We start from the raw sequence: 113,855 nt of genomic DNA on the forward strand, positions 1-113,855 counted from the left end.
TGGCTACTCGCTATGATAGATGCCCGAAGGTCTTCCTCTCAGCCATTGCACTCGCAGCTACCGTCTTGTTCCGGCTGTAAATCAATGAGTCTGGAGCCTAGTTAACTGCTCTGCACCGAGGACCGCGGTGACAGCCCCAAAGACATCAGCGACAATCCGGCGATTATCAGGTTCAGGCCGGCAAGAAACGCCACTCCGCAATGTGGTGATCAGAGGTATTCCCAAATGCGCCTCACTCAGATTTTTTGGAACTTGCGTTTAGAGAAGCGTGAAAAAAGCCGCCCATCTGTTACTGCAAAGCCCAAAGCAATGATGGCAAATCCAATCCACGCATTTGGCTCCATCTGTTCACCAAGGAATGTAACACCAAGACCGATAGCGAACGGTGGGATCAGCAGCGTAACCAAAAGAAGGTTGGCGGCGCCGGCGCGCGCAAGGATCGCGAAATAGAGAACGTAAGCCAGTGCTGTCGATAGTGCGGCCATCCCAATGAGCGCCGCCCATACACCAGCAGACAGAGCGACGCTTGGAGGGCCATCGATCACCAGCACAATGGGGATCATAAGCGCTGTGCTGCCGATCAGCATGCCAAGTGCATTCACGAGCGGTGGTTGGCCTGACAGAGCAGTTCTGCCCCAGACACCGGCAAAAGCATAAGAGAGCGTCGCCCCAAGGATAGCCAGCTGTGCCAGATTGCTCGGATTGAACTCGGTCAATGCGCTTGGCCCCATAATGAATGCCACCCCTAATATACCTAGGGCAGCACCTGCTATTTTCTTCGGAGTCAGCGGCTCGTCCTTCAGAAGCAAACCCGCCACAACCGCTGCAAACACTGCCGTCGTTGCGTTGAGGATTGAGGCCAACCCGCTGTCGATCTGCGTTTGTCCCCAGAATATCAGCGAAAATGGGATGGCATTGTTGAGTGCCCCCATCACAAGACATGCGCTCCAAACCCGGGGGGTGCGTGGAACATACAATCCTTTGAACTTGACGATGAGTGCAAGAATTGGGACTGCCCAGATCACCCTATGCAACGTTATTGTAAGTGGTGGCACCTCAGACAGTGCAACCTCGCCAAAGAAGAAGGACCCGCCCCAAACAGCAGCGAGCAGAAGTAGCATGACGCTGGCTCTCAAATCCATCGTTGGTAGGGTTTGCGTTGTCATGTCTTACTTTTCCGTCACTAAAGTCTCAGCAACGGACTAACTTGGGCGGCCAGATACCGCGACCCGTATCTTGCGGAAAACGCCCAACTTAGGCTCATCGCCCCACGAAACTCGCAACCCCAGGGTATGCATTATCGCTTTACACATCGAAGGTCGATGTATATATGAGCGCCATGAGTAAAAAAGCTGAGACTCCTGATCTGACCAGCTCCGAGTACTGGAGCAATACGATCAAGATGAGCTTGTCCAAGTTTTTCATCCTGTGCGTTTTGCAGGATAAGGAGCTGCACGGCTATGACATCGCCAAAGAGGTTGAACGCCGCACCGAAGGGTGTTGTACGCCAAAAGAAGGCACGATCTATCCGGTGCTCAAACAGTTCATAGATGGCGGCTACGCGACATACGAAACTGAGGTTGTCTCTGGTCGTGAGCGGAAGATTTACGCTGTCACTGAAAAGGGCCGAAGGGCGTTTCAGGTTGCATTGGCAGAGTGGATGAAAATCACCTGCTGCTTGCAGGACTGTTCCTGCATAGCAGCAAAATAGGAAAAATTTTGACCCGGTACTTTGAGGGTCGATGCATCGAAAGGTAAAGTTATGAAAATCGTGAGCTTCAAAATCTGTCCATTTGTTCATCGCGTGACAGCCCTGCTGGAAGCCAAGAATATTCCCTATGAGCTGGAATTCATCAGCTTGAGCGACAAACCGCAGTGGTTCTTGGATATCTCACCCAATGGGCAGGTGCCTGTGTTGATCACAGAAGGTGGAGACGTGTTATTCGAGAGCGACGCGATATTCGAATATCTCGAAGAGTTGTATCCCGCTCTTCAGCCTGAGCTTTCGCTCGAACAGAAAGCCCATAACCGTGCCTGGGGTTATCTGGCGACAAAGAACTATCTGGTGCAGTGCGCGTCGCAACGTAGCGCCGATCAAGATGTGTTGATGGAACGCTGCGCCAAACTAGATCAGGCCTTTGACCGCATCGAAAAGCAGCTGGGCGACACACTATTCTTTTCTGGAGACACGATCAGCACCGTGGATGTATCCTGGCTCGTCTTGTTGCAGCGCGCGTCCATCATTGAGAAGTACAGTGGCTTCGACTTCATAGGCGACCGTCCGAAACTGAAGGTGTGGCAACAAAATCTGATGGGGTCCGGGTTGGCAGAAAAATCCGTTGCAGACGGGTTCGAGGACGATTTCAAGGCATTCTACCTGTCTGACCAAACTCATCTTGGCCGCGCGGCTGCGAAACTGGCGGCTTAAGGAATACCTCACATGAGCAAATTCGATCAGGCACCCGCCAAAACCGGCGACCACTTTGTGCGTCACAATCCCAAGTACCTGAACATGTTTTATGGCACAGATGATGTCACGCCCATGTGGGTGGCAGATATCGATCTCCCGATAGCTACACCGATCACGGAGGCTTTGCAATATGTCGCCAGCCGCGGCCAGTTCGCTTATGAATTCAACTCCGAAGGCATATTCGAGGCAATCTCAAATTGGCATAAACGCCGCAATGACCTGTCGTTAAATCCTCACAACTTCGTCCCCTTTCCCGGTGTGCTGACCGCCATTTCCCTGCTCATTCGCGAGTTGACCAATGAAGGCGACACCGTATTGATGCAGACACCGGCCTATCACCAGTTTGGCAAGGTCATCACCTCGGCTGGTCGGTCTTTGCTCAAATCCCCGTTGATCAGTTCGGACGGAGCCTATGAAATGGACTTCGCGGATCTCGAAGCGAAGCTAAGAGCGTTCGACGTGACCGCCATGCTGCTGTGCAATCCTCACAACCCGGTTGGCCGCGTTTGGCGCTCAGACGAACTAAAGAAAGTTGTTGAAATCGCCGACCGGCATAATGTGGCTATTATCAGCGACGAAATCCATGCCGACATCATCTACAAGGGCCATAAATTCACCAGCCTGAGCACCCTGGATGGGGATAGGCATGTTTCTGTCATCGGCTCTCCAGCCAAGACATTCGGCATGCAGAGTATTTCCAATGGTTACGTCTACACTAAAAATGAAGAAATCCTGAAGCGCATGAAAGCTTTGGAAGATGGCATGTATCTCGGCCATGGGAATGCCTTCACCACCTACGCCACCATTGCAGCATATGAAAAGGGTGATGCATGGCTGGATGAGCTTCTTGCTTACTTGCAAGGCACCGTCGACTGGATCGCAGACTTTGTTGCGGCTGAACTAACTACACTGAAAATGACGCCGGTCGAAGGCACCTACCAGATTTGGTTCGATTGCTCGGCAACAGGATTGGCGGAAGATGAGCTGAAAGCCAAGCTGGGCCAGGCTGGATTCGGCGCGACGCCGGGCACGTGGTTTGACCAGGACGCGACACAGTTCATTCGCATCAACATCGCAGCCCCGCGCAAAGACATCCAGGAAGCCTTCCGTGGATTCAAGGATGTTCTTGATGCGGCTGATCAGACCAGCGGGTCTATAAAGCCCTCTGCATCGAATGGCTGTTGCTAATGCTCTATTTGATGAAACCTGACCTTAGCGGTTGGCCGTGCAGATAGCCGCTTAGTGGGACAGAGCGCATTTTCGCCGTTGACGCGCGAATGTCAGGTTCCGGGCAATTCATCAGAACCCTGATGCCCGTGTAGTCGCTGATTTTCCTAGCGGATATTAGAAGCGTATCGGGCTTCCGAGACTATCGGTAACAGCATGCAACTTCGTGCTCATCCCGCCTTTGGTTTTCCCGATCAACCTGCCTCGCCCCCTATTTTAACCATATTGGTAGTTCCACAAACGCCGCCCTCCAAGAAGTTTGCGGCAGAACCTTCACACGCAACCTCACGCTCAATTGAATGGTCGTTGTCGCACCTGACTGCTAGCTGCGCCATAAGATAGCAGCGGGAGAGTCCATGCAAGTTTCTGCGATTATCGCCTTATTCGGCGTCGTCATTCTGGCAAGCCTCTGTGCCTCACCCCGACGTGCCTCGGTTTCTGGCTTCTTTGGTGGGACAACCAGCGAAGGTGCCGCACCGGGCTTGTGGATGTTGGTGCTGAGTCAGGTCACCACGTGGATTTTTGCCCGTTCGCTGATGAATTCTGCCATTCTGGGTTATTTCTACGGCATTGCGGGGGTGCTGGCCTATGCCGCCTATTACGGCTCTTTCCTGACCGGCGGCTTTGTGGTGCAACGGCTGCGCGCACGTGGTGCGCGGTCGGTTCAGGACTGGCTGCGCGACAGTTTTGGATCAACAGGAACGGGCTGCTATAACCTCGTGATCGCCCTAAGGCTTCTGTCCGAGGTCTTTGCCAATCTGATTGTGGTCGGCCTGATCTTTAGCGCGGTATCACCTGACAGCGCCAATATCGGCACCTATTCGGTCCTTGTGGTGGGCCTGTTGGCGCTGGCTTATTCGGCCTGGGGCGGGCTGAGTGCGGCGTTGCGGACGGATGTTCTGCAGATGGCGGTTTTTCTTGTGGTCTTTGCTGTGGCTTTCGTTTCACTGGTGCTCAGCCCCGGCTTTGATCTGGGTGCGGTACTGACGGCCAAAGGCACTTCGGGGCCGCACAATGGCTGGGTGTTGCTGGTCGTGGCCTTTCTGCAGGTCTTTTCCTATCCCGTGCATGACCCGGTCATGATGGATCGCGGGTTTCTTGCCGATCGCGACACAACCCGGAAAAGCTTCCTGCACGCGTTCTGGATTTCCTCGCTCTGTATCGTGGCCTTTGGGTTCTTTGGCATTCAGGCGGCTCTGGATGGTACGGCTTATGAGGGCGAGTTGATCGGCACCTGGGCACAATCCTTGCCGGGCTGGGTCTTTGTGGCGCTGTTGATTTCGCTGCTGGTGTCGGCTCTCTCGACGCTTGATTCCGCACTGTCTTCGGCTGCGCGGCTGGTGGTCGAGGAATTACGCCTGGCCCCCCGCAGCCTGACCGGCGGGCGCATTGCCATGGCCATGTTCGCAATCGCGGGTGCGGCGCTGACGCTCTGGGGTAACCAGACACTGTTTGATGCCGTCGCGGTCTCGGGCACCGCCTCGATGTTTTTGACACCGATCCTGCTGGCCGGACTTGTTGGTGGTCGACAGGTGGCGCTCTGGGCATATCTTGTCAGCTTTGCCATCGCCATGCTTGGCGCGATGGCTTACCTTTTCCGGGGGCAGGCCTTTGTGGCGCAGGTCCTTTATGATGGGCACAAATACGAGCAGCTTTTGCAGATTTGTGTCTGCGTGCTCGTCGTAGGATGCACCGCCGTCTGGATCGGATCGCAGCGCGCAGAGTCGCGGGCGAATAGCTGACCAGCGCAAGAGCTTGAACAACGGCCCCTCGCGGTCACTCAACCTATATCTCAGCTGCTGCGGTTGCAGCTCCCATTGCCGAGTTTAGCAGCGGCTGCAAAGTGAACTCATTTCATGAGACCCCGATTGAACACGCTGTCCATCCATTGCACGAAAGCCATCGGGTCTTTTGCAGGCCAAATGTGATCGGCTCGGGGAATTGGGTAACCGCGCACATTCGTGAGACCGGCGGCAGCTTTGCTTGGGATCGTCCAGGTATCCCCCGACTGTTCACCCCAGGCCACGTGAATCGACATAGGGAGCGCTTCAAGTTCAGTCGCTGTCACCGAAGCAAAGCGATGCTTGGCGCTGAGCAAAGGGATCAGCGTATGGGCATTGTCCAAACAAATCTGGCACAGGTCAGGTGGAAGCTCTCCGAATATGCCAGCTCCGCCCACAGCGCCGATAAAGGCCCTCAAGACTCCGACCTCGTCGTCTGCTGATGCGGCTTCCGTGACGGGTAAAAAGGTTTCCTGCATGCTTAATTGATGCGTTGCAACATCCAGGGGAGCACTGACGAGGCTTGTTGAGCTGGGCTCGTAAACCGCAACGCCCGAGATCAGGTCGGGTCTGTCGACGCTCAGGCGCAACGCGATGTTTGCGCCATAGGACCAACCCACAACAAAGACCGGGCCGCAATCGAGATTTTCGATGATGGAGGCAACGTCATCTGCGTGGTTTTTCTCGTTGAACTCCAACGTACTTGCTGGCCAGTCGAACTGCCCGAACCAGCGTAAGGTCGGAGCGATGCATCTGTACCGCTGCGACAGGTTCTGTACGTGAGGTTCCCAGATCCGGTGATCGCAGGCCGCGCCGTGGATGAACAAAATGGGTGCCCCGGCTCCGCGATCAATGCAGGGAAAACAGTCGGTTGATACGTGTATTGTCATGAAACTGACTCCGGTTAAGGGATTAGATAGACAGTTGAAGATCAGGGCCGGTCGGGCAACGATCAGGGCGTTCACCTGGCTTCAAGGGTCTCGCGTGCCCGGTTGTTTGCCATGCGATTGGAAATGGGACGCCACCCAATTTGCTGGTATCTGCATCGACACGAAACTTCGCACGGCGCAACGCGGTGGCCGCGCGGCGGTTCAACTGACAACCGCCAAGTAGAGAAGCCCAGGGGCGCTGTACGATATCCTGCACACGTGAAATCCAGGGCGTTGGCGCGCTGACATGTTCGCAAAACAGCACCTCGCCTTCTGGGCGCAGCACACGCCGGACCTCGCTCAGCACGGCTGATACGTCCTGAACGGTGCAAAGCGTATAGGTCAGCACCACGGTGTCGATACAGCCCTCCGCAAGTGGCATATCCTCACCGAAGCCCTGCACCAGTTCGACCGGAATGCTTGACTGATCAGCCAGTTTCCGTGCCATGTCCAAGCTGCTCTGGCAGGGGTCCAACCCGATGAGTTTCGTGACGCGACCCGCATCATAAAGCGGAATGTTCAGCCCCGTGCCAATGCCTAAATCAAGAACGACGCCTTGCGCCTTGGGAACGATGCGCTTGCGTTGCTCTTCAAAGGCGCGCGCGCCACAGCCGCAATCGACAATTCGGGGAAGGATATGTTTATTATAAAAAGACATGGTTTTGCTCTCTGCCAGGTGACGACGCAGAAACCATGTCGGGGATTGATGTTATGCACTTGGTGAAGTTCTGGAGAAGCAATGAAGAAACGCTGGATTTTCAGGTCTTTTGAACGCTTTGCGCAAGACCGCCCCACCGATGCTTGAGGTGAGAAGTCCATGATCTACACCTTTTCCAACTGCACTCTGGACATCGACCGGCGCACGTTGGTGCGCGATGAGGTCGCGCAGCATATAGAACCTCAGGTCTTTGATCTTTTGGTTCTTTTGGTTCAGGCCGAAGGGCGGACCGTCACCAAAGACGAGATCGTCGCGCAAATCTGGGGCGGGCGGGCGATCTCGGACGATGCGATTACTAGTCGAATCAAAAGCGCGCGAAAGGCCATCGGCGATAATGGACGCTCGCAGCGGTTTATTCGCACGCTACCGAAGATCGGGTATCGCTTTGACGGACAAGTGGATGCGCCATCCGCCGATCCTCAGCAACCCGCGCCCAACCTCGGCGATGAAATAAGCGCGCCCGAGATCGGCTATGTGACGGATCGAAAAGGCCGCTCTATTGGATATGCGGTGCACGGCGACGGCCCGCTAATCATACTCCCTCCGTTCTGGGTCACGGCGTCTGATCTGTGGCATGATCATCCGGAAATCCAGGAGTTCTTTCTGACCCTGGGTAAAGGGTTGTGCATATTGCGCTATGACCGACCGGGCTCTGGCCTCAGCCGTGATGCGTATCCAAACGAGACGCTGGAGGACGAGGTAACGCTACTTGAGGACGTGGTTACGGCGTTTGGCGCCGATCGTTGTTCGCTTCTGGCGATCTCGGCGGCGGGGCCTGTGGCCATCCGATACGCTGTGGCACACCCCACAAAGGTTGATCGCCTTTGTTTCTATGGCGCCTATGGATCGGGCAAGGATCTGGCCCCACCGGAATCGCAAGCCATGCTGCTGGCGCTGATCCGGCAACATTGGGGCGTCGGATCGCGCGCTCTTGCGGATATCTTCGTTCCCTCGGCAGATGCGGAAGACAGGCGTCGTTTTGCGGCCCAACAGCGCGCCGCTGCGGACCCGGAACAGGCCGCAGCGATGCTTGAGTTGAGTTGGACTATAGACGCAAAAAGTGAAGCCCCTAACGTCCAAGTCCCAACCCTTGTGCTACACCGTCAGGAGGATCGCGCCGTTCCAGTTGATCACGGGCGATGGCTGGCGCGATCGATCCAGTGCGCCCGGTTGCTACTTCTTCCTGGAGATGCCCACGCACCATGGTTTGGGCCGATGGATGTTGCGCGACAGGCCAATTCATTTTTACTAGGGTAGCTGTTCGTGTTCTAATCCGGTCCAATCCTACCATAAGCTCCGAATAAGCGAGCCTTCATGCGAGGCGTTGAATTTTGCGACAAGGGCTGGCTTCGGGCCTTGATTGGAAGGCAAATAGAAGGCCGCAAGGCGGGACAAAACAGGCATTGACGATGCTTCAACGAACGACTGCAACTCATGATGCAGTTTAACTATCACTATTGACAGTTAAGAGCGTCGCCCCTATTTGCTGTCAAGCTTGACAATTTATAGAAACACGATGCCTGCACGAAAGCTAGTGATCACCGCTGCTATTGGTTTGTCTTGCGCGCTGAGCGCATCTGCCTTGGCAGCTGAAACCGGTGCTCTAACCGCAAGTATTGACAGCATTTGCAACTTCAACTGTGTTTTGGTCGTTGCGGCTTTTTATGACGCCACCGCCTTCAAAGCGTTGGATGTCGCGAACGCAGCCGCCTTGGCCATCGTGCCTGCAAACGAAGGTCGCGTGTCGGTGACGTTCCATGATCTGCCAACCAGTTCATACGCAATTGCGGCCCTGCATGACGAAGACAGTGACGGCGATCTCGACCTCGACGGGGAAGCGCCGATAGAAGTGTACAGCTTTGCTTCCATGGGCGGTAGCGGGCTTCCCCCAAGGTTTGGCGATGCCCAAACCGTCGCGGGATCGAATGCGTCCGGAACGCTGTCGCTGCTTTACTGGAACTGAGATGGTTGGACGGCCGTCAAACCGTGATGATCGCTATGAGCAGGTCATGCAAGCTCTCATTCGTTGCGTGGCGCGCTATGGTGTAGAAGGCGCATCGCTTGCACAGATTGCTGAGGAAGCGGGGTTGAAGCGTCCGTTGGTGCGCCACCATCTTGGAAATCGTGAAGACATGATCGCCGCATTGCAGGATTATGTCTTTAGAGGCTTCTCCGTTCAAACGGAAGCGATGGTTGCCGCAGCACCCCCGACCGATGGGGCTAAGTGGCTTGTCGACATATTGTTTTCGGAAGCAGACGCATCGTCACCAGAATATGTGTTGGTTTTTGCGGCACTCACGGCACGTGCTGCCGAGGAAGCTGATCTTCAAGCCGAATGTCGAGGTGTCATTCTCGATTTTGAAGACGCAGTTTCAACCATTCTACAATCAGATTTTCCTGACGCCGATAACGATCTGTTGCAGGCAACGGCACATGGCATCGTCGCCGTTTATTTCAACGCAACATCCCTCGCTTCTTTGAGCATGTCTGCATCATGGAAAACGCGCGCAAAAGCGACTGCTCAGATGCTTCTCGACACATTGAATGACACAAAATGACCCGAGTTCGACTGTTGAACTATGCAACCTTCGTGATCCTAGTGGTCTCAACGGCCCTTGGATATCAAGCACTCTGGGGGCTCCTGTTTGTCTATTGGACGATCCCGAATTTCTACTCGGGCCATGCGTTTCTTTTGTCGGACGTGACCCGCGAAGAGGACCCGATCCTGTTTTGGCTAGTTCAGATTGCCTGGGTGGTCCTGGGCCTGCTGCTGATCGCTCTCGATTTCTTGCCACAAACCACCTGAGGAGGTCTGATCATGAAACCCATGCTGCATTTGCTGCCTGTTGAAGCGTACACCTCGCAGGAATGGTATGACCGCGAAATGCGCGACATCTTTTCTAAGACCTGGCGCTATGCCGGGTTCATGGAAGATGTCAGCGAACCGGGCCAGTACATCACAGTTCAAGCCGGCCTGAACAACATCTTTGTCGTGATGGGACGGGATCGCCGCCTGCGTGCCTTCCATAACATCTGTCGGCACCGTGGCACGCAGTTGATACGGGCGGTTGGTAAGACACAAAAGGCGCTGACGTGCCCCTATCACGACTGGACCTATGACCTTGAGGGCAACCTCGTGTCCGTTCCGGAGGAACAGGAAGAGTTTGGGCAGGTAGACAAGTCGTGCCTTGGTCTTAAGCCCGCAAAGGTCGATCTTTGGAAATCAATGATTTTTGTGCATCCCGATCCAGATGCGCCGTCAATTGCCGAATGGTTCGGCTCCACTGAACCGCATATTGGCCCGCATGTCCCTGAAGAGCTGGTCGAATACGAAGAGTTAAACACCAGCTATGAGATCAGGGCCAACTGGAAGGTGGTCGTTGAGAATTACATCGACGTTTATCACCTGAGCCATCTGCATTCGAACACGCTTCAAATGTATGACCACAAAGCTGCCAAGTACCATTGGGAAGGGCCTCACTACATGTTCTGGGAACCGCCCGTTGAAGCGTTCCTTGAAGATCAAGAAAACAAGCTAATCGCTCCGCGTGTGATCCCGGAAAACATGAACGGTGCTTGGGTGCCAATGCTGTTTCCCGGTATCGGCTTGGCGGGGTCGGAAGACGGTTGGAACGTCTTCATCATCGAACCGCTCGGCCCCGAATTGACGCGAGTGAGCAATCGTGGGCGCGTGTCCAACAGTTCAGGCTGGGAATTCGCAAAACAATCCATGAAGTCGTCCAATTTTTGGACGAAGTTCGGTTTGAGCGGCAAGTACGAAGCACATGACGCCATGAGCGACGACGACCCTATGGTTGCTGGTGACTTCACGGGGGAGGACGTCTATGCCTGCGAACAGCAGCAAAAATCTCTGAAGTCACCCTACTTCGAAACCGGCCCTGCATCGGTTGGGGAAAGCCCCGTGATTAACCATCAGAAAGTGGTTCTCGAATGGCTGGGAGAGGAGGTATGACGCGTGACTTTCACCCGCTAGCCGTTCTCGACATCCGCGAAGAAATCGGTGGCCTAGCGAAAACGGTCATGTTCGATGTACCTGAAGCCTTACGGGAGACCTTCGCGTGGCGTCCTGGCCAGCACCTTTCCTGCCGTTTCGTTGTTGATGGCGAAGAACAACGCCGCAGCTATTCGATTTCCTCTTCGCCTTTCACCGGTGATCCTCTGCGGATCACCGTGAAACGGGTCAAAGGAGGCGTCGTCAGCAACTACATCAATGACAAAGTGACAAAGGGCGACGTGATCGATGTCATGCCCCCTTTCGGTGGGTTTTGTCTTGATCCCAAGCAGGCCGCGCGCCGCACGCATTACTTCTTTGGCGCCGGCTCGGGCGTCACACCTCTTTATGCCATGCTCAGTTCAGTGATGGCTGCAGAACCCAATTCATTCGCTCACATGGCCTATGGCAACAACAATGAAAAAAGCATCCTGCTTAAGGACGAGTTGAACGGCGTTTGGACCGCCCATCCTGATCGAATGTCCATACACCACATCTTCTCAAATCCCGGTTGGTGGTCCAGCGCCGAGTATTGGCGCAAGGGCATTGTGGACAAGGACGCCATCGAAGCTTTGATCACGGAGAATCCGCCCTACGCTCAGGATGCCCAATACTATGTCTGTGGACCAGGCGGCATGAATAAGGCCGTGAAAACGGCGTTGATGTCGCTGGATGTGCCAGCAAGTCGTATCCACATGGAAAGTTATGGCGGGGCTGCTGAACTTGATACGAGCGTCGAAGGAGTAGCATCTTCGATGGAGCTGACATTCGGCGGAACCCAACATACCGTGAGCATTTCTCAGGGTCAGACCATATTGGAAGCGGCCAAGGCCGCAGGTTTGAAACCGCCTTTTTCTTGCCAATCAGGTGTGTGCGGAGCATGCCGTGCCAAGCTGGTCTCCGGCGATGTACATATGCAAGCTCGCATGGCGCTAGAAGACAATGACATTGCAAATGGTGCGATCCTGACCTGTCAGTCTTTGCCAACGACCAGCAAAGTGTCGGTCAGTTATGACTAGGGAATTCTCTAGCGAGGAAGCGGGGGCATTCTTTCTTACCAGTACCTCGGTCTCACCCTTGTTACGTGGCGCATCAGCTTCACGCTCGGTGCCCATGGTCAGGTGTTTTAGACTGATTTCTTATCGATCTGGTTTGTATCCCTAGCCGCACTCGCGGCGAGCCTCGTTGTTGGTAGAACTGCTGATGGGACGCGATATCTGACGTGGTGGGGTGCGCTGCTCCTCAGTCTGTCTACAATTTTCATGACCTCTGCAATCTGGTCCTACAATCCTGAGGCACTGCCGTACCTCTCTCTTCTATTGCTCCCAGCAATTCCGTACACACCGCTTACATTCTGGTATCTGTCGCCATACCCGAGGCCGCTGAGCTTCATAGCAAACAGCTTTTTAGATGGCTGGTCGCTGTAGTGGTTGTTGTGAATGTCATCAGCTTTATGGTCGGGAAATACAACTTCGCCTTCATGACGTGCGATGATTTCAGCATCGCAGGCGATCATCTGCCTGAAAACTGCTGACGCAGTTAGGAAGGTTACACGTTCTAGATTGCGCTGTTAAAACAGCTTGGATCGATAGAACTCACATTCAAGCTTGACGTAACATCGGTGGAAATGGGCTCGTTGTGGATACAAGAGGCAGTGCAGCGTTTGCTCGGGATCGTTTCAGCGCCAGATCGCAGACGGCCCAGAGCTGCCGTCCACTGGCTGGTCCCGATGCTGCAGTCGCAGTCCGCATTCCTGACATTTGCTGCAGACGCAACACTTCAACAGCGACGAACTATCAGTCGGCGGGACAAACCTTCCGTTGACGTTTTAGCTCAAGCGACCGCTTTGTGTATGAGAGCAGCCGTTCGAAAGTGAGAAAGCAACGGGAGCGAAGTCCGCAGATTGTGAGTTTGTCGCCTCTGTCTTTTGCAATTGCGGCGAAAGCCCGGAAAGCGGGTTGCGGCTGCAGCATCTGAAAGCCTCGCTCAAAGTCTGCTATGGGCCGCCTGTGAGAGCGGCCCGTTAACGTTAGATCTCTATCGCTTCCCCGGCCTATGTAAGTCTTTGAGTCGATCAAGTGCACTCCAGAGACATAACCAGGCTGGCAGTTGAATTAGGATTAGGTTCGTTGCAGCAATGAGATCGAGCGGCATACCTCTTTGAACAAAGATCCAGGCGTGGAAAAGCGCGTGCAAGATGGGCCAAAGGCTTGCGAATAGAGCGACATGCGGAGCGCGTGCACCATAGATCAGTCCGAGCCCGGACACGAGGTAGATCAAACCGATGTCGCGCACAAAGTGCGAGTTGAACGGGCCCATCATCGTAAGGCCGGGAACGGTCTCGTACCACCACATGGGGGCAAACCACATGGTAAACGCATTCACAACGTAGATGGTGCCAAATGAGCGAAGTATGAATAAATGCACTTAAACGGTCCTTTGATGACATTTTGCAGAACAATTTGATTTATAGTCTGGGGAGTTGCGACTCGACCTCATTGACAGCAGTCTTTTGCGAAGGGCCAGCAGATCTGCGGAAGCGTTTGGTTGGGCGGGGGATAGGATGGGCCGCCAAGGGACAATCCGATGATCGCAGGTTCGTTCTCATCTGACGGATGGTAGTAAGTTCCGAATATATGATCCCAAACAACGAACGCGCGACCAAAGTTGTGCATACCTTCATTGTAAGCCGCAGAGTGGTGCCAGCGGTGGACTGTGTTGGTGTTGAACAGATAGCTGAACATCCCGAACTGAAAGCCAACATTGGAATGCTGAAACAGCGTCACCGGCAAGGCGAGAGCGGAATAACCTAATATTGCTTCTTTCGAAAAGCCAAGAGCCAGGAGCGGAAGGAACATGATCAGATGGTTCAGAATATGGTTCAACGGATGAAACCGAAAGCCATTTAGAGTGTAAAGTCGTTCACTACTGTGATGCATCGCGTGTAGCGCCCAGAGCGGTTTGTATTTGTGATGAGCCCAATGGCTCGCCCAGGCCCCCAGCTCGATTAGCAATGTGGCAGCTGTAATTTGCGCCCAAAGTGGCCAGCCTAAAGTGGTGTTTGTGTTTGGCAACAGTGCAAGGATGACAAAAGGGGATAACCACTTTAGCGCGCTGTCAATGATCCCAAACACAACAACAAAGCTGCCGATGTCGCCGACTGTATCACCCGTGTCAATGTTCCAATCCCGGTGCAATGGGGCCAATCGCTCGATAACAAGCGAGAGGCCAATTAAAAACAGCGATGCGAGCCCTAAGTAGGTTTCTTGCAGCGGGTTGCCCAGCGTCCAAAGGAATATCCCTCCGACAAAGGCTAGAAGACTGAGGAGGAAGAGTTGGGACTTAAATTGAGAGATCACGACGTGAATTCTCCTTCAGATGTATGCTCGATTGTGCAGCAAAGCTGCGTCAGAACAGAGGTGATACCTTTAAGACTAGACAGATTAAGAGTGGTCAACGTGCACGGCCCGCTTGCATGGCGATGAATAACAGTACTCGTCTCCATCGCGTGTAATTGATGGGACAAGGTCGAGGGCGCGAGGTTCGTTTCCTCAGATAGCTTTCTTGCTGTGAGTCCTGCGGGGTTAGTGCTGTTTCGTTTCTGAGGAGTACGCCATCTAGGCTGGGATGGTTCAAAAAAGACAACCGTTTGAGCTCATCAGAAGTAACTCACCTCATCGCCCAACACTTCAGCATAAGTTTGAGCTGCCATAACGGGTTTGAACTCTGTGATTTCAAACTGGGCCAGCCCGGCAACAACGAGAGGGTCCTTTTGCAACAAGGCGAGCAGATCTGTCTGGTCGCGATGCGTCGACAAAATGAAACCTCCGGTTCTTGGTGACTTTGGTCCGCCAAACATCAGATTACCCTTAGCGTATTCGTCGACCATATGGTCGCGATGAGCTGCGGTTTTCTCGGGTGGGATACTGTTTGGATCGGTGAAAGTCATATCAACGAGGAACATTTTTTCTCCTTCTCATCGCATTAAATGAGCGCTACTATAATCGAAGCATCTAACCGCTACTAAAAGAGAAGCTAAATGGCAACCCCTCTTCCCGGCCTTCCCAGCAGAGGCTCTCATTCTGGTCAGCCGATCATGGCTCTGTTCGATCTTTTGGGGCGCAGATGGACGATGCGCCTGCTTTGGGAACTGCGCTCCGGCCCCAAGAGCTTTCGCGCTTTGCAAAAGGCCTGCGGAGGTGTGTCGCCTTCTGTTATGAACACGCGCTTGAAGGAGCTGCGGGCGAGCTTGCTCGTCGAGAACCAAAACGAAGGATACGTTCTGACATCGCTTGGCGATCATCTGATGAAGACCCTTGATCCATTGCGAGACTGGTCCAGGGATTGGGCGGCCGTTCTGGATGAGGGCGGCTAGCGCTGTGAGGTAGCCGTCAGGATCATCAGTTCTGGTCTGCAGATCTGGACCAACCCATCTTCTAAGGAGCCTCTACATGCGCGCGACAGGCCTAACAGCCAGCCTGCGAAACATCTCTATCTTTGTGTGTGGGGTCATGACACTTGCAACCCTGGGTGCCTTTTTGATTTTGCAAGGCATAGAAGCTGGTGGTCTGCTCTTTGTGCTTTCTCCCGCACTCATGGCTCTTGGCTTGCGCAGCTTTGGAGGGGATGGTTGGAGCGACGGTGCTATTGCACTAAATATCCACGGAAACGGTGGGGAATATCTGCGGCTGATATTGCTGTTTCCGGTTGCCTATTTCCTTGTGGGTTTGCTCGGCCAAATGTCAGGTGTGTTCAAGTTTGGCCCCGATACTGCTGGCCAGATCATTGCCGTCGCTGGGGCGCAGGCTATTCCACTATTTCTTTTTGCACTGGCCGAAGAGATCGGCTGGCGTGGATATCTCTATCCAAAGCTGAACGCATTGGGCATTTCTGCGGGTCGCCGTGATCTGATCATCACTTTGGTCTGGGCCAGCTGGCACATCCCTTACTTTGCCTTCGCGCAAAACTTCCATGGCTTACCCGTTTGGCAGTTTGCCGGGTTGTTTGTGCTGAGCATTTATGTGACGACCGTGATCTATGGCTATGTGCAAGAACGCACGCGCAGTATCTGGCCCATGGTCTTTTCTCATACAATCCTAGGTGTTCTTTCCGCACCCTTTGCCGATGCAAAACTAGCAACTGTGTCTCAGCAACCCTTTCTGGCGTTTCGGCCCGAAGCCATTGCAGTTATCTTGATACAGTTACTATTTTTGCTATGGCTTCGCGGCCGCCAACGTAAGTATAAGCGCAGCTAAGCCAGACGTCAGACCCGGCCCATCACAGGGGCTAGCCGACAATGGTCAATCATGAGATCTCTTCGAGTCACTTCGCGAAAAACCCATCTATCGCATCCATCACAGCCTTGGATTTCCCACGATCTTGCGCGTCCGGGTGCGGTGATGCGAATTTGCCTGAATCATTGTCAAAATACTGACCATTGGCATCGGCGAATTCCTCGGACAAAGCCGCCCGCGCAAGCACGTCTGCACCCTGAGAAACATCACCACCCGCAACGCCGAAGGCTTGTTTCACCATCTTGCTGCCGAGCATGGATCCCGGATTGACCGCAATGACAGTTGGGTCTTCACCGTCCGAAGCTAAAGCCATCTCGGATGACCACATGGTCAGCGCCAGCTTGCTTTGGGCATATGCAGCGCCCGCAGAGAGGGTGGACTCACCCAGTAGGGCGTCGATCTGAACGGGGGACTGTGCCGCCGAAGACAGGTTTACAACCCGAGACCCTCTGGCTGTACTAAGCAGAGTCCAAAGGCGTCTAGTCAGCAGGTATGGAGCGAGGGTGTTGACGGCAAATCGGGTATCCAGCCCATCAACCGTTCGCGTTACAGGGGTTTCGTATACACCTGCGTTGTTGATCAGCACATCAAGGCTTTGATGATCTGAGGCCACGGCCCGAGCCAAGTTTTCGACCTCTGCCATACGTGAGAGATCAGCAACATAGCTGTGAACAGGTCCGACTTGTCCTGAACGTGTCAAATCCATCTGTACAGCATTCAGTTTTTCAGAATTTCTCCCATGCAAAAGGGCAGTATGCCCAATCGCGGCGATAATGCGGGCCGTTGCCAGGCCAATGCCGTCGGTCGCGCCTGTGATGAGGATGGTCTTTGTCATCTTGTTTGTCCCTCAATGGGTGAACGCGGGTAGGACGTCTTCGGCCAACCGGTTCAGCGTGGTTGTCATGTCGGCCTGATTGAATCGCAAGTTGAGGGCAACGTGGTTGACCCCGACAGCCTCAAGCGATTTCAGATAGGCCACGAGATCAGGCGCATTCAATCGCAGGCCCAGATGAATGGGCTGCGGCGCGTAGCTGCCTTCACCCAGATCGATGTACAGCGGCTGCATCGCCGGTTGTTCGTCTCGGCCCGCGTCGACAGTGCGTGCACGCCAGTCCGCGATGATCTTTGCCTGCGTGGGTGTATCGCGCGGATAGAGCATCCAGCCATCGCCGTTTTGTGCGATCCACTCTGGAGATTGCTGACTGCCGCCGGTGATGAGCATAGGCAACCTGTTTCCAAATGGTTTGGGCAGCATGTCGATGGAGCCGTCCAGCACACCATGGCTGCCTTGGTGAACAGGAGACGGTTGGGCCGTATTGCGGATGTATCTGTAGGCGTCGCAGAACCGTTCACCGCGGTCGACAAAAGACATGTTCAGTGCTGGATACTCGTCAGGTCGGTCTCCTGATGCGATCCCTAGCAAAAGACGACCGCTTGACAGGACATCCACACTGGCTGCTGCCTTGGCCACATGTGCAGGGTGGCGTAGCGGCAGCACCGCGCTGGCCAAACCCAAAGCAATCGATTGCGTTTGACCGGCTAACATCCCGAGATACACCCACGGATCAAAGATTTGTCCGGCATCGCCAAAACTCGGCACGTTGAACGGGACGTCACGCAACCACACGGCTGCAAAGCCCAGTTCTTCGGCCAGCTTTACGCGGTCCAGTTGATCGCGCATAGTTGGGATGGCGCTGTCGGCATAGGCTTCCAGCGGCGCGACCAAGCCGACCGTCAGCTTGTCTTTCTGAAACACGGAATTGTAGGCCCGGTTGATAGTCGGGAAGGTCTCTTGTTGCGTCGTGTCGAGCATAAGGTTTCTCCTGCGTGAACCGGTCAATACCGAACCAGTGTGCGACTCTCGATGCTTTTGCGGATCACATGAACATTGCCATCCTCGACCAGATCAATCGCGCTATGTGCGATGGAGGGGAGGTTCTTGTTGTCGTAGATGTTGAAGAGTGCCACCTCATCCGGCGTCATCTTGGATTGATAGACCCATTCATGCGCGTCGTTTGCAGCAAGCCCCATGATGTGACCAAGACGATCCGGGTAAACCAGGTCGATCAGGATCCAATCCTCGTCCGCCACGCTTGACGGGCGCACAAACCCCAGCGGTGCGCTGTTGATCGGCGTCTCAACGGGCCGCCAGACATTGATGAACCCATAATGTCCTAAGCTCCATTCCGCTGCTTTGTCAGGCCCCAGAATGTCGACCAGGCGTTGTTGCGCACCTTGCGCACTGTAGTCACTATGTACATTGCGGGCGGGTTTTCGGTCAGAGTATGGATCGTCTACCCGCACGGTATGATCGAACACGATAACCTCTTTTGCCTCGACTTCCCGTTTGAGAAGTTCAGCCAATTCGCGATCATAGTCGGTTTTCCAGTGCTGATCTGCGGTAAACTTAGCTACCTGCGTCGGCTCTCGGACAAAGCTGACGCAATCCGTGGCGAACGTCACCGCAGTATGACCGTTGCGCACATCCCAGACGTTGATATCTGTCGCAATAAGCTCAGGTGAAATCAGCTTTCCAACCACACCTCCGGCGTCAATATGAAATGCCTGCCGTGTGTCGCGGTGAACATGATAATTGACGGTCCCAGTCCGTGGCATCTGCGCTATCCTGTGAGTTGATGTTTGCGCGTCAGGCCGGTTGTCAACCTGACGCTGCTGTGTTCGTGTTCACTTCACATCCTGAATGCCGATCACCAGATCGTTCCAGGCGCGCTGGTTTTCCATGTCGAATTGCGCACCGTTGTCATCGGCATATTGGAACCGCTTTTGCGCCGGTGTCTTGCTCATCGACTGATACAGCCAATAAGCCTCTTCCTTCAGCGCTTCGGCAATCGGCAGATCGACTGACGCATATACGGTTCGCTTGCAGGCCTCGATGGACTCGGCAGGGAACTGGGCTATCCGTTCAGCGAGGGCTTTGACATGATCCGCAATCTTGTCCGCATCAAGCGCTTTGTTGATCGTGCCGTAGGCTTCGGCCTGGTCAGCATCAAAATCCTGGGCGCCGAGAACGATCTCAAGTGCGCGACCCAGTCCAACCTGACGGGCCATGCGTGACGCGCCCCCACCACAGGGCAGGATGCCCATGCCGACTTCCATCTGCATGAACTTGGCCTTACCGCGTGCCGCAAATCGCATATCACAAGCCAAGGCAAACTCATGGCCTCCGCCACGCGCAAAGCCCTCGATCTGAGCGATGGTCGCCTGGGGCAACTTGCTGATCCGATCCAGTGTCGTTTGTAGATCCATCACCTCGACCTCAGCGCGATCCACCGCTGTGGTCGACATCTCCTTCAAGAAATTGGTATCAGCGTGCGCCACGAAGATCTCAGGATGCGCTGACTTGAATACGACGACCTTAATGTCGCGATCCCGTTCCAGCGCATCTGCCAGTTTGTTCAAGTCCTCTAGCATGGGCAAACCCTGAATGTTGACCGGGGGATAGTCGAAGGTCACCCAAGCAATTCCGTCTTGGGTAGATACGTTGAATGTTGTGAAGCCGTCGTACGCCATTAATGATCTCCTGTTTGCGATTAAAGCAAACATAGCTTCTTCATTTTTTGATGAAACAGCATATAAGTGAGTTCAGTACTCGCATTTTGGATATAATCATGGATCTTGAAAGTGTTCGCCTTTTTGTTCGGGCAGCGGAGAAGCTGAACATCAGTGAGGCAGGTCGCAGTCTCGGGTTAGCCCCTGCGGTTGCCAGCACGAGACTTGCCAAACTTGAGAAAAACCTCGGGTCTGATTTGTTGCACCGTTCGACACGCAAGGTCAGTCTTTCCACCGAGGGGGCCGAGTTTCTGCCTTTTGCCAGAGAACTTCTCGCACAGGAAAAAGCGGCACGCGCAGCCCTCGGACTGGAAACCTCCGAAGCCAGCGGCACTTTGCGGTTCACAGCCCCCAGCAGTTTCGCACAGATGTATATCGCGCCAATACTACCGGAGTTTCTGGACATCCATCCGAACATAAAGCTCGATTTGCACCTCTCCGACACTAAGGTCGGGCTGATTGAAGGCAGTTTTGATCTGTCATTGCGCAATTCTGCCTTGGAGGACTCTAGCCTCAAGACCCGCAAGTTGGCAGATGACCGCCGCATTCTTTGCGCGTCACCTAGTTACCTCCTCCGTCATGGCGCGCCGCAAGAGCCAATTGACCTTGAAGATCATGCGTTGATCGGGTTTCAGGACCAGTCTGCGCGCAACCTGAGAACTGCGGACGGAAAGACAGGCGTCTTTGATCCGCAATCGGCGGGCTGTCGGCTGGTGCTCAACAACGGGCTGAGCCAAAAAGCAGCTACAGTGGCAGGGGCTGGTATCTCCGTGAACTCAATGTGGAGCGTTCACGATGAAGTCCGCAAAGGCTCACTTGTCAGAGTGTTGCCGGAGTTCGATGTCGATGATCAATCTGTGTTGTGGCTGGTTTATCCAAAATCCAACGTGCTGACGGTTAAAGTCCGGGTGTTTATTGACTATCTGATCGAGAAGATCGGCAAATCGCCAGTGTGGGAGTTGGACTGAGTATTTGCAGATATTGGTTAGCAACGTCCGCATGCGTACCATCACTGCCCTTGGAGTATGGGCCGTCGCTGTTTGCGAATTTCATAAGTGGGTAACCATTTCTCCGAACACAGCTTTGAGCGCTTAAGAGACAAAAGCCTGTAAAAAGGGGCCTTCTGCCTCAGTTTTGATCCTACCACTACCTCCTGGACTGCCTTGGTAAAATAATGTCCGACATTACGGTATATTTTGTCCGACATTAAATGTATTGTTGTAGTTAACTTGATTCGGAGCCACCGCACGTGACAGAAAATTTGCCACCCCAGAAGCAAAGCGATGACGCAGGAAACTCGCTTAAGGAGCTGCCCTCCGGCAGCACCAGCCGGGATGTTCTGGATGCGCTGTCCTCGATGATTGATGCGGAAGGTCTAAAAATTGGCGACCGTCTGCCTCCGGAAGTGGACATTGCACGCCGGCTTGGAATTGGGCGGGCAAAAGTCCGCGAAGCGCTGACGAGTTGGCAGAACATGGGCATCGTTGTTCGCAACAAGAAAGCCGGAACACGATTGGCGGCCGAAGTGTCAGCAAATGCGATTCACCTTCCTCTGACATTGAAGCTTGAAGCAGAAAGCTTGTTGCGGACCCACGCTGTGCGACGTCCGTTGGAGATTGAAGCAGCAAGGCTGGCGGCGTTGAATTGTACCGAGGCGCAAGGGCGGTTGATTACAGCCCGCGTTGCCGAGCTTATAGCCACACATGCTGCCGGCGAGGATTGGCGTCAGGCTGACTACCGGTTCCACTCATCACTGCATGACGCTTGTGGAAACCCTCTGTTCGGGCAATTGATCCGTCAGATCCAGCAGGGGTTCAACGAGGTTTACGAAGCACCGTTCGGCCAGCCTCATTTGGGTCAGGCGACAATCCCGATACACACCCAGCTTGCCGAGGCGGTTGTCACCGGGAATGCAGAGGAAGCTGCTCGGATTGTCGGCGAGATCATGGATATGGTCGAAGCGGAAATTCTCCAGATCATGGAGAGCCAGAATGTCTGATCATAGAGACATCGCAACCCTGCTAGCAGCGGTACTGCCCGACTCTGAAGGGGCAGTGACACCTCCGATCGTTCAAACCTCGCTGTTTACGTTCGATAGCTACCAGTGTTTCGAAGACAGGATGGCGGGCCGATCGGATTCTGCAATTTACACGCGCGTGGAAAACCCAACCGTTGCGGCGTTTGAAAAACTTATGGCTCAAGCTGAGCAGGGGGAAGCAGCGGTTGGTTTCGCTTCCGGGATGGCGGCCATTTCTTCAACGCTCTTGGCATTCGTTAAACCCGGTGACCGGATCGCCTGCGTCGAGCATGTCTATCCGGATACATTCCGGTTTTTGGAGCGCATGTTGCGCCCCTTCGGGGTGCACATCGAATACCATGCACCGGAACGCTTTGAGAATGACCCGGATCTTCTTGCTGATGTGACGCTGGCCTATCTGGAAAGCCCTGGATCGGTCGTTTTTGAAGCAATGGATCTGCGTCGTGTCGCTGAACACGCCAAACGTCACAATGTGCTGACGATGATCGACAATTCCTGGGCCAGCCCGGTGTTTCAACACCCCCTCGCACTGGGCATCGATATCGTCATCCACTCAGCCTCGAAGTATATTTCGGGGCATTCGGACACGGTTGCGGGCGTGGTGGTCGCCTCCTTGGACCATATCGCCCGCATCCGTGATCTGACCCTACCCTTGCTCGGTGCAAAGCTGGCTCCTTTTGAAGCGTTCCTGCTGACGCGCGGCCTCAGGACTTTGAGTGCGCGCATGATGCAACATCAGTCGACGGCCAATATGTTCGTTGATCGCCTAGCAACTGTTCCACAAGTTCGACAGATCAATTCACCCGGCGCCAACGACGTTCCAGGGTTGTCGGGCCGGTCTGGCCTCATGTCAATCGAGTTCGATGACAGTGTCGATATCGCAAAGTTTTCCGATGCTCTGAGCCTGTTCCGCCTCGGCGTGAGCTGGGGTGGTTTCGAAAGCCTGATCCTGCCAGCGCGCGTTGGCTTGGCTCAGGCGGGCGAACAGAATTCAATGCAGAAATTTGGCGTCTCGCCCAATCTGGTGCGCCTGAATCTTGGGCTCGAGTCTGCTGACGATCTATGGGCCGATTTCGCATCAGCGCTCGAGAAAAGTACCGCTTAGAAATGCGATCCCAAGCAGAAATTAAAACCAACAGGAGGAAAACATGAAAAAACTATTAGCAGGAATGACAGCTGCTGCCGTGCTCATGGGATCGGCTTCGTATGCCGAAACCACACTGAAGCTGGTTGAGGTGATCACAAGCCCCGAGCGTACCGAGGTGCTGCAGGGGATTGTCGACGAGTTTGAGGCCAACAATCCTGACGTCACGGTTGAGATCGTGTCGCTGCCATGGGGCAGCGCATTTGAAAAACTGGCCACAATGGTGGCGGGTGGAGACATCCCGGATGTGGTTGAAATGCCCGACACGTGGCAGGCTCTCTATGCAGGATCCGACCAACTGGTCAGCCTCAAAGACCATGTAGCCGGATGGGACCACGGGGCAACACTGACCGACAAGACTGTCGCAATGGGCAGCCAAGCGGGTGATCTTTATATGATCCCTTATGGCTTCTACCTGCGGGCGATGTTCTACAACAAGAAACTGCTGGCCGAAGCGGGCGTCGATGCTCCTCCGACAACGATGGAAGAGTTCAAGGCAGCCTCGGCGGCGGTATCCGAGCTTGATGGTAAATACGGGTATTGTTTGCGCGGTGGTCCCGGCGGCACCAATGGCTGGATCATGTTCGCCGCAGCGATGAACGGCACCAACGAATTCTTCACAGAAGATGGCGTCAGCCGCATCAATGAGCCCGGCTCGGTCGAAGGCATCCAGTTCATGATCGACATGTATCAGAACGGATATGCACCCAAGGACAGCGTCAGCTGGGGTTTCAACGAAATCGTGGCTGGTTTCTATTCAGGCACCTGTGCATTCCTTGATCAAGACCCCGACGCTCTGATCGCCATTGCCGAGCGGATGCCAGCAGAGGACTTTGCAGTCATTCCGATGCCGGTTGGACCTTCGGGCAAAGCGTTCCCGACCATTGGTTTTGCAGGCTGGTCGATCTTCAACGCGACCGAGCACGAAGACGAAGCCTTTGACCTGGTCGCAGCTCTGTCCTCGCCAGAGGCCAATGCCACATGGGCTAAACGGGTTGGCGTTATTCCGATCCACAAGGGCGCCGATCAGGACCCGCATTTCCAGACCGAGCAGTTCAAAGGCTGGTTCGAGGAACTGAATGGCGAGCAATATGTGCCGACCACAATGCCAACCAACCTTGAGCAGTGGGGTTATTTTGGCAGCACGCTTCTGCTGGAAACCAGCCAGGAAGCTTTGCTGGGCCAGCGCAGTGCTCAGGACGTCGCGGATGAGTGGGCAGAGTTCCTCACTGACGAGCACGCCAAATGGAAGGCAAACCAGTGATTGCTCGCGCTCAAAAAACTGTCAGGCCCGGGGAAACCCGGGCACGACGCTCGCTCTACCTGCAATATATGGTCGAGCCGTTCTTCTATCTGTCGCCCGCGATCTTTCTTATCGGTGCGGTGATCATGATCCCGCTGATCATCGGAATCTCCTACTCGTTCCAATCCATTGAGCTGTTGAAGCCTTTTGACTCCGGCTGGATCGGGTTGGAAAACTACGTCGATCTCTGGAGTGATCGCAAGTTCTGGATCGCGATGGAGAACACGCTGTTCTGGACTTTCTGGTCGATCACATTCCAATTCTTGCTTGGCCTTGGCCTTGCCATGCTTCTAAACACACAGTTCTTTGGCAAGAAGCTGTTTCAGGCCCTCGTTTTCCTGCCATGGGCCGTCCCGACCTTTCTCTCCGCGCTGACATGGGCGTGGCTATTCAACCCTGTCATCGGTCCGTTGCCGCATTGGCTGGCAGCACTTGGTATTCTGTCAGAGCCTTACAACATTCTTGGTGATCCCAAGCTTGCGATGTGGGGCCCGATCACGGCGAATATCTGGTTCGGCGTGCCGTTTTTTGCCATCACATTGCTGGCGGCGTTGCAATCGATACCCGGTGAGCTTTACGAAGCAGCGGAAGTTGATGGTGCGAGCCCATGGCAGACTTTCACCAAGATCACTTTGCCGTTCCTTGCACCGATGATCGCGATCACCGTGATGCTGCGAACAATCTGGATCGCCAACTTTGCTGATCTGATCTTCGTAATGACTGGCGGTGGGCCCGCCAACTCGACGCAAATTCTGTCGACCTACATCTTCACCACGGCCTTCCGCAAACTGGATTTCGGCTATGCGTCAACCATTGCCGTGGCACTCCTGGTGATCCTTCTGATCTACGCCGTTATTCTGCTTTGGCTTCGCAAGAAGCTGGTCAAGATTTGAGGAGTTGGCCATGTCAGCCGTCAAGAACCCCAACCCCGCATTGATCGTGGGAAAATACGCGGTGCTTGCGTTCTATCTGATCTTTGCGCTGTTCCCGCTTTATTGGTTGCTCAAGATCGGATTGACGCCGGATGCGCTGATCTACTCCGAAGGCACCAGGCTGTTTCCTAGCGAGATCACGTTCTCGAACTTCACGACGGTCATTTTCCAAACTGATTTTGTGGCCTACTTTCGAAACTCACTGGTTGTATCCCTAGGGGCAGCCTTCTTTACCACTCTGTTCGCAGCCGGGGCGGGGTATGCGTTTTCGCGCTTCGTATTTGCGGGCAAACGGATCATCATAGCATTGATGTTGATCACCCAGATGTTCCCGCTACTGATGATCATTGCCCCAATCTACAAGATCGTCGCCGACCTCGGTCTGCTGAATTCGCTGACAAGCCTGATTGTTGTCTACACTGCGTTCAACATCCCCTTTGCAACTTTCCTGATGCAGTCATTCTTTGACGGCATTCCCAAAGATCTGGAAGACGCGGCAATGATGGATGGCTGTTCGCGATTTCAGGCGCTGTGCAAAGTCGTGTTTCCACTGACATTGCCCGGTCTCGGGGCGACGCTTGGATTTGTCTTTACTGCAGCATGGTCAGAGTTGCTATTTGCGCTGATGCTGATTTCGAAGAACGACGCAATGACCTTCCCGGTTGGCCTGTTGACGTTTGTTTCCAAGTTCTCGGTCGATTGGGGGCAAATGATGGCAGCCGGCGTGCTGGCGCTGATCCCAAGCTGTCTCTTCTTCATCTTCATTCAACGCTATCTCGTGCAGGGCCTCACGTCCGGCGCGGTCAAAGGATAGGAGGCCAGATCATGGCAAGTATCGAACTTCGTGACGTTGCAAAACGATATGGATCCGTTGAGGTCCTGCGCAACATCGACCTTGAGATCCAGGATGGTGAGTTCATCGTTCTGGTGGGTCCTTCGGGCTGCGGCAAGTCCACACTGCTACGCATGATTGCCGGTCTTGAGCCGATATCAAACGGCGATTTCCTGATTGATGGCGAGCGTATGAACGATGTGAGACCAAGGGATCGGGACATCGCGATGGTGTTCCAATCCTACGCTCTTTATCCGCATATGGATGTCGCGCGGAATATGGGATTCTCGATGGAAATCCGCAAAGATCCGGCAGCGGAACGCAAATCAAAGGTCGCTCAGGCGGCGGAAACTTTGGGCCTATCCAATCTGACGGATCGCCTGCCCAAGGCCCTTTCGGGCGGACAACGTCAGCGGGTTGCCATGGGCAGAGCCATCATCCGTGATCCGCAGGCCTTCCTGTTTGACGAGCCTCTGTCAAATCTCGACGCGGCGCTGCGAGTCGAGATGCGGTTGGAGATAGCGCGGCTACATCAAAAACTTAGCGCAACCATGATCTACGTGACACATGATCAGGTTGAGGCTTTGACGCTGGCAGACAGGATCGTTGTTCTGAACGGTGGTGATATTCAACAGGTCGGCAGCCCGTTGGAACTTTACGAACGTCCGGCCAACAAATTTGTTGCGCAGTTCATCGGCTCACCCACCATGAATGTCGTGCCTGTCACTGGAACCGATACAGGTGTGACCGCCGGAAATGGAGCCGAAATCGAACTTCCTGATCAATTTCTTACTGCACAGGCGAAAGAGCTGGGCATAAGACCAGAGCATATTGATGTCGTGGACAATGGCACAGGTGATCTTTCGGCCGTGGCTGATGTTGTTGAACATCTGGGCTCGGACACGAACATCTATGCCAACGTCGAAGGCATTGGGTCAATGATGGTGCGCAAACATGGCAATATCCCCGTAAAGTCTGGCGAACAGCTTGGTCTGCGCATTCAGACGGAAAACGCGCATCTTTTTGCCAAGGACGGCAAAGCGTTGCGACAGGTCGCTTGAGATGACAAACGAAATTGAAATTCGGGCAGCGCTTGAGAAAAAGACGCTCTGGCTGTCATCGTGGATGATCCACAATGCCAACAACATTCGTGCCAAAGGCAGGATCAAGGTGGGTGGCCATCAGGCATCATCGGCTTCGATGAATGCGATATTGAACGCGCTTTATTTCCATGTGCTGCGACCCGAGGATCGCGTTGCAGTCAAACCGCACGCGAGCCCGGTGTTCCATGCGATCCAGTATCTTCTTGGAAACCAGAGCCTGCAGCAGATGCAGGATTTCCGCGGCCTTGGAGGCGCACAACCCTATCCATCGCGCACCAAGGACAAGGATGATGTCGACTTCTCGACCGGGTCGGTCGGGATGGGTGTTGCAATGACGGCGTTTGCCAGCCTGACGCAGGACTATCTGGCCGGTCACGGATGGCTCAACCAGCCCAAAGGCCGAATGATTGCGTTGGTTGGCGATGCTGAGCTGGACGAAGGCAATATCTATGAGGCGCTTCTCGAAGGCGCCAAACACGACCTGCGCAATTGCTGGTGGGTCATCGACTATAACCGGCAATCGCTTGATGGCGTCGTCACCGAAGGTTTGAACGCAAGGTTCCGCGATATATTCCTCGCCTGCGGGTGGGAGGTGATCGAACTGAAATACGGCTCGCTCATGCAAGCCGCTTTCAAGCGACCCGGCGGAGAGTATTTGCGCGATTGGATCGATAGCTGTGAAAATGCGCTTTATTCAGCTTTGACGTTCAAAGGTGGTGCTGCATGGCGCGCACAACTGGAGCAGGATTTCACCGCCAATAACGAGGCGCTGGCGCTGGTGGCGGATCATGATGACGAGGCACTTGCGCAACTGATGGGCAATCTGGCGGGGCATGATGCGGTACTGATGTCCGAGACGATGAAGGCCATCGATCATGATCGCCCGGTTTGTTTTATCTGCTACACGGTGAAAGGTCACGGGCTGCCCCTTGCTGGACATAAGGACAATCACGCCGGGATCATGACCACGGCGCAGATTGAAGGTCTGCGAGATGATTTGGGGATAGATGCGGGCCGTGAATGGGAACGCTTTGCGGGCATCGGTGTTGACCAAGAAGACGTTAAGGCGTTTCTGAATAATGTCCCGTTTAACGCAAAGGGACCCCGCCGCCATACCGCTACCCCGATCAGGGTTGATGAAATGGCCCGGCCAAGGATCAAAAACGTTGCCTCCACCCAGGAAGCGTTTGGGCAGATTTTGTCGGCGATCGCCAGTGAAGCTCCGGCACTTGCCGAGCGAATTGTCACCACATCACCTGATGTCTCGGTCTCGACCAATCTGGGGCCTTGGATCAACAAGACGGGCCTGTTTGCAAAAGCTGAGCAAAGCGATGTGTTTCGCGATCAGGAAATCCCTTCGACGCAAAAGTGGCGCAGGCATAGGGACGGGCGGCATATCGAACTTGGCATCGCTGAGAACAACCTGTTCACGTTCTTGGGCGCGCTTGGTCTGTCCCATTCATTGTTTGGCGAGCGGTTGTTTCCAGTCGGAACAGTCTATGATCCGTTTATTTGCCGCGGGCTCGATGCCCTGAACTATGCCTGTTATCAGGATGCGCGGTTCATGCTGGCAGCAACCCCCTCTGGCGTATCGCTTAGCCACGAGGGCGGTGCGCACCAGTCCATTTCGACTCCTTTGATCGGTATGGCACAGGATGGGCTTGCAACGTTCGAGCCTGCTTATGCGGACGAACTTAACGTGATCATGCGTTGGGGGTTCGAATATATGCAACGGGAAGGGGCAGCATTTCAGGCCGAGCAGAATTGGCTGCGCGACGAGAAGGGTGGATCCTTGTATCTGCGCCTATCCACAGTACCGCAGGAACAGATCGGGCGCGAAATGACCGGTGACCTTGCGCAAGACGTGATCGCAGGCGGGTACTGGATGAGACCCCCAACCGCAACAAGCGCGGTCGTGCTGGCCTACACAGGTGTTGTCGCGCCTGAGGCCATTCAGGCGGCAGGACTACTATCCGATGATGTTCGGGACGTTGCTGTATTGGCTGTGACATCCGCAGATCGGCTGAACGCAGGATGGCAGGCTGCAGAGCGCGCCCGACAACGCGGCGATCATACGGCGCTTTCACATATCGAGAAACTGTTCGCCAATGTGCCGCGTGACGCTGGATTGGTGACCGTTGCCGATGGCCATCCGGCGGGTCTCAGCTGGCTTGGTGGCGTGCACGGGCACCGCACTAAATCTCTGGGTGTGGAGCATTTTGGACAGGCTGCAACAGTGGAAGACACCTATCATCTGCATGGAATTGACGTGAACGCAATTCTGCATGCGGCGCGAGCGTTGTTGCCAGGGCGCGGTGCACGCTACATCACACCCCTCGCAGGATAAAAAAGATGATCAAAGACCAACCTCTGCCTCTCGGTGCGCATTCCGAGCCTGGGTTTTGGCTTGAAACCTCCAATCACCGCAAATGGTTGATGGATGAGGCCATGCGGCAGCTTGAGTTCTTCAGCGCGAGTTGCCGAAACGGGCCTGGATTCTTCATCCTTGGTCATGATGGCAGCCCATTGCCTGGTGAGCTTCAGGAGCTGCACACGACGACGCGTCTGATTCATTCCTATGCATTGGGGCATCTTGCAGGTTTTCAGGGCGCTGAACAGATCATTGATCACGGCATGGCATATCTCGAAAGTCATCACAAAGATCGGGACCATGGTGGATACCTCTGGGCACTGGAAGGAGATTGGATCAAGGATGATCGAAAGCTTGCCTACGGGCATGTCTTTGTTCTTCTTGCTTCTGCAAGCGCGAAGCTGGCGGGTCACGGTTCATTTTCATGAGACCTGTCTAATGATCACTACAGGCGGCGATCCAGGCGTACAGTGCAGACAGACCCCCGGCCAAAATCGCGCTATCAATCAGTTGCACTGAGTAAACCGCATATACGGCGGACACCGAGTAATACCCGAAATTCGCCTTTTCATAAAAGCTTGGTTTCTTATGCATCGAGGCCTCCCCTGTGTGTTCTAAGGTTGAGGACCTTGTTCGCACTTATTGGCGATTTTTCGAACCAACCATCTGAGCGTTCATACAAGTCGCGTGACGTGAATCTCCAAGTGGGTTATCATTATCGTTGCGTTTTCAATGGATTAAAAAATGACAGAAATCCCAAAATCTGTTCCGTGGTTTGCCGAAGCGCTTAAGGACGCCATGTCGAAGAGTACTACTTCAAAGGAGTGTATTGATGAGGACAAGTGGACAGGCGAGAGCCTCTCCTATTACATTAAAGTTTCGGCAAATACCTTTTCCGCGTGGCGTAATGGCACTCTCCCGCAAGGGGAAAACTATACTAAGCTCCTAAATGCCTTAGCCCCGGAGGGCGGCGCGAAGGCAAACAAAGTCCTTAGAAATAAGCTTGAGTTTGCATACAAGCGATCGGCCGCCGACAACAAAAAACTTGTCGAGATTGAAAAAGAATTTGAACGAAAAATCTACTCTCGACTTGATCTCTGGAACGCAATCAATCGGCTTATAGAACCCGAGTTTAGCCTATTGTCCAGGGGTAGCTCTGAAAGCTGTATTCTTAACGGATTCAAAGATGACGAGCTTCGCCTGCGACAGTCTAACCAGAGCTTCTTCATCGCTCCTACAGACCAGCTTCTCGAAGCTTCAATGAAGGGGATCTCTCGCTATGAAGTAAACAGCGAGGATGATGTTTTCTTCGATGGGACTGTAGACAAAGACGGCCCATTTGAAACAGGTGTTGTTAGTGAACTGATTGAACGCCATAGGATAGAGGTTTCCAATCAAGTTCTCCGGTCTTTGGCATCTCCTAGAGATTCCAAAAAGCCCTATAACAAAAAGAAGTTTGGCGTTTGGTCTGTGACAGAGTTTGTCCCAGCAGACCGAAAGGAAACCAACGCCTGTGAAATCTCCATGTACAATACTGATTTTTTCACGAAGTCAGTTATGCAGCGCGTGTTCAAGCAGCTACAAGCAGAGCAACCCGAAGCGTTTGAAAACTTGGGGGACTATCCCGTCCTTACAAAAGGAACAGATAGATTTCACATGCCTCACTTTGCACCATCATTAGGTTTAAACTGTTTCGTGATTTCGTTGGCAGAAAATCATAGGCCAGAAATTGTACTCTCGAAAACGAAGAACTCGACATCGAATGTCAGTCAGCACGACAAGTACCATGTGGCAATGAATGAAGGGATTGTACAAGAGGACCTGGAGCTTGGATCTGACGCCGTAGACTTCACAAAACTCATTCAACGAGGCCTGTCAGAAGAAGTTGGCAGAATAGAGTTCTCCGGATTGGAGTACTATCTCACAGATGTGTTTCTTGATGTACCGTCGGGTGAAACAGCTATCCTCGCTGTCGCCACAGTGGCTGAGAGTGTGGCAGAGCTTAACAGTATTAGAAACGCTTCTGCGAGAGACAAAGATCGTGAGTCCCAGGGGAGTTTAGTTGGAGTACCTTGCAGTAGGGCAGACATAGTCGAATTTGTTTTGGACCAGCCTCAATCGATCCGCAGCTTTACAAGCTATTTTCCGGGTATGCTAAATTCACTAATGTTGCGAGCTGCATTCTCTAAGTTGGCCCTGAAGCAAAGAAGGCCCTAGGGTGGTTTTTATCAAAGTAGGCTCGGCAGCAGTCTGGCCGGAAGAGTAAATAACTCTATTGCCGCTCTCGGCAAATTCGAGAAACCCCCTCAAAATTCCCTGTTTTTCTCCAATTTTTCATCTGCCAATGATTCGCCAAGAGCAAACAGCCAAAAGGGGCGAGCAGGTGTATATTGCGACAGAGAAAGCTTTCAAAAGATCAGCAGAAGACCGCACAGACGGGGCTTTGATGCTCCTTGAAACGTTCAATCGAAACAGTGTTGGTGAGAACGATGGTGCATCTCGCTTCATCTATGATCTCTACAACCTCGCATATGCTTTTTTTCAAATTCGAACGATGATGGCAAAGTGCCCCGAGAGTGTTCCTCGAGACAGTCTGCTTAGAAAGGAAGTTTCAAGAGCTAGAAGAAACATTCTAGCTAGATACCCGCGGCTTCTGAACGAGCGTATCGTCAACGAGGGGTTCAACGCGTTGGAATCGCTTTTTGACCTAACTGTGAGCTCTGATTGCCGAGAGCAAGGCAAGGCTCGGCTGCGGGCGTTGGCAGTGTCTCACTTCTTTCAGAACACGCTTCACAATGTTTATGTTGGGTCGCGGTTCGGATTGTTGGACATCGATCGCTTATTGGAGAAATACGAAACTGCGCCGGTGCCAGCAACCCATAGTCCCACCCAGAGGTTGTTGATCTGAGGCGACCGAACAGTCAGGTCGCTTCTCGACTTTGGTAGCGACCAGCCCTTATTTGGTGTGCCTCGGAAACAGCACTGGGACTACAACGACCGACAGAGGACGATGGGCCTGACGAAACCATTTTTTCAAAAAAATGGATCCTTTCCGTGCGACTTGAGGAGTCTCGAAGGTTAGAAAAAGCCTGAAAGGCATTAGCCTGATCAGTCGTGAATCCAAACCGGGTGCAAACTCAATGATAACTTACAGAAGTCATCGATCACATCCGTCTCTCGAGACGCCACACCAATAGTCTGTGGTTAACTTTCAATTTGTACGTGTTGAGAAGACTTAATAAATTAACTTGACCGCTAAGATAGAACGCTCAATAAAAACAGAGACTTGAAGTTTCGGGGTAAGTAGTTGTTTAGAGCATTTTGGGGCGCTTTTTTCGGCGTCGTTGGCCTGATCGTCGCGGGAGTGACTCAGGCTCAGGTTGAAGGCGAATTTGCGGGAGTATCTCCGCCAGAAGCCAATGTAGCACAGAGTGTTTTGTCAGATGGGAGTTTCCGATACTCGATTCCGATTGAGGTTCCGGAGTTCCATGGGTTGGAACCCAACCTGGATCTTAAATACGCCTCCAGCTTCAACGGGCATGGCACGCCAGATGCCGTTGTGGGTGCTGGATGGAGGCTGAGCGCTCTGTCTTCGATCGAGCGGGTGTCATACGGCGGAGGGCTTCCAGCGTTCGATTTCGAACGAGACAATTTTCGATTGGATGGACAGGACTTGTTGCTGTGCGACGATGCCGTTGCAACAAACAAGATTGCGTTTCCATACCCGGCACAACGCAAGACAACGTACGCCAGCGCCAGTTGTTCCGCTGGCGGTCATTTTGCGACTTACACTGAAAACTATGCAAAGATTCAGCTAGATCAGACGCTGAACGAGTTTCATGTATTCCGAAAGAACGGGACAAAACTAGTCTATCGGAGCCAGAAAGTTGTTTTGGGGGTGCAGACTGTCCCTGGAACAGCAGAATTCAATCATCTTGATCTAGGCAGGTACTTGCTTTCCACGGTGACCGACGTCAACGGAAATACGGTCCGCTATTCATACCATCATGCCGCCGCTGGCGATCTATATGCGCCGCGACTGAGAAAGATCACCTATGAATTGCCCGATGGCACCGTTGTCTATGCCGTTTCTCTGGACTACGACGCCACGCCTTGGGGCATCGCGAAGCCGCACTATGCGACTGGTACGCACTTATTTGGACGACAACCATTTAGACTTAGAGCCATTCGCGTGTACCGAGGCGACGCAACCACGCAAATTAGGGCCTATAGTCTGAACTACACTACGTCCGCACAATCAAAAATTAGCCTTCTGCAGGAAGTACAACAATTTGGCTCAGATTTTGAGTTTGACCCAGCGAGTGCTGCGAATGGCTACATAACTTCAGGCAGCCAACTAGCTGCACCCTACACATTCAACTATACACCGGACAATTTTCTTCTAGTTAAGACTACCGGTGGCGCTGATGAGTTTTCCGAGATCGTTTCCGTGTTGGACGTGGATCAGAATGGGCGGCAGGAAGTTCTGGTCAAAACGGGACCGCAGCGTAAGGATCTCAGAGCGTTTGAATTTTATGCCAACCGAACACCGACGATCAAGCCGCTGGCATCTGGTTTGCAGAACCTCTACGCCAACAACGTTGGTTATCCAACGAGTGAGAGCAAGGCACATGGGAACATCATCGATACCATCTCAGGTTATGATCCCACGTCTGGTCAGACATTCTTTCAATACCATCATTACACTAGAAGACAGTTTGATAGAGATGACCCATACACCACTCGTGTTACCAAACGGGCGATAAGGGGCGTCACACCCGAGACGCCTGACGCAACCTATCCGGTCGGCTGGAACCTGCGATTTTTGGGCAACTTCGACCGCGACCCGGGACTGGAGGCCATCGTAGATCAGAGCCTTGTCCAGATCGAGTATGGCGGAAATCTTCGTGCAGGACAGACCCATGGGAACATTGACGGAGATTTTGCGGCCGATATTGACGGTGATGGGCAGGACGAAATCTTTGGGCGGCTACAGATCTCCAGAAAGGTTGGGCACGGCAAGCATGCTGAGACACAAGTATCTGCTCCCGAAAATTGGAACTACTATGACCCCAATAGTCACGGATGGTTCAGAGAATTTATCGCTCCCAACCCGCTCAGACATTATCCAGCTAACAGCCTGATGGATTTTGGGGATGTGAATGGGGATGGCGCTCAGGATCTTGTGGTGCTGCGTCCAAACGGCACCCACGGACCCGGAAGAGTTTTTGTTCATCTATCCAACGGGGTCTTTTTTAACACCTTGGCCGAGACCTGGTACTCGTTTCACGCTCACGAGGACCTCAAAAGTGCCAGCCTTCAGGTGCGCGATATGAATGGAGATGGTCTGGGTGATGTGGTCGTTACACATCAGTGCCAAACGAGTATCGCGACTTGTACAGCAGGCCAGTTTGAAGCTCTTCCCCTTCTTTCTGCCGGGTACTTTTTTGAGCGGGTCTATATCGGGCCTGCAAATACATTATATAGCACAAATGGTTCCAAGCGTGGTGTTGTAGCGGATGTTGATGGGGATGGGATCGGCGACATTGTTGGCAAAGAAGGCAATGTGCATCTTTTTGGAGTTTACGGCGCCAAGAACCTTTTGCAGTCGGTCACTGAGCCATTGGGTGGTGTTTTGTCTGTAGTGTACGCGCCTTCTGCGCATTTCAATGACAACAAGGTTCCGCGGTCTTATCCGGTTGTGTGGAAGATCACACGTTCTGATGGGGCGGGCGGTGCGGACCGGGTGACGGACTATTCTTATGTCAGCAACCGGTTTGACTATGAGCGTCGGCAGACGGTCGGGTTCCGGACCATTACTGCTACGCTTCCGGCGATTGAGGGTGAAAGTGCCCGGCCGCAGTTGGTCACGGTTTATGAGCAAAACGTATCAGGGGGCCGCTCTGATGCGGCGCTGAAAGGGCGTGTCAAATCGCGGACGTTGATCCGGGACGGGGTGACCTGGTGGCAGGAGATCAATGACTGGTCCTCCTCGGGCCTGGCGGGTTTGCCGCATAATGCCTGGAAGACCAAAACACGCAAAAAGACACGCAACGGAGACACGCTGGACGAGCGTACAACTGAGTACGAATATGACACCTATGGGAACCGTACAGAAGTTCGGGAATTGGGTTATGCGGGTGTAGAAGACGACCGGACCAGATGGTTTGCCTATTCGCAAAATCTGACTGACTACATTGTTAACACGCCGCAGCATGAGATCATTGCGCCCGGAACAACATATCCGACCGATGACGCGAGCCGGCTTGCTGCAACATTCTATCTTTATGATGATGCTCTGGCGCCTCAGCCCCCGACAAAGGGCCACCTTACGACGCTACGGCGCTGGCGCCGCGGCGTTGGTGGGGCAGCCTCCTACGCTCAGACGGTTGGCACTTATACATATGACGGTTTTGGCAATGTTCTGAGCGAGACGGATGCGAAGGGCCGAACGAACACGCATACCTATGATGTGACTGGCCTGTTCCTGACTTCCACCATCAATGCGGCAGGCCATACGGCCAGCACGCAATGGGATCTTGGATGTCAGGAGCCTGTTTCGGCGACGGGTACCAACGGGTTGGTGACCGCGACCTCTCTGGATGTGCATTGCCGCCAGGTGCAGACGCGCAGCCCCAACGGGCATGAGGTGAACTGGTCCTACAATTCCTTTGGTGATGCGACGGCCCAATATGTCGAGACACGGGCCGCGTCTGCCGATACGGCAGGAACGGACACGGTGTCCCGGCAGTACTTCAATGGCTTTGGTGAGGTGTATAAGGAGACCTCAAGCGGTAAGACCGATCAGATCGACGACGCGATTGTTAGCCTGCACGGGTTTGACGCGCGGGGCAATACGGCCTGGACCAGCATCCCGCTCAGTTGGGCAGAGGCTGCGACAAATACCGTCGCCGACACTCAGCGAGTGCGTTTCAGCTATGACACGCTTGACCGCGTCACACGGACAACCGCACCAGATGAGACCTACTCAACGCGAGAGTATGGTGAAACCAACTCAATGGTTAGCTATCGGACAGGGCAGACCGGCAGCTTCCCGTTTGTGGATCATTGGGACGCGCATTGCTTTGACGACGACGCATCGACAGTCTGCAGTCAAACAAGGAACGTGTTTAACGCTCGTGGAAACGCTATCCAATCAATGGTAGCGGCTCACACGAATGATGGTCCAGAATATGTTTTTACGACATCATCTACCGACGGCCAGCTATATTGTAACGGGTCCGGGCGTTCTGTCCCTGTAGACAGCGAAGAAACCTGCAACAAGCTTTCCATTCTAGCCGAGATACCAACAACCACTGGCGAACTCGAAGTTCAGCAATGTGCGGGCGTTCCAGATTGTATCGAGATGGTTCTGATCCAAAATGGTCAGACGCAGGCTGTTGATGTTAGCTTTCTGGTAAATGCCAACATCGACATCACCAATGCACTCGTGCGAGGCGGCAGTAGTGCGCCAGGAACGGTCACTTATCAGGGCAGCACGCTCGGTGTTGGCTCATCCTACGTGACCATCCCCGATATCGCGACGACTGAAGGTACACAGCAAACAGTTTCCGTTTATAAGAGTAACGGTACCATCAGAGAACCTGCATCGGGTAGTTTGATAGATGCAAATCACTATTGGGTTGCGGGCAATTTGCGTTGGGGTTCCGGAAACTGGACCACCGCTGTTAATGCTACCAGCTACCATGCCTCTGATGGATGGACTTATCATTCAAAACACTGTGTTGGGATGTGTCTTGACCCTAGTGTTTGGAGAACGCGCTTAGATGCCTCGGGAAACAGCAGCGTCTTTATCCAGCTGCATTTCAACCAAACAGCTTTGAATCAGGCTTCCAGCTGGGAGACCACAGAGTTCGCCTACGACCTACTGGACCGTTTGATTGGTGTTCAGGATCCCGGTGGCGCCACTTGGGCCTATACCTATGACGCTGTGGGCAACCGGCTGACGGCGGATGATCCAGGGCTGGGTCTCTGGACCCTATCTTATGATGAGACGGACAATCTGGTCTCGCAGGTGGATGCCAAGGGTCAGACCATTGCCTATACCTATGATCAGCTGGATCGGGTGCTGACCAAAACGGTCAGCGGCCCGGGCCTGACCAGCGTCATGACCCAGCACAGCTATGACCAGCTCCGAGGTGGATACCACAATATCGGCATGCTCACCGGGGTTTCGATCGCGGGCACCCATGGGATCGAATATGATTACAACAATCAGGGTCTGCTGGCTGAGGAACGGCATGAGATTGATGGCCGGACCTATCAGCTGCAAACCGAATATGCCGCCAATGGGATTGCCCTGCGCCGCACGCTGCCCGACACTCCGGGGGCCGTGACGACCAGCTGGACCGACGCGTTCTCTTACGACGCGGCCAACCGGCTGACGGGCTTTGGCCCGCATATCACCGGCGTGACCTATGATCTGCGCAGCAACCCGGTCGAGATCACCTATGGCAATGGGTTGCGCACGGTGAATGAGTTCTCGCGCAGCCGCGGCTGGATGGACCGGACCGAGGTGCGCGACACCACCGGGCTGGCCATGGCCAAAACCCAATATGTGCGCTCGGCCACCGGCCGTGTGGCACAGCAATGGACCACGCGGGACGAAGGCAATCTGGACTATGCCTATGACTATGCGGGTCGTCTGACCACGGTCGCCAACCGCAATGGTGTCACCGCCTATGATCAGGCCTTCACCTATGACAGCGCGGGCAACATGACGTCGAACAGCCATCTGGGGGCCTATGCCTACCAGCCCGGCACCCATCGCCCGACCACTGTGGCGGGGCAGAGCTTTAGCTATGACCCCAATGGCAACATGCTGCAGGGTCTGCATGGCAAGGTGATGACCTATGATGGTGAGAACCGCCCGTTGAGCGTGACTTATGCAGGTCAGACCACCTCTTATGTCTATGGCGCCGATGGTACGCGGCTGAAGCGCACCGACAAGACCGGCCAGCCGGATGAGACGGTCACGGTCACTTTCGGCGATGTCGAGATCCGCAACTTCGGGCAGGGCACGGCGGAAGAGATCGTCACCTACCCGCACTCGGATGTGCGTCTGGTCAATGGCACGGCCAGCTACATGCACCGCGACCAGCTGAACTCAGTCCGCCTGATCACCGGCACTGACGGGGCTGAGGACAAGCGCACCATTTACCAGCCCTTCGGGAAGGCCCAGGACTGGACCTCAGACCTGATCGCCGCGCCCGAAACCAAGGGCTATATCGGAGAACGCTTCGACGCGGGCGCAGGTCTGCAATACCTCAACGCAAGATACTACGACCCCGAACTCTCCATGTTCATCCAACCCGACTGGTTCGAAGTCACACAACCAGGCGTCGGAACAAACAGGTACAGCTATTCCTTCAATGATCCTGTCAACCTCTCCGATCCATCAGGTAATGCGATTGACAGAGCGGGGTCGCTAAGATCAGATAGCATCGACGAAGGTGGTGACGGAAGAGGCTCTACACACAACGACAACCAACCAGATGGAGTTGAAGTGGCTGGACCAGCAGGTGCAGCAGGAAAGGCGCTACGCGAACTAACTGAAGCACAAAAGAAGAAGGCTCTCAAAGGAAAGCTAGCGTATGCGCGGAAACTGGCCGTTGATACCGCCTGGAAAATGGAGCAACAGATGGTTGCAGCTGGTTATCCAGGATCTCGGGCTTGGAATAGCACGCAAAGAAAAGAACTTTTGGAGACCGGAAAAGTCTCTGGATACGATGGTCATCATATAAACACTGTCAATGGGAACTTATCACAAGCGGCGGACCCAAGTAACATTCGGTTTCTAACCAAGGCTGAACATAAAGCGACACATGGCGCTGCTGGCGGGTATAGAACGCCAATTTCCGGGAAGGAAGGTATTGACCGAACGCTGGATGGAGCGCTACCGGATCTTACAACTGACTACTCGAAGAACTGGTCTGAAACAGTCAGGGAATATGGTCTTGGTGCCTTATCAGGAATAGGTGTCGGGCTCGAAGTAATCGACCAGTTTGATCCTTACTTTGGCCCAAACGGGTTCTTCGGAGCCAGCCCAGTTGGTTGTGGTACGTTAGACTGTATTGGTGGCTAATGAGTATGAGCAATAATCTAGAACAGGCCGTTGTCAGAGGGCTAGGAGAAGCCTTGATCAGAGACTTGGTAAAAACTCAGCTTGGGTGGGTTTGTGGCAAGAATGATGATTTGGCCAAAGGTCCAAAGTATTTGGTCGCGTTCAATTACCCAACCGAAATCGACGAAATAGAGTTCATTACGCAATATACTCGAGAGGCAAAGACAGATGTCGTCAGACAATTCTACAGATGCTGTAATGGCATGAGAGTGTTTGATACTAGGTTTGTAGTTCCAGGTGTGCGTTTGATGTCACCCAAGCATTCAGGACTGGATTTTTTTAACATACCACTTGGTTTTGATACTCTGGGGGGAATTCTACTTCCGTCTTGCTCGCCGGAGAACGGATTCTTGATTGGTTCGAGCCACGTATACGGTGCCAGCTGTGAGCCAAAAACAAAATACGATATCCTTAACTCTAAAGGTTGTATTTTGAGTGGGTATTTTGATGAGTCCGGTGTTGTGTCAGAGTCTTTTGAGGAGCTTGAATCTTGGTTAGAGACACGTGTAACCCAAGCTAAGGAAAACTTCGAAGAGTACGCGTAGTCTACATCTTGAGTCTTGTATGCAATCTTCGTGAACCTCTGTCCGCATTCTCCAACCGCTGCCCCAACACCCCACGCAACACATCCTTCACCACATACTCCGGCACGCCCAAATCCACCAACCGCGTCACCGCACCTTCGGGCGTGTTCGTGTGCAAGGTCGACAACACCATCCGCCCCACCAGAGCCGCCCGGCAGGCAATCTCCGCCGTCTCCTCATCCCGGATTTCCCCCACCATCAGCACATTCGGGTCCTGACGCAAAAACGACCGTAAGGTGCGGGCGAAGGTTAGCCCAATCTCCTCATGCACCTGAACCTGTTCGACGCCGGGGAGGTTGTATTCAATCGGGTCTTCCACCGTTAGGATCTTGCGCCCTTCCTCATTCAGATGCGCCAGAGCAGTATAGAGCGTTGTTGTCTTCCCCGACCCGGTCGGGCCGGTCACCAGAAACAACCCGTTTGGCTGTTCGATAATCTCAATGATCTGCTGTGTGGTTTCTGCGTCGAAGCCCAGCTTGTCCCAACCTAACCGCAAGGCATTGGGGTCCAGCACCCGGCACACGATACTTTCCCCAAAACTGGTCGGTACGGAAGACACCCGAAAATCCACCTTCCGCCCGGCCATGGTCGCTGTGATCCGCCCATCCTGTGGCAATCTGCGTTCCGATACGTTCATGCCCGACATCACTTTGAGCCGCGCGAGAATAGAAGCCACGCTGAGGGACCGGTCCACAGGGTGCTTCCGCAATATGCCGTTCACCCGCAGCCGAATGCGCAACCCGTCTTCCTGCACCTCGAAATGAAGATCAGACGCCCCGATCGCGACCGCTTCGTTCAGAATCTCGGCCACAAACCGGATCACCGGCCCATCGGCATTGCCTCGCCTGAGTGTTTCCTGGTCGAGCAGCAGCCTCTCATCCGAGACTTCTGAACTATCTTGAGCGTCATCGAGGGTTGCGAGCAACTTTCGAATGGCTCTTGTCGGCGCAACCACAATCTCGGGCGGTGTATTCAGAAAAAAAGCAAGCTCAGTGGTCAACGCCTCATTCGCCGGATCACACGACAACACGTATCGCTTCTTTGAGGTGTCGATGATCGGCGCGATGAGTTTGGACTGGCAATAAGAGAGGGACAGCAGGTCTATTGAAGTTGTATCCGGCGAGTATTCTCCAAGTTCGCTAAGGTGAGTGATGTTCTGCGATTTGGCCAGGTGTTTGAGCAGGTCCTCCTCATCCATCAAGCCAAGTTTCAGGATCGCCCGATCGACAGTAATTCCCTCGGCTTCCGCGACCGCTCTGGCACGGGACGCCGCCGTTTGATCAATGGATTTTGAGGCAAGAAGTGCGTCAACTATGGACACAGTGCAACTATCTGCCCCTGTCTTTAAAGACATCTTGGACCCCTCTTGGCCTTCATACTATAAGTTGTACAGTTTTTACGACGCTGACTTGTAAATTGAAAGAACACACAGGCATGCAGGCAGAATTTGGGGGACGTGTTTACACGGCCTGGGAGTGGATTGGCCACCGTATTCCCAGTTGGCTTGTGCTGCCCGGTCTCGCGAAAAAGTGGTCGCGGACATACCAGGTTTCATCATTGCCTTTAGCTGGGAATGACATCGAAGAAGGTGAACGTCTTGATGTCAAACTGGCCCCAGAGCTCTTTCTGCAAAAACAAATGACGGTGCCGGCCGCCGCAAAATCGGCGTTGACGCAAGCCGTTGATCTTAACCTAAAGCAGACTCTGCCCGGTGCTGGTGAGGGTTTGGTCTGGCGCTTCAGAATTGAGAAGCGAGACAAAATCAGCCTGCATTTGGCGATCTATGTGATCAAGAAAGAAACGCTCGATCAAATTGAAGCCGCTGTCTCCGCTGCCAGGGGTATCGTTCGTACAATTGGAGTCGCTGAGCATAGAACGACGCCTCTGCTAGATCATCGCGCGCGCGTAGACATAGCGCGACGGCGGTGGGAAGTCGTTGGTATGGCTCTCGTTTGTATGGTTTCCCTAGTGGCTCTGATGCAGAGTTTTCAGAGGAACGCTGAACTCAAAACACAAGTATCGCAATTGGAGGCCTACAAGAACGAGTTAAGTGCCCAAGCGGTTGCCTTGAGAGCGCAAATGGACTCTGAGAACGATGACTCGTCTGGGCTGATCAACGATTATGAGCTCTTTGTGAGAGACTATGGCCGGTTGTCCTTGATACTCGATCTCACGCAAGCATTCGACGATGCAACGTGGGTGTCGGAGTTGGTGATCAATGGCCGAACGCTAATCTTGTCAGGCTTTACGGGCCATGATGTGACAGAAGTGTTGGAAACTGCACAATCCCTTCCTTGGGCTGAGCAAGTACGTCTTGATGGCCCAGTTGTGTTCGACAGCTTTTCACGCAAGAACCGGTTTGATCTCTCGATCCAAATTAAGGATACGGGGAGTGTCCGAAATTGAATCGGCTTAGGTCTTCTCTTTTTGTTTGTACCCTTACTTGCATCCCCGTTTTGGCATTCACGCTTTTTTCTTCACAGTCGGAGGAACTTACGAGGCAGCGAGCACTTTTGCAGGACGAAATTTCTGCGACTGAGCTAAGGATCAATCGTTTAACTAGTGAGAACGTTCGAACAGAGTTTCCACAAGAAATGATCTGGAATGTATCGTCAAAGGTGGATGCCGAACTTAGCCTGCAAAAGACTGCGTTGGATCTCTCTTCTGACGCTGAATTGGAACTTATCGCATTCAATGTGCCGAATGCTTCGGTTGAAAGTGGGGGCAAAAGAGCTGCTTTTTCTATTGAAGCAGAGGGACCATTGGACAATGCCTTTGAATTTTTGTCCCGTTTGGAAAGTCACAAACCTCGTATCGCTCTAAAGTCGCTTCGTATACGACCAAGTCGTTCCCGTCAGCCCCAAGGAGGTGAGGTACCGGTCTTTGTTCAGGCCACACTCTGGTCGTTCTGGAGGGATGAGAAGTGATTGTATTGAAGCGCAACATGCCTCCCCTCTACGTCATTGCACTAGCGCTTGTGTTTTTCTGGGCGTTACTTTCGAGCGCTATTGAAGCTCCAAAGAATTCGGGTGTCCAAACATATTTGCAAGCGCGGGAAGCAGCTCCGACGAACGAAGTCTTTGTCGAGCTCAGCTTGCCCCGGTCAGCTGATCATAGCGACCGGCTTTTGTTGTTATCCGAAACACCATTGTTCGCAGAGAGCCGAAGAAAAACGCATACGGAGCTGTCCTCACCGGAGGATCCTCTAGAAACCAACGTTCTAGAGGAAGCCGAACCTAAAGTTAAAGAAAGAATTCAGGCAAAAGCGCGGCCCCCAGAGTTGCCAGCATTGGAATATCTTGGATACGTGCGTGAAGGAGACCAAATCCGGGTGCTCTTATCACTTCACAAAACATCTGAAGAAAAGTGGGTCCAAGTCGGAGATAAAGTTCTGAATTGGCAGGTGAAATCTATGACCGAGTCTTTGGTGCATCTGGAGCAAGGTGAGGTCGAGCATATTGTGGTAAAGATGGAATGACGTTGATTGCAGCAAAGTTAACCAAACAAATATTTGGACTACGTTCAGTTTTCACATTTGTCCTCGTTGGGATGGTGATGAGTTGTACTGAGACGACGACAACCAGCAACGGTGTATTCGGTGAGGATGTAACAGTTCAGCGCACGTCATTTTTGAACCGGTTCGAGATACCTGGCGCTCAACCGGATGCGGGCGTTCGCCCAGGGGCATTGGCCCGTGGAAACGATCAATTTGTGAACCCTCGACGAGTAAATAACTCGCGCCGATCAAAGGCAATAGTCGTTCCACGTGATGGAGAATTGGTTGAGGTGTCTCTTGTAAACGCCAGTCCTGAAGCAGCGGCACAAGCCGTGTTGGGTGATACGCTGGGACTACGTTTTACTGTAAGTGACGAGGTTGATGGTAAAATAACGATTCAATCGACCGGTCCGATCCCCAAAGATGCTCTACTTGAACTCTTCGAAGCCGCTCTTTCTGCCAATGGCGCTCGTCTCGAAAAGGAAGGTTCTGTCGTAAAAATAGTCCCAGGTACCTCTGGTAACAGAGCGTTTCGTCTCGCCTCGGAGGGTGTTGGGAGTGGAGCCAACATCGTTGTGGCACGGCTAGAGTATATCTCATCTACACAGATGGTGAATTTGCTTGAGCCTTTAATGGCCGAAGGGCTTACAGCCGTAGCGGACAAACGCCGGAACCTAATGATGATGACCGGTACGCCAGCTCAATTGGAGGCCGCCCTAGACGCTTTGAACCTGTTTGATGTTGACGTGTTGCAAGGGAAATCCGTGGCTCTGGTCGAACTCAATTCCGCAGATCCTGAGACGATCGTCGATGAACTGAAACTCATCTTCGAGAATGAAGAAGGAGGCAACTTAGAGGGCGTCATTGAATTTGTGCCGAACAAGAGACTGGGCTCTGTTCTGATTATTACCTCTCGGTCTAGGTACCTTGCGACGGCGGAGAAATGGATCAGACAACTTGATCGAACAGCCAGTGGTGCAAGCAGTTTTATCCAGATTTATGAACTGCAAAACCGCTCGGCAGTGGATGTGGCACCCATCCTGAACGATCTTCTAACAGATGGTATCGCCTCTGAAGAGGACAAAAAGACCGAAAAATCGCGGGCTGCTTCTGGGGGATCGCGGGTCGCTGCGGATAAGGCAAGGAACGCTCTTCTCGTCAAAGCGACGCGCGGCGAACATCGAGAAATCCGAAACTTGCTCAATCAAATTGATAGCAGCCCGCAGCAGGTCATGCTGGAAGCGACGATCGCTGAAGTTCGGTTGAACGACGAACTTGATCTTGGTGTGCGCTGGTTCTTTGAGAGTGGGAACTTCAACTACACATTCTCTGATGCCCAAAATGGCAGCGTTGGCCCTACTTTCCCGGGGTTCTCTGCCGTGTTCGGCACCGGGGGTGCTAACGCTGCTCTTTCGGCTCTTTCGGGCGTCACAGATGTTAAGATCATTTCGTCACCAACGCTTATGGTGTTGGACAATGAAGAAGCTGTACTTCAGATCGGCGATCAGGTGCCAATAGCTACTCAAACGTCTACTGATAATTCAACGAATGATGCTCCAACAATCACGAATATTGAGTATCGCGACACCGGTGTGATTTTGACCGTAACTCCCAACATCAATCGTAATGGTCGCGTGGTTCTCGATGTTGTTCAAGAGATCAGTAGCGTGTCTCAAGAGCAGACTTCTGGTATTGACTCACCGACAATTAGGCAAAGAAAAGTTGCTACCAACGTGATGTTGAGTGATGGAGCAACCTTGGCGTTGGGCGGGTTGGTGCAATCTTCAGATACGAAGACTGTCACAAAGATCCCCGGCCTCGGCGATGCACCTGTAGTGGGCGGATTGTTCAGGAGAACAGAGAGCGATAAACGTCGGTCGGAACTACTGGTTCTTATTCGCCCCCGCGTAGTCTACACGGAACACGATGCTAAAACAGCTACAGAGTATTGGCGTTCCAAGTTGTCCGGTGCAGACTCAATTCTTAGAAGCGGGCTTGGTTCACCAAAGCACACTGTCTCTGACGTTTTGCCGTAAGTCGGTTAAATGGCGCTGTATTCTTACCAAGGCTTCGATCATTCAGGCGCAGGCACAGCTGGGACAATTGATGCCGGCAGTGAGAAAATCGCCTTTGATGTACTGAAATCACGCGGCATCACGGTGGTGCTTCTCTCACCTGGTGCAACCAACGAAGGGCAAGAAGTCGCTTGGTACAAGCGGGATATCCGCTTCTTTCGTAAAGAGCTGCCTTATCAGGAACAGGCAATGGTAGCCGATCTGTTAGCGACGCTGTTTCAAGCCGGGCTCTCTTCAGCTGAGGTTGTTGAAATTACTGCAGCTTCGGTCGAGCGGAAAGAAGTTAAAAGACATTTTGAACGCGTTCGCCAATTGGTCGTCGACGGTGACAGCTTTCCGGATGCTTTTGAGGCTGAGAACGATTTGTTTTCGCCTGTTTTTGTTTCTTTCCTGCGCATCAGTGATGCCGCCAATGCAATGCCAACGCTGATGAAGGAACTCTCCACATTTTTCCAAAAGCAAAACGCCACAAAACAGAAAGTTGTATCAGCATTGATTTATCCTTCCATTCTGGTCTGCGCTGGTATTGGTTTGTTCTTGGTATTTGCTCTCTATCTTGCACCAAATTTGGCGCCGATTTTTTCATCGGTGGGACGAGAGGCACCAGCTACCATCGCTTTTCTACTGGGCATAAACGAGCTTTTGAACAATTATTGGTTGATCTTACTGATTGCGGTCCCTTCGCTGGTTTTGCTTTGTGTGTGTCTGCTTCAAATCAAAGACGTACAGCTTGCGCTTTCGCGAATTCGTTTTCGCCTTCCCATTGTTGGGTCGCTTCTGCGCCTGTCTTTGCTTTCCCAGTTGGTACAGTCCATAGAGCTTCTGCTTCGCTCTGGTATGTCGCTGGAAAACGCCCTTCGAACGTCTGCAAAAACGATAGGTCGAGGATCGGAACTCAATGACCGTTTCTCAGCAGCAGCTGATCTTGTGCACGCAGGTTTGCCCGCATCAAAAGCGTTTGAAGAGGATGAATTCCTTGCACCTTCTTTCAAAGAGCTGTTTCGAATTGGAGAGCGGACAAACACACTACCAACCACACTAGTCGCCTTGACGGATCAATTATCCTCGGAATTGGACCGCAAGACGCAAAGACTTCTCAGTTTGATTACACCACTGTTCACTCTTTTGTTGGGAATAGGTGTTGGCTTGCTGATCTACTCGATCATGGGCGCTATCTTGGAGATCAACGAAGTTGTACTTTGAATTCAGTCGGCGGAGTAAGAAGCGAGGTTTTACCTTACTGGAGACCTTGATCGCGATGGCCTGCGTTGGATTGGTCCTTGCTACACTGTACAATACGACCTCACGCTTATCGCGAAAACAGTCTGACGCGTTGAGAGACTATGAGCAGACACTTCTGGCGCGAGCTCTTTTGGACGAATACCGCGCTACATATCCATTGATGCCATCATCCGGTACTTACAAGAATACGTGGGATTGGCAGATTACAGAGCAACCGCAAAACGTTCTGAAGCCCACTCGCTTTGATCATCACTTTGAGCTCGTTCTGTTGACTGCAGTTGTCAGTAATTTGGGCTCTCAGAAAAGGTCCGTCGCAGTCAATACAGTAGTTGCACGTCGAGGTGCCAATTAGTGAAGCGCAGATACAACTCTGGTATTACCCAGCTCGAGTTGATGATTTCACTCGCGATACTTGCTTTGATCACTTTACTGCTCTCTGGCTCTTTAAACTACAATCGACAATCCCTCGATCGCTACCAAGAATTCTCCGAGCAACGCGATCAGTACGTATCTCGTCGCGCATTTAAGCAATGGGCTACTCAAATTCCGGCAACCACCGGCGTTGCGGACGTTGCATTCGAAGGAACGAGTAACCGTTTGAGCTTTCAAACACTGGTAGCAGATGATCAGTTTTGGGGCGGGGCACTCACAAGTGTTGAACTCGAGTTGATATCCCAGAACGGAACTCAAACCCTTGTGGCCCGCGTAAGCGGCTTGGAGCCAGAAAATCTTGAACAGATAGAAGTTCACCGTATTCTAGCCCAAGACGTATCCAAAGCTACCATTCGATACTTTGGCAACAGCACCTCGAGCGGCACGAAAGACTGGTACTCCGATTGGTCGGAAACTTGGTTCCTTCCAGCGCTCGTCAAAGTGGAATGGGAACATACAAACGGTGATGTATCAGTCCCGCTGACGTTGTTGCCAGGAGAAAATGATCGTCAAAGATATATGTCGCTGTCTTCTTTGGTTCCACCTGAGTGACCATCGCGCCCAAACGTATAAAGATCGAAAGCCCCATTTTGGCCTGGTATACGATAAAGGTACACGCGGCCCCAAGGGTCTTGAACATCGTCAATTCTGTCGAGATAGGGCCCCAGCCAATTTGCGACTCCGGCCGGTTCCTGAATCAGAGCTTCCAGTCCTTCGGCCTCGGAGGGATATCTTCCCACATCAATGTAGAAAAGCTGCAGAGCGCCTTTCACGCTGTTCATTTGTATCGCAGCAGCTTTTGACTTTGCTCGCCCAAAATTTTCCATAACACGCGGTGCCGCGAGGCCTACAATAAGTGATATGATGGCCAACACGACCATGATCTCAAGGATCGAAACCCCAGAGTTACTTTTTCTGGTGCGTGTACCTCTATTGCTCTGAAGATTCATATGAAAAAATTACCCTGTAGGCTAAGCGCGAAAATCGAATATGCAATAAACGGACCGAACGGAATCCCTTGTTTTGTAGCTGAGGTAAGCAGGTTCGACACTACGTATCCTATGATCCCTCCGACACACGACAATAGAATAAGCTCAGGGAGCATCAATGGCCCGAGCAATAGTGCACCAGCACCAAACAGCTTTGCGTCCCCGATCCCAAGTCCGTCTCGATTGGAATAGCTGAAAAAGAGACTGCCGAGCAACCAGAAACAAGCGGTTACAAGAAGGCCGGTAGCAACGTGCAACCAGATCATCGGGCTTTCGATGAAAACCAAGTAAGTGAAGCTAACAGATACAACCGTAAGTGTTGCGATGTCCGGGATGATGTACGTCTCCAGATCGGTTACTGATAACCAAAGGAGAGGTGGGGCCAAGCCTGCGCAAAGCGCAAGAAGAGGCCAGTTGCCGGAGGTCCATAGACACAAGAAAGTTATCAAGTAGAGTGCTACAAGCGACAGAATTGTTCCGAGTTTTGAGTTCAAAAATGCAATATTTCCCTATGCGATTTTTGCCGTCTTCGAAGCGCCATCGTGAAGATGGGATAGTCCTACTTTCAACGCTTGTTTCTCTAGCCCTTATCATCAGCTTACTTGTTGTTACTCAATCTATGGCGGTAAGCAACATCAAAGTTATCAGCCGGCTGACAGCTGTTGAAAAAGACGATCTTCTAGAAGATTCGCTGCGTCATCTGGCTCGACCACTAATCGCCGAAGCAATGCTGGACCTCAACGATACAACCACTATCCAATTGAATGGCAAAGACTACTCGTTTTCACTTTTTGATCGGGTCGCAATACTGTCCGTACAGAACATCGAAGGTCTTGTATCAGTAACCGTGTCTCCGGAGCACGTGGTACGCGAGAGTCTTCCTGAAGACCTTTCGGAGGTCGTCATGAGGATGAAAAGCGATGGGCTGTCAAGTCTGCCTTTCAGGCAAAGGTTTGCTCATGCGGGGGGAAGCCTAAGTAAGTATCCAAACTTGGAGATGTGGATCACTGAGAATGCGTCGTATTCCAAACTCAACTCTGCTGATCGATCGGTCCGATTCAGAACAAATGGACATCAAGCGCCGGTGGATGGAAATGAACGGCAGCCTCAGATCGTAGTTCTAACAGTTCGATAGCGTTTGATATCTCGAAGACTACAACAGATTGCTCTGCTTGATACCTAGAAGGCTCAACACGCCTTTAGTCTGTCTCAGATAACTTCAATTGCTTAACTAGCCTGATGACCTGATTGAGTGCGGGTATGGGTTCCCTTTTGTGAACTCTAAAAGTCTACAATGAAACTCTACATAGAGATTGACATGTGTGCAAGAAAAAGTTCACAATAAGATGCACAATGAAATATTGGGAACGCTGTAGATAAAAGATGCAAAAGTTCACAATGACTCGACTCTTGAGATCGAATCCGGCCATGCATTGTCCGCATGGAAGATCGGTTTCTAGTTGGCTATGCGCGCGTCTCGACGGACGATCAGGATTTGTCGTTGCAGATCGATGCGCTAACCCGTTACGGGGTGCCGCCCAACTTGATCATTCAGGAAAAGATGTCGGGCAAGTCACTGTCCAATCGCAAGCTCGCCAAGATGCTGGATCATCTGCGCAAGGGCGACAGGGTAGTTGTCTGGAAACTCGACAGGCTAGGCCGCTCGGTCAAGGATATGATCACGGTCGTGGAGCGCATCGAAGAGGCGGGCGCGGATCTGGTCAGCTTGACCGAGGGCGTCGATACCTCAACGGCCATGGGCCGGTTCTTCTTTCACATCATCGCGTCCATCGCAGAATTGGAGCGCGGCATGATTTCTGAACGAACAAAGGCCGGTATGGCTGCGCGCAAGGCCGCTGACCCCGATGTGAAGTGGGGCGCAAAGCACTGGTTTATGGATCATCCCAAGCGCCAGGCGCACATTCAAGGCCTGTACAATGCTGGTGAATTTCACTTGGTCAGCCGGTCTGGCGGCGGCGTGATGATCAAGGGTATGACTGCAGGGGCATTGATGGCTGAGGCCAACGCAGCGGACCCTGACGCCAAGCGCGTAAAGAACGCTGAGAGCGTCCGGCGATGGTTGCGTGATGGAGCCAAGGGGTTGATTTTTAATCTCGAATCTGCTCCAGATTGATGCATACCGAAGAGTATTACTCGTGGATTTAACATTTTTTCAGAAGTCATTGCAGTTCATAGGGGCGATCTCTTGGAAAAAGGCGCTTCCGATCAGCATTGCTATCTATCTAGTTCTTTTTCTTGGGCAAAACCCGATATTGCCATCTCAAGCTGAGGGTTGGTTACTACCTGTGCGATTACTGATGGTGGCGCTATTCTTAGTGGCTGTTGTTGATGTATTGGCGCTCACCTCAGGCTACGTTTGGAAGGAAATGAACAAGCGCAATGACAGCCGATCAATGCGGAAGGCCAATGTATCATTCACGGTTTCGGGATTGATTGGTAAGCTCAAGCGAGAATTGAAGCAGCCGTTTCAAAAAATCGAAGGTTTCTCCTCCAACATGGAAGTCTCTTCCGAGCTCTATGCTCTCTACTCGGAACTTCATTGGCTGAAATTACCAACACCTTCACTCGAGTTTAATGCGCCAATGGGACGAGTGGACAGGCATCTGAATTACCTTCTGCTGATTTACCCTCTCGTTGAATCCGGAAAATTTCGGGAATTGCGGAAGCAGATAAAGCAATTGGACCTTTCAAGTTAAGGAGCTTCTAAAGATGAGATTTGTTAATCTTTTTTTGCCTTTTTTGATAGCAACACCCGCCTCAGCGGAATGCGTAGAAACGTGCCAAGAGGTTATCAGGGTCATATGTCCATCGCCGGGTGAGCCTGATCAATGCTACGAGGTTGTTGAAGAAATATGTCAAACAACGTGTACTTTCGAACCATCTGAAGATGCGATCAACCAGTGGATCGAAGAGGGCGCAAACCCCGCAGAGTTCCCTGGGTCTCTGGATGACTTTTTGAGCATCCCCGACAGTCGGCTGCCAGATTTCAACAATTCTGACGGCTCTGACTACGGCCCTCCGCCCGATGGTCTCGGTGGCGGAATTGGTGGGTCGGGGTACTAACCAAATCATCATTGATCAGAACTGTAGACGACAATTAGGAGACGGGCATGGGAAATCCAAATATTGGGGCGGCACTGCTCTTTGCCCTGGGCATGATTGAGGTCCTTTTTCCAGGTTGGAATGGGTTTTTGTTTGATCGCGCTGCACCTTCTGAAGACACCGTTCGGATAACCAGTATGATTTGCTTCGTGGGGGCTGCAGTACTTCTTTTTGGCCCGCGCGGAAGTTCACAATAAGGAGCGGATGGCCGATATGCGGAAAAAGCGGACTTTGCCTTCTCGCAGCAAAGCCATCATACAATGACCATGACAGTGGAGCTAAGTGCAGACGTAATTTGGTGTCTTCGCGCACTCGCGCAAGAAGCGAATAATCAGCGTGAGCTTTATCCGGGCTTCGCAGTTGTTGCCGACGAACTAGTTTTGGACTTCGATGACGCGTATTCGAGTTACAAAGAAAGAACTCAAATTGAACATGCTGATCTAGAGAAACTGGACGCACAAATCTTAAGTAAATCAGGTGTTTCTGAGTATTGGACAGATGAGGCACTAGACCAATCAGCCTTTTGGAATGAGATTAGGCAGCAGGCCTCGCGAGCACTAAAGGTTCGCAACCTTACAACGTTTGCGCCACACCCGAGCTCGGCAACCTATCTTTCGGAAGGCGAAGTTTGGACCTCGGGTCGCAATTCCGAAACGTCCTCAAAAGATACACCCATTTCAGTCTTCAAGAGGTTTCTCAACCGCTTCCGCTAGGGGCTCAGAACGGACACTAGAAGTTAACAATAGGGAGCGATGGGGTCCGGCGGGGCACAGTCAACCGCCCGACTTGCTGGCCCGAGCTGGGGCGGGTACGCATCCCCCAGCGAGTTTACTAATGGGAGCGAGCGATGAGCAATGACAAAACTCGCCATAAAGCCTGTTGGGCTTGTGCGGAACCACTCTCACCGAACCAACAACTATGTAAGGAATGTGATCAGTGGCAGAATTGGCGGCAGTATTTTAGCCTTTCTTCGACGATCTTGTCCTTGGTTATCGCACTCATAGCCGTGACCGGCACCTTGGGGCCCAAAATAGTTGAGATGTTTCAAGGAGAAGAACTAAAACTCAGTTTTGCTGCATCTTTTTCGGAAAACCACCTTAAACTTAGTATCGCTAACAGCGGTTCGGTGCTCGTCCTCCCTGCCAACGATGTCGGTTGTTTAAGCCCTGAAGAAGTGAACTATCGCGGACTTCTGGAAGACATAAAATTTCTTCGAATTGGTCAGACAGAGAGCTTGGAGTTTCGATTTCCCGAATCCCTCCCGAAGCGCGGCCTTCTGACATGCACGACTTATTTTGCGGTGGAATCTCGCTATCTTGCTACGCTAAATTTCAAAGATCGCATTCTATCGAGTTGGGAATTGAAGTCGATCGATTGAAATCCAGATCTGAGTTATAGGATCTTCAAAGTCCACAATAAGGAGCGGATGTCCGCTAAGCAGACAAAGCGGACGTTTCTTGACGTATCAAATTTCAAAACATCCCGTTCGCCTGATCAAACAAAAGCACGGCTTCCGCTTCCTGAAAACGTTGGTTAAGTGCTGGTGTTTCGTAATAGGACATAAAGAGTCGGTGTGCGGGAACACGTTGCCAGTACGTTGCGGCAAACATTGTTTTGTGACCAGATCGAAATAGCGATTCCGCCACTTCCGCGCTGAAGGTGGAGGAGACGAAGCCTGTGTTTCTCGGCGCAGTCAATGCGCTGCCGGAGTAAATCGTTCTAAAAAGCGGGAGAGAAGTTAAATTCAGAGCTGATAGCATCGCTCGCATAAACGCAAGACGGGTTAAGATATGCTCACGGCGTTTCGCTTTCTGCCGCGTGCCTTCGAAGGTGCTTCCATCACGAACGATATGTCCCTGATATGGCACAAGCCCAAGTTCGGCGAGAACTATGCGGTGACCCTTGATCATTTCACCTGCATTGGGGTTGCTCACATATTGCGATGTAAAATCGCTATCAATGCAATCTAGCCCCTTGTAAGAAAGTATTTTTCCAAGCGCTGCGCTCCAGTGCCTGCAAGTCTTCAACCCGGTTGTGATCGCAGACTGTTCGGTTGGTAAATTGGGGAAATTTCTAGCTAACCAGTCATTGATTTCATTCAAATAGGTAGTGATTTCTTCTTGAGTATTGGCGAAATCGGCGTCTTTCGCTGGAAGCTCCATCGTTTGATCATATTCTGCGCAACTATCCTCAAGCGCCTTACGTTGGTTGGGCGTAAGCTTCTGCGCACTCGGCGAGGCAAGATACTTGGAGATGTCCCAGAATGGCAGAACCCAGATTGCTCCGGCATCTTCGAAGTCGGATATGCGAACCGAAAACGATGCTGTTGCGGGATCAAGCGATGTAATTTCGACAGGTGTTTGTCTTGGGTCGCTTAGAAAGAGGGTCTGGCCAACAACGAGATGAGCCAAGTTCGCCTTTACAAGGTTTTTGGGGAGCACCCCTGTATGTTGGGCATAGTCCATCGACCCAGATTGGTATTCTAAGGTGCTTGGCTCGTCAATTTGGGCTCAGAGCAGTCATTCGAGAGTTCACAATAAGGAGCAGTGCGTAGTTAGTCCAGAATCTCTAGTCGTATGGTGTGCAACTTGTAACGTGAGACGCCGCCTTCGTTTATTTCTTCGCCATTCACTGCAATACGTGAGTAGTGGTCGTCACCAACCTGAGCATCGCGCTCAAGAACAGTGACCTGGCCCGGTCCGGTCCATGATCTATCAAAAGTGGAGTTATTTTGTCGTGTTGCTACTACTCTCAATGAAACGCCGAAATGAAGAGTATCACCATCTCTGAATTTTCTATCGTTTCCATATGTATAAACTTTGGACACAGCCGAACCTCCTAACATTCAATTTGCTTAATCTAGTCATTGTAGCAAAATATCAGTGCGGGATAAAATATTGTCCTCAAGCCAAATCGTAAATTCCAACCAGGAGAATTCAGTGAGCAACTTTTTGGAAAGCGAAGGGACAAACTGCATTCAGTGTGATGTTGAGCTCAACGCTAAAGGGCCAAGCATGAAGGTCGTGACTGGATGGACCGCAAAGGCCCTCAGAGAAATTGCCGATAAACTTGAGGCCGGCGAATACGAAGATGGTCATTACGACGTGACGGACCGGCACGGGAAGAAGCTTGGTCAGGTATACTTCGATTTCTCCGAAGAACACATTCTGTAGACGACAAATAGGAGGCCAGAACACCCTGATATGACTTTCTTTCGCTTTTTTGGTATGGTGGGGATGGCGTTAGCCATTTTTCAGAAGTCTTATTTCGGAGAAAACCATGTTTGTTCCAGCAATGAAGTTGTTTGTGTTATCTGCGTCTGTGATTGGAATCATCGCGGGCTCTTCACTAGCTGAACCGTCGAAAACGGAAAGCCACTTTCCCGATTCTATTTCGAACGGATTCAGCATTGCTCATTCCTACAGTCAATGCATGGAGTCGGAGCGCAGATGGTGCGTTCGCAATACCAAAACGAGATCAGCGGAAGATGCGTGCGTAAAACGAGAGCGCAGTAAGTGTTGTGCCAATCACAACACGAGGTCAGGGCATAAGTCCGGCTGCACCTCATCATGAATTAAGTTTGACTCAGAGCCTCGTTCGTTTGATCTGGCTACCACGCAAGGGTTCTACTGTTACTGATGCTGTGGCGGCAGTCTTGGGGCGCCTATTTCGCTAGGCGCCCTTTATGTCTTCCCTAAACTTCACAATACGGAGATGGTCGATTGAGTTTAGTTCGGGTCGTTAGTTTCGTTTTCTCAGCAGTGTTTTTTGTTTCCGCTTTCCATGCCATATTCTCGATCTTGCCACCGAGCTATTTGGGTCAGTATCTGCAGCTTGTTGAATCGATTTTTGGTGAGAAAATTAGGGGCGGTAGCGAAGAACAATACGACTATGAGAGGTGGAGATATATTCTTGAAATTGCGCCTGTCATTTTAGGGCTGGTGGTTTCTGGTGCGGGCCTAGGCGTTACAAGTTGGGTGGCAATCCGAAAGAGTCGTCGAGAGCAAGAAACACACGCTCTGGAACTTGAAAAACTCCAGCTTCAAATCGAGCAGCTTAAACGTACACAATAGGGAGAGCCCAGTGCGATATGGAATCGGAGAGAGATTGTACAGAGTTTTTGTATTTCTCGCAGTTATTGATTTTGCCTGGGTGTGCTTTGTAGCCATCAGTAGGCAACTTGACTGCTCGACGATTCCTGACTTTGGCCCGCGATGCCGAGGGCTTATTGAAATTGGCGGAGCTCTTTTGTTGGGAATCGCTCCCTTAGTGATCCTACTCGTGGGATCGTACGTGGTGCGTGGCCGGTTATTCGCAAAATCAAAGAACGTAGATTCACATTAGGGAGCCAAACTCCTTTGAAAACCGCTGCGATGCTGAGACGCCGCAAAAGCGATGGCCAAGGCTAATTTGTTGACTGGTGATGAAGCCGCTGCTGACTCAGTAGTTCGGAAAAAGGAATGGGATCGCGAAGCACAGCCCGCCACAACACATCTGTTACTTATACGGACCAACTAAAAACTAAGTCTTTCGGTCGGAGGATGGTTCTCAATATAAGTTGGCCGAATATGTTACTCAAAGACTAGCGTGCTGCCCGGGTGCTGCCCAGAACTTATGCACCAATTCAATCAGCAGAAAGCAATCGCACAAGTTATTGTAAATAATGTGAAACATGGTCGGAGTGAGAGGATTCGAACCTCCGACCCCTGCCTCCCGAAGACAGTGCTCTACCAGGCTGAGCTACACTCCGACCGTGGCGCGGGGTCTATACGCGGTGAGGTGGATGTGCAAGGGGCATTATGAGCCATGCGCAGGACGTAGGCTCAGGGCAGGGGACCGGTTTGATAAAGCTTCACTTTGGTGCCGCCATGATCGACCACGGGGCCGGCTGACAGGCCGGGCAGGCGTGCGGCGCGGGCGAGAGAGGGATTGCTGGTGACGATCCCGACGCGCCAGCCCTGAAAGCGGGACATCAGGGTTTTACCCAGGCTGCCGTAAAGCGCACGCAGGCGTTTCTCGTCGCCTATGCGGGCACCGTAAGGTGGGTTTACGATCACAAGGCCGGGCTGATCACCGATGGGCTTGATGTCACTGACAGAGCGGTGGGCGAACCGAGTGACATCTGAGACCCCTGCCTGAGCCGCGTTGGCACTGGCAGCCTCAACCGCGCCGGCATTGCGGTCCGAGCCGCGAAAGACCAGAGCTGTCTCGGTGGTTGGGCCGCCTTGACGCAGCGCTTCAAATGCAGCGGCATCAAAGCCTGCCAGATACTCGAATGCGAACCGCCGAGATCGACCGGGCTGCAAGCCAAGGGCGATTTCCGCCGCTTCGATCACAAACGTGCCCGAACCGCACATCGGGTCCAACACCGGTTCGGTCCCGTAATAACCGCAGGATCGCAGAAACATTGCGGCCATGGTTTCGCGCATCGGAGCTTTGGCGATTGCGGGTTTGTGCCCGCGTTTGTGCAAAGGCTCTCCGGAGGTATCCAGCGACAGGGTGCAAACATCTTTCTCGATCCGCAGCATGATGCGCAGATCAGCGTCAGAAGAGACGGGTGCCCCCAATGTCTCGGTGATTGCGCGTTCGATCCGCTGGCGCGCGGCCCCGGCGTGATAGATACGAGACTTGCGGCTGGTGGCCTCGACCTTCACAGGGATGTCGGGACGCAGGAACTCGGCCCAGGGGAATTTGCGTGCCCGTTTGTCCAGCTGTGCAAGATGAACCGCTGGGAAACTGCCGATGCGCACCAGAACCTTGTTGGCGCCGCGTAAGGAAAGATTAGCGCGCCAGACCTCAGCCCAGTCTCCCCTGCAGCTGACACCACCCGCAACGCGATGTGTATTCTCGAATCCGTTCTCGACCGCTTCTTCGCAAAGCGGTGCCTCCAGACCTGGCGTCGCAGCTAGAAAAATTTCGAACATACCGGGTGTTTTCATGGGGGTTGCTTACACCGGATACAAATCGGGCGCGATACGATTTTTTTGTGCTAGATTGCCCTTGAATTGATTGACTGAGCAGAAAGTGAAGCGGTTGTCGGGTTTTTCGGCGGTAACAGGTTTGCGTTTCGTGCGCGGCGCGCGTAAAGGGTCCCTGATCGAAAGCACGCTGGCGGATTGCAGTGGGGATTTGGCGCAATCGTTCTCCCTCAGGTGACGTGGTTCGTGTTATCTTGGCCCGAACGAGCGGGCAGGATAGTCGGCGCAGAAAAAGAGGCTTGGAAGACCGTAGCGACATGCAAACTTTCAAACTGAAAAAAGGGATGGAATTGCCGGTTCAGGGTGCACCTGAGCAGAAAATCCATCCGGGGCCGGAGTTCAAAACCGTGGCCGCGCTGGGCGCAGACTATCTGGGCCTCAAGCCAAAGATGCTGGTACAGGAAGGCGATGTGGTTCAACGCGGCACGCCCGTGTTCTGTCACAAGGATGCGCCCGAGGCGATGATGGCGGCGCCGTTGACCGGCAAGGTCGTGGCCATCAACCGGGGCGCGCGGCGCGTGCTGCAAAGCGTGGTGATCGAGGTGTCGGACGCCAATGATGCAGGTGTCGATTTCTCGGGCGTTGGCAATGCCGACAGCGCAGAAGGCGTGACCGAGAAGCTGTGTGCCGCCGGTTTGTGGACAGCGTTCCGTACGCGACCCTATTCCAAGATGCCCGCGCCGGGCACCAAGCCCGCCGCGATCTTTGTCACGGCGATGGAGTCCGAGCCTCTGGCCGCAGATGCCGCAGTGATCATCGCAGATGCAGCGGATGCGTTTGCTGCGGGTCTGGGCTCTATCGCAAAGCTGACCGAGGGCAAGACGTATCTGTGCCACAAAGAAGGTGACAGCGTTCCCGGTGCGGATGTAGCCGGTGTCGAAGCCGCCGCTTTTGCAGGCCCACACCCGGCGGGTCTGGCCGGTACGCATATCCACTTTCTTGAGCCGCTGGCGGGCGACAAACAGGTCTGGACCATCGGGTATCAGGACGTGATTGCCATCGGTCGTTTGGTGCAGACCGGGCATCTGGACCCGAATATCGTCATCGCGCTCAGCGGTCCCGGTGCGCGGCAGCCACGTCTGATCCGCACCGTGATGGGTGCATCGACTGATGATCTGACCCGCGATGAGGTTAATGTCGATGGCACGCCCCGGATTATCTCGGGCTCGATCCTGTCGGGGACACAGGCCGAAGGGCCGACCGCCTATCTGGGTCGGTTCGCGCGGCAGCTTTCGATCATTCGCGAGGATCACGACCAGATTCCGCTGGGATGGATTCGTCCGATGCCATCGAAGTATTCGGTCCAGCCCGTGCTCGGGTCCGCTTTGTCTAAGAAGCTGTTTCCGTTGACGTCGAACCTGAATGGGGGTCGTCGCGCGATGGTGCCGACCGGCGTGTTCGAACGGCTGATGCCGCAAGATTACCTGCCGACGCAGTTGCTGCGCGCGCTGTTGGTGATGGACACCGATACCGCTCAGGCACTGGGTGCACTGGAGCTGGACGAAGAAGATCTGGGCCTTGTGGGCTTTGCCTGTCCGGCGAAATATGAATACGGGCTGGCGCTGCGCGACTGCCTTGCAAAGATTGAAAAGGAGGGCTGAGCCACATGGGTTTGCGCAGCTTCTTTGATCGGATCGAGCCGAACTTTACCAAAGGCGGCAAGTACGAGAAGTATTTCCCCATCTACGAGATGGTGGAAAGCTTCATCTACACTCCGAAAACTGTCACCACCGTCGCGCCGCATGCGCGGTCCTACATCGATATGAAGCGGATCATGACCTATGTCGTGATCGCGACGATCCCTTGTATCCTGTGGGGGATGTACAATACCGGCTATCAGGCGAACTCGGCCATTGCCCTGCTGGGGCCTGACTCGGCGACTGGCTGGCGGATTGCCCTGCTGCAGATGTTTGGTATTTCGCTGGATCCATCCAGTGTCTTTGCCAATGTGATGCACGGGCTGACCTATTTCCTGCCGATCTACATCGTGACACTTGTCGCAGGTGGTATCTTCGAGGTCATCTTTGCCACCGTGCGTGGCCATGAGGTGAACGAAGGCTTCCTTGTCACCTCAATGCTGTACACCCTGATCATGCCTGCAACCGCGCCTTTGTGGCAGGTAGCGTTGGGTATCATCTTTGGTGTTGTGATCGGGAAAGAAGTATTTGGCGGCACCGGCAAGAACTTCCTGAACCCGGCCCTGGTTGGGCGTGCGTTCCTGTATTTCGCCTATCCGGCGAGCATGTCAGGTGACACAGTCTGGACGCCGGTTGACGGCTTCTCGGGCGCGACTGCACTGTCCGTGTCCGCCTCTCAGGGCTTTCAGGCGCTGGCCGCGGATGGCATCACCTGGTGGAATGCCTTCTTTGGCTCGATTCAGGGCAGCTTTGGCGAAACCTCGACGCTGGCATGTATGATTGGTCTGGCCTTCCTGTTGGCCACGCGGATTGCCAACTACCGGCTTATCATTGGCTGTCTGGCGGGAACCATTGGCTTTACCCTGCTGCTGAACCTGATCGGGTCCGACACCAACCCGATGTTTGCGATGCCTTGGTACTGGCACGTAGTCATTGGTGGGTACGCCTTCGGTCTGGCCTTCATGGTGACCGAGCCTGTTTCCGCCAGTCACACCAACATGGGTCGCTACATCTATGGTGCCCTGATCGGTGTCATGGTTGTGATGATCCGTGTCATCAACCCGGCTTTCCCCGAAGGCATGATGCTGGCCATTCTGTTCGGCAACGTCTTTGCTCCGCTGATCGATTACTTCGTCGTGCAAGCCAACATCAAACGGAGGGCGCGTCGCCATGTCTGATCCGCAACCTCAAGAACCTAAAGGCGCGATTGCCCGGTTCCTGGCGGCCTCGCCGGATTCGGTCGGCAAGACGATTTTCATCGCGGTCGCGGTCTGCCTTGTTGCATCGATGGTCGTATCCGCCGCAGCCGTCAGCCTGCGCCCGGTGCAGGAAACCAACCGTCAGAAGGACAAGCAGGTAAACGTTCTGCAAGTGGCGGGCGTGTTCGAGCCTGGCATCGACGTGACCGAAGCCTTCGCCGCGTTTGAACCTCATGTTTTGGAACTGTCCACAGGCGATTTCGTAGATGATCAGTTCGACCCAGCCACCTTCGACGACATCGCCGCAGCCAGCGATCCTGAGCTGAGCGTTGCGCTGGACGACGACCCGGCAGGCATTGGCCGCAAGTCGAAGTACCGCGTGATCTATCTACTGCGCGACGACGCGGGCGATCTGGACAAGGTGATTCTGCCGCTGCACGGCTATGGTCTCTGGTCTACGCTCTATGGCTTTATCGCGCTGGAAAATAACGGCAACGATATCTATGGCCTGCAATTCTATCAGCACGGTGAAACCCCCGGCCTTGGGGCCGAGGTGGACAACCCGCGCTGGAAGGCGCTTTGGAGCGGTAAGAAGCTGCGTGATGACAATGGTGATCTGCAAATCACCGTCTCGAAATCGCAGCCTGCCGCCGGACCCGACTTTTACATCGACGCACTGGCAGGGGCGACCCTGACCTCGGTTGGTGTCGATAACCTGGTGAAATTCTGGATGGGCGATGCGGGTTACGCACCGTTTCTGGCCAAACTGCAAGCAGGAGAGCTCTGATGTCCCAGACCAAGAAAGAGATGCTGGTCGACCCGCTTGTCGACAACAACCCGATCACCCTTCAGGTGCTGGGCATCTGTTCCGCGCTGGCGGTGACCTCGTCGCTGCAGGTGTCGATGGTAATGGCGTTGGCGGTGATCTTCGTGACCTCGTTCTCGTCCTTCTTCATCTCGTGCCTGCGCAATCAGATCCCCGGCTCGATCCGGATCATCGTGCAGATGGTGATCATCGCCTCGCTGGTGATCTTGGTGGACCAGATCCTCAAGGCTTATGCGTTTGAGATCTCGAAAACCCTGTCGGTCTTTGTGGGTCTGATCATCACCAACTGTATCGTGATGGGCCGCGCCGAGGCGTTTGCGATGAAGAACCCTCCGGTTGCGTCCTTTATCGACGGGATGGGCAATGGCATGGGCTACGGCCTGATCCTGCTGCTGGTCGGCTTCATTCGTGAGCTGTTCGGGGCCGGATCGCTGTTCGGTGTTACGATTCTGGAAACGGTGAACAATGGCGGCTGGTACGTGCCCAACGGCATGTTGCTGCTGCCGCCCTCGGCGTTCTTCATCATCGGTCTGATCATCTGGGCCTTCCGCACGTGGAAGCCGAATCAGGTCGAAGAACGTGAATACAAAATTCAGCAGGTAGAGGCCCACTGATGGAAGGTCTGATCTCACTGGCCGTAAAGGCCATCTTTGTCGAAAACCTTGCGCTGAGTTTCTTTCTGGGGATGTGTACCTTCATCGCCGTTTCGAAGAAGATTTCGACTGCGCTGGGTTTGGGGATTTCGGTCATGGTCGTACAGGCCATCACCGTTCCTGCCAACAACCTGTTGCTGAACTACCTGCTGAAACCAGGTGCTCTGGCTTGGGCCGGGTTCCCGGATGTGGACCTGACTTTCCTTGGCCTGATCTCGTATATCGGCGTGATCGCCGCGATGGTGCAGATCCTCGAGATGGTTTTGGACAAGTACTTCCCGCCGCTTTACAACGCGCTGGGGATCTTCCTGCCGCTGATCACGGTGAACTGTGCGATCCTGGGTGGATCGCTGTTCATGGTGGAACGCGACTACAACTTTGCCGAGGCGACCACCTATGGCCTTTCTTCGGGCTTTGGTTGGGCACTGGCGATCACTGCTATGGCGGGTGTACGCGAAAAGCTGAAATACTCGGACATCCCCGACGGCTTGCAGGGTCTGGGCATCACTTTCATCACCGCAGGACTGATGGCCATGGCCTTCATGTCCTTCTCGGGCGTGAAACTGTAAGGAGGGCGCAATGGAAACCTTTGGCTTAGGTGTAGCCCTTTTCACCGTCATCGTTCTGGGTCTGGTGGCCATCATCATGGCCGCGCGGTCGCGTCTGGTGTCGACCGGCAACGTGAATATTACCATCAACGGTGAGAAAACCGTGTCGGTCCCGGCGGGCGGCAAGCTGCTGCAAACCCTGGCGGCTGAAAAGCTGTTCGTCCCGTCGGCCTGTGGCGGCGGTGGCACCTGCGCGCAATGCCGTGTGCGCGTGCATTCGGGTGGCGGCTCGATCCTGCCGACCGAAGAAAGCCATATCACCAAACGTGAGGCCGCCTGTGGTGACCGTCTGTCCTGTCAGGTTGCGGTCAAGCAGGACATGGATATCGAAGTCCCAGAAGAGGTCTTTGGCGTCAAGAAATGGGAGTGCACCGTTCGCTCGAACGAGAACGTGGCGACCTTCATCAAGGCTCTGACGCTGGACCTGCCCGAAGGCGAGGACGTGAACTTCCGCGCTGGTGGATACATCCAGATCGAAGCCCCTGCGCATGCACTGAAATACACCGATTTCGACGTGGAAGAGGAGTATCGTGAGGATTGGGATCGCTTCAATCTGTGGCAGTATGAGTCGATCGTAAACGAGCCGATTGAACGCGCCTACTCGATGGCCAACTATCCGGATGAAAAAGGCATGATCATGCTGAACGTCCGCGTCGCCTCGCCGCCTCCGGGGTCCGAGGGTATTCCGGCGGGTCAGATGTCGTCTTACATCTTCAACCTGAAACCGGGTGACAAGGTAACGATCTCGGGTCCGTTTGGTGAGTTCTTCGCCCGCGACACCCAAAAAGAGATGGTCTTCATCGGCGGTGGCGCCGGTATGGCCCCCATGCGAAGCCACATCTTTGACCAGCTTAAGCGTCTGGAAAACCGTGATCGCAAGATCAGCTTCTGGTATGGTGCGCGGTCGAAGAAAGAGATGTTCTTTGTTGAAGACTTCGACCAACTGGCCGAAGAGTTCGACAATTTCGAATGGCATGTCGCGCTGTCGGATGCACAGCCCGAGGACGATTGGAAGGGCTATACCGGCTTCATTCACAACGTTCTGTTCGAAGAATACCTCAAGAACCACCCTGCGCCCGAGGATTGCGAGTTCTACATGTGTGGTCCTCCAATCATGAACCAGTCGGTCATCAACATGCTGCTGGATCTGGGTGTGGACCGCGAAGACATCATGCTCGACGATTTCGGCGGGTAAGAGACCAAAAAAACCGGTGCAACATGCGCCGGTTTTCATTTGCGGAACTGAGTCAAAGCCTCAAGTCGCTTGCGTCCCTTGGCAGGCAGGACTTGATGTCGAACACCAAGCTGTTTGCTTTGCCGTAGGCGCGGAATGTGGCAGGGTCGAGATCTCTGTATTCCTGATGTGCGACGGCCAAAACGACCGCATCATAGCTCCCGTCCTGAGGGGAGTCTATGAGCGAGAGGCCGTATTCAGCCTCCGCTGCGGCGGGGTCGGCATGAGGATCGTGGACATCAACGCTGATGCCATAGCTCTGCAATTCCTCAATGATATCAACGACGCGCGTATTGCGCAGGTCTGGGCAGTTTTCCTTGAAGGTTAGGCCTAGAACCAGAACTTGTGCCGTACCGACATTGATGCCGCTTCGGGTCATGCGTTTGACCAATTGAGACACCACATAGCTGCCCATGCTATCGTTCAGCCGCCGCCCGGCCAGGATGATCTGGGGATGATGGCCCACGGCCTCGGCCTTATGGGTCAGGTAGTACGGGTCAACGCCAATACAGTGACCACCGACCAGTCCGGGGCGGAAGGGAAGGAAATTCCATTTGGTGCCTGCGGCGCGCAGGACGGCCTCGGTATCGATGCCCATGCGTCCGAAGATCATCGCCAGTTCATTGACCAGCGCGATGTTCAGATCGCGTTGGGTGTTTTCGATGACCTTTGCTGCCTCGGCCACGCGGATGCTTTCGGCCTTGTGGGTTCCGGCGGTGATGATCCGGGCATATAGCGCATCGACCAGATCGGCCACTTCGGAGGTCGAGCCAGAGGTCACCTTGCAAATATCGGCGATCCGATGGGTCTTGTCGCCGGGATTAATGCGTTCCGGACTGTAGCCTGCAAAGAAATCCGTGTTGAATTTCAGGCCCGAAGCGCGTTCCAGCGCCGGTACGCAGTCTTCCTCGGTTGCACCGGGATAAACGGTGGATTCGTAGATCACCAGATCGCCGGGTTTCAGAACACCGCCGACTGTTTCCGATGCCGCAAGCAGGGGCGAGAGGTCAGGCTGTTTGCCAGCCGTGATCGGGGTGGGCACGGTGACGATATAGGTGTCACAGGTCGCAAGATCCGAAACCTCGGTGGTGAAGATCAGACCTGTTGCTGCGGCCAAGTCGTCAGGCTCAACCTCTTGCGTGGCATCTTGGCCGGCGCGCAGGGCGTCGATGCGGGCCGGGTTGATGTCGAACCCGAGGACCGGGCCGATTTTGCCAAAGGCCACCGCCAAGGGTAGGCCCACATAGCCCAATCCAATGACAGCGATTTTGCGGGCATCGGGGTTCGTTTGCAGCATTCAGGTCTCAGTCTTTATTTGCCGTGATAGTCCCGGAACCACGCGACAAACCGGGCGATCCCGTCTTTGAAATCGGTTTGCGGGCGGTAACCAGTCAGCCGTTGCAGCAGATCGGTATTGGCCCATGTGGCTGGGACATCGCCCATTTGCATGGGCATATAGTTTCGGATGGCCTCTTTGCCCACTGCCTCTTCGATGGCTTCGACGAAATCCATCAGGCGCACCTTGTCGCCATTGCCGATATTGACGACACGGAAGGGCGCAACGGGGGACAGGCTGTCGCCTTCCTCAATCTGATCTGCGCTTTCAGGGCGCACGGGCGGCACATCGATCAACAATCTGATGCCACGGACCAGATCGTCCACATTTGTAAAGTCGCGATACATGTCGCCATGGTTGTAGATATCGATGGGCCGGTCATCCAGAATCGCATCCACGAATTTGTACAGTGCCAGATCAGGCCGTCCCCAGGTGCCATAGACAGTGAAGAACCGGAACATCGTGGTCGGCAGATCCCACAGATGCGCGTAGGAATGGCCCATCGCCTCATTGGCCTTTTTGGTGGCCGAATAGATGGTCAGCTGGGTGTCGGCCTTTTCGACCTCGGTAAAGGGCATCTCTTCATTGGCACCGTAGACCGATGAGGTCGACGCCATCAGCAGGTGATCGACCTTGTGGATGCGCGCGGCCTCCATCACGTTGAACGTACCGACAACGTTAGAGTTTATGTAGCTGCGCGGCTCTTCCAGGCTGTAGCGGACCCCGGCTTGTGCTGCGAGGTGAACGATAATCTCGGGCTGAAACTCATCAGCGACTTTCATCAGCTGTTCGTGATCTTCCAGCATCGCTTCGGTCGCGGTGAAACCGGGGGTCTGCATCAGCATCTGATGGCGGCGCTGTTTCAAGGTGACGTCGTAATAGTCTGTCATCCCGTCATAGCCATGCACCCGGAACCCTTCTGACAGCAGCAGCTTTGCCAGATGGAAGCCGATGAACCCTGCGGTCCCGGTGATCAAAACACGTTTCATGAAACCCTCGAACACAATAAAACTCTGCGCATCAGGGATACTTTCCCCGCTTCGAGGTCAAGCAGATTTTCCATTTTGTGGCTATTCGGCCAAGCTGGTCGATTAGGCACACGCCGAAACGCCACCGGGAATTGCCGATTGTCGCCAAGGCTGAGCCGGGGTAGGGAGGGCGCGTGATGGTTAGGGATTGGATCAAAGGGCTGTTCGGTAAACGCGACGCGCAAGCGCCGTTGCCTGTCATGCCCGAGATCGCGCCCGATCAACCGTTCATCGCCATAGGCGACATTCACGGGCGGTTGGATTTGTTGCAGGATTTGCTGCACCGGTTGGACGACAGTTGCCCTTGGGTTTTTGTTGGCGACTATGTAGATCGTGGTGCTTACAGCGCTCAGGTCTTGCATCAGCTGCGCCATCTTAGTGAAACTTCGGGCGGACGGGTCACCTGCCTGCTGGGCAATCACGAAGAGATGCTGTTGCGCTTCGTTGACGATCCAAAACGGGTCAGCCGTTTGTGGTTACAGAACGGTGGCGTTCAGACGCTTGCTTCGTTTGGCATCACCGGCGTGGCCGAGGCCATTTTAGGCGAACCGGCGGTCGAGATTGCAGAGAGGTTGCAGCAGGTTATGGGGGAGGACCTGTTGAGCTGGCTCAGGGATCGTCCCCTGACCTGGACCAGTGGCAATGTGACGGTTGTACACGCCGCCCTTGACCCGCGCCATGCTGTTGACGCGCAACCGCGCGATATTTGCCTGTGGGGGCATCCGATGCTGTCGCGAGAGCCCAGAGATGATGGTCAATGGGTCCTGCACGGCCATACCATTGTTGATCAGGCGCGGGCAGATAACGGAGTTATCTCTATAGACACCGGCGCGTTTGTCACCAATCGCCTGACGGCGGCCGAGGTGTTTCAGGGCGGTGTGCGCTTCACCTCGACCTGAACGCGATCAGCCTACGATCATCTGCTTCATGCGCAGCGCTTCGTATTCCAGTTCCTGTAACCGGAAATGCACCACATCGCCAATGGTGATCACGCCGCACAGATTGCCGTCGCGCAAGACGGGCATATGGCGAAACTTGCCTTCGGTCATCGTTTTCAGAACATCATTCAGATAATCGTCAGGCGAGCAGGTTTTGACATCACGTGTCATGAGGTCTTCGACCGATTGCGGCAGGGTCTGGCCAGGCGTATCTGCCATGCGGCGCACAATGTCGCGTTCCGACAGAATACCCTGTAGCGCCCCGTTCTGATCCGTTACCAGAACCGCCCCGATCCGCTTTTCCTTGAGCGTGTTGACCACGGAATGGATCGTCTCATTCGGGCGCACGGAAAACACATCATCTCCTTTACCTGTCAGCAGTTTTGCCACTGTTGTCTGTGCATGCGACAGGTTCGATTCCGCAGACTGGCTGTAGGTCGACTTGTCAGCCTTATCGCCGCGCGAGGGGGACTGATACGAGGTTGGAGCCATAGGCATTCTCCTTCCGGGGTATTGTGTGTCTTTCCCTTTCACCTTAGCGCAGCTAAACGACCTGTATAGGGTCCAATTGTCCCAATCGGCAAAAACCGGACCCCGAACAGGAGCCCAAAGACGTGAGCGATCTTTACCTGACACCGCCAGTTGCTGCGTTGATTTTCTTTGCTGTGGTCGTTTGCGGGCATAATTTCCGACTGGCGTGGAAGCAGCAGCCCGAAGGATGGCAAAAGCGGGCATGGTTGTTTGGCGTACCTGCGGGTGTTGGCCTTTTGATGCTGGGCTTTTTGCCGCTGAAACTGTGATGCTGGTTTGACTCCGCCAAAGGTGGCTGGCATATGCCGGGCACTGATTTTCCCGGAGACTACCCCATGCGCCTGCTGCAAGCATTGGCCCTTTTGACCGCTCTGACCGGCTGTCTGTTTGACAAGGAACCCGAAGTTATCCGCCTGTCCGGCGAAACAATGGGCACAACCTTCAACATCACCGCGATTGGCGCGGATTTGGACGAGGCGGCGCTGGCCGCAGCGGTCGAAGAGACTCTGGCTCAGGTCAACGCCAAGATGTCGAATTGGGATCCGAATTCCGAGGTTTCAACTTTCTCAGCATCGACCAGCACGGACCCTGTGGCGGTGTCGGAAGAGTTCGCTTTGGTACTGGCCGCGGCAAACGATGTGCACGGGAAAACAGGTGGGACCTTTGATGTCACACTCGGACCGCTGATCGAGTTGTGGGGCTTTGGCCCTCGCAAACCCGAAGATCCGGTGCCATCGGCCGAGGACATCGAGACAGCGCTCAGCGGTGTTGGTCAGGCCCGGCTGCTGACATTGGACAGCGCTGCAGGTACTTTGGCGAAATCCGATCCAGCGGTGGGGATCAACCTGTCCGCAATCGCAAAAGGTTATGGCATTGACGCGGTGGCTGGGACCCTGCGTGAAGCAGGGATTGAGGACTATCTGGTCGAGATTGGTGGTGATCTGGTCGCCAAGGGACAGAATGACAAAGGTGAGGCCTGGCAAATCGGTATCGAAAAGCCCGAAGCCGGATCGCAAACCGTGCAACTGATCGTTCCGCTGAATGATCGTGGCATGGCCAGCTCGGGCGACTATAAAAACTTCTTCGAGCAAGATGGCGTGCGCTATTCGCATATCATCGACCCGGTCACGGGCCGTCCGATCACCCATCGGACAACCTCAGTCACCGTTCTGGCGGAAAACGCGATGATGGCCGATGCCTGGGCGACCGCGATGCTGGCCCTGGGGCAGGAAAAAGGGCTGGCACTTGCGGAGCAGCATAAACTTGCCGTGTATTTCATCTCGCGGGATGTGACAGGCGGCGATGATGCCTATATTACGGTTCACAGCAGCGCCTTCAAAGACGCGTTGGGAACCGACTGACGGGTAGGAACCGAGATGAGCACTTTCATTCTGGCTTTTGTTCTGCTGGCACTTGTCATGATTGGCATGTCATTGGGTGTGATGCTTATGGGCAAGACCATCAAAGGCAGCTGCGGTGGTCTGAACGCAATCTCGGGCGCGGATAAATGCGTGGTTTGTCAGAAAGATGTAGACCCGGACAGCCCGCTGCGCGATCAGCTGCAATGCAAACGCGCAAAGAAGATGCTGGAGCAGATGGAGCGGCAATCTTGATTGTCAGGCTCTAACTACGCCGCGCTTTCCATTGCACATAACGCGCCATGCCGCGTTCCAGCAGGTTTGGCGATTTTCCATCATCCAGATGTAAACCCCCGCCCCCGGCGCGATACATTTCGGCGAATACATCCAGCACTTTGGATTTGACCATCCCGCGCAGTGGGACATGCGCCATCATGCCATAGGTCGCAGCGCCGCCGGTCTTGGCCAGATCGGGATTTGCCCGCACGGTGGCAACCGCCTGTGCCAGATCAGCCAGATATTCATCAGCCACATGCAGATGTTTGGCGGTGACCATACAGTGAATGCCATCGGGATTCTGGACGCGATTGATGCTCCAACCCGCGCGTTCCAGCTGATCCGCCACTGCATAGATGTTGAGCTTCGGGTCGGTTGAGCCATAAGCCAGCAACGGCCCTTGGGGATTGCCAAGAATGCGCAGGCCGTCAATCGCCGCAATGCCAGATTTCAGTTTTTCGACGGCTTCGGTCGTGTCTTTGGCCAGCTGGCAATAGCCCTCGACCCCCAGTTTCTGCATGACTGCCCAGGCGGCGGCATAGGCCCCACCGGGTCGGGTGCCCAGCAGGGCGGGTGAGGCAAAGACCCCTCCGGGCCAGTCCTGACAGATGAACATCTGATGCTTGAGCAGGTCGAGATTGCGGTAAAGGATGGTCGAGGCCCCTTTGGCCGCATAGCCGTATTTGTGCAGATCTGCCGAGATCGAGGTGACACCTGGAACGCGGAAATCCCAGTCGGGCAGGTCAATGCCGTTGCGTTCCATGAACGGCAGGATCAGCCCGCCGATGCAGGCGTCGATATGCAGAGGAATGCCTTTAGATTGTGCGATCGCCCCCATTTGGGTGATCGGGTCGATCGTGCCGTGCGGGTACTCGGGGGCCGACCCTAGGATCATCACGGTGCCGGCGTTGATCATCCGTTTCAGCCGGGAGATGTCAGTCGCATAGTCCTGAGTCATCGGCAGCAGGCGCGCTTTGACGCCGAAATACTCGGCCGCCTTGAACCAGGCCACATGCGCGGTCTTTGGCAGGATCATATTGGGCCGCGTCACCTTGCGCTTTTTGCGCGCCATATCGCGGTAGGTTTTAACCGCCATCAGGCAGCTTTCCGTCCCGCCTGCCGTCACAACGCCGCACGTGTCCGGCCCGCCATGCAGCAGACCTGCCATGGTCGAGATGATCTGTGTCTCCATCCGTTTCAGGCTTTGGAAAGCAGCGGGGTTCAGCCCGTTGGCCGACGAAAACGCGCTGTAGGCCTTGGAGATGAAGGCATCGTGCGCGTCATCCAGGTGATAAACAAGGCTCCACGTGCGGCCATCACGATAATTCGGGTCATCCTCGGCAAAGGATTTGAGCTGATCCAGTATCTCATCCTCGGGACGACCCGCCGCAGACAGTTTCTGATGATCCATATCCTATCCCCCTCTGGCCAGCAGCAGCGCCAGTGAAATGCCCAGATAGTTCCCGATGGCAAATCCCAGAATGCCGGTTGCCATGCCCGACATCAAGATCGCGGGGTTGCGCAGACTGCGCGAGATCATGGGGACAAAGGCGGGTGACATGACGGCGGCAACCGACGTGATCAGGAATGTGTCCCGGTCGATTCTCGCGATCCGGGCGAACAGCGCGTGCAGGGTGAAACTGCCAAAGGTGGCGATCAGGACAAAACCCAGAACAGCCAGATCCATGTCCTGCAATTTGGCCAGATCCATCGAAGCGGCGACACTGAAAGAGAAAATATAGAGCAGGAACATACCCATTTCAGGCGCGGCTTTGTTTTGGTGCAGCGATGGCGTCAGTGATCCCAAAAGGCCCAGTGTTGTCAGCAAGATCACGATGACCACGGGTTGAGCGGCAAAGCTGAAGGTCGGCGCAAAGATCAACGCGGCCGCAACACAAAGCGACGCCGCTAGAAAGGCGATGATGCCATGCAGATACAGGTTTGGCTTTGTCGCCTCGCCCTCTTGCGGGAGGTCTGCGTCACGGTCGCCCGCGAAGGGTTTCAGGAACAGACCAAAGACCGCAGGCGCAAGGGTCAGCACAAACAACAGATAGGTCGCGCCGACGACCGTGTCGACGGTTGCAAACAGCAAATAGCGGCCCTCGGGGATATCCAGCGCCAATTTGATCGCGCCCATATTCGCCAGACCGCCCGTATACATACCGACTGCCATGCCCGAAAGCTGCTCTGCCTGTTCGGTGCCCGCGGCGCTGAAGGCAAAGTACAGCCCGGTGGCGACAAGCCCAACCGCAAGAACAGCCAGTGCCATGGACAGCAAAGCGGACCCGGCCACGCGGCCCCAGGCCCGCAGGTTGACGCCAAACAGCAGCAAGGGCAGAGCAAGCCCCAGGCTCGCCTCGATCACGGTTTCCCTAAGTTGTTGTGCGGCTTCGGGTTGCAGGCTGGAAACCCCCAAGGCCAGCCCGGCCATGTAACACAAAACAATCGGCCCGATACGCCCGGCCAAAGCCCAGTGCCGCGCCAATAACATCAGTGCAGCGGGCGCCAACACATAGATCAGGGCAAAACCCGAAAGTCCTGTTTGCATGATTGTCCTCTTCCTCAGGTCCCGAGACTAGGCGGCCCGGCCCTGATCACACAAGAGGACCTTACGTAAGGTTTTTCTTCACTGACGGTTTGATTAAATCCGCACCAATTCTTTCAAAGGCGGTTCACCCCCCGGCGACCAGAGGCTAGAAGATGGGGCAAGAGCAGTTACCGGAGATCGAAATGGCCACGCCCAAACCCGTAGTCTTGTGCATTCTTGATGGTTGGGGGTTGTCCGATGACACGCAGGCGAATGCCCCTTATTTGGCCGACACGCCCACGTTTGATGCGATTATGAAGGGTCCTCATGCCACACTGATCACCCACGGCCCGGATGTAGGCCTGCCCAGCGGGCAAATGGGCAATTCCGAGGTCGGACACACCAATATCGGCGCCGGTCGCGTTGTGGCGATGGACCTGGGACAGATCGATTTGGCGATCGAGGATGGCTCCTTCTTCGACAATGGCACGCTGCAGGCGTTTATTGCCAAGGTGAAAGCCGCAGGCGGCACGGCGCATCTGATGGGTCTGGCCTCGGATGGCGGCGTACATGGGCATGTGAACCATATCTTAGCGGCGGCCAGGGCGATCACCGATGCTGGTGTTCCGGTCGCGCTGCATGCTTTGACCGACGGACGAGACGTTGCCCCAAAGTCGGCCCTGACCTATGTCGCCGAGCTGGAGGAACGCCTGCCCGAAGGGGCCCGTATTGTCTCGGTCAGCGGGCGTTACTTTGCCATGGACCGCGACAACCGGTGGGAGCGGGTCTCACAGGCGTATGATGCCGTGATCAAGGGGCAGGGCCGCGCGGCCAGCACGGCGCATGGGGCCGTTGATCACGCTTATGCCCGATCGGAAACGGATGAATTCATCACGCCCACGGTGTTGGATGGGTATCAAGGTGTCAAAGACGGCGACGGGTTCTTTTGCCTGAACTTCCGCGCCGACCGCGCGCGGGAAATCCTGCGCGCTATTGGCGAGCCGGGCTTTGCTGATTTTGATACTGGTCCGCGCCCGGTTTTGTCGGCGCTGTTGGGAATGGTTGAGTATTCTGATGGGCATAATAATTATATGACCACCGTGTTCCCCAAACGCGCTATCGTAAACACGCTGGGCGAATGGGTGGCCAAGCAGGGCCTGCGCCAGTTTCGGCTGGCCGAGACCGAGAAGTACCCACATGTGACCTTCTTCCTCAATGGCGGCAAAGAGGTGCCCGAGGGAGGCGAAGACCGCGATATGCCCAAATCGCCCAAAGTCGCGACCTATGATTTGCAGCCCGAGATGTCCTCGGCCGAAGTGTCGGCAAAATTCGTTGAGGCCATCGAGGCCGGGTATGACCTGATCGTCACCAACTATGCCAACCCGGACATGGTGGGTCACACCGGCGACCTGCAAGCCGCGATCAAAGCCTGTGAGGCGGTCGATCAGGGGTTGGCGCAAGTTGTTGAGGCGTTGAACAAGGTCGGTGGCGCGATGATCGTCACAGCCGATCATGGCAATTGCGAGGTGATGGTCGACCCGGAAACTGGCGGGCCGCATACAGCGCATACGCTGAACCCGGTACCGGTGGCCTTGGTTGGGGGTCCTGAAGGGACCGTGCTGCGCAGCGGGCGCTTGTCTGATCTGGCACCAACCCTGCTCGACCTCATGAACCTGCCCAAGCCGCCTGAAATGACGGGTGAAAGCTTGATCTCATGAGGGTAATGGCCGCTGCCATAGCACTGTCTTTGGCTGGTCAGGCCATAGCACAGAACCCATCGCGGGCGGCGCTTGAAGCAGCGGAGATGCTGGAACAGGCCTCGATCTCGCTGACCGAAGCGGACAGCGCGCGGGACCGCGTGCGGGCTTTGACCGAGACCATTCAGGCTTATGAAGCAGGCTTGTCCGCGATGCGTGATGGCCTGCGCATGGCCGCTACGCGAGAGGCTCAGCTATCGGCAGAACTGCGCACGCGGGAAGAGGATGTGGCGCAGCTGTTGGGTGTGTTGCAGACGATCGAAACCACGGCACCGCCGGTTCTAATGTTGCATCCTTCAGGCCCTCTGGGCGCGGCGCGGACGGGCATGATGCTGTCCGAGGTCACGCCGGGCCTGAACGCCAAGGCCGAAGATCTGGCGCGCGATCTGCAAGAGGTTCAGACCCTGCGTTTGCTGCAACAGGACGCCGCCGAAACACTGACCGAGGGTTTAAGCGGCGTGCAATCCGCCCGAACCCGGCTGAGCGAGGCGATTGCTGACCGGACCGACCTGCCAAAGCGTTTCGCTGAGGACCCGATCAAGACAGCAATCCTGATCTCATCCACGGAGACGCTTGATGGGTTCGCCAGCGGGTTGTCCGAAATCTCGGAAGGTGAAATTGCCGCGACCGACGCAAGCGTGGCCAGCCGCAAGGGGGATGTACCGCTTCCGGTACAAGGTATCTTGCTGCACCGTGCAGGGGAAACCGATGCGGCGGGGGTGACCCGCCCCGGACTGGTTTTGGGCACACGGCCCCGCGCCTTGGTCACCGCGCCCACCGCAGCAACGATCCGCTATCGCGGACCTTTGCTGGACCTTGGGAACCTGATCATTCTGGAACCCCAGCCCGGACTTCTATTCGTTTTCTCAGGTTTGCAGGAGGTATACGGAGACATCGGACAGGTGATCCCCGAAGGCACACCGGTTGGGCTAATGCCCGGTGCGGCGCCCGAAATCGGCGCTATTTTGTCAACAAGTGGTGATGGCACTGGAACTGACCGGTCAGAAACGCTCTATATAGAGATAAGAGAAGACAATAGCCCCGTGGACCCGGAATCGTGGTTTCGGACCAACAAGGATGGATAGACGAGTATGAAGAGATTTGTGATGGCCGGTCTGGCCGGAACCGTGGCAGGGATTATCGCGACCACCCAGATTGCAGGCCCGCTTCTGGCGCAGGAAGCCGAGAAAAAGGCCGATGTGTATCAGCAACTGGACCTGTTCGGTGACATTTTCGAACGCATCCGCGCGCAATATGTCGAAGAGGTCGAGCCTGAGGAGCTGATCGAGGCTGCGATTGACGGTATGCTCACATCGCTCGACCCGCATTCCAGCTATTTGTCGCCCGACGACGCCGAGCAGATGCGCGTGCAGACACGCGGTGAATTTGGCGGCCTTGGCATCGAGGTGACGCAAGAGGAAGGCTTTGTCAAAGTCGTTTCGCCCATCGATGATACGCCTGCCGCGGCAGCCGGGATCGAAGCTGGGGATTTCATCACTCATGTGGATGGTGAGAGCATTCTGGGCCTGACGCTGGACAAGGCGGTTGACCTGATGCGCGGGCCTGTGGGCTCCGAAATCATCATCACGGTTGTTCGCGAAGGCGAGCCTGAGCCTTTTGATGTCACCATTATCCGCGACACGATCAAACTGACCGCTGTGCGTGCCCGTACCGAAGGCACCAGCGTTGTGTTGCGTGTAACCACGTTCAACGATCAAACCTTCCCGAACCTGCAAGCGGGTCTTGAGGAACAGATCGCCGAAGCGGGCGGGATCGATAAGGTCAACGGCGTGGTGCTGGACCTGCGCAACAATCCAGGCGGTTTGCTGACGCAAGCGATCCGGGTATCGGATGCGTTCCTGAACGAAGGCGAGATTGTTTCGACCCGCGGCCGTGATCCCCAAGATGGCGAGCGGTTCAACGCCACCCCCGGCGATTTGGCCGAAGGCAAGCCCATCGTTGTTCTGATCAATGGTGGTTCGGCTTCGGCCTCTGAAATCGTTGCGGGTGCCTTGCAGGACCATCGTCGTGCGATCGTGGTGGGCACCAAGAGCTTTGGCAAAGGCTCGGTCCAGACGGTGATGCCGTTGCGTGGCGATGGGGCGATGCGCCTTACCACATCGCGCTACTACACGCCGTCGGGTCGTTCGATCCAGGCGCTTGGCGTCAGCCCGGACATCATCGTGGAACAACCGCGTCCGCAGCCCGAGGCCGAGGAGGACGAGGAGAACCCCTTCACCCGGTCCGAGGCCCAGCTGCGCGGCAGTCTGGACAATGACAGCCTAAGCGAGGATGAAATCCGCCAGATTGAAGAAGATCGCGCCAAGGCCGAAGAGACAGCCGAGCTGCGGGAAGAGGATTACCAATTGGCCTATGCCATCGATATCCTCAAGGGCCTGTCCGCCTTCAACCCGAACGGGCCGTCGCAGTAGGTCGCTTGGTCAAAGGAAACGAGGGTCGCGCAGGGCGCGGCCCTTCTTTATTCCTCGATCTTATGTAGCTTGCTTTCGTCCAGCATCAGCGCCAGCAGGATGCCCACCGATACTGAGACTGTGGAAAAGATAAAGGCCATGTTCAGTCCGCTATCAAACGCGCTGGCAATTGCGGATTTCAGGGTTTCGACCTGATTGGTATTCAGTTTGGCCAATACGGCGTGGGCGGACTCGGTGTCGAGTGTTCCGCCGTTGATGGCCCGCTGGTCGGCGTCAGTCAGGCTGATGTTGGCCGCCGCCAGCTTGTCGCGCAGGCTGGACAAAGACACCACATACATGATCGCTGTGGCGCAGGCGACCGAGATGGCGCCATAGACGAGATGGGTCATAAAGCTTAGCCCGCCCACAAGTCCGGCGCGTTCGGGTTTAACGGCACAGACCGCAGCTGTGCCCGATGGGCCAACCGTTAGCGTTGCACCCAGCCCGATCATCGCCATGCCGGGCAGGATCTGAAAATATCCGAAACTGGCGGGAAGAACCACGATACTGGCTGCGCCAACCGTGGCGATCAGATAGCCCCAGAACAGCAGCCGTTTGGGGCCGAAATCATTGTAGAGCGTGCCCGAGACCACTGACCCAACAGCCAGCAACAGGGTAAGCGGTGCCAGCCCCAGCGCAGATTCGAAAGTCGACCAACCCAGCACCTTCTGCATGTACTGCGGGAAATACAGCAGGCCGACAAAGGCGGCGGACACATTGAACATGTTCAGCCCCAGCGTGATCCGAAACTGTTTGTTCTGCATCATCTGAGGCAGTAGCAGCGGTTCGAGCACGCGTTTTTCGACCTTGGGGAAGAGAAAGAACAAAACCGCGCTGACGAAGAACAAAAGCAGCAGGGGAACCGAGGTCCAGCCCCAATCGGCACCAACATCCAACCCATAAAGCAACAGCAGTACGGCAAAGGACAGGATGCCCATACCGGCGTAGTCGATATGTTCACCCTGTTTGTGCTGGGTCTCTCGCTGCATCAGCAGTAGCGCGGTTGCCATGGAGATGCAGGAAAAGACGATGTTCGCCAGAAAGAAATACCGCCATTCTCCGAAGCTAACCGCCAGCCCGCTGATCATGGGGCCAAAGACATTGCCCGTGGTTACACCGGCCAGGATCAGGCCCATCACAAGGGCGCGGTGTTCCGGGCGTGAGACTTTGGTGGCCCCAAAGGCCAGTGTGCAAGGCCAGACACAGCCCGCGCCGATCCCCTGCAGGGCCCGCGCGCCAACTAGGAAGTCCAGGCTGGGGGCGACAAAACACATCACGGATGCAAACAGAAAAATCGTCAGACCGATGATCATGATCTTTCGATGACCGTACATATCCCCTAGGCGGCCCCCGGCGACCATGGTCATGGCAAAAAACAGGGCGTAGATGTTTAGCACCCATTGGGTGCTGGTAATGTCAGCGTCGAAACTGTTTTCGATTGCGGGCACCAGCATCAGGGCGCCGGTGAAATCGATACCGATGCCAAAACCCGTCACCATCAATGCGGCAACTTTTACAATGCTGCTGCGATCCATATCCGCATCCTTCGTGATCGAAATGGGTCAATGATGCATGAATGAAGCCAGAAAGATAGGTTGACGGACTATTGGCGGTCAGTCGTCGCCCCGGCAAATCTGGCGAAAAGCGCGTTTGAGCATTTCCAACTCGGCACGCAGCAATTCGACCTCGGCCCGCAGATCATCTGCGGCGGGTTCGCCCGCAATCACCGTGAAATCCCCCAGTTTCTGAGTGGTTGCCGTGTCGACGATGACAAAGCAGTGTACGCCTTCGGACAGGGCTGCTGCGGGCACAGGAACAGCCAAGGCCCACCCATCCTGGGCCTCTGTCAATGTGACCTCGGGCAGGGGCTCGCCCAGATAGCGCACCTCGACATCTGGTTTTGTTTCGGCCTCAAGATGGCCTTGCCACAGGCCGTTTTCGAACCGAAGGGGGATCAATCTGGGGAGCGTCATGGTTTGGTGTCTCACAAATCGGCGCGATGGCGGCGGCAGAGGGTCAGATCGCGCAGAAGAATGCGGTTCATGCGCGGGTTCTCAAAAATCACATCCAGCCAGATCTTCTCGATCCGCCGTTCGTTCAGGGGCAGATGCGCCAGATCAAAATCAACAGCGCTGGGCGTTTTCAACAGATCAATCTGCCGCAACACCTGTTCAGTGTTGGGTCCGTGCTGGATATTGAGCCGGGCGAAAATACCTGTGTCCTGTTCGCTGTTTACCAGCACATCCAGCCGCAGCAGGTGCTGTAGGGTCAGATCGTGCGCGGCGTCGGCTGGCAATTCGATCGACAGGGACAGGAAGGTCCCTTCAAAACTGAATGCCTCAACCGACAGGCTGAACGGCGCAAGATCGCTTTCGTCGCGGTTGCGGATTTGGCGCACTGCGATCTGGGCGCGGGGACAATCGTGAAACAGGGTCACCTGCCCATCAATATCCGCCTTGCGCGGCGCTGAGGCAAGCCCAGATTGCACCAACGGTCCACGCCACAAATCGGGCCGCCAGGCCCAATCCGTGCCAACGGGTTTTGGAAACTGGGCCGACCCGATCTGCGGTCGGGCCAAGCGGCTATCTGCAATATGGATCAACTTGTTCAGACTGGCCCGCAACCCGCGCGCCTGATCGCGTTGCAGGCGCAGCGCCGATTGCGGCGTATCTTGTGCCTGCTCCGCCGCTTTGCGCCATCGCTGCAACGTCTTGCGGTGTATGTAGCGATCCAGAATCCTGCCCATTGTCCAATCGTCCCAAGTTGCACCTCTTTAGTCAAAGACGGTGTAGGGGACAAACCCGGAATGGCAGTATGGGGGTGAATAATCACCAAATCCTGAAGACCCGTGGGTGTCGATTTGTATTCGGCGCGACAAAGACCCGTTGCATTCTTGTAATCAGCCGGGTCAATGCTTACCGTCTTGCACCGGGCTGAGGGTGGGTTTTCCTCGGAACCTCCGCGCAACAGATTAAGCACAGATAAGGCCAGTTCATGGAACCCACTCTGTTTTCATTCATATGGAAATATTCGAAAAAGCAGCAGCTTGTGCTGTTGGGTTTGACGGTTCTGTCCTTTCCGTTTCTCTACGCTTCACTTGAGCTGCCCAAGCAGATCATCAACGATGCTATCGGTGCGCCTGGCGATACAGTTGCCGTCTGGGGGATCACATTCACCCAGGTGCAGTATCTGCTGATCCTATGTTTCGCCTTTCTGGCGACCGTTATCGCCAGCGGTGTGATGAAAATGCGGATCAACACGATGAAGGGTGTTCTGGCCGAACGGATGCTGCGACGCCTCCGATTCACTCTGATCAACAGGTCGATGCGCTTTCCCAAGTCGTATTTTGCGACCACCAGCCAGGGAGAGCTGGTGTCGATGATCACATCCGAGGCTGAACCGATGGGTGGCCTGATGGGCGATGCCATTGCCCAGCCCGTGTTCCAGTTTGGTCAGATGATGACCATCGTGACATTCCTGTTCATGCAAAGCGTCTGGTTCGGGCTGGCCAGTATTGCGCTGATCCCGTTACAGGCCTGGCTGATCCCCAAGCTGCAACGCCAGATCAACCTGCTGAACAAGGACCGCATTCAGGAGGTGCGCAGCCTAAGCTCTGAGATTGGCGAAAGTGCCGCCGGCATCAGTGATCTGCGGACCAATGGAGGCTGGCGCTATCGTCTGGCGCAATTCAGCCATCGGTTGGGCACCTTGTTCGAGATTCGGTTCAAGATCTACAACAAGAAATTCTTTATGAAGTTTCTCAACAATCTGATCACTCAGATGACGCCGTTCCTGTTCTATTCCGTCGGTGGCTATCTGGCGATCAAAGGCGAGATCACGGTAGGTGCCCTGGTCGCGGCGCTTGGGGCGTACAAAGACCTGAGCGGCCCGTGGAAGGATCTGCTGACCTATTACAACCAAGTGCAGGATATGTCACTGCGCTGGGAAATCGTGACCGAGCGCTTTGCCCCGGACAGCATGATCCCGGAGGAGCTGTTCGACGGTGAACCGGAGACGGTTCCGCATTTGAATGGCGATATTGAACTGCGCAATGTGACTGTGCGGGATGGTGACGGTAAAACCATTCTTGAAGACCTTGACCTGAAGATCCCGAAAGGCGCGCGAGTGGCGATTCAGTCGACCAATTCGGCGGAGCGTACAGCGCTTGGCCAATTGCTGACGCGAGAGGTGCTGCCGGTTCAGGGTGAGGTGATCATGGCCGGGCATGATCTGCGCAATATGCATCAGGCAGTGATTGCCGCGCGCATCGGCTATGCCTATTCGCGGCCCTATCTATTTGATGGCACGTTAGGCGACAATCTGATGATGCCGCTGCGAACGCATCCGCAGATTGATGAGGCTGGTGTAAAGGCCCCGACCCGCCGACAGATCGAATCTGCGCGTTCGGGCAATCCGACAGATTCCCTGAGTGATGAGTGGATTGATCCCGGTTTGGCAGGGCTGGACGATATCGACGATATTCGCGACTGGTGGTTCCAACTGGTTGAGGCGATGGGTATTGACGAGTTCATGTTCCGCCGAACGCTAGGGTCGTCTTTTGACCCGAAACTGCATCCGAACCTGGCGCAGGACATCGTCAATCTGCGGGATACGATTGCGACGCGTCTGCGCGAAAAAGGCTTGGACAAGTATGTCCACCGGTTTGATCCGGAACAGTTCAACCCAACCGTTCCGCTGGGTGGAAACCTGCTCTATGCCGCACCGACCCGCCAGATTTCACCTGAAAGCCTGGCCAATGACGGGCATTTTCTGTCGATGCTTCGGGCGCATGATCTGGCAGAGGAAGCGCTGAATATATCGAACGCCGTGCTGGATACGCTTAGCCGGACCTTCGGCCGGGATGGCACGGATCACCCGTTGTTCCTGCGGTTGGGCATGAGCAAGGAAATGTATCACCGCTGGTTGGACATAGATGAGCGCCGCAAGGCCAAGGGCGACGCGGGGCTCAGCGATGAAGAACACGCCCTGCTGCTGACCGTTCCCTTCCTGTTGACCGCCGAACAAATTGGCTCGGATTTCCCGGACGAGTACAAGGACAAGATTCTTGCAATTCGGCAGGGTCAGGCCGAACAGCTACGCGGGGCGATGAACGGTATGTTTGTCCCGCTGTCCCCTGACACATATTTCCCGATACTGCCCGTGTTGGTAAATGCGCTGTACGGCCGGGTTTCGGTAACGGCGGGCGCGCATCTGGATGAGATTGAGGATGTAGTCGCAGATGCCATGAACGAGGCGGGTCTCAGACGCCGGGCTGCTGCGATCATCTATGATCTGCCAGCCGGTCTGGGCGGCAACAATCTGGCCACGGTCTTTCAGGAACGCGCGGCTTTTTCCCGGGCTGGCATCAAGCGGCCGGATGTTCTGATCCTCGACAAGGCGCTGGCCAGCCACGATTCCGAAAGCCGTCTGCGAACCCGGTTGAAACTGCGCGAGTTGCTGCCAGACTCGATCATGATCTTCATGGAAGATCACTTCGCGCATCCCGAAGCTTATGACCTGTTCATTGAGATCAAAGATGGCCGGATCGATGGCGTCTCACGCACACAGACAAAGCATGAGGAAAGCACCTCGGCAGATCTAAGCCGCAAGCTCGAGATCATCTCTTCGACCGAACTGTTTTCTGGCATCGATGCGCGTAACCAACGCCTGTTGGCGTTTTCCGCGCAATGGTTCGATGTGGCGGCGGGGCAGCAGATATTCTCGCGCGGGCAGGCGGCTGATGCGGCCTATCTGTGCATCAAAGGCACGGCCAATCTGGACTGGGTCGATGAAGAGGGCGGTAGTCGTACCATTTCGGTCGTTGAACCCGGGCGCCTGATCGGGGATTTGTCCATTATCACCGGCGAACCCCGTCAGCTGGACCTGACTGCGGTGTCAGACTGTACATTCCTGCGTATCGGGGCCGAGGAACTACGCGCAGTCATTGAAAATGACGCAACAGTTGCAGTTCAATTGTTGCAAACGGTTGCGGGTTATCTGACTACGTTGGCGATGCGGATCAACACAGCCCAGACTCCTTCGGAAATCTTCCCGGAGGTGCCTCAGGCAATTTCGGACGAAAGCGTTGCCAATGACGCCTGAGCCCGGCGCGTATGCGGCCCATGAGGCACTGGTTGTTGATGCACGTGCCCGGCCTGAGCTATGGCGGCTTTTGGCTGGTCTGGTCATTGTTGCTGCGCTCTACATGGCGCTGAATTCGGTGATCTTTGCACTCATCGCCGGCCTAATCCCGCTTGCGCAGGCCGAAGGGTTCTTTCGCGGATCGACTGCGGCAGGCACATTGTTACTGCTGGTCAGCTTCGGGTTTCTGATCGTGGGTGTCGCGGCGGCGGCGCGGGTGATGCAGCACCGATCTCTAGGTCACATCCTCGGGCCACGCAATTTGGCCGTGCAGCAGTTCGGGCGCGTGTTTCTGGCCCTATTGATATTGGGGTTGGTGATGTTTGCTTTGCCACCCTATGGGATGGGCGAGCCGCTGATCCAAAACCTGGCACTGCCGGTCTGGCTGATCCTGCTGCCCCTCGCTGCTTGTGCAGTTTTGATTCAAACCGGCGCCGAAGAGATCCTGTTTCGCGGCTACATTCAGCAATCGCTGGCGGCCAGATTCCAATCGCCCCTGATCTGGATGGGCGTGCCCTCAGCCCTGTTTGCGGCAGGCCACTACGCCCCCGAATTGGCCGGGGACAACGCAGTCATCGTGGCGGTCTGGGCATGTGTGTTTGGCGTTCTGGCCTCGGACCTGACAGCGCGATCTGGCACATTGGGTCCGGCCATCGCCTTGCATTTCTTCAACAATCTCATCGCGCTTGTATTTATCTCGTTGCCGGATTCGCTGAGCGGTTTGGCGCTCTACCTGTTGCCTTTTGAGATGTCAGAGACCGATATGCTGCGCCAATGGCTGTTTGTGGATTTCGCAACAATGCTGGTCTGCTGGCTGACCGCGCGGATTGCACTCAGGCGTTGATTGCATTTCCTTCCGTTGCGTCTTATTTGACGTCAAAGCCGCTCTATTAAGGTTCCGATATGAACTGGATCACAAACTACGTCCGCCCCCGGATCAACTCGATCTTCTCGCGCCGCGAGGTGCCCGAAAACCTGTGGCACAAGTGTTCGGAATGCGGAACCATGCTGTTCCACCGCGAGCTGGCAGAAAACCAGAATGTTTGTACTCAGTGCGGCCATCACATGGCGATCACGCCGCGCGACCGGTTTAAGCATCTGTTTGATGGTGGCATTTTCACCGAAGTCGACGTGCCCGCGCCCAAGGATGATCCGCTGCATTTCCGGGATCAGAAGAGATACCCTGATCGCATGAAAGCGGCGCAGAAGAAGACGGGGGAGAAAGAGGCGATGTTGGTCGCCGCTGGTGAGATTGGGCGCACGCCGATTGTGGCGGCTGCGCAGGATTTCTCATTCATGGGCGGATCGATGGGCATGTATGTCGGCAACGCCATCATTGCTGCGGCTCAAGAAGCAGTGAAACTAAAACGCCCGCTGATCCTGTTCTCAGCCGCAGGTGGCGCGCGGATGCAAGAAGGTATCCTGAGCCTGATGCAGATGCCCCGCACCACTGTTGCGGTCGAAATGCTGAAAGAGGCGAACCTGCCCTATATCGTTGTGCTGACACACCCGACTACGGGCGGCGTAACCGCGTCTTATGCGATGCTGGGTGATGTGCATATCTCGGAGCCCAACGCCCTGATCTGTTTCGCCGGGCCGCGCGTGATCGAGCAAACGATCCGCGAAAAATTGCCCGAAGGGTTTCAGCGCGCCGAATATCTTCTGGATCATGGCATGCTGGATCGCGTGACCAAACGGACCGACATGCGAGACGAGCTGATCACCATCACCCGGATGCTGATGAACCAGCCTCCGGCGATACGGGGCGATCTGCCCGCGCCGGAACCGGAGGTGGCCAAGGCAGACGCCCCAGCTGACGATACGGATCAGAAATGACCCCCCAAACATCTGACGCCATCCTCGACCGGATGATGGCGCTGCACCCCAAGATCATCGACCTGACCTTGGATCGTGTCTGGCGTTTGTTGGGTGCGCTGGACAATCCCCAAGCCAAACTACCACCCGTGATCCATATTGCGGGCACCAATGGCAAGGGCTCAACCCAGGCCATGATCCGCGCCGGTCTCGAAGGGGTGGGGCTGCTGGTCCATGCCTACACCTCGCCGCATCTCGCGCGGTTTCACGAACGGATCCGTTTGGCGGGCGAGCTTATCTCGGAACCTGATCTGACCGCTGTGCTGGATGAATGCTACGCTGCCAATGGTGGCGAGAATATCACCTATTTCGAAATCACCACCTGCGCGGCCCTTTTGGCTTTTGCACGTTCGCGGGCGGACTACACACTGCTCGAGGTCGGACTGGGCGGACGCCTGGATGCCACTAATGTGATCGATACTCCGGCGATGACGGTGATTACACCGGTCTCCATCGACCATGAACAATTCCTGGGCAACACGCTGGCCAAAATCGCGGCCGAAAAGGCCGGGATCATCAAACGCGGTGTGCCTTGTGTCGTTGGTCCGCAACCGGACGAAGCGATGGAAGTTATCGAACAAACTGCCGCCCGCCTCGGCGCGCCGCTGATCGCCTATGGCCAACACTGGCACGTGGCCGAAGAAAACGGGCGCCTTATCTATCAGGACGAAACCGGCCTCCGCGACCTGCCGCTGCCCAACCTCCTGGGCGCGCATCAAATCCAGAACGCAGGCGCGGCACTCGCTGTTCTGCGGCACCTCAATCTTGGTGATGCCGCCTATGAGGCCGCCGTCAGCCGTGCCGAATGGCCTGCGCGCATGCAGCGGCTAAAAACGGGTCCTCTGGTCCAGACCGCGCCGCAGGCAGAGCTGTGGCTGGACGGCGGTCACAATGCCGCCGCGGGTATCGCATTGGCCGATGTGCTGTCGAACCTGCCAAAGCGGCCAACCCATATGATCTGCGGTATGCTGAACACCAAGGATGTCACCGGATACCTTGCGCCATTGGCCGCGCAAGCCGAGAGCCTGATCGCAGTGTCGATCCCCGGTGAAACGGCAACGCTTAGCGCCGAAGACACCGCCGCCGCCGCCGCGAAAGTCAATCTGCACGCCACAACCGCCGCCAGTGTTGGTGATGCGCTCCGCTCAATCGTTACCCGGGATCCACAGGCCCGCGTGCTGATCTGCGGCTCGCTCTACCTTGCAGGCCATATCCTGCGCGAAAACGGCTAAGGGCATCCCCCGCAGGGCTTCATCTGGCCAAAAAATATCCCGGGGGAACCGCCAAAGGCGGTGGGGGCAGAGCCCCCTAAGCTCCCCAATCCTCAGCCTGCATCTCCCGCAGGCGCGAGGCGGTGCGCTCGAATTCAAACGTGCCTTCCCCCTCGACATACAGCATCTCCGGCTCTGCTGCGGCAGAACAGATCAACCGCACCCGCGCCTCGTAGAGCGCATCGATCAGAGTAACAAAACGCTTGGCTTCGTTGAAATTGTTCCGCGACAGACGCGGGATGTCTTCCAGCACCAAAACCTTCACCGTTTCGGCAATCGCCAGATAATCCGCAGGTCCCAGCATCCGGCCGCACAGATCATAAAAGGTCGCCCTGGCAATTCCGTTGCGGAACTGAGGCAGTTCAACCGCGCGCCCATTGACCTGCAGCACCAAGGGATCGGCCGGACCGCCAGCCAGATCAGCCCATACCGCGCGAATACTCTGGCGGGCTTCGGGGCCAATCGGAGTGAAATAGACCGGTGCGCCCTCCAACCGGTTTTGGCGATAATCGGTGGGTGAGACCAGCTCCCACACCTGCAGTTGCTCTTTGATATGCGCGATAAACGACAGAAACAGCTGCCGGTTCAGCCCGTCCTTGTACAGATCATCCGGATGCCGGTTCGATGTCGTTACGACCACCACACCGCCTGCATGCAACATGTCGAACAAACGCCCAACGATCATCGCATCAGTGATGTCGGTGATCTGCATCTCATCAAAGGCCAGCAACCGGACGGATTTGACCACATCTTGCGCCACCGGTGCCAGCGCATCCTCAACACCCTCCTTGCGCGCTTTGTGCATACCTGCGTGGATTTCCTGCATGAAGGCATGAAAATGCACTCGCCGGGCTGGAATATCCTGTAAACTGTCGACGAACATATCCATCAACATGGATTTTCCACGCCCAACACCGCCCCACAGGTACAACCCTTTGGGCGCGGGCGGTGCTTTGCGAAACAAACCACGCTTTACAGGGGCTGCCAGCGCTGCACGGATCCGTTCGAAATGCGGCAGCACGGCCTCTTGCGCATCGTCGCGGGTCAGCTCTCCTGCATTGATGCGGGTGTCATAAAGCGAGATCAAATCCGTCATAGGTCAGAGCCTTACCGATGAGACGGCGACTTGAAAAGCAAGCAGTTCTGCCGATACATCAAAATTCCTTATCCTCGACCGCAAATCTGTTGAATTGACGGCCAGAGTGAATCCGGTACCGTCGGCAAACACTTATTGGACCGAGGCCCCCATGCCGCATTCTGCCCGCCTAATAAATCCGATTCTGATTGTCGGATGTATCATCATCACGGTCAGTTTCGCTGTGCGCGCCTCGTTTGGCGTGTTCCAGATCCCGATCGCGGGTGAGTTCGGCTGGCTGCGCACCGACTTCTCACTTGCTATCGCGATTCAAAATCTGGCCTGGGGCATTGGGCAACCGATCTTCGCCGCGATCGCCGAAAAGGTTGGGGATCGTAAGGCAATCATTCTTGGGGCGCTGACCTATGCGGCAGGCATGGTTTTGTCGGCCTGGTCTATCACCCCGTTTGGGCATCAGATTTATGCTTGGCTGGTGGGGTTTGGCATCGCGGGAACCGGGTTCGGCGTGGTCCTTGCGGTGGTTGGTCGGGCCTCATCAGACAAGAACCGGTCCATGTCTTTGGCGATTGTAACTGCGGCTGGCAGCTTCGGCCAAGTGATCGGCGCACCAACCGCCGAATGGCTTCTCACCTTCCTGGCCTGGCAACAGGTCTTCATCGTGTTTGCCGTCGCGATCCTTGCCCTTGTGCTGACACTGCCGTTCATGCGAGCGCCACAGCCAGTCAGCAAAGCCGAGTTGGAAGAAAGCATGAGCCAGATTCTTGGCAAAGCGTTCCGAGATCCGTCCTATGCGCTGATCTTTCTGGGCTTTTTCAGCTGTGGTTATCAACTGGCTTTCATCACCGCCCATTTCCCTGCCTTCGTGACCGAGATGTGCGGCCCGATTCAACCCGGAGGCGTCCTGCACTCCCTGGGTATCACCACCACGTCCGCCCTAGGTGCGGTTGCGATTTCGTTGGTAGGTTTAGCCAATATCGGCGGCACGCTGCTGGCCGGTTGGGCGGGCAACCATTTCCCCAAGAAATACCTGCTGGCCGCCATCTACACAGCCCGAACCCTCGCGGCTGCGGCGTTCATTCTCATGCCGATCACGCCGACTTCGGTGATCATCTTCTCAATTGTCATGGGGTCGCTATGGCTCGCCACGGTGCCCCTAACCTCGGGTCTTGTCGCACACCTCTACGGCTTGCGCTACATGGGCACGCTTTACGGTTTCATCTTCCTAAGCCACCAGATCGGAGGGTTCCTTGGCGTCTGGTTGGGCGGCCGGATGTATGATGTCTATGGTGACTACACGATGGTCTGGTGGATCGGCGTCGCGGTCGGAGCCTTCAGCGCCATTGTTCATTTGCCAATTCGCGAGAATCGAGGCGCAACACCCGCACCAGCCTAGCGGGCTTCGTCAGGGGTCAACAACCCCTCTGCCACCAGTCGATCTGCCCAGCCGTCCGGGCCTTTGAAGTGATGCGTCTGCCATCCACGCCCGCGTGCCGTTTCGATATTGTCGATCCGATCGTCCGCGAACAGAAGTGCATTGGGTGGCAGGCCACAATCGGCCTCGACCTGCGCGTAGATCGGCACATGGGGCTTTACCATCTTCATCCGGCCCGAGACATATTGCCGGTCGAACTCGTCCAGAAACGGATAGACCGTGGTGGCATAATCGAAATTCTGTACGCCGAAATTTGTCAATGCAAAGACCGGCACCCCCTTGGCCCTGAGCGCCCGCTGCAGCCGCACCGAATGTGGAATCTCGGGCGCGGCAAGCTCGATCCATTTGTCGTGCCACATACGGATCTCATCGCGCCATTCCGGGTACTTCTCGGCCCAATCGTAGATCGTATCGGTGAAATGATAGCCCTGATCCACCAGATCGTTCATGCCATGCAAATCAACCTCTTCGAACATGGCCCGACGGCGATCTTCGCCGATCACGCGATCATAATAGCGCTCGGGCTGCCATTCGATCAGGACATTGCCGATATCAAAGATGACCGCTTGAATGGACATGTCGTGATCCTGTGCTGAGTTCGTTCTGCGCGCCGACTGAACCAAGCTAAGCGCTCAAGTTCAAGCACCAACCGCAGCGCGCGGCGCTGCCTGGCCCAACCGGAGAAGATGCATCTGTGATGCGTCGCCGCTGGGCGGGAGCCTTATGCCCGTTTTGCAGCCCTGAGTTCCCGTTCCAACGTATCCAGAAACCGGGACCGGTCGGCTTTGCCAAATGGCTTGCCGCCGCCACCTGCACCCAAAGGGTTGGCCGCGCGCAGATCGGCCATCAGGTCGCGCATGGCCAGTTGCTGGCCGATATTGGCAGCTGAGAAGGCCTCACCATTGGGGCGTAGCACGCGGGCCCCGGCGTCAACACATTTCGCGGCCAGCGGGATGTCATAGGTCACCACCACATCGCCCGGCCCGCAACGCTCGGCAATCCATTTGTCGGCTTCATCGGCCCCTTCTGAGACGATGACCACCTGCACCAACGGGTTCGCCGAAGGTCGCAGCCCACCATTCGAGACCAGCGCCATCGGCACTTTGTGACGGGTCGCGACCCGTTCGGCCTCGGCCTTCACAGGGCAGGCGTCGCCATCGATATAGAGCGTGGTCACGCTTTCTTGGCCTCTTTGGCCGTTGGCTTTTTCTTTACCTTGAACTCCTCCGGGATCGGCATCCGGTTGAACGCGTCCAGACCGGCGATTTTGTAGGCTTCGGCCAGCGTTGGGTAGTTGAAGGTGTTCTGGACAAAGTAGTCAACTGTGCCTTTCAGGTTCAGCACAGCCTGAGCGATATGAATCAACTCGGTCGCCCCTTCACCCACAATCTGCACACCCAGAACCCGGCGGGTTTTCAGCGAGAACAGCATTTTCAACATACCATGCTCCAACCCCATGATATGCCCACGCGAGGTTTCGCGGAATCGCGCCACGCCAACCTCGTACGGGATGCCTCGTTCCTGTAATTCCTCTTCGGACATGCCGCAGGTCGAAATCTCGGGCACCGAGTAGATGCCATAAGGGTACCAGGGGCTCTCCGGCAGGGTCGGCGTTTCCAGTGCGTGGCAAGCGGCGACGCGGCCCTGCTGCAGCGAGGTTGAGGCCAGTGACGGATGCCCGATCACATCGCCTGTGGCATAGATGTGCGGCACGTCGGTCTGATAGGTTTTGCGATCCACGTTGATCCGGTTGCGATGATCGGTCTCCAGCCCGACGGCACCCAGGTTCAGGGCCGAGGTCGCGCCCATGCGACCGGCGGCAAACAACAGCATCTCGGCCCGGACATGGCGACCGTTGTCCAAAGTAACCTCGACATGCTCACCCGCATCTTCGATTTTCTCAACAGCAGAACCGAGGCGTAGATCGACACCGTTTTCGCGTATCTGATGGGTGAATTCATGGATCAGGCGGCTGTCAATGAAATCCAGAAAGCTCTCGCGGGGTTCAATCAGCGTGACCCGTACATCCAGGGCCGAGAACATGGTCGCGTACTCCACACCGATCACTCCGGCACCGATCACGATCAGTGAGCGTGGAATCTCTGCCATTTCCAAAAAATCATCGCCATCCACAACGGTCTTGCCGTTGAACGGTACATAGTCGGGGCGATAGGTCTTAGTTCCGGTAGCGATCAGGAATTTGGCTGCAGTCAGGCGGGTTTTTTCACCCGCATCCGTTGCGACCTCGATCTCGTGCGGGCCAGTGAATGTTGCCAGCCCGTTTAGGGTTTCCACATGGTTGCGGTTGAATTGATGTTCCAACACGTCAACTTCATGATCCAGTGTCATGTGCAGACGCGCCTTGAGGTCCTCGGCGCGGATCTGGTCTTTGACCCGGTAGGAACGACCGTAGAAACTGCGTTCACGCCAACCAGAGAGGTTCAGCACCGTTTCGCGCAGGGTCTTGGATGGGATCGTGCCCGTGTGAACCGAAACACCACCAAGCCGGTCCTTGCGGTCGATCACCAGCACACGGCGTTTCAGCTTGCCCGCCTGGATTGCCGCAGACCGCCCAGAAGGGCCCGACCCGATGATGATCAGGTCATAGTCATATTTGCTCATGCGTTACTCTCCGTACAGTGCTTCGGCGTGGAAGGTGATGTGGTCTTCCATGAAGGTAGAGACAAAGAAATAGGAGTGATCGTAGCCCGGTTGCAGACGATAGCTGGCCTGCTGGCGGCGTTCCGCAATCGCAGCGGCCAGAGCTTCGGGGCGCAGCAAATCAATGAATTGGTCATTGGCGCCCGTGTCGATCAGGACCGGGCCGTTAAAGCCGACCTCTTTCATCATCAGGGATGCATCGTGCTTTTTCCAAAGCCCTTCATCCTCACCCAGATAAGCAGCCAGTTGTTTGCGACCCCAATCCGCACCGGTCGGGTTCGAGATCGGCGCAAAGGCTGAAACCGAGCGGAACCGACCCGGAAGGTTCATCGCCAGCGTCAGGGCGCCATGGCCCCCCATGGAATGGCCCGTGATGGCCTGACGATCCATGTCGATGGCGAAGTTCTCGGCTAGAAGGGCGGGTAGTTCCTCGGCTACGTAGTCCCACATGTTGAAATGCGGGGCCCATGGGGATTGCGTTGCATTCACATAGAACCCGGCGCCCTGACCGAGATCGTAGTCTTCGTGATCGGCCACACCTTCACCGCGCGGCGAGGTGTCAGGGAAGACAACGGCAATCCCTTGCTCGGCCGCCCAGGCCTGTGCCCCGGCTTTGGTCATCGCGTTTTCATGGGTGCAGGTGAGGCCGGATAGGTACCACAGGATCGGAACCGGGCCGTCTTTTGCTTCGGCCGGAAGGAACAGGCCAAAGGTCATATCACATTGGCAAGCTGTTGAAGCATGGCGATAGACGCCTTGCACGCCACCGAAACAGGCGTTCTCCGAAACGGTTTCCATCTGGTCTTATCCTCGCATTAGGGTCGGCTAAGGGCTAACGATCCAAGGGCTTCACGTAAAGCCCGGGTGCGTTTGGCGCACGTATTTTTTAACGGATGAAAATCAGAGTGCGGTGACCCAAGCAATCACAAGCGGCACGGTCAGGATGCTGGCGACGGTCGACAACAGGATCGCTGCCGAGGCGCGATGGGGTGCGACGCCATAATGGGCGGCCAGCATGTAGACATTGCCCGCTACGGGAAGGGCGGCGGCGGCAATTGCCACGGCAGCCGGGAACGTGTCGATGGGCACCAGCCACAACACCGCAATCGCGACGCAGGCCGGATGGATGACCAGTTTGCAAAAGCTCAACCAGGCAGCAACTTGAATGCGCTCAGCAGATTTACCAGCCAGAGACGCCCCGATTGCAAACAGCGCGCCCGGCGTAGCCGCGCCACCCAGAATGGTCAGAAAATCGTTCAGCGGACCGGGGACTGGTAGCTGAAGGGCGGACCAGATCAGCCCGGCGGAAATCGATACGATCATGGGATTCTTGAGCAGCCCCACCCCAATCAGGCGCAGAGTGGCTGGGGTCAGCTTACCATCTCGCCCGCCATTGATCAGGATCACGATGAGTGAAGAAAACACCACCAAATCAACGGCCAGAACCAACATCACCGGCCCGATCGCAGCCTCGGTCAGCAGCAGCGCCAGCATCGGCAGGCCCAGAAACCCAACATTGCCGATAGCAGCGCATTGTGCCTCGATCGCCGCGGTGGGGATGTCCAGCCCTCGGAACCAGGCGATCACAGTTGCAATCAGGTAAACGGCAAGTGTTCCGATCAGATAGCCAATGATCAGACGGCCATTGAAAATCTCGGCAAATGGCAGAGTCGCGGCAAAGCGGAACAGCATCGCCGAGAGGGCAAAGAAGAACACAAATTTGGTCAGATAGGCCGTGGCTTCGGCGCTGAAAAATCGGCTGCGCCCAGCCCAGTAGCCCAGGCCGATGATCGCAAAGAAGGGCAGGGTGCGCAAAAAGATCTCGACCATGGCCTGTCCTAACATGGTTTTGGCCCGTCGCAAGTACGGACATTTGGTTTGCTGCCCCAGGGGAAGCGGGTCACGCAAAGTGGTGAATCAACAGAATTGTGACGTCAATTCACTTGAGCATACCGAGAATCCTTGTATCTAAACCGAACGGTTTATAAACTCGGAGCACCTCAGACTAGGAGACGACATGACCCAGACCGCTACGATCCTGCGCACAGGCCGAAAATTTGAACAGGTTCTGAGCGGGGCCCGAGAGGTTTTTATGGCGGATGGGTTTGAAGGGGCTAGTGTGGACGATATCGCCCGGGCGGCGGGCGTATCAAAGGCAACGCTGTACAGCTATTTCCCCGACAAGCGCCTGTTGTTTGTCGAGGTGGCGCAGACTGAATGCAGCCGTATGGCAGAGCGCGTTATCGCCATGGTCGATGAGACCAAACCCGTACGTGAGGTTCTGACGATTGCGGCAACTCAGTTGGTCACCTTTTTCGTTTCCGATTTTAACCAACAGGTCTTCCGGGTCTGCGTTGCTGAACGTGATCGTTTCCCTGAATTGGGCCGGGCGTTTTATGAGGCCGGGCCACAAAACGGGCAACGCAGGATGGCCGAGTATCTGGATAAGGCTGTGGCCAAGGGCGAGCTGGCGATCGAGGATATTCAGATTGCCGCAGAACAGTTTGCTGAACTATGTAAGGTACGCTTGTGGCTGCGTGCCGCTTTCGGGATCCAGAAAGAGTTCAGTCAAGACGAGATTGATGAGGTTGCCTTGCACGCGGTCGATATGTTCCTTGCGCGCTACGGAGCCTAAAAACCTAAACCGGTGTCAATATTTTGTCCGCATCTGATAGCCCTGATGAAATGTCATCCTGACAAAGGTCACGGGTTTGTTCTGAAACCAAGTGGTGCGTTCCAACTGAAACAGAGGCGTTCCGGGCGGCACTGACAGAAACTCCTGTAGCTGGCCCGTGGCAGGTACCGCAGAGAACGCGATTTCTGCGTCTGAGAACGGAATTTCGGATAAAAGCCACTCGTTCGGGCCGACAGTCAGAAAATCCTGATCGACTACATGGGGCACCGTATCCGTGTTGATCCAGCGTTCTTCGAACTGAAAAGGGCGGTTGTCCGCATGATGCATGCAGTTCAGATGCAACACCTGTGCCCCCTCTTGCAGCCCCAGCTTGGCCTGCAGCCAGGGTGGGCAGCTTATCATATTGCGGCTGACCAGAGCATAGCGGTATTCCGCATTCATATCCTCGATGGCTTGGCGTACCACGGTGATCGGCAGTTTTGCCTGTTTGACTGGGGTGGTCACAACACGGGTACCACCTTTGCGCCGACGCGTGATGATGCCCTCATCGGCCAGGTCGCGCAGGGCACGGTTGACGGTCGCGCGGGCACAGCCAAATTCAGCCGCCAGTTCCAGTTCGGTTGGTAACAGACTGCCCTGTGGCCAGATGCGTGTTTGAATGCGGTTCAGCACCTCATCCCGGATATCCTGAAATCCCATGTTCTTTTGTGCGCTCACAGCTTGCTTGGCCCTTAGTGATATTCATAAGTAGTTTATGTCTGTGTATTTGCATAGGCAGAGAATTTGGCCGTCAATTGCCTAAAGCGCAGCCAAAAGGGTACGCATCGCGCTGCGGTAGTTCGTGATGATCCTGTCACGTTGAACATGCCGCCCGCTTTGAACCTTATGTCGACCTGCGGACCACAGGTCAGTGACAACATGATCTTTGGCGGCAAATACCAGACCATCCAACAGTTGATCAGGCCGCAGCGCGCAAAGCGACGGATGCTGGCTGTCAATGGCGACCAGATCAGCCAGACTTCCCGGTGCGATCTGCCCTGCATCACGGGCGAGCGCTTGCGCCCCGCCGACGGCGGCTTTGGAATACAGCGACTGCCCGACCGATCCTTCGCCCGTCACCAGCACATTGCGTGACAGATCGCGCAAGCGTTGCGAGTACTCCAGCGTCCTTAATTCCTCGGTCAATGAGATTAGCACATTCGAATCCGATCCAACGCCAAATGCGCCGCCCGCGGCCAGAAAACTTGGGCCATTGAAAGGCCCGTCGCCCAAATTGGCCTCTGTCACCGGGCACAGCCCGGCCACAGCGCCGGACCGGGCCATTGCCTGTGTTTCGGCATCGGTCATGTGGGTCGCGTGGATCATGCACCAGTTGGCATCAACCGGAGCATTGGCCAGCAACCATTCGACCGGGCGGGCGCCCAGCCCGGTCTGAACTTCGGCCACTTCTTTGGGCTGTTCTGCGATATGAATATGAATTGGGCCCTGGCCCTGCGCCTGCAGGACTTCTGTCAGATCGCGCGGGCTGGTGGCGCGCAAAGAGTGTGGGGCGATACCAACCTGGCAATCACAGGGCAGGTTCGTGGCCGCCGCCCGCGCCTGATCGACCAGTGCGCAGAACCGATTAACATCATTGCCAAACCGTTTCTGGCCTTGCTCCAAAGGGTGCCCTCCGACGCCTGCATAGGTATAGAGCACGGGCAGATGAGTCAGGCCGATCCCTGTTTCATCGGCGGCGGCCATGATGTGGTCGCTTAGCTCCGCCAGGTGGTCATAGGGTCGTCCATCCGGCTGATGGTGCAAGTAGTGGAATTCGCCGACTGCCGCATATCCGGCCTCTTGCATCTCGAGATAGACAAGTGCCGCGATGGCCTGAACCTGATCCGGGCTCAGATGTGCAGTAAAGCGATACATCAGATCGCGCCACGTCCAGAAGCTGTCGCGCCCTGCTAGCCGGCATTCAGTCATCCCGGCCATGGCGCGTTGAAACGCATGGCTGTGCAGGTTGGACAGCGCGGGCAGCAGAGTGTCGACACACGAGTCGCCAGCTTGCGGCGTGGTGTCCTGCGTTAGCGTGCTGATCCGTCCATCCTTGATCTGCATCCGCAGATTTCGGGCCCAGCCCGTACCCAGCAGGGCGTTCTGTGCGAAAACGGCAGTCATGAGACTCTCCTAAATATGGATAGACAATAAACATAAATGCATATACTGGAAAAGAGAGAAATTGTGATGTGAGAGTCCCATGCAGCCCCAGGATCATCTTTTGACCAATTTGCGTGCCGCCACTATGTCAAACGCGGATGCCTATGGGTTGATTGACGATGCAGCCATTGCCGTTCAGGCGGGAAAAATCGCCTGGGTTGGTCCGCGAGCGGATGTGCCAGATGCCTATGTGGCTCTGCCTCAGCGCGCGCTCGAAGGTCGATTGGTAACCCCTGCGCTGATCGACTGTCACACCCATGTGGTGCATGGCGGCCATCGCGCGGTTGAGTTTGAGATGCGCCTGAACGGGGCCAGCTATGAAGAGGTTGCGCGCGCGGGAGGCGGTATCATTTCGACCGTGACCGCAACCCGTACCGCCAGCGTTGCCGATCTAATCGCGCAGGCCTTGCCGCGCGTGGACGCTATGCTGGCCGAAGGTGTGGCGGCAATTGAGGTTAAATCAGGCTATGGGCTGGATCGAGAGACCGAACTTAACATGCTGCGCGCCGCCCGTGCTTTGCCGCAGCATCGTCCAGTGAGGGTTCTGACCAGTTTTCTGGGCGCACATGCTGTGCCAGCAGAATATAACGGACGTCCCGACGCCTATATTGCCGAGGTCTGTATCCCGACTCTGCGTGCGGCCCAAGCCGAAGGGCTGGTGGATGCGGTGGATGCGTTCTGTGAGGCCATTGCCTTTCAACCCGAACAGCTGGTGCCTTTGTTAAATGTGGCACAGGAGCTTGGTTTGCCAATCAAACTCCATGCCGAGCAGTTGTCCAATCTAGGCGGCGCAAAGCTGGCGGCCTCATATGGTGCTCTGTCTGCGGATCACATTGAATATCTGGACGAAGACGGGGCGCTCGCCATGGCCCAAGCGGGCACCGTTGGTGTGATCCTGCCTGGTGCCTTCTACACCCTGCGCGAGACGCAGGCCCCACCCATCGACTTGCTGCGCAAACACAATGTGCCGATGGCCCTGGCAACGGATTGCAATCCTGGCTCGGCTCCGATGACCTCGTTGCTGTTGACCATGAATATGGGTTGCACTCTGTTCCGCATTACACCCGAAGAGGCATTGCGGGGTGTAACCACCCATGCCGCCCGTGCCTTGGGGCTGAAGGACTGCGGCCAGATCGCCCCCGGCTTGCGCGCCGATCTGGCGGTTTGGGATGTGGCCCACCCGGCGGAGCTGGCCTATCGCATTGGATTTAACCCGCTTCATGCCCGCATCATCGGAGGTGCAGTTTGACAACCCTGACACTCACGCCCGGCGCAGTCTCACTGGCGCAGCTGGAACAGGTCTATCGCGAAGAGTGCGCTGTCAGACTGGACCCGGCGTGCCGGCCTGATATCAAAGCCGCCCATGCCCGCATTGCCGATGCGGCGGCGGGTGAGGCGGCGGTTTACGGGGTCAATACCGGCTTTGGCAAACTGGCCAGCGTGAAGATCGCAGCTGAGGATACGGCGACCCTGCAGCGCAACCTGATCCTGTCGCATTGCTGTGGCGTGGGGCCTGCCATCCCGCGGGCGCATGCGCGGTTGATGATGGCACTGAAACTGCTCAGTCTTGGTCGCGGTGCGTCCGGCGTGCGGCTGGAGCTGATCGATCTGATGGAGGCAATGCTGGACAAGGGCGTAACCCCGGTTATCCCCGCGCAGGGGTCGGTCGGCGCGTCCGGGGATCTGGCCCCACTGTCCCACATGGCGGCGGTCATGATGGGTGCGGGTGAGGCAGAGTTTGACGGTAAGGTCATGGCGGGCGGTCCGGCATTGGCGGCGGCTGGTCTGACGCCGGTGGAACTGGGCCCTAAGGAAGGTTTGGCGCTGATCAATGGCACCCAGTTTTCGACCGCGTTCGCACTGGCGGGTTTGTTTGGCGCGTGGCAGGCGGCGCAAAGCGCGTTGGTCACGTCGGCGCTCACCACCGATGCCATCATGGGATCGACTGCGCCGTTACAGCCCGAGATTCATACACTGCGCGGCCATCGCGGCCAGATCGAAGCAGGGGCAACCATGCGCACGCTATTGGCTGGATCGGTGATCCGCGAAAGCCACCGCGAGGGCGATACGCGGGTTCAGGACCCGTATTGCATTCGCTGTCAACCACAGGTCGTCGGCGCGGCGATGGATGTGCTTCGTCAGGCCTCTGTGACGCTTGAGATTGAGGCGAATGCCGCCACCGACAACCCTTTGGTGTTGTCTGAAACCGGTCTGATCGTTTCAGGTGGTAACTTCCATGCGGAACCGGTGGGTTTTGCCGCTGACATGATCGCGCTGGCCGCGGCTGAGATTGGGGCGATCGCCCAACGCCGTATCGCGCTGATCGTCGATCCGGTGCTCAGCTTTGATCTGCCGCCGTTTCTGACACCCAATCCGGGCCTGAACTCGGGCCTGATGATCGCCGAGGTTACGACGGCGGCTTTGATGAGTGAAAACAAGCATCTGGCCAACCCCTGCGTGACGGATAGCACGCCGACCTCGGCCAATCAGGAGGACCACGTCAGCATGGCCGCCCATGGCGCGCGGCGTCTGGGGCAGATGGTGACCAATCTGGAACGTATTCTGGGTGTCGAATTGTTATGCGCCACGCAAGGGGTCGAGTTCCGCGCGCCTTTGCCAACCAGCGAGACCTTGCAGGGCGTGATGGCGCGGCTGCGCGCCTTAGTGCCGTCGCTTGGTGAGGACCGCTATACCGCTCCCGATATCGAGGCAGCCTATAGACTGATTGCCAGTGGTGAGATTGCACACAACACGGGCGTCGATATGCCGGAACTGGGCGCATGATCGATCCAGTTGCGGTCACTCAAGGCGACAGCCCCATTGTGCTGGGCTTGCCCCATACTGGCACATATGTGCCGCCCGAAATTGAGGCGAAGCTGAATGATCAGGGCAGGGGGCTGGCAGACACCGACTGGCATATTGACCGGCTCTATGATGGGCTGATCCCCGGTGCCACGACGGTGCGCGCCACCTTGCATCGTTATGTGATCGACGCCAATCGCGATCCGGCGGGCGTGTCGCTTTATCCGGGTCAGAACACCACAACGCTCGTGCCGCTTACGGATTTCGATGGCCACGGTATCTGGGACCAAATGCCATCCGAGGCTGAAATCGCCGAACGCAGGGCGATGTTCCACGCGCCGTATCACGCCGCCCTTGAGGCCGAACTGGCGCGGGTGAAGGCGATCCACGGGGTGGCGGTATTGTATGATTGCCATTCGATCCGCAGCCACATCCCGTTCCTGTTCGACGGCACTCTGTCAGACATGAACCTCGGCACAAATGGCGGCGTCACCTGTGCGCCGGAGGTTGAGGCGATTGCCCATGAATTTGCGGCTTCTTCACCTTACGGCACCGTCCTGAACGGGCGTTTCAAAGGCGGGTGGACCACCCGGCACTACGGGCGCCCTGCCGAGGGTGTCCACGCCATCCAGATGGAACTGGCCCAGTCCACTTATCTAAACGCCGAAACGGCACCATGGACCTATGACACCCAAAAAGCCGATCGTCTGCGACGTTGGCTCAAAGACATACTCGACGCTATCCACGACACTGCATTGGAGCTTGCCCGATGACCGACCCTCGCAAAAACACCCGTGATATCTATCCACCCACAGGGCCCGAACTGAACGCCAAGAGCTGGATGACCGAGGCGCCGCTGCGGATGATGATGAACAACCTTCACCCGGATGTGGCCGAGAACCCGCATGAGCTGGTGGTCTATGGCGGTATCGGCCGCGCCGCGCGGACGTGGAAGGATTTTGACACCATCGTCGCCAGCCTCAAGGACCTTGAGGATGATGAAACGCTGGTGGTGCAGTCAGGTAAACCTGTGGCCATTGTGCGGACGCATTCGGATGCGCCCCGTGTGCTGATCGCAAACTCGAACCTTGTGCCGCATTGGGCCAACTGGGATCATTTCAACGAGCTCGATAAGAAGGGCCTGATGATGTACGGCCAGATGACCGCTGGCTCGTGGATTTACATTGGCACGCAGGGCATCGTGCAGGGCACATATGAAACCTTTGCCGAGGCCGGGCGGCAGCATTATGGCGGCGATCTGACTGGCAGATGGATTCTGACCGGCGGTCTGGGTGGGATGGGCGGTGCGCAGCCGCTGGCCGCCGTTTTCGCCGGTGCCTGCTGTCTGGCGATCGAGTGCAACCCGGACAGCGTCGACTTCCGCCTGCGCACCAAATACCTGGATGAAAAGGCCGAAACGCTGGACGAAGCGCTCGAAATGATCGATCGCTGGACCAAGGCGGGTGAGGCCAAGTCGGTTGGCCTGCTGGGCAATGCCGCCGAGATTTTCCCCGAGATCTACACGCGGATGCAGGCCGGTGGCATGCGTCCCGATATCGTCACCGACCAGACCAGCGCACATGACCCGGTCAACGGCTATCTGCCCATTGGCTGGACCATGGCGCAGTGGAAGGACAAGCGTGAAAGCGATCCCAAGGCGGTCGAAAAAGCCTCGCGCGCCTCGATGAAACAGCACGTGGCCGCGATGGTCGACTTCTGGAACGCAGGCGTTCCGACATTGGACTATGGCAATAACATCCGGCAAGTGGCGCAGGATGAGGGTCTGGAGAACGCCTTTGCCTTCCCTGGCTTTGTACCCGCCTATATCCGCCCGCTGTTCTGCCGTGGGGTCGGCCCGTTTCGCTGGTGTGCTTTGTCGGGCGACCCGGACGATATCTATAAAACCGACGCCAAGATGAAGGAGCTGTTCCCTGAAAACACCCATCTGCACAATTGGCTCGACATGGCGCAGGAGCGGATCGCCTTCCAGGGTCTGCCAGCGCGTATCTGCTGGATCGGATTGGGTGATCGTCACAAGGCCGGATTGGCCTTCAATGAAATGGTTCGGAACGGCGAGTTAAAAGCACCCGTGGTGATTGGTCGGGATCATTTGGACAGTGGCTCAGTCGCCTCGCCCAACCGCGAGACTGAGGCGATGAAAGATGGCTCGGACGCAGTGTCGGATTGGCCCTTGTTGAATGCGCTGGTCAATACGGCCTCGGGCGCGACCTGGGTCAGCCTGCACCATGGCGGAGGGGTCGGCATGGGCTTTAGCCAGCATGCGGGCGTGGTGATCTGTGCTGACGGCACCGACGCGGCTGCGAGACGTCTGGAGCGGGTGCTGTGGAATGACCCGGCATCCGGCGTGTGGCGCCATGCGGATGCGGGGTATGACATCGCCAAGGAGTGCGCCCGCGAGCATGGGCTGCGTTTGCCGGGTATTCTGGGTTGATCGCATGCAAGAGAACCAGGCTGAGTCAGGCCTGGCCTTAGTGATCAGACCGACGACAGCGCCGCGCGGCACCAGACGCAATCGTGGTCGGAAAGTGGTGTTCCCTCATCCGAGATCGAGGTCAAAAGCCCCTTTTCTTCACAGCCCAGATCGCGGCCCGCCAACCAGTCTAGCTTCATCACGCGCTTTGGATGTGGGGTGATCAGGCTGGGGCGGGTGGTCGTTCCGTCGGCTGTGAACCCCCAATCGTAGCCGCGCGTTTCCGCCAGACCAAAAAGGCTCTCGTTCTGCCAGTTGAAGTCCGGCGGCAGATGGTTGCCGGTGTTTAGATCTCCGCCGATCAGAACCGGTAGTCCCGGTGCGAAGCCGTCGATTTCATTGAGCAAGACATCGAACTGCGTGTGGCGATGGGTTGCATCCGCATTGCTCTCCAGATGGGTGGAAACCACGCAGACCGGGCCGTTTTCGGTTGGCAGAACGGCCGCGATGGCCATGCGACCGCCGACACGCGGTTGGTCGGGATCTGCGGCACCTTCGTTGCAGGAAAACCAGTGGCCATGATCATCCAGCCGGATCAGGGCGGTGCGTTCAAACGGCACCGATGACAGGATCGCGTTGCCGTGCCATCCCAGCGTGTTGAAGTCGTCTTTGCAGAAGTGGCGCTCGGTCGGGCCGCCCAGATCAAGCTCATGAAACTCGACCCCAAAGGCGTAGACCATTCCAAGGGCATCTGCCATCGCCTCGGTCGTGTGCCGTTGCGATGTACGCGCCATGCCGTGATCAACCTCGGACAGTAGGACAACATCGGGGCTGATCTGACCAAGATGTGCGGCGGTTGCCTCGGGGAACAGGCAGCGTTCCACATTCCATGCGGCCACGGTGAACTGCTCCGGTAGAGAGGATATCTGCGCCTGCCCGCCAAGCTGCAGCGCATTCATCGCTGGAATATTGCTCAGCAACTCTCGATGTGCAGCAGCGGTTCGCGGGGCGGACAATATGCTTATCCGCTGATCCGGTGTCACAGCGGGAAGCGCATCCAAAACGTCTGTGATCAAATGACTTTTCCTGTTTCCACATCAAACAGACGCAACGCGTCAGGTTTCAGGGTGATCTGGGTCTCGCCTGTTTGGGCCGCGTGATCTTTGCTGACCAGAACGGTGAAGGGCTGGCCACCAAGCTGACCGTGCAGCAACCGATGCGCGCCCAGTTCTTCAAGGATATCCACCTGAAACGGCACGGAACCCTGACCGTCCAGTTCGATATCTTCGGGTCGGATGCCGAGTGTCACCGGCCCATTGGCAGATGTTGGCGCGGTCATGATCCCGTCATAGCCGTTGATCCGCACCTGGCCTTGATCGACCTGAGCCGCAATCAAATTCATCGGCGGCGCACCCATGAACGAGGCGACAAAGGTCGAGGCCGGGTTGTGATAGATCTCCGAAGGCGTGCCGATCTGTTCGATCTGGCCAGCGTTCAGCACGATGATGCGGTCTGCCATGGTCATGGCTTCGACCTGATCGTGGGTCACATAGACGGCCGTCGTTCCAAGGCGGCGTTGCAGGGCCTTGATTTCGATCCGCATCTGGTTGCGCAACTTGGCGTCGAGGTTGGACAGCGGTTCGTCAAACAGGAACAACGCCGGATCGCGCACAACCGCGCGGCCCATGGCGACGCGCTGACGCTGGCCGCCCGACAATTGCGCCGGTTTACGGTCCAGATATTCGGTCAGGTTCAGCATCTTGGCGGCGTCTTCGACCTTGGCTGCGATCTCGGACGCGGGTGTGCCGCGGTTCTTCAACCCGTAGCCAATATTCTTGCGGACAGTCATATGCGGATACAACGCGTAGTTCTGGAACACCATCGCGATGTCCCGGTCTGCCGGGTCCACGTTGTTGACCACCCGGTCGCCGATTTTCAGCGTGCCCTCGGTGATATCCTCCAGCCCAGCGATCATCCTCAGCAGGGTGGATTTCCCACACCCAGAAGGGCCGACCAGCACGACGAACTCGCCATCCTGAATGGTGAAACTGGTGGTCTCAACCGCTTTGAAGCCATTGGGATAGACCTTGCGGATGCCCTCTAGTGATACCTGAGCCATGCCCGTATTCCTTATTTATCGGATTCTGTGAGGCCCTTGACGAACCAATTCTGGAAGAAGATGACGATCGCCACCGGTGGGATCATCGCAACGATAGCCAGCGCAAGCGCCTGTCCATGCTCGGGGATCTGACTATCGGTATAGGTCAGCACGATCTGTTTGATCCCACGGACCAGCGTGAAGAAGCTTTCGTCTGTCGTGATCAATGTTGGCCACAGATACTGGTTCCAGCCAAAGACAAACATGATAATGAAGATCGCCGCGATCATCGTCCGGCTAAGCGGGACGAGGATGTCGACAAAGAACTTCCACGGACCTGCACCATCGATCCGCGCAGCCTCGGCCAGTTCCTCGGGGACGGACATAAAGAACTGTCGGAAAAAGAATGTGCCTGTGGCGGATGCGATCAGCGGGACGATCAGACCGGTATAGGTGTTGGTCAGGCCCAGTTTCTGGATCGCCTCATACGAGGGTAGAATTCGTACCTCAAGCGGCAGCAACAGGGTGGTGAAGATCACCCAGAAGGCCAGAGTGGCAAAGCGCAGGCGGAAATAGACGATGGCATAGGCGGCCATCATCGAGATGATGATCTTGCCGACTGCAAAGCCGATGCCCAGGATAAACGAATTCATCAGCATCAATGTGCCGTCAACGGTTTGGGTAAATCCGCCTTTCTCGAACATGGCGGCGTGGAAGTTCTTGCCCAGATCGTCGCCTAGGCCCACCTGAATGCCCTGTCGATGGATGGTCACCGCATCATGGCTGGCTGTGGTCAGCGCCAGCAGCGGAGGCAGGATCATCAGCAGTGAGCCCAGGATCAGGACAAAGTGATCGCCGACAGTCTCCCACCGGATTTTGCGGGGGCGACGGGCGGTGGCGGTTGTTTCAAGGGTTGTGTCAGCCATTGTTCGCCCCCCCTCAGGTATAGTGAATCCGGCGTTCAACCAGCCGGAACTGAAAGACGGTCAGGATTAGAACCAGACCCATAAGAATGACGGATTGCGCGGAAGAGCCGCCCAGGTCATTTCCGCGGAACCCGTCCAGATAGACCTTGTAGACCAGGGTCATCGGATTGTTGCCTGGCTCACCCTTCATCAGCGCGTCAATCACGCCGAACGTATCGAACAGCGCATATGTGATATTGATGATTAGCAAGAAGAACGCGGTGGGGGCCAACAGCGGGAAGGTCACTTGCCAGAACCGCCCGGTGGCCGAGTGGTTGTCGATCATTGCCGCCTCGCGCACCGAGCGCGGGATCGATTGCAGGCCGGACAGGAAGAAGATGAAATTGACCGGGATTTGCTTCCAGACCGATACGATGATCATCGCGGTCGCGGTGGCGTTGTAGTCCACGCCCAGTTTGAAATCCCATCCAAACATCTGGAAGAACTTGGTCATCGGACCCGTGCTTTGATCAAAAAACAGGATGCCCAGAAATCCAGCAACCGGAGGCGCGATGGCGTAGACCCACATCAGCAAGGTGCGATAGGTCTTGGCGCCGCGCAGAACCTTATCGGCCTTGACCGCCAGCAGCAGCGCGATTGCCAGTGAGAAGAAAGTAACCAGAACCGAGAAGACAATCGTGAACCATGCAATGCGTTTATACTGATCATTACCAATCAACGACGTATAGTTGTCGGCCCCGACAAAGGTTGACCCAAATCCAAAAGGGTCTTGCAGAAAGAAGGACGATTGCAGCGCCCATCCCGCAGGCCAGTAAAAGAAGATGGCGATGATCATCAACTGTGGCAGCAGCAAAGCCACAGGAAGCCAGATATTGTCAAAACCCGCGCGTTTCATAGGTCTTCCAGTTGTAGAAGTGGGGGATGGCCGCACCCGAAGGCGCGACCATCCTGGGGGTGATCCCAGGGATTAACCCTGAGTCTTTGCAAAGCGGGCCAGCAATTCGTTGGCTTCTGCTTCGATGTTCTGGAACGCGGTTTCCACGTCGGTTTCACCGGTCAGGATACGGCCATATTCGCGGTTCATGATGTCGCGGATCTGGACGTAGAAGCCCATGCGGTAGCCTTTGGTGTTGTCACCGGCTTTCGCCTGCAGCTGGTTCACGCCAACTTCGGCTGCTGGGAAGCGGTCATAGTGGCCGTCTTTCTTGGCAACGTCATAAGCAGCTTCGGTGATCGGAACGTAGCCGGTCTCCTGATGCCAGAAATACTGGGTATCGGGCGCGGTCAGGAAGCGGAAGAACTCGGCCGTGGCTTTGTTTTCTTCGTCCGATTTGCCAGCCATCGCGAACAGAGCAGCGCCACCGATGAAGGTTTGTGTCGGCTCAGGCGTCACGGCTTCCCAATAGGGCAGCTCGGTTGCGCTGAATTCAAAGCCCAAATCTTTCTGCAACAGGCCACCAAACGAACCCGAAGACCCCAGCCACATGGCAACTTTGCCTTCTTCGAAAGGCTTGGCGTTGTCGCCCCAGCCGGTGCCGTACCATTCAAACAGGCCGTTGTCTTTCCATTCGCTGACAGCGGTGAAATGGGCCTTGATCGCGTCGTTGTTGACCAGGATTTCCGTGTCCATGCCGTCATAGCCATTGTTGTTGGTCGCAAACGGCAGGTTGTGCCGAGACATGAAGTTTTCGGTGAAGATCCAGGGCAGGTGCGACTGGCTCAGCGGGATATAGCCCGCCTCTTTCAACGCCGGGGCGGTGGTCGACTGGAACTCTTCCCATGTCTTCGGCGGGGTCACGCCAGCGGCTTCCAGCGCGTCGACGTTATAATACAGGATCGGTGTCGACGAGTTGAAGGGCATCCCGATCATCTTGCCATCGCTGTCGGCATAGAAATAACGCACACCGGCGATGTAGTCGTTGATGTCGAAATCGACGCCGTTTTCAGCCAGCAGGTCCTGAACCGGAACGGTCGCGCCCTTTGCGGCGATCACGGTCGCGGCCCCGGCATCAAAGACCTGCATTATGTTCGGTTGCTCACCAGCGCGGAAGGCCGCGATACCAGCAGTAAGCGTCTCTTCGTAGCTGCCTTTGTAGATCGGAGTAATTGTGTACTCGTCTTGCGACGCGTTGAACTTTTCGGCGACCTTGTTGACGGTTTCCCCCAATTGCCCGCCATGGGCGTGCCACCAGGTAATTTCTGTTTCTGCAAAAGCCGTAGTCGCGGTAAACGCGAGGGCAGCAGCCGTTGCGCAAAACTTCAGTTTGGTCATGTTTTCCTCCGGTTCGGTGTCGGCCCCTTGCAGCTAAGAGACCGTTGGCACCTTGTGCCAGTTTATTGTGCAGGCTCCCCTGCGGCGTGTGTCGCGCGCAGCCTCCGTCCTGCATTGTATAGGCACGTCTGGATTCTGCACACGTGCCCACATAATGTTAACGTATGACAGTTCAGTGAAAGATTTCTAGCAATATTGACAAATTATACCAAATCGAAGGACAGGTCGGGCGTGGCTCAGGATCATGACAAACCTGCCAATAGGCGCCGCCGGGTGACCGCGCAAGCCGTTGCAGACGCGGCTGGTGTATCGCGTTCAGCGGTTTCACGCGCCTTTACGCCAGGTGCGTATCTTGATGAAAGCAAAAGAAGAATCATCGAGAAAGTAGCCCATCACATGGGCTATCAACCAAATGCATTGGCCGCCGGGTTGAAGGACGGGCGCTCGCATTTGGTGGCCGTCTTTGTCGGCAATATGCGCAGCACATATGATTCCGAATTCGTGAGCGCCTTGGTCGGGAAGCTGAACGCTTTGAACAAATGGCCGATTCTCATTGATGGCGGGGATCAGCGTGCAGAAGACGCGATCGAGCAGGTTTTGCGCTATCCATTGGACGCTTTGATCCTGCGTGGTGGCAGCATGCCGCGCGCATTGGTCACGCGGTGCACCAAGTTCGGTGTGCCGATGATTTCCACAGGCCGAATCGTCGAGGCGCCGGGTGTCGACAATGTCTGTTGCCGCAATGCCGACGGTACAGGGCTTGCGGCCCAGGTGCTGATCGACAAGGGGCGCACACGGTTTGGGTATCTAGGCGGCGCACCCAGTTTCTCCTCATCTGCTGAGCGTAGATTGGGTGTAATCGATGTTTTGGACAAAGCGGGGTTAAAGCTGATTGCCGAAGCCACAGGGGATTTCACTGTTGAGACTGGGCACGAGATTGCGCTGAAACTGTTGGCTGAGCACAAGCTAGACGCGTTGGTCTGTGCCAACGACGCCAGTGCGATCGGCGCGCTGACCGCCGCGCGCGAGCTGGGGTTGGACGTTCCGGGTGATCTTTCACTGATCGGGTTTGACGATATCGAAATGGCCCGATGGCCAAATTTCGATCTCAGTACCGTCAACAACCCGATTGATGATGCGGTCGATCAGGTCATTGCGTTGCTTGAACGCAGGTTGGCAGAGCCGGGCAAGCAAAGTGAAACCATCATGATTGATCCGTTTTTCGTTCCGCGTGGAACGCATTAGGTCAAACGTTTCGCGCCGATTTGAACAGGTACAGGAATACGAAAAGCGACCCGATCGATGTGGTCACGATGCCGACTGGTAACTCCTGAGGGGCCAGAAGCAGTCGGGACACGATGTCAGAGGCGGTCAGCAGGATAGCCCCCACAATGGCCGAGGTGATCAGCAGGTTGCGATGCAGCGTTCCTGCGATCCCCCGTGCGATATGAGGGACCATCAGACCGACAAAGCCGATGACACCCGCGACCGACACGAAGCTTGCCGTGGCCAAAGCTGCAACAAAGAACATGCGAAAGCGCAGACCCTGAACCGGGATACCCAAGGTGGCAGCGGTGAAATCTCCGGTCAGAAGGGCGTCAAGCCAGCGGCTTCGATAGAGTGCATAGCCCAGGATCAGGGCTAGGCCGATCAGGACCAATGGGAACGTCTCCCACCGCGCAAGGCCCAGTCCGCCCAACATCCAGAAGATCACCGAATGGGCGGCTCGGTTGTCTCCGGAAAAGATCAGATAGTTGGTGATGGCGGAGAACAGGAAAGACACGGCAAGCCCCGCCAGGATCAGTTTTTCCGGTGCACTTGTGCGCAGCCCTTGGACCAAGGCCAGCACGATGCCCGATGCGATCAGGCCGCCGCAAAACGCGGCCAGCGGCAGGGTCCAGATGCCCAGCACATCACCGGTGACGGTGATGACCAGAACAGCGCCCGCAGCCGCGCCCGAAGAGAGACCGAACAGAAATGGATCTGCCAAGTCGTTGCGCGTGGTGGTTTGCAGTACCACCCCCACAACACCAAGCCCCGCACCGATGACAGCGGCGAACAGCGCGCGCGGTAGGCGCAGATCAAACACGATCCGATGCAGCGGTGACATCTCGCCTTCTGACAGACCTGTGCCCAGGCCGATGGCGGCAATGACATCCGCCACTGGGATCGGGGTTGTACCGTAGACTGTCGACAGCAGCAAAAGGGCGGTCAGAACGACCGCCCCCAGCACAACTATCCGGCCCGTCTGGACCATATCAGTTGGTCGCCGTCGGGTGCATCGCATCCGCCATCTTCTGGATCGCGTCAATGTTTGCCGGTCCCGGTGTCAGCTCTTCATAGCGCAGGCCGATCCAGCGTTCATTTTTCACAGCATCTGTTTGGGACATCACCGGGTGCTCTTGCAGGAACTTGAACGTGTCCTCTGCCCCGTTGCCGGTCTGATAGTCAAGCAGCACCAGGAATTCCGGATTCGATGCAGCAACCGCTTCCCACGAGGTGCGGCCCCAGCTGGTGTCCATGTCATGGGTGACGTTTTCGCCGCCAGCCGCTGCGATCATCGCATCGGGGATGGCGAATTTGCCAGCGGTAAAGGGCGCATCTGCAGGGCCGTCCAGCAGGAAAACACGGGGTTTGGCCAGATCGGCGGTTTTGGCCTCGATGGTAGACAGCTGTTCTTTCCAGCCTGCAACCAGTTCCTCGGCCTTTTCCTCGACGTGCATGACCTGACCCAGACGCAGCACATCGTTGAACAACAGGTCCATGCTGGCCACAGGGCGGTCCTTGTCCAGATGCACGCAGCTTTCGGTCAGGATCATTGTCTTGATGCCGAACGGGGCCAGAGTGTCCGGGGTCACGTCACCACCGGGCTTCATGCCATAATACCAGCCCGCGAAGAACAGGTCGGGCTCTGCCGCAACCAGGTTTTCGACGGTTGGGTATTTGGGGGCCAGTTCCGGGATGTCACCGCGCAGCTTATCGAAATCAGGGCTTGTCTTGTACCAACCGGTGATACCGGTCAGGCCAACAATGTGTTCTTGCAAACCAAGCGCAAAGGCCATGTCGGTCATGTTCATGTCATGCACAACCAGCCGTTCCGGCTTGGCGTCGAACACCAGCGGTTCGCCGCAATTGTCAACGGTCACCTCATGCGCTGCTGCGCCACTGGCCAAGCCGGTGATCATCAAAGCTGACCAAATTTTCTGTTTCATCAATGTCTCCTGTCAGGATGAAAGCGTTCGTTTTCGGATATCCAGCGCCGGGATCACGCGCCCTTCGTGCTGGAAGCACAGGTAGTCAACACCAAACGTGTCGCGCACATGATCTGGCGTGAGTATTTGGTCGACCGGCCCAAAGCCCGTCATGCGTGTGGATTTCATCAGCGCGACATGGCTGGCGAATTCGGGGATCACGACCAAATCATGCACGATCATCACCACCGTCACGCCCAGTTCGGCCACCAGCGAAAGCATGTGCCCCTTGGCATCGGGGTCCAGATGATTGGTGGGCTCGTCCAGAAACAGCAGCGAGGGGTTCTGCGCCAATGCACGCGCGATATGGGCGCGCTGACGTTCCCCACCCGAGAGCCGTTGCATCGGCTTATCCGCCAGATGGGTCAGCTCGGTCGTGCGCAGAACGCGCGCAAGATCCATCTTGTGGTCTTCTGCCGAGCGGTCGCTTTGAATGGGAATCTGACCCAGCGCGACATAGTCGCGTAGTTTCAGGCGGCCATCGGGCAACTCCTGCTGGCCAACAACCGCAATGGTCCGGGCGCGTTCCTGTGCAGACAGGCTGCGCAGGCTTTGACCGTTGATCCGTACATCCCCCAGCGCCAGACGTTCGACCCCGCAGAGCAGGTTCAGCAGCGTTGTTTTGCCGGCGCCGTTCGGACCGGCGATGGCAAGTATGGCCCCTTCTTCCAAAGAGAATGAGACGCTTTGCAGCAACATATCGCCATTCAGGGCGTAGTATTCCAGGTTTTCCGCGACTAGAAAGCTCATGCCTTATCCCGCTTTGGAAGACGGGGCAGACGTGCCAGTGTTTTGAATAGCAAGGCGGGGGGGCGATCTGTTGCGCTGGTCCAGCCGCTCTCGCTGTCGCGGTACTGATGGGCGAAGGCGGCGATTGCATCCAGATCGGCGGTACTTTGAATATCGCCAAACAGGTATTGCGCCTTGCCTTCGGCTTGCAGACCGATGGCCATGGGACGTTCGCATCCTGCCATGCACGGGATCAGTCGCGTAGCGAACCCGTCAGGCAGCGAAGCGTCCAGCAGACTTTGGGCGGCGCTGGCTTCGATCTCACCCTGGCAGGTCGAGCAGATCAGCACAAAGTGATCAGCGTTGCGGGTCATTGCCACCCTCAACGCGCAGAACGCCCGTGTCGAAAGTGCCAGTCCCGATAGGACGCATATGTGCCATCAATCCTCCTTCCAGGACGCCCCGTCCCGGGTTGGTTTCACTGGTGATGGCAGGTCTCCTGACTTGCGGGTCGTTGCTTGGCCAACCTTCCCGGCCTGCTCGGGCCAGTGGTGATTTGGCGTCGCTCTCCGCTTACAGTTGCGGGGGCAGTCACGGACTTGGCCTGTTCCGATATTTCGGGGGCCGCACCGTATTCCCATTTTCATCCCGCAATCAAAGTAGCGGGAACCATCACAGGTCAGCTATTCTGGTGAAGATATGCTTGTCAAGTATCGTCGTTTACGACCGAGCACTATCGTACGACCCGAAGAACGGGTCTGCTATTGATGCGCTCGCGACGCGCGGCATCTGTTGGGAACCGGTTGGCAAGTGTCAGGCCCGCTTGCACGACATGGGCATCCGGATACCCGCCAGAAAGCAACCCAGCGGCATCTCGGGCGGCTGGTGTTTCGTCGCGCCGCATGTGATGCAGCATACGCATCAACGCCAGTTCATCACTGGTGAAATGGTTGCGGCTTTCGACGCAGAGCGGGTCGTTGAACGCCAATCCGTAGGGGCGGCTGTAAAGCGTGGCCTTGATGATCTTGTAGACCAGATGGGCCAAGGTCAGACCCTGATCCACGCCCCACCGCTCGATGGCGGTAGAATACGCAAATTGCCAGGATTGCGTATCGGGCTCTGCAAAACTTTGAATGAAATGGCGCATCACAGGCAGGAGCCCGCGCTCGAAATCATCAAATTCGAATTGGACCAGTGGGCGGATCGACTTGTTTTCAGGGGGTGTCATGCGTATTTCCTCCCCTGTTTTGCGACACAACAGGTAAGGCTGTGAACGTTTTTTGGCAGGTTGTTCTGATCTATGGGTTGGTCAGACTGCGTCGTAGATGCACGGGCTGGAAGCCGTAGATCAGCCTCAATCGCTTGCCGTAGTTTTGGCTTGAGCGCGCAGCCATGACGGCTTGCGACAGCATCCATGGCCAGAAGATCTGCAAGTGAATTTGCCATTGAATACACCCCTTGTGGTCGCTGATCCGGACCGGGCGTGATTCCAAGGGATCTGACTAGGTCAGCCAGTAACTGACAAAAATACTCGGATAATGCAACAGGGAAGTTTCCTGCCCCAATGCTGGGGCCGGTTGTTGCTTTTCAGGCCACCGCTGCCGGATCAGATCAGTAATCCGCAACCAACAGGAATTCGGCCTCGGTATCTTCTTCGATCGTGGCAAAGCGGGGGATGGATTGTTCAAACACGTTATCGGTGCGGTCGTCGTTTACGGTTGAGACCTCGCCGATCAGGCAATCCCCGCGCTCGGCCCAGAAGGCGTGCCAGATGCCGGGCATCAGGGTTACGCTTTCGCCGGGTTTCAGGCGCAGCAATTCGCCCGGAGCGATGGTGATATCGCATCCATCGCTGGGAACCACAACCGGTGTGTCTCGGTCGACGCTGCCGTCGGGGTTCGAGGCATAGATCTCCATCACCAGATCGCCGCCGCCCCGGTTGATGATATCTTCGGCTTTGACGATATGGCGATGCATCGGCGATAGCTGCTTGTCGCGCGAGATCAGCAGTTTTTCTGCGTAAAGCATCCCGCGACCGTGGCTCAGATCGTTCTCATCTCCATTGCGCAGGGTGAACAGGAACAGGCCAAGCTCATCAAATTTGCCTTGCCCGTAATCGGTGATGTCCCATCCCAGTCCCCGGGCGCGGATCGTGTCGGCCTTGGCGCTGCGCATCTGATCCGGAGACCAGTTGGCAAAGGGGGGCAGGATGAACCCGAAAGACTGGATAAAGGCCTGTGCATCGGTCTTGACGCGGTTGATGTCGGAACGTTTCATGTGACTTCCCTTTTTGGGGCTAGAGCTCGTGCGCCCAGGGTGGGTTGGCCCCGGCACGCGACACGGTGACTGCTGCAACATCTGCACCCAACGCTAAAGCGGCGCGCAGGCTTTCTTTTGTCAGATCGCGCAGCCCGGGTTTGGTCAGATGTCCGGAACGGTGAAGTTCGGCCAGCACACCGGCGTTGAACGTATCACCCGCCCCCACTGTATCGACGACCTGAACTGCTTTAACCGGTATCGTGGTCTCCGAGCCATCGCGTAGATAACCCGAAGCCCCTTGGCTCCCACGTGTAACAATCACAACCGCAGGTCCGGCTTGCAGCAACAAAGGCACCTTTTCCGCATGGGTTTCGGGCCCCGGAATGATCCAGTCCAGATCCTCATCCGAGACTTTGAGTATATCGGTCTGCGCAATCATGGCATTCAAACGGGTGCGGTATCTGGTCTGATCCTGGATAAATCCCGGTCGGATGTTGGGGTCCAACATCACCGCTCGATCCGTCCCGTGATGGTTTAGCAGGGCAGCATAAGCATCGGCGCAGGGTTCGCAGGCAAGACTGATACCGCCTAGATACAGGGTCGAGATGGCGGGCAGTTGGTCGGGCATATCCTCAGGCTGAAGCATGCGCCCGGCAGTGTTCTCATCCACGAAGTTGTACGATGCATGACCATCGACCAGTTTCACAAACGCCAACGTGGTGGGGCGGTCGCTGGTGATCACATGGGAGGTGTCCACATGGCTCGCTTTCAGCGTATCTGCCAATTGTTCACCAAACATATCGGACGACAGGCCGGTCAACATACCAACAGGCGCGCCCAATCTCCCCAACGCGATCGCCGTGTTGAAAATTGCACCTCCAGAATGGGGTACATACCCTTGGGCACCCGAGACTGTAGGCTCGGTGATCATATCGATCAGCGCTTCTCCGCAGCACAGGATCATCCCGCGTCCCTTCATTGAGAATTGTCAGGCGGTTCTACCGCATGAGCGCATTTTTGCAGAAGTTGTTAGCGCCAACAATGCCAAATTCGACCTGTTCGGAGACATAGAGATCCATTCCGCGCCGCAGCTCGCTGAACCGGCCACCATTGTTGAAGGCATCCAGAAAACTGTCCCCGAACAGCCAGCGGTTTTTTTCCGCCACGCCACCGACCAGAAAGACGCCGCCTATTGGCATCAATGTGACTGCCATATCCCCTAGCAAAGCGCCCAGATGCGTTGTGAACAGCGATGCGGTTTGAACCGCGTGCAGATCAGTGCCGGATCGCGCATCCTGCAGGATATCCCGCGCCGGGCGCGCGGAGATATTGGTTTGACCGGCCGCCATTGCCACTGCTTGGTACAAGATCGGTAGTCCGGTGCCGCTGAGGAACATCTCAGCTTCCAAACTCAGGCTGTCGCCAAAGAAACACTCGGGCGCGATACGCCTGGCCGCGTCAAAGATATCAACCTCATCCCGGTGGCGCGGCGCAAGGCCGACATGGCCTCCTTCGCCCGAGACGGTGTGATAATGCCCTTCGGAATACAGCAACGCCCCGACGCCCAGCCCGGTTCCGGGTCCAACCACCAGCCGCGTGCCGAGTGGC

General features: G+C 55.5%; 110 protein-coding genes, 1 tRNA gene, 1 pseudogene and 1 riboswitch (1 of these 113 running past the window's edge). Of the genes and pseudogenes, 64 read left to right on the forward strand and 48 right to left on the reverse strand.

All coding sequences use genetic code 11. The annotated features are described in order from the left end of the window. Positions 1-236 precede the first annotated feature (236 nt). Positions 237-1,121, reverse strand: a complete 885-nt coding sequence (locus tag ACR0EL_RS10200; protein ID WP_480499744.1) for a DMT family transporter — start codon at positions 1,119-1,121, stop codon at positions 237-239. A 218-nt stretch (positions 1,122-1,339) separates the two neighbouring features. Between ACR0EL_RS10200 and ACR0EL_RS10205 the strand changes: the two genes are divergently transcribed. Genes ACR0EL_RS10205 through ACR0EL_RS10215 form a run of 3 tightly spaced genes read left to right on the forward strand, consistent with a single transcriptional unit; the run spans position 1,340 to position 3,658 of the window. Continuing rightward, the gene (locus ACR0EL_RS10205) at positions 1,340-1,711 is read left to right on the forward strand and encodes a PadR family transcriptional regulator (RefSeq protein WP_480499745.1); all 372 of its coding nucleotides are present in this window, start codon (positions 1,340-1,342) and stop codon (positions 1,709-1,711) included. 51 nt (positions 1,712-1,762) lie between these two features. Further along, entirely contained in the window at positions 1,763-2,428 is a 666-nt protein-coding gene (locus ACR0EL_RS10210; RefSeq protein WP_480499746.1) for a glutathione S-transferase family protein, read from the forward strand. A gap of 12 nt (positions 2,429-2,440) precedes the next feature. Beyond that, entirely contained in the window at positions 2,441-3,658 is a 1,218-nt protein-coding gene (locus ACR0EL_RS10215; RefSeq protein WP_480499747.1) for a MalY/PatB family protein, read from the forward strand. 106 nt (positions 3,659-3,764) lie between these two features. Here ACR0EL_RS10215 and ACR0EL_RS10220 read toward each other — a convergent pair. Next, a pseudogene (locus ACR0EL_RS10220) lies at positions 3,765-3,907 on the reverse strand (IS5/IS1182 family transposase); the annotation flags it as partial. A 146-nt stretch (positions 3,908-4,053) separates the two neighbouring features. Between ACR0EL_RS10220 and ACR0EL_RS10225 the strand changes: the two are divergent. Beyond that, a complete protein-coding gene (locus ACR0EL_RS10225; RefSeq protein ID WP_480499748.1) occupies positions 4,054-5,439 on the forward strand; it encodes an SLC5/6 family protein in 1,386 nt (461 codons plus the stop codon). A 107-nt stretch (positions 5,440-5,546) separates the two neighbouring features. On the opposite strand, the gene ACR0EL_RS10230 is transcribed toward ACR0EL_RS10225, so the two are convergent. Both ACR0EL_RS10230 and ACR0EL_RS10235 read right to left on the reverse strand, forming a co-directional pair. Next, positions 5,547-6,368: an alpha/beta fold hydrolase gene (locus tag ACR0EL_RS10230; protein WP_480499749.1), complete on the reverse strand. Its 822-nt coding sequence runs from the start codon at positions 6,366-6,368 to the stop codon at positions 5,547-5,549. Between the two features lie 22 nt (positions 6,369-6,390). Beyond that, entirely contained in the window at positions 6,391-7,065 is a 675-nt protein-coding gene (locus ACR0EL_RS10235) for a class I SAM-dependent methyltransferase (RefSeq protein WP_480499751.1), read from the reverse strand. 159 nt (positions 7,066-7,224) lie between these two features. Here ACR0EL_RS10235 and ACR0EL_RS10240 point away from each other — a divergent pair, with 159 nt between their 5' ends. From ACR0EL_RS10240 to ACR0EL_RS10265, 6 genes are all read left to right on the forward strand, one after another. After that, the gene (locus tag ACR0EL_RS10240; protein ID WP_480499752.1) at positions 7,225-8,382 is read left to right on the forward strand and encodes an alpha/beta hydrolase; all 1,158 of its coding nucleotides are present in this window, start codon (positions 7,225-7,227) and stop codon (positions 8,380-8,382) included. Between the two features lie 259 nt (positions 8,383-8,641). Continuing rightward, positions 8,642-9,088 (forward strand): DUF2141 domain-containing protein, encoded by a 447-nt coding sequence (locus ACR0EL_RS10245; RefSeq protein ID WP_480499753.1) that lies wholly within the window; start codon positions 8,642-8,644, stop codon positions 9,086-9,088. Between the two features lie 46 nt (positions 9,089-9,134). Next, complete coding sequence (locus tag ACR0EL_RS10250; protein WP_480499754.1) at positions 9,135-9,683, forward strand: TetR/AcrR family transcriptional regulator; 549 nt, start codon at positions 9,135-9,137, stop codon at positions 9,681-9,683. Beyond that, positions 9,680-9,931, forward strand: coding sequence for a hypothetical protein (locus ACR0EL_RS10255; protein WP_480499755.1), 252 nt, complete (start codon positions 9,680-9,682; stop codon positions 9,929-9,931). The genes ACR0EL_RS10250 and ACR0EL_RS10255 overlap by 4 nt, the downstream gene beginning before the upstream one ends. A gap of 12 nt (positions 9,932-9,943) precedes the next feature. Next, positions 9,944-11,098 (forward strand): aromatic ring-hydroxylating oxygenase subunit alpha, encoded by a 1,155-nt coding sequence (locus ACR0EL_RS10260; RefSeq protein WP_480499756.1) that lies wholly within the window; start codon positions 9,944-9,946, stop codon positions 11,096-11,098. After that, positions 11,095-12,156: a 2Fe-2S iron-sulfur cluster-binding protein gene (locus tag ACR0EL_RS10265; RefSeq protein ID WP_480499757.1), complete on the forward strand. Its 1,062-nt coding sequence runs from the start codon at positions 11,095-11,097 to the stop codon at positions 12,154-12,156. Before ACR0EL_RS10260 ends, ACR0EL_RS10265 begins: the two co-directional genes overlap by 4 nt. 263 nt (positions 12,157-12,419) lie before the next feature. Here the strand turns inward: ACR0EL_RS10265 and ACR0EL_RS10270 are convergent, their stop codons facing one another. The 3 genes from ACR0EL_RS10270 to ACR0EL_RS10280 all read right to left on the reverse strand — a co-directional run bounded on the left by ACR0EL_RS10270 (position 12,420) and on the right by ACR0EL_RS10280 (position 15,101). Continuing rightward, positions 12,420-12,653: a hypothetical protein gene (locus ACR0EL_RS10270; RefSeq protein ID WP_480499758.1), complete on the reverse strand. Its 234-nt coding sequence runs from the start codon at positions 12,651-12,653 to the stop codon at positions 12,420-12,422. Positions 12,654-13,632: 979 nt separating this feature from the next. Beyond that, positions 13,633-14,496 (reverse strand): sterol desaturase family protein, encoded by an 864-nt coding sequence (locus ACR0EL_RS10275; protein WP_480499759.1) that lies wholly within the window; start codon positions 14,494-14,496, stop codon positions 13,633-13,635. A gap of 299 nt (positions 14,497-14,795) precedes the next feature. Then, a complete protein-coding gene (locus tag ACR0EL_RS10280) occupies positions 14,796-15,101 on the reverse strand; it encodes a YciI family protein (RefSeq protein WP_480499760.1) in 306 nt (101 codons plus the stop codon). A gap of 75 nt (positions 15,102-15,176) precedes the next feature. Between ACR0EL_RS10280 and ACR0EL_RS10285 the strand changes: the two genes are divergently transcribed. Both ACR0EL_RS10285 and ACR0EL_RS10290 read left to right on the forward strand, forming a co-directional pair. After that, positions 15,177-15,512, forward strand: a complete 336-nt coding sequence (locus ACR0EL_RS10285; protein ID WP_353009414.1) for a winged helix-turn-helix transcriptional regulator — start codon at positions 15,177-15,179, stop codon at positions 15,510-15,512. Between the two features lie 76 nt (positions 15,513-15,588). Beyond that, positions 15,589-16,392 carry a CPBP family glutamic-type intramembrane protease gene (locus tag ACR0EL_RS10290; RefSeq protein ID WP_480499761.1) on the forward strand — a complete coding sequence of 268 codons (804 nt, stop codon included), beginning with the start codon at positions 15,589-15,591 and terminating at the stop codon, positions 16,390-16,392. A gap of 67 nt (positions 16,393-16,459) precedes the next feature. Here the strand turns inward: ACR0EL_RS10290 and ACR0EL_RS10295 are convergent, their stop codons facing one another. From ACR0EL_RS10295 to ACR0EL_RS10310, 4 genes are all read right to left on the reverse strand, one after another. Continuing rightward, complete coding sequence (locus ACR0EL_RS10295; protein WP_480499762.1) at positions 16,460-17,266, reverse strand: SDR family NAD(P)-dependent oxidoreductase; 807 nt, start codon at positions 17,264-17,266, stop codon at positions 16,460-16,462. A gap of 12 nt (positions 17,267-17,278) precedes the next feature. Continuing rightward, complete coding sequence (locus ACR0EL_RS10300; protein ID WP_480499763.1) at positions 17,279-18,244, reverse strand: LLM class oxidoreductase; 966 nt, start codon at positions 18,242-18,244, stop codon at positions 17,279-17,281. 23 nt (positions 18,245-18,267) lie between these two features. Then, the gene (locus ACR0EL_RS10305; RefSeq protein WP_480499765.1) at positions 18,268-19,047 is read right to left on the reverse strand and encodes a CmcJ/NvfI family oxidoreductase; all 780 of its coding nucleotides are present in this window, start codon (positions 19,045-19,047) and stop codon (positions 18,268-18,270) included. 69 nt (positions 19,048-19,116) lie between these two features. Then, positions 19,117-19,962 carry an enoyl-CoA hydratase/isomerase family protein gene (locus ACR0EL_RS10310; RefSeq protein ID WP_480499766.1) on the reverse strand — a complete coding sequence of 282 codons (846 nt, stop codon included), beginning with the start codon at positions 19,960-19,962 and terminating at the stop codon, positions 19,117-19,119. Positions 19,963-20,060: 98 nt separating this feature from the next. Between ACR0EL_RS10310 and ACR0EL_RS10315 the strand changes: the two genes are divergently transcribed. The 9 genes from ACR0EL_RS10315 (at position 20,061) to ACR0EL_RS10355 (ending at position 30,152) form a co-directional block, all read left to right on the forward strand. Then, complete coding sequence (locus ACR0EL_RS10315; protein WP_480499767.1) at positions 20,061-20,969, forward strand: LysR family transcriptional regulator; 909 nt, start codon at positions 20,061-20,063, stop codon at positions 20,967-20,969. A gap of 281 nt (positions 20,970-21,250) precedes the next feature. Beyond that, complete coding sequence (locus ACR0EL_RS10320) at positions 21,251-22,000, forward strand: FadR/GntR family transcriptional regulator (RefSeq protein WP_480499768.1); 750 nt, start codon at positions 21,251-21,253, stop codon at positions 21,998-22,000. Next, positions 21,993-23,144, forward strand: coding sequence for an aminotransferase class I/II-fold pyridoxal phosphate-dependent enzyme (locus ACR0EL_RS10325; protein WP_480499769.1), 1,152 nt, complete (start codon positions 21,993-21,995; stop codon positions 23,142-23,144). The genes ACR0EL_RS10320 and ACR0EL_RS10325 overlap by 8 nt, the downstream gene beginning before the upstream one ends. Positions 23,145-23,187: 43 nt before the next feature. Next, positions 23,188-24,447: an ABC transporter substrate-binding protein gene (locus tag ACR0EL_RS10330; protein ID WP_480499770.1), complete on the forward strand. Its 1,260-nt coding sequence runs from the start codon at positions 23,188-23,190 to the stop codon at positions 24,445-24,447. Further along, positions 24,429-25,379, forward strand: a complete 951-nt coding sequence (locus ACR0EL_RS10335; protein ID WP_480499771.1) for a carbohydrate ABC transporter permease — start codon at positions 24,429-24,431, stop codon at positions 25,377-25,379. The genes ACR0EL_RS10330 and ACR0EL_RS10335 overlap by 19 nt, the downstream gene beginning before the upstream one ends. A 10-nt stretch (positions 25,380-25,389) precedes the next feature. Further along, positions 25,390-26,232 carry a carbohydrate ABC transporter permease gene (locus tag ACR0EL_RS10340; RefSeq protein WP_480499772.1) on the forward strand — a complete coding sequence of 281 codons (843 nt, stop codon included), beginning with the start codon at positions 25,390-25,392 and terminating at the stop codon, positions 26,230-26,232. 11 nt (positions 26,233-26,243) lie between these two features. Next, positions 26,244-27,311, forward strand: coding sequence for an ABC transporter ATP-binding protein (locus ACR0EL_RS10345; RefSeq protein WP_480499773.1), 1,068 nt, complete (start codon positions 26,244-26,246; stop codon positions 27,309-27,311). A gap of 1 nt (position 27,312) precedes the next feature. Beyond that, positions 27,313-29,700: a transketolase gene (locus ACR0EL_RS10350; RefSeq protein ID WP_480499774.1), complete on the forward strand. Its 2,388-nt coding sequence runs from the start codon at positions 27,313-27,315 to the stop codon at positions 29,698-29,700. Between the two features lie 101 nt (positions 29,701-29,801). Continuing rightward, a complete protein-coding gene (locus ACR0EL_RS10355; protein ID WP_480499775.1) occupies positions 29,802-30,152 on the forward strand; it encodes an AGE family epimerase/isomerase in 351 nt (116 codons plus the stop codon). Positions 30,153-30,159: 7 nt separating this feature from the next. On the opposite strand, the gene ACR0EL_RS10360 is transcribed toward ACR0EL_RS10355, so the two are convergent. After that, positions 30,160-30,318 (reverse strand): hypothetical protein, encoded by a 159-nt coding sequence (locus ACR0EL_RS10360; protein WP_480499776.1) that lies wholly within the window; start codon positions 30,316-30,318, stop codon positions 30,160-30,162. Positions 30,319-30,468: 150 nt separating this feature from the next. On the opposite strand from ACR0EL_RS10360, the gene ACR0EL_RS10365 reads away from it, so the two are divergent. The 4 genes from ACR0EL_RS10365 (at position 30,469) to ACR0EL_RS10380 (ending at position 40,413) form a co-directional block, all read left to right on the forward strand. Further along, complete coding sequence (locus ACR0EL_RS10365) at positions 30,469-31,941, forward strand: hypothetical protein (protein ID WP_480499777.1); 1,473 nt, start codon at positions 30,469-30,471, stop codon at positions 31,939-31,941. A 166-nt stretch (positions 31,942-32,107) separates the two neighbouring features. Further along, positions 32,108-32,632: a hypothetical protein gene (locus ACR0EL_RS10370; protein WP_480499778.1), complete on the forward strand. Its 525-nt coding sequence runs from the start codon at positions 32,108-32,110 to the stop codon at positions 32,630-32,632. A 399-nt stretch (positions 32,633-33,031) separates the two neighbouring features. Then, entirely contained in the window at positions 33,032-39,829 is a 6,798-nt protein-coding gene (locus tag ACR0EL_RS10375) for an RHS repeat-associated core domain-containing protein (protein ID WP_480499779.1), read from the forward strand. A gap of 5 nt (positions 39,830-39,834) precedes the next feature. Then, positions 39,835-40,413 carry a hypothetical protein gene (locus ACR0EL_RS10380; protein WP_480499780.1) on the forward strand — a complete coding sequence of 193 codons (579 nt, stop codon included), beginning with the start codon at positions 39,835-39,837 and terminating at the stop codon, positions 40,411-40,413. A 1-nt stretch (position 40,414) separates the two neighbouring features. Here ACR0EL_RS10380 and ACR0EL_RS10385 read toward each other — a convergent pair whose 3' ends face one another. Next, a complete protein-coding gene (locus ACR0EL_RS10385) occupies positions 40,415-41,806 on the reverse strand; it encodes a GspE/PulE family protein (protein WP_480499781.1) in 1,392 nt (463 codons plus the stop codon). Between the two features lie 80 nt (positions 41,807-41,886). On the opposite strand from ACR0EL_RS10385, the gene ACR0EL_RS10390 reads away from it, so the two are divergent. From ACR0EL_RS10390 to ACR0EL_RS10420, 7 genes are all read left to right on the forward strand, one after another. Beyond that, positions 41,887-42,858 (forward strand): hypothetical protein, encoded by a 972-nt coding sequence (locus ACR0EL_RS10390; RefSeq protein WP_480499782.1) that lies wholly within the window; start codon positions 41,887-41,889, stop codon positions 42,856-42,858. Between the two features lie 107 nt (positions 42,859-42,965). After that, a complete protein-coding gene (locus ACR0EL_RS10395; protein WP_480499783.1) occupies positions 42,966-43,379 on the forward strand; it encodes a hypothetical protein in 414 nt (137 codons plus the stop codon). Further along, on the forward strand, positions 43,376-43,930 hold the full coding sequence (locus ACR0EL_RS10400) for a hypothetical protein (protein ID WP_480499784.1): 555 nt from the start codon (positions 43,376-43,378) through the stop codon (positions 43,928-43,930). Before ACR0EL_RS10395 ends, ACR0EL_RS10400 begins: the two co-directional genes overlap by 4 nt. After that, on the forward strand, positions 43,927-45,984 hold the full coding sequence (gene gspD / locus ACR0EL_RS10405) for a type II secretion system secretin GspD (RefSeq protein ID WP_480499785.1): 2,058 nt from the start codon (positions 43,927-43,929) through the stop codon (positions 45,982-45,984). Before ACR0EL_RS10400 ends, gspD begins: the two co-directional genes overlap by 4 nt. Before the next feature lie 9 nt (positions 45,985-45,993). After that, on the forward strand, positions 45,994-47,226 hold the full coding sequence (locus tag ACR0EL_RS10410; RefSeq protein WP_480499787.1) for a type II secretion system F family protein: 1,233 nt from the start codon (positions 45,994-45,996) through the stop codon (positions 47,224-47,226). After that, positions 47,216-47,617 carry a type II secretion system protein gene (locus tag ACR0EL_RS10415; protein ID WP_480499788.1) on the forward strand — a complete coding sequence of 134 codons (402 nt, stop codon included), beginning with the start codon at positions 47,216-47,218 and terminating at the stop codon, positions 47,615-47,617. The genes ACR0EL_RS10410 and ACR0EL_RS10415 overlap by 11 nt, the downstream gene beginning before the upstream one ends. Beyond that, positions 47,617-48,249 carry a hypothetical protein gene (locus ACR0EL_RS10420; RefSeq protein ID WP_480499789.1) on the forward strand — a complete coding sequence of 211 codons (633 nt, stop codon included), beginning with the start codon at positions 47,617-47,619 and terminating at the stop codon, positions 48,247-48,249. The genes ACR0EL_RS10415 and ACR0EL_RS10420 overlap by 1 nt, the downstream gene beginning before the upstream one ends. Here ACR0EL_RS10420 and gspG read toward each other — a convergent pair. Together gspG and ACR0EL_RS10430 are read right to left on the reverse strand one after the other, a co-directional pair. Beyond that, positions 48,207-48,647 (reverse strand): type II secretion system major pseudopilin GspG, encoded by a 441-nt coding sequence (gene gspG, locus ACR0EL_RS10425; protein ID WP_480499790.1) that lies wholly within the window; start codon positions 48,645-48,647, stop codon positions 48,207-48,209. The genes ACR0EL_RS10420 and gspG overlap by 43 nt on opposite strands. Next, the gene (locus tag ACR0EL_RS10430; protein ID WP_480499792.1) at positions 48,644-49,180 is read right to left on the reverse strand and encodes a prepilin peptidase; all 537 of its coding nucleotides are present in this window, start codon (positions 49,178-49,180) and stop codon (positions 48,644-48,646) included. The genes gspG and ACR0EL_RS10430 overlap by 4 nt, the downstream gene beginning before the upstream one ends. A gap of 2 nt (positions 49,181-49,182) precedes the next feature. Here ACR0EL_RS10430 and ACR0EL_RS10435 point away from each other — a divergent pair, with 2 nt between their 5' ends. The 6 genes from ACR0EL_RS10435 to ACR0EL_RS10460 all read left to right on the forward strand — a co-directional run bounded on the left by ACR0EL_RS10435 (position 49,183) and on the right by ACR0EL_RS10460 (position 53,187). Continuing rightward, entirely contained in the window at positions 49,183-49,821 is a 639-nt protein-coding gene (locus ACR0EL_RS10435; RefSeq protein WP_480499793.1) for a hypothetical protein, read from the forward strand. 306 nt (positions 49,822-50,127) lie between these two features. Beyond that, positions 50,128-50,820, forward strand: a complete 693-nt coding sequence (locus ACR0EL_RS10440; protein WP_480499794.1) for a recombinase family protein — start codon at positions 50,128-50,130, stop codon at positions 50,818-50,820. Between the two features lie 22 nt (positions 50,821-50,842). Further along, positions 50,843-51,403: a hypothetical protein gene (locus ACR0EL_RS10445; RefSeq protein ID WP_480499795.1), complete on the forward strand. Its 561-nt coding sequence runs from the start codon at positions 50,843-50,845 to the stop codon at positions 51,401-51,403. A 414-nt stretch (positions 51,404-51,817) separates the two neighbouring features. Continuing rightward, positions 51,818-52,006, forward strand: coding sequence for a hypothetical protein (locus tag ACR0EL_RS10450; RefSeq protein WP_480499797.1), 189 nt, complete (start codon positions 51,818-51,820; stop codon positions 52,004-52,006). 63 nt (positions 52,007-52,069) lie between these two features. Next, a complete protein-coding gene (locus ACR0EL_RS10455; RefSeq protein WP_480499798.1) occupies positions 52,070-52,522 on the forward strand; it encodes a hypothetical protein in 453 nt (150 codons plus the stop codon). Between the two features lie 134 nt (positions 52,523-52,656). Next, positions 52,657-53,187, forward strand: a complete 531-nt coding sequence (locus tag ACR0EL_RS10460) for a hypothetical protein (protein ID WP_480499799.1) — start codon at positions 52,657-52,659, stop codon at positions 53,185-53,187. Positions 53,188-53,281: 94 nt separating this feature from the next. Here the strand turns inward: ACR0EL_RS10460 and ACR0EL_RS10465 are convergent, their stop codons facing one another. Further along, complete coding sequence (locus tag ACR0EL_RS10465) at positions 53,282-54,274, reverse strand: hypothetical protein (RefSeq protein WP_480499800.1); 993 nt, start codon at positions 54,272-54,274, stop codon at positions 53,282-53,284. A gap of 89 nt (positions 54,275-54,363) precedes the next feature. Next, positions 54,364-54,636, reverse strand: a complete 273-nt coding sequence (locus tag ACR0EL_RS10470; RefSeq protein WP_480499801.1) for a hypothetical protein — start codon at positions 54,634-54,636, stop codon at positions 54,364-54,366. A 112-nt stretch (positions 54,637-54,748) separates the two neighbouring features. Here ACR0EL_RS10470 and ACR0EL_RS10475 point away from each other — a divergent pair, with 112 nt between their 5' ends. Next, positions 54,749-54,982 carry a hypothetical protein gene (locus tag ACR0EL_RS10475; RefSeq protein WP_480499802.1) on the forward strand — a complete coding sequence of 78 codons (234 nt, stop codon included), beginning with the start codon at positions 54,749-54,751 and terminating at the stop codon, positions 54,980-54,982. 549 nt (positions 54,983-55,531) lie between these two features. After that, positions 55,532-55,882 carry a hypothetical protein gene (locus tag ACR0EL_RS10480; RefSeq protein ID WP_480499804.1) on the forward strand — a complete coding sequence of 117 codons (351 nt, stop codon included), beginning with the start codon at positions 55,532-55,534 and terminating at the stop codon, positions 55,880-55,882. Positions 55,883-56,482: 600 nt separating this feature from the next. Here ACR0EL_RS10480 and ACR0EL_RS10485 read toward each other — a convergent pair. Next, positions 56,483-56,559: transfer RNA gene (locus tag ACR0EL_RS10485), tRNA-Pro, on the reverse strand. Between the two features lie 73 nt (positions 56,560-56,632). Then, positions 56,633-57,748 carry a THUMP domain-containing class I SAM-dependent RNA methyltransferase gene (locus ACR0EL_RS10490; RefSeq protein WP_480499805.1) on the reverse strand — a complete coding sequence of 372 codons (1,116 nt, stop codon included), beginning with the start codon at positions 57,746-57,748 and terminating at the stop codon, positions 56,633-56,635. 296 nt (positions 57,749-58,044) lie between these two features. Between ACR0EL_RS10490 and ACR0EL_RS10495 the strand changes: the two genes are divergently transcribed. The 6 genes from ACR0EL_RS10495 to nqrF are packed head-to-tail and all read left to right on the forward strand — an operon-like array spanning position 58,045 to position 63,905. Further along, positions 58,045-59,388: a Na(+)-translocating NADH-quinone reductase subunit A gene (locus ACR0EL_RS10495; protein WP_480499806.1), complete on the forward strand. Its 1,344-nt coding sequence runs from the start codon at positions 58,045-58,047 to the stop codon at positions 59,386-59,388. Positions 59,389-59,393: 5 nt separating this feature from the next. Next, on the forward strand, positions 59,394-60,602 hold the full coding sequence (locus ACR0EL_RS10500; protein ID WP_480499807.1) for an NADH:ubiquinone reductase (Na(+)-transporting) subunit B: 1,209 nt from the start codon (positions 59,394-59,396) through the stop codon (positions 60,600-60,602). Further along, positions 60,595-61,410 (forward strand): Na(+)-translocating NADH-quinone reductase subunit C, encoded by an 816-nt coding sequence (locus tag ACR0EL_RS10505; RefSeq protein ID WP_480499808.1) that lies wholly within the window; start codon positions 60,595-60,597, stop codon positions 61,408-61,410. The genes ACR0EL_RS10500 and ACR0EL_RS10505 overlap by 8 nt, the downstream gene beginning before the upstream one ends. Next, on the forward strand, positions 61,410-62,063 hold the full coding sequence (locus ACR0EL_RS10510; RefSeq protein ID WP_152460184.1) for an NADH:ubiquinone reductase (Na(+)-transporting) subunit D: 654 nt from the start codon (positions 61,410-61,412) through the stop codon (positions 62,061-62,063). The genes ACR0EL_RS10505 and ACR0EL_RS10510 overlap by 1 nt, the downstream gene beginning before the upstream one ends. Then, the gene (gene nqrE, locus ACR0EL_RS10515; RefSeq protein ID WP_039526851.1) at positions 62,063-62,671 is read left to right on the forward strand and encodes an NADH:ubiquinone reductase (Na(+)-transporting) subunit E; all 609 of its coding nucleotides are present in this window, start codon (positions 62,063-62,065) and stop codon (positions 62,669-62,671) included. The genes ACR0EL_RS10510 and nqrE overlap by 1 nt, the downstream gene beginning before the upstream one ends. A gap of 10 nt (positions 62,672-62,681) precedes the next feature. Further along, on the forward strand, positions 62,682-63,905 hold the full coding sequence (gene nqrF, locus ACR0EL_RS10520) for an NADH:ubiquinone reductase (Na(+)-transporting) subunit F (RefSeq protein WP_480499810.1): 1,224 nt from the start codon (positions 62,682-62,684) through the stop codon (positions 63,903-63,905). 52 nt (positions 63,906-63,957) lie between these two features. On the opposite strand, the gene tviB is transcribed toward nqrF, so the two are convergent. Both tviB and ACR0EL_RS10530 read right to left on the reverse strand, forming a co-directional pair. Beyond that, complete coding sequence (gene tviB / locus ACR0EL_RS10525; protein WP_480499812.1) at positions 63,958-65,241, reverse strand: Vi polysaccharide biosynthesis UDP-N-acetylglucosamine C-6 dehydrogenase TviB; 1,284 nt, start codon at positions 65,239-65,241, stop codon at positions 63,958-63,960. Positions 65,242-65,255: 14 nt separating this feature from the next. Continuing rightward, a complete protein-coding gene (locus ACR0EL_RS10530) occupies positions 65,256-66,269 on the reverse strand; it encodes an SDR family NAD(P)-dependent oxidoreductase (protein WP_480499813.1) in 1,014 nt (337 codons plus the stop codon). Between the two features lie 176 nt (positions 66,270-66,445). On the opposite strand from ACR0EL_RS10530, the gene ACR0EL_RS10535 reads away from it, so the two are divergent. Next, positions 66,446-67,207 carry a metallophosphoesterase family protein gene (locus ACR0EL_RS10535; RefSeq protein ID WP_480499814.1) on the forward strand — a complete coding sequence of 254 codons (762 nt, stop codon included), beginning with the start codon at positions 66,446-66,448 and terminating at the stop codon, positions 67,205-67,207. Between the two features lie 6 nt (positions 67,208-67,213). On the opposite strand, the gene ACR0EL_RS10540 is transcribed toward ACR0EL_RS10535, so the two are convergent. Continuing rightward, entirely contained in the window at positions 67,214-67,738 is a 525-nt protein-coding gene (locus tag ACR0EL_RS10540) for a CBS domain-containing protein (protein ID WP_170534749.1), read from the reverse strand. Between the two features lie 122 nt (positions 67,739-67,860). Here ACR0EL_RS10540 and ACR0EL_RS10545 point away from each other — a divergent pair, with 122 nt between their 5' ends. From ACR0EL_RS10545 to nqrM, 3 genes are all read left to right on the forward strand, one after another. After that, positions 67,861-68,046, forward strand: a complete 186-nt coding sequence (locus ACR0EL_RS10545) for a hypothetical protein (RefSeq protein WP_170534751.1) — start codon at positions 67,861-67,863, stop codon at positions 68,044-68,046. A gap of 66 nt (positions 68,047-68,112) precedes the next feature. Continuing rightward, positions 68,113-69,138: an FAD:protein FMN transferase gene (locus tag ACR0EL_RS10550; protein ID WP_480499815.1), complete on the forward strand. Its 1,026-nt coding sequence runs from the start codon at positions 68,113-68,115 to the stop codon at positions 69,136-69,138. 15 nt (positions 69,139-69,153) lie between these two features. Further along, a complete protein-coding gene (gene nqrM / locus ACR0EL_RS10555) occupies positions 69,154-69,390 on the forward strand; it encodes a (Na+)-NQR maturation NqrM (protein ID WP_353011132.1) in 237 nt (78 codons plus the stop codon). A gap of 10 nt (positions 69,391-69,400) precedes the next feature. Here nqrM and ACR0EL_RS10560 read toward each other — a convergent pair whose 3' ends face one another. Both ACR0EL_RS10560 and ACR0EL_RS10565 read right to left on the reverse strand, forming a co-directional pair. Continuing rightward, the gene (locus ACR0EL_RS10560; RefSeq protein WP_480499816.1) at positions 69,401-70,822 is read right to left on the reverse strand and encodes a pyridoxal phosphate-dependent decarboxylase family protein; all 1,422 of its coding nucleotides are present in this window, start codon (positions 70,820-70,822) and stop codon (positions 69,401-69,403) included. Positions 70,823-70,825: 3 nt separating this feature from the next. Further along, the gene (locus ACR0EL_RS10565; protein ID WP_480499817.1) at positions 70,826-71,959 is read right to left on the reverse strand and encodes a DUF819 family protein; all 1,134 of its coding nucleotides are present in this window, start codon (positions 71,957-71,959) and stop codon (positions 70,826-70,828) included. Positions 71,960-72,141: 182 nt separating this feature from the next. Between ACR0EL_RS10565 and gpmI the strand changes: the two genes are divergently transcribed. From gpmI to ACR0EL_RS10580, 3 genes are read left to right on the forward strand one after another with little or no spacing between them, the layout of a single operon-like run. Then, positions 72,142-73,656, forward strand: a complete 1,515-nt coding sequence (gene gpmI, locus ACR0EL_RS10570; RefSeq protein WP_480499818.1) for a 2,3-bisphosphoglycerate-independent phosphoglycerate mutase — start codon at positions 72,142-72,144, stop codon at positions 73,654-73,656. Then, a complete protein-coding gene (locus ACR0EL_RS10575; RefSeq protein WP_480499819.1) occupies positions 73,653-74,780 on the forward strand; it encodes a murein hydrolase activator EnvC family protein in 1,128 nt (375 codons plus the stop codon). The genes gpmI and ACR0EL_RS10575 overlap by 4 nt, the downstream gene beginning before the upstream one ends. Before the next feature lie 6 nt (positions 74,781-74,786). After that, positions 74,787-76,127 (forward strand): S41 family peptidase, encoded by a 1,341-nt coding sequence (locus tag ACR0EL_RS10580; RefSeq protein WP_353011140.1) that lies wholly within the window; start codon positions 74,787-74,789, stop codon positions 76,125-76,127. 47 nt (positions 76,128-76,174) lie between these two features. Here ACR0EL_RS10580 and ACR0EL_RS10585 read toward each other — a convergent pair whose 3' ends face one another. The 3 genes from ACR0EL_RS10585 to ACR0EL_RS10595 form a co-directional block, all read right to left on the reverse strand. After that, the gene (locus ACR0EL_RS10585; protein WP_480499820.1) at positions 76,175-77,701 is read right to left on the reverse strand and encodes an MFS transporter; all 1,527 of its coding nucleotides are present in this window, start codon (positions 77,699-77,701) and stop codon (positions 76,175-76,177) included. A 78-nt stretch (positions 77,702-77,779) separates the two neighbouring features. Next, on the reverse strand, positions 77,780-78,139 hold the full coding sequence (locus ACR0EL_RS10590; protein WP_480499822.1) for a hypothetical protein: 360 nt from the start codon (positions 78,137-78,139) through the stop codon (positions 77,780-77,782). An 11-nt stretch (positions 78,140-78,150) separates the two neighbouring features. Next, positions 78,151-78,912, reverse strand: coding sequence for a DUF6478 family protein (locus ACR0EL_RS10595; protein WP_480499823.1), 762 nt, complete (start codon positions 78,910-78,912; stop codon positions 78,151-78,153). Positions 78,913-79,160: 248 nt separating this feature from the next. On the opposite strand from ACR0EL_RS10595, the gene ACR0EL_RS10600 reads away from it, so the two are divergent. Genes ACR0EL_RS10600 through ACR0EL_RS10615 form a run of 4 tightly spaced genes read left to right on the forward strand, consistent with a single transcriptional unit; the run spans position 79,161 to position 85,414 of the window. Next, a complete protein-coding gene (locus ACR0EL_RS10600) occupies positions 79,161-82,268 on the forward strand; it encodes an ABC transporter transmembrane domain-containing protein (RefSeq protein ID WP_480499824.1) in 3,108 nt (1,035 codons plus the stop codon). Then, positions 82,258-83,151 carry a CPBP family intramembrane glutamic endopeptidase gene (locus tag ACR0EL_RS10605; RefSeq protein WP_480499826.1) on the forward strand — a complete coding sequence of 298 codons (894 nt, stop codon included), beginning with the start codon at positions 82,258-82,260 and terminating at the stop codon, positions 83,149-83,151. The genes ACR0EL_RS10600 and ACR0EL_RS10605 overlap by 11 nt, the downstream gene beginning before the upstream one ends. Positions 83,152-83,210: 59 nt before the next feature. After that, the gene (gene accD / locus ACR0EL_RS10610) at positions 83,211-84,143 is read left to right on the forward strand and encodes an acetyl-CoA carboxylase, carboxyltransferase subunit beta (RefSeq protein ID WP_480499827.1); all 933 of its coding nucleotides are present in this window, start codon (positions 83,211-83,213) and stop codon (positions 84,141-84,143) included. Continuing rightward, positions 84,140-85,414 (forward strand): bifunctional folylpolyglutamate synthase/dihydrofolate synthase, encoded by a 1,275-nt coding sequence (locus ACR0EL_RS10615; protein WP_480499828.1) that lies wholly within the window; start codon positions 84,140-84,142, stop codon positions 85,412-85,414. Before accD ends, ACR0EL_RS10615 begins: the two co-directional genes overlap by 4 nt. A gap of 76 nt (positions 85,415-85,490) precedes the next feature. On the opposite strand, the gene zapE is transcribed toward ACR0EL_RS10615, so the two are convergent. Then, positions 85,491-86,549 (reverse strand): cell division protein ZapE, encoded by a 1,059-nt coding sequence (zapE, locus tag ACR0EL_RS10620; protein WP_480499830.1) that lies wholly within the window; start codon positions 86,547-86,549, stop codon positions 85,491-85,493. A gap of 151 nt (positions 86,550-86,700) precedes the next feature. On the opposite strand from zapE, the gene ACR0EL_RS10625 reads away from it, so the two are divergent. After that, positions 86,701-87,942 (forward strand): MFS transporter, encoded by a 1,242-nt coding sequence (locus ACR0EL_RS10625; protein WP_480499831.1) that lies wholly within the window; start codon positions 86,701-86,703, stop codon positions 87,940-87,942. On the opposite strand, the gene ACR0EL_RS10630 is transcribed toward ACR0EL_RS10625, so the two are convergent. From ACR0EL_RS10630 to ACR0EL_RS10650, 5 genes are all read right to left on the reverse strand, one after another. Further along, complete coding sequence (locus ACR0EL_RS10630) at positions 87,939-88,559, reverse strand: HAD family hydrolase (RefSeq protein WP_480499832.1); 621 nt, start codon at positions 88,557-88,559, stop codon at positions 87,939-87,941. The genes ACR0EL_RS10625 and ACR0EL_RS10630 overlap by 4 nt on opposite strands. Positions 88,560-88,702: 143 nt before the next feature. Then, entirely contained in the window at positions 88,703-89,158 is a 456-nt protein-coding gene (locus tag ACR0EL_RS10635) for a YaiI/YqxD family protein (RefSeq protein WP_480499833.1), read from the reverse strand. Then, a complete protein-coding gene (gene sthA / locus ACR0EL_RS10640) occupies positions 89,155-90,603 on the reverse strand; it encodes a Si-specific NAD(P)(+) transhydrogenase (RefSeq protein ID WP_353011160.1) in 1,449 nt (482 codons plus the stop codon). The genes ACR0EL_RS10635 and sthA overlap by 4 nt, the downstream gene beginning before the upstream one ends. A 3-nt stretch (positions 90,604-90,606) precedes the next feature. Next, positions 90,607-91,440, reverse strand: coding sequence for an S-formylglutathione hydrolase (gene fghA / locus ACR0EL_RS10645; protein ID WP_480499834.1), 834 nt, complete (start codon positions 91,438-91,440; stop codon positions 90,607-90,609). 102 nt (positions 91,441-91,542) lie between these two features. Continuing rightward, a complete protein-coding gene (locus ACR0EL_RS10650; protein ID WP_480499835.1) occupies positions 91,543-92,472 on the reverse strand; it encodes an AEC family transporter in 930 nt (309 codons plus the stop codon). A gap of 187 nt (positions 92,473-92,659) precedes the next feature. On the opposite strand from ACR0EL_RS10650, the gene ACR0EL_RS10655 reads away from it, so the two are divergent. Continuing rightward, positions 92,660-93,277 (forward strand): TetR/AcrR family transcriptional regulator, encoded by a 618-nt coding sequence (locus ACR0EL_RS10655; protein WP_480499836.1) that lies wholly within the window; start codon positions 92,660-92,662, stop codon positions 93,275-93,277. A gap of 15 nt (positions 93,278-93,292) precedes the next feature. On the opposite strand, the gene ACR0EL_RS10660 is transcribed toward ACR0EL_RS10655, so the two are convergent. Together ACR0EL_RS10660 and ACR0EL_RS10665 are read right to left on the reverse strand one after the other, a co-directional pair. Continuing rightward, positions 93,293-93,994 carry a UTRA domain-containing protein gene (locus tag ACR0EL_RS10660; protein ID WP_480499837.1) on the reverse strand — a complete coding sequence of 234 codons (702 nt, stop codon included), beginning with the start codon at positions 93,992-93,994 and terminating at the stop codon, positions 93,293-93,295. A gap of 81 nt (positions 93,995-94,075) precedes the next feature. Continuing rightward, positions 94,076-95,440 (reverse strand): formimidoylglutamate deiminase, encoded by a 1,365-nt coding sequence (locus ACR0EL_RS10665; RefSeq protein ID WP_480499838.1) that lies wholly within the window; start codon positions 95,438-95,440, stop codon positions 94,076-94,078. 79 nt (positions 95,441-95,519) lie between these two features. Between ACR0EL_RS10665 and hutI the strand changes: the two genes are divergently transcribed. The 4 genes from hutI to hutU are packed head-to-tail and all read left to right on the forward strand — an operon-like array spanning position 95,520 to position 100,733. Next, a complete protein-coding gene (hutI, locus tag ACR0EL_RS10670; RefSeq protein WP_480499840.1) occupies positions 95,520-96,728 on the forward strand; it encodes an imidazolonepropionase in 1,209 nt (402 codons plus the stop codon). Beyond that, positions 96,725-98,263 carry a histidine ammonia-lyase gene (gene hutH / locus ACR0EL_RS10675; RefSeq protein WP_480499841.1) on the forward strand — a complete coding sequence of 513 codons (1,539 nt, stop codon included), beginning with the start codon at positions 96,725-96,727 and terminating at the stop codon, positions 98,261-98,263. Before hutI ends, hutH begins: the two co-directional genes overlap by 4 nt. Further along, the gene (hutG, locus tag ACR0EL_RS10680; RefSeq protein ID WP_480499842.1) at positions 98,260-99,054 is read left to right on the forward strand and encodes an N-formylglutamate deformylase; all 795 of its coding nucleotides are present in this window, start codon (positions 98,260-98,262) and stop codon (positions 99,052-99,054) included. The genes hutH and hutG overlap by 4 nt, the downstream gene beginning before the upstream one ends. After that, positions 99,051-100,733 (forward strand): urocanate hydratase, encoded by a 1,683-nt coding sequence (gene hutU, locus ACR0EL_RS10685; RefSeq protein ID WP_480499843.1) that lies wholly within the window; start codon positions 99,051-99,053, stop codon positions 100,731-100,733. The genes hutG and hutU overlap by 4 nt, the downstream gene beginning before the upstream one ends. A 44-nt stretch (positions 100,734-100,777) precedes the next feature. Here the strand turns inward: hutU and ACR0EL_RS10690 are convergent, their stop codons facing one another. From ACR0EL_RS10690 to ACR0EL_RS10710, 5 genes are all read right to left on the reverse strand, one after another. After that, complete coding sequence (locus tag ACR0EL_RS10690) at positions 100,778-101,788, reverse strand: endonuclease/exonuclease/phosphatase family protein (protein ID WP_480499844.1); 1,011 nt, start codon at positions 101,786-101,788, stop codon at positions 100,778-100,780. Continuing rightward, positions 101,785-102,831, reverse strand: a complete 1,047-nt coding sequence (locus ACR0EL_RS10695; protein ID WP_480499845.1) for an ABC transporter ATP-binding protein — start codon at positions 102,829-102,831, stop codon at positions 101,785-101,787. Before ACR0EL_RS10695 ends, ACR0EL_RS10690 begins: the two co-directional genes overlap by 4 nt. A gap of 11 nt (positions 102,832-102,842) precedes the next feature. Next, positions 102,843-103,736: an ABC transporter permease subunit gene (locus ACR0EL_RS10700; RefSeq protein WP_480499847.1), complete on the reverse strand. Its 894-nt coding sequence runs from the start codon at positions 103,734-103,736 to the stop codon at positions 102,843-102,845. A gap of 13 nt (positions 103,737-103,749) precedes the next feature. Next, positions 103,750-104,631 (reverse strand): ABC transporter permease subunit, encoded by an 882-nt coding sequence (locus ACR0EL_RS10705; RefSeq protein WP_480499848.1) that lies wholly within the window; start codon positions 104,629-104,631, stop codon positions 103,750-103,752. Between the two features lie 72 nt (positions 104,632-104,703). After that, positions 104,704-106,008, reverse strand: a complete 1,305-nt coding sequence (locus ACR0EL_RS10710; protein WP_353011181.1) for an extracellular solute-binding protein — start codon at positions 106,006-106,008, stop codon at positions 104,704-104,706. A 231-nt stretch (positions 106,009-106,239) separates the two neighbouring features. On the opposite strand from ACR0EL_RS10710, the gene ACR0EL_RS10715 reads away from it, so the two are divergent. Further along, on the forward strand, positions 106,240-107,253 hold the full coding sequence (locus ACR0EL_RS10715) for a LacI family DNA-binding transcriptional regulator (RefSeq protein ID WP_480499849.1): 1,014 nt from the start codon (positions 106,240-106,242) through the stop codon (positions 107,251-107,253). A gap of 1 nt (position 107,254) precedes the next feature. Here ACR0EL_RS10715 and ACR0EL_RS10720 read toward each other — a convergent pair whose 3' ends face one another. The 8 genes from ACR0EL_RS10720 to ACR0EL_RS10755 all read right to left on the reverse strand — a co-directional run. Continuing rightward, positions 107,255-108,265 (reverse strand): iron ABC transporter permease, encoded by a 1,011-nt coding sequence (locus ACR0EL_RS10720; RefSeq protein WP_170534819.1) that lies wholly within the window; start codon positions 108,263-108,265, stop codon positions 107,255-107,257. A gap of 1 nt (position 108,266) precedes the next feature. Continuing rightward, the gene (locus ACR0EL_RS10725) at positions 108,267-109,220 is read right to left on the reverse strand and encodes an ABC transporter substrate-binding protein (RefSeq protein ID WP_480499851.1); all 954 of its coding nucleotides are present in this window, start codon (positions 109,218-109,220) and stop codon (positions 108,267-108,269) included. Between the two features lie 12 nt (positions 109,221-109,232). Then, the gene (locus tag ACR0EL_RS10730) at positions 109,233-110,009 is read right to left on the reverse strand and encodes an ABC transporter ATP-binding protein (RefSeq protein WP_480499852.1); all 777 of its coding nucleotides are present in this window, start codon (positions 110,007-110,009) and stop codon (positions 109,233-109,235) included. Beyond that, positions 110,006-110,362 carry a DUF1636 family protein gene (locus tag ACR0EL_RS10735; RefSeq protein WP_480499853.1) on the reverse strand — a complete coding sequence of 119 codons (357 nt, stop codon included), beginning with the start codon at positions 110,360-110,362 and terminating at the stop codon, positions 110,006-110,008. The genes ACR0EL_RS10730 and ACR0EL_RS10735 overlap by 4 nt, the downstream gene beginning before the upstream one ends. A gap of 98 nt (positions 110,363-110,460) precedes the next feature. After that, positions 110,461-110,677, reverse strand: a riboswitch (cobalamin riboswitch). Positions 110,678-110,721: 44 nt separating this feature from the next. After that, positions 110,722-111,216 carry a hypothetical protein gene (locus tag ACR0EL_RS10740; protein WP_480499854.1) on the reverse strand — a complete coding sequence of 165 codons (495 nt, stop codon included), beginning with the start codon at positions 111,214-111,216 and terminating at the stop codon, positions 110,722-110,724. 383 nt (positions 111,217-111,599) lie between these two features. Next, positions 111,600-112,265 carry a D-lyxose/D-mannose family sugar isomerase gene (locus ACR0EL_RS10745; protein ID WP_480499855.1) on the reverse strand — a complete coding sequence of 222 codons (666 nt, stop codon included), beginning with the start codon at positions 112,263-112,265 and terminating at the stop codon, positions 111,600-111,602. A 19-nt stretch (positions 112,266-112,284) separates the two neighbouring features. Beyond that, a complete protein-coding gene (locus tag ACR0EL_RS10750) occupies positions 112,285-113,211 on the reverse strand; it encodes a carbohydrate kinase family protein (RefSeq protein WP_480499968.1) in 927 nt (308 codons plus the stop codon). Between the two features lie 34 nt (positions 113,212-113,245). Continuing rightward, positions 113,246-113,855: the 3' portion of a glucokinase gene (locus ACR0EL_RS10755; RefSeq protein ID WP_480499969.1), read on the reverse strand. Its footprint extends 350 nt past the window's final position; the window shows 610 of its 960 coding nt (coding positions 351-960); its start codon lies off the right edge, out of view — the gene reads right to left on this strand; the stop codon is at positions 113,246-113,248.

Source organism: Ruegeria sp. AH12 (assembly GCF_056541465.1).

Excerpts from the sequence above, each read along its gene's own strand:
- ACR0EL_RS10200 (WP_480499744.1), bottom strand. The coding sequence starts at position 1,121 with ATGCTACTTCTGCTCGCTGCTGTTTGGGGCGGGTCCTTCTTCTTTGGC.
- ACR0EL_RS10205 (WP_480499745.1), top strand. The coding sequence starts at position 1,340 with ATGAGTAAAAAAGCTGAGACTCCTGATCTGACCAGCTCCGAGTACTGG.
- ACR0EL_RS10210 (WP_480499746.1), top strand. The coding sequence starts at position 1,763 with ATGAAAATCGTGAGCTTCAAAATCTGTCCATTTGTTCATCGCGTGACA.
- ACR0EL_RS10215 (WP_480499747.1), top strand. The coding sequence starts at position 2,441 with ATGAGCAAATTCGATCAGGCACCCGCCAAAACCGGCGACCACTTTGTG.
- ACR0EL_RS10225 (WP_480499748.1), top strand. The coding sequence starts at position 4,054 with ATGCAAGTTTCTGCGATTATCGCCTTATTCGGCGTCGTCATTCTGGCA.
- ACR0EL_RS10230 (WP_480499749.1), bottom strand. The coding sequence starts at position 6,368 with ATGACAATACACGTATCAACCGACTGTTTTCCCTGCATTGATCGCGGA.
- ACR0EL_RS10235 (WP_480499751.1), bottom strand. The coding sequence starts at position 7,065 with ATGTCTTTTTATAATAAACATATCCTTCCCCGAATTGTCGATTGCGGC.
- ACR0EL_RS10240 (WP_480499752.1), top strand. The coding sequence starts at position 7,225 with ATGATCTACACCTTTTCCAACTGCACTCTGGACATCGACCGGCGCACG.
- ACR0EL_RS10245 (WP_480499753.1), top strand. The coding sequence starts at position 8,642 with ATGCCTGCACGAAAGCTAGTGATCACCGCTGCTATTGGTTTGTCTTGC.
- ACR0EL_RS10250 (WP_480499754.1), top strand. The coding sequence starts at position 9,135 with ATGCAAGCTCTCATTCGTTGCGTGGCGCGCTATGGTGTAGAAGGCGCA.
- ACR0EL_RS10255 (WP_480499755.1), top strand. The coding sequence starts at position 9,680 with ATGACCCGAGTTCGACTGTTGAACTATGCAACCTTCGTGATCCTAGTG.
- ACR0EL_RS10260 (WP_480499756.1), top strand. The coding sequence starts at position 9,944 with ATGAAACCCATGCTGCATTTGCTGCCTGTTGAAGCGTACACCTCGCAG.
- ACR0EL_RS10265 (WP_480499757.1), top strand. The coding sequence starts at position 11,095 with ATGACGCGTGACTTTCACCCGCTAGCCGTTCTCGACATCCGCGAAGAA.
- ACR0EL_RS10270 (WP_480499758.1), bottom strand. The coding sequence starts at position 12,653 with ATGATCGCCTGCGATGCTGAAATCATCGCACGTCATGAAGGCGAAGTT.
- ACR0EL_RS10280 (WP_480499760.1), bottom strand. The coding sequence starts at position 15,101 with ATGTTCCTCGTTGATATGACTTTCACCGATCCAAACAGTATCCCACCC.
- ACR0EL_RS10285 (WP_353009414.1), top strand. The coding sequence starts at position 15,177 with ATGGCAACCCCTCTTCCCGGCCTTCCCAGCAGAGGCTCTCATTCTGGT.
- ACR0EL_RS10290 (WP_480499761.1), top strand. The coding sequence starts at position 15,589 with ATGCGCGCGACAGGCCTAACAGCCAGCCTGCGAAACATCTCTATCTTT.
- ACR0EL_RS10295 (WP_480499762.1), bottom strand. The coding sequence starts at position 17,266 with ATGACAAAGACCATCCTCATCACAGGCGCGACCGACGGCATTGGCCTG.
- ACR0EL_RS10300 (WP_480499763.1), bottom strand. The coding sequence starts at position 18,244 with ATGCTCGACACGACGCAACAAGAGACCTTCCCGACTATCAACCGGGCC.
- ACR0EL_RS10305 (WP_480499765.1), bottom strand. The coding sequence starts at position 19,047 with ATGCCACGGACTGGGACCGTCAATTATCATGTTCACCGCGACACACGG.
- ACR0EL_RS10310 (WP_480499766.1), bottom strand. The coding sequence starts at position 19,962 with ATGGCGTACGACGGCTTCACAACATTCAACGTATCTACCCAAGACGGA.
- ACR0EL_RS10315 (WP_480499767.1), top strand. The coding sequence starts at position 20,061 with ATGGATCTTGAAAGTGTTCGCCTTTTTGTTCGGGCAGCGGAGAAGCTG.
- ACR0EL_RS10325 (WP_480499769.1), top strand. The coding sequence starts at position 21,993 with ATGTCTGATCATAGAGACATCGCAACCCTGCTAGCAGCGGTACTGCCC.
- ACR0EL_RS10330 (WP_480499770.1), top strand. The coding sequence starts at position 23,188 with ATGAAAAAACTATTAGCAGGAATGACAGCTGCTGCCGTGCTCATGGGA.
- ACR0EL_RS10335 (WP_480499771.1), top strand. The coding sequence starts at position 24,429 with ATGGAAGGCAAACCAGTGATTGCTCGCGCTCAAAAAACTGTCAGGCCC.
- ACR0EL_RS10340 (WP_480499772.1), top strand. The coding sequence starts at position 25,390 with ATGTCAGCCGTCAAGAACCCCAACCCCGCATTGATCGTGGGAAAATAC.
- ACR0EL_RS10345 (WP_480499773.1), top strand. The coding sequence starts at position 26,244 with ATGGCAAGTATCGAACTTCGTGACGTTGCAAAACGATATGGATCCGTT.
- ACR0EL_RS10350 (WP_480499774.1), top strand. The coding sequence starts at position 27,313 with ATGACAAACGAAATTGAAATTCGGGCAGCGCTTGAGAAAAAGACGCTC.
- ACR0EL_RS10355 (WP_480499775.1), top strand. The coding sequence starts at position 29,802 with ATGCGGCAGCTTGAGTTCTTCAGCGCGAGTTGCCGAAACGGGCCTGGA.
- ACR0EL_RS10360 (WP_480499776.1), bottom strand. The coding sequence starts at position 30,318 with ATGCATAAGAAACCAAGCTTTTATGAAAAGGCGAATTTCGGGTATTAC.
- ACR0EL_RS10365 (WP_480499777.1), top strand. The coding sequence starts at position 30,469 with ATGACAGAAATCCCAAAATCTGTTCCGTGGTTTGCCGAAGCGCTTAAG.
- ACR0EL_RS10380 (WP_480499780.1), top strand. The coding sequence starts at position 39,835 with ATGAGCAATAATCTAGAACAGGCCGTTGTCAGAGGGCTAGGAGAAGCC.
- ACR0EL_RS10385 (WP_480499781.1), bottom strand. The coding sequence starts at position 41,806 with ATGTCTTTAAAGACAGGGGCAGATAGTTGCACTGTGTCCATAGTTGAC.
- ACR0EL_RS10390 (WP_480499782.1), top strand. The coding sequence starts at position 41,887 with ATGCAGGCAGAATTTGGGGGACGTGTTTACACGGCCTGGGAGTGGATT.
- gspD (WP_480499785.1), top strand. The coding sequence starts at position 43,927 with ATGACGTTGATTGCAGCAAAGTTAACCAAACAAATATTTGGACTACGT.
- ACR0EL_RS10410 (WP_480499787.1), top strand. The coding sequence starts at position 45,994 with ATGGCGCTGTATTCTTACCAAGGCTTCGATCATTCAGGCGCAGGCACA.
- gspG (WP_480499790.1), bottom strand. The coding sequence starts at position 48,647 with ATGAATCTTCAGAGCAATAGAGGTACACGCACCAGAAAAAGTAACTCT.
- ACR0EL_RS10435 (WP_480499793.1), top strand. The coding sequence starts at position 49,183 with ATGCAATATTTCCCTATGCGATTTTTGCCGTCTTCGAAGCGCCATCGT.
- ACR0EL_RS10440 (WP_480499794.1), top strand. The coding sequence starts at position 50,128 with ATGGAAGATCGGTTTCTAGTTGGCTATGCGCGCGTCTCGACGGACGAT.
- ACR0EL_RS10450 (WP_480499797.1), top strand. The coding sequence starts at position 51,818 with ATGGGAAATCCAAATATTGGGGCGGCACTGCTCTTTGCCCTGGGCATG.
- ACR0EL_RS10455 (WP_480499798.1), top strand. The coding sequence starts at position 52,070 with ATGACCATGACAGTGGAGCTAAGTGCAGACGTAATTTGGTGTCTTCGC.
- ACR0EL_RS10460 (WP_480499799.1), top strand. The coding sequence starts at position 52,657 with ATGAGCAATGACAAAACTCGCCATAAAGCCTGTTGGGCTTGTGCGGAA.
- ACR0EL_RS10465 (WP_480499800.1), bottom strand. The coding sequence starts at position 54,274 with ATGGACTATGCCCAACATACAGGGGTGCTCCCCAAAAACCTTGTAAAG.
- ACR0EL_RS10490 (WP_480499805.1), bottom strand. The coding sequence starts at position 57,748 with ATGAAAACACCCGGTATGTTCGAAATTTTTCTAGCTGCGACGCCAGGT.
- ACR0EL_RS10495 (WP_480499806.1), top strand. The coding sequence starts at position 58,045 with ATGCAAACTTTCAAACTGAAAAAAGGGATGGAATTGCCGGTTCAGGGT.
- ACR0EL_RS10500 (WP_480499807.1), top strand. The coding sequence starts at position 59,394 with ATGGGTTTGCGCAGCTTCTTTGATCGGATCGAGCCGAACTTTACCAAA.
- ACR0EL_RS10505 (WP_480499808.1), top strand. The coding sequence starts at position 60,595 with ATGTCTGATCCGCAACCTCAAGAACCTAAAGGCGCGATTGCCCGGTTC.
- ACR0EL_RS10510 (WP_152460184.1), top strand. The coding sequence starts at position 61,410 with ATGTCCCAGACCAAGAAAGAGATGCTGGTCGACCCGCTTGTCGACAAC.
- nqrE (WP_039526851.1), top strand. The coding sequence starts at position 62,063 with ATGGAAGGTCTGATCTCACTGGCCGTAAAGGCCATCTTTGTCGAAAAC.
- nqrF (WP_480499810.1), top strand. The coding sequence starts at position 62,682 with ATGGAAACCTTTGGCTTAGGTGTAGCCCTTTTCACCGTCATCGTTCTG.
- tviB (WP_480499812.1), bottom strand. The coding sequence starts at position 65,241 with ATGCTGCAAACGAACCCCGATGCCCGCAAAATCGCTGTCATTGGATTG.
- ACR0EL_RS10530 (WP_480499813.1), bottom strand. The coding sequence starts at position 66,269 with ATGAAACGTGTTTTGATCACCGGGACCGCAGGGTTCATCGGCTTCCAT.
- ACR0EL_RS10535 (WP_480499814.1), top strand. The coding sequence starts at position 66,446 with ATGGTTAGGGATTGGATCAAAGGGCTGTTCGGTAAACGCGACGCGCAA.
- ACR0EL_RS10540 (WP_170534749.1), bottom strand. The coding sequence starts at position 67,738 with ATGGCTCCAACCTCGTATCAGTCCCCCTCGCGCGGCGATAAGGCTGAC.
- ACR0EL_RS10550 (WP_480499815.1), top strand. The coding sequence starts at position 68,113 with ATGCGCCTGCTGCAAGCATTGGCCCTTTTGACCGCTCTGACCGGCTGT.
- nqrM (WP_353011132.1), top strand. The coding sequence starts at position 69,154 with ATGAGCACTTTCATTCTGGCTTTTGTTCTGCTGGCACTTGTCATGATT.
- ACR0EL_RS10560 (WP_480499816.1), bottom strand. The coding sequence starts at position 70,822 with ATGGATCATCAGAAACTGTCTGCGGCGGGTCGTCCCGAGGATGAGATA.
- ACR0EL_RS10565 (WP_480499817.1), bottom strand. The coding sequence starts at position 71,959 with ATGCAAACAGGACTTTCGGGTTTTGCCCTGATCTATGTGTTGGCGCCC.
- gpmI (WP_480499818.1), top strand. The coding sequence starts at position 72,142 with ATGGCCACGCCCAAACCCGTAGTCTTGTGCATTCTTGATGGTTGGGGG.
- ACR0EL_RS10575 (WP_480499819.1), top strand. The coding sequence starts at position 73,653 with ATGAGGGTAATGGCCGCTGCCATAGCACTGTCTTTGGCTGGTCAGGCC.
- ACR0EL_RS10580 (WP_353011140.1), top strand. The coding sequence starts at position 74,787 with ATGAAGAGATTTGTGATGGCCGGTCTGGCCGGAACCGTGGCAGGGATT.
- ACR0EL_RS10585 (WP_480499820.1), bottom strand. The coding sequence starts at position 77,701 with ATGGATCGCAGCAGCATTGTAAAAGTTGCCGCATTGATGGTGACGGGT.
- ACR0EL_RS10590 (WP_480499822.1), bottom strand. The coding sequence starts at position 78,139 with ATGACGCTCCCCAGATTGATCCCCCTTCGGTTCGAAAACGGCCTGTGG.
- ACR0EL_RS10595 (WP_480499823.1), bottom strand. The coding sequence starts at position 78,912 with ATGGGCAGGATTCTGGATCGCTACATACACCGCAAGACGTTGCAGCGA.
- ACR0EL_RS10600 (WP_480499824.1), top strand. The coding sequence starts at position 79,161 with ATGGAACCCACTCTGTTTTCATTCATATGGAAATATTCGAAAAAGCAG.
- ACR0EL_RS10605 (WP_480499826.1), top strand. The coding sequence starts at position 82,258 with ATGACGCCTGAGCCCGGCGCGTATGCGGCCCATGAGGCACTGGTTGTT.
- accD (WP_480499827.1), top strand. The coding sequence starts at position 83,211 with ATGAACTGGATCACAAACTACGTCCGCCCCCGGATCAACTCGATCTTC.
- ACR0EL_RS10615 (WP_480499828.1), top strand. The coding sequence starts at position 84,140 with ATGACCCCCCAAACATCTGACGCCATCCTCGACCGGATGATGGCGCTG.
- zapE (WP_480499830.1), bottom strand. The coding sequence starts at position 86,549 with ATGACGGATTTGATCTCGCTTTATGACACCCGCATCAATGCAGGAGAG.
- ACR0EL_RS10625 (WP_480499831.1), top strand. The coding sequence starts at position 86,701 with ATGCCGCATTCTGCCCGCCTAATAAATCCGATTCTGATTGTCGGATGT.
- ACR0EL_RS10630 (WP_480499832.1), bottom strand. The coding sequence starts at position 88,559 with ATGTCCATTCAAGCGGTCATCTTTGATATCGGCAATGTCCTGATCGAA.
- sthA (WP_353011160.1), bottom strand. The coding sequence starts at position 90,603 with ATGAGCAAATATGACTATGACCTGATCATCATCGGGTCGGGCCCTTCT.
- fghA (WP_480499834.1), bottom strand. The coding sequence starts at position 91,440 with ATGGAAACCGTTTCGGAGAACGCCTGTTTCGGTGGCGTGCAAGGCGTC.
- ACR0EL_RS10650 (WP_480499835.1), bottom strand. The coding sequence starts at position 92,472 with ATGGTCGAGATCTTTTTGCGCACCCTGCCCTTCTTTGCGATCATCGGC.
- ACR0EL_RS10655 (WP_480499836.1), top strand. The coding sequence starts at position 92,660 with ATGACCCAGACCGCTACGATCCTGCGCACAGGCCGAAAATTTGAACAG.
- ACR0EL_RS10665 (WP_480499838.1), bottom strand. The coding sequence starts at position 95,440 with ATGACTGCCGTTTTCGCACAGAACGCCCTGCTGGGTACGGGCTGGGCC.
- hutI (WP_480499840.1), top strand. The coding sequence starts at position 95,520 with ATGCAGCCCCAGGATCATCTTTTGACCAATTTGCGTGCCGCCACTATG.
- hutG (WP_480499842.1), top strand. The coding sequence starts at position 98,260 with ATGATCGATCCAGTTGCGGTCACTCAAGGCGACAGCCCCATTGTGCTG.
- hutU (WP_480499843.1), top strand. The coding sequence starts at position 99,051 with ATGACCGACCCTCGCAAAAACACCCGTGATATCTATCCACCCACAGGG.
- ACR0EL_RS10695 (WP_480499845.1), bottom strand. The coding sequence starts at position 102,831 with ATGGCTCAGGTATCACTAGAGGGCATCCGCAAGGTCTATCCCAATGGC.
- ACR0EL_RS10700 (WP_480499847.1), bottom strand. The coding sequence starts at position 103,736 with ATGGCTGACACAACCCTTGAAACAACCGCCACCGCCCGTCGCCCCCGC.
- ACR0EL_RS10705 (WP_480499848.1), bottom strand. The coding sequence starts at position 104,631 with ATGAAACGCGCGGGTTTTGACAATATCTGGCTTCCTGTGGCTTTGCTG.
- ACR0EL_RS10710 (WP_353011181.1), bottom strand. The coding sequence starts at position 106,008 with ATGACCAAACTGAAGTTTTGCGCAACGGCTGCTGCCCTCGCGTTTACC.
- ACR0EL_RS10720 (WP_170534819.1), bottom strand. The coding sequence starts at position 108,265 with ATGGTCCAGACGGGCCGGATAGTTGTGCTGGGGGCGGTCGTTCTGACC.
- ACR0EL_RS10725 (WP_480499851.1), bottom strand. The coding sequence starts at position 109,220 with ATGAAACAGAAAATTTGGTCAGCTTTGATGATCACCGGCTTGGCCAGT.
- ACR0EL_RS10730 (WP_480499852.1), bottom strand. The coding sequence starts at position 110,009 with ATGAGCTTTCTAGTCGCGGAAAACCTGGAATACTACGCCCTGAATGGC.
- ACR0EL_RS10735 (WP_480499853.1), bottom strand. The coding sequence starts at position 110,362 with ATGACCCGCAACGCTGATCACTTTGTGCTGATCTGCTCGACCTGCCAG.
- ACR0EL_RS10740 (WP_480499854.1), bottom strand. The coding sequence starts at position 111,216 with ATGACACCCCCTGAAAACAAGTCGATCCGCCCACTGGTCCAATTCGAA.
- ACR0EL_RS10745 (WP_480499855.1), bottom strand. The coding sequence starts at position 112,265 with ATGAAACGTTCCGACATCAACCGCGTCAAGACCGATGCACAGGCCTTT.
- ACR0EL_RS10750 (WP_480499968.1), bottom strand. The coding sequence starts at position 113,211 with ATGATCCTGTGCTGCGGAGAAGCGCTGATCGATATGATCACCGAGCCT.